A 114,615-nucleotide genomic window follows, 5' to 3' on the forward strand; every position below is an offset into this window, starting at 1 on the left:
AGCTGGGCCGCCGGTTCGCTGACGCCTTCGGCTTGGACGCGCTCGGCCCCGACGGTCAGCCGGTACGGGTCACGATGGGCTCGTACGGCATCGGGGTGTCGCGGGTGGTCGCCGCGATCGTCGAGCAGCACCACGACGAGCGCGGCCTGAACTGGCCGGTGTCGGTCGCGCCCTGCCAGGTCCACGTCATCGCGACCGGCAAGGGCGAGCAGGCCGAGACGGCGTCCCGGCTCGCGTCGGAGCTCACGTCGCGCGGCATCGACGTCCTGCTCGACGACCGGCCCGGGCTGTCGGCCGGGGTACGGTTCGCCGACGCCGAACTGCTCGGCATGCCGGTCGTCGTCGTGGTCGGCCGGCGCCTGGCCGAGGGCTACGTCGAGCTGCGCTCGCGGATCGACGGCTCCCGCTCGGACGTACCCGTCGGCGGGGTTGTCGACCTGATTAGCGCACAGCTGGCTGGGTAACCGTCGGGGGTCTCAACCCATCGACGCCCCGGAGGCACCCGCATGCCGATGCAGACCGTTCGGGATGTGATGACGACCCGCGTTGTCACCCTGCCGCCCGAAACAACGCTGGTTGACGCTGCCCAGACCATGCGGCAGCAGGACATCGGCGACATCGTGGTGGCCGATGGCCACGGCCCTGCCGGTCTCGTGACCGACCGCGACATCGTGGTCCGCGCCGTCGCCGAACGGCGCGACCCTGGATCCACCACGATCGGCGAGATCCAGACGCCGGATCTGGTGACGGTGCGTCCCGATGACACCGTGCAGTCGGTGGCGCTACTGATGCGCGACAACGCGATCCGGCGGGTCGTCGTATGCGACCACGACGACCAGCTCGTGGGCATCGTCTCCATCGGCGACCTCGCCGAGGAGATCGATCCCGACTCGGTGCTCGGCGGCATCAGCCGGGCCAACCCGAACAACTGATCGCCGCACGCCCACCGGCGGGCGTGCGGCGATCAGGCCGTCGAGGCCCGCCGGGATACGCTTGACGCAATGAACATGCCTGCCAAGCTCGCCGAAATCGTCGACGAGTTCGCCTCCGCACCGCGCGACGTGGTGCTGGAGATGCTGCTCGAGTACGTCGACGCCCTGCCCCCGCTGCCGTCGGACCTGGCCGGCCACGAGGGCATGGAACAGGTACCGGAGTGCCAGACCCCGTTCTTCCTGCGCGCCGAGGTCCAGCCCGGCCGCCGCGTCGAGATGTGGTTCGACTGCCCACCGGAGTCGCCCACCACCCGGGCGTTCGCCGGCATCCTGGCCGAGGGACTGACGGACGCGACCGTCGACGAGGTGCTGGCCGTACCCAACGACCTGTACCAGCGGATGGGCCTGGCGGCCGCGATCAGCCCCCTGCGGGTACGCGGTGGCAGCGCGATCCTCGCCCGCCTCCAGCGCCAGGTCCGCGAGCAATCCTGACGCTTTCGTTTCACGTGCAACGGTATGGCTAGGCGTCGATCGGTCGGGCCAGACCTTCGATCACCTCGGCCCCGGGCAGCCGCGTGAAAGCCGCACCGGGCAGGGCGATCTTGCTGTGCCGTACGCCGCTTCCGATGATCACGTACGGCGTCGCCGCCACCCGCGAGTCGACCAGGATCGGCCACGACGCCGGCAGCCCGATGGGCGTGATGCCGCCGTACTCCATGCTCGTCTCGGACACCGCGGCCTCCATCGGCGCGAAGCTCGCCTTACGTACGTCGAGCCGCCGCCGCGCGACGCCGTTGACGTCCGCCCGGGTCGTCGCGAGAATCACGCACGCGGCGTAACGCGTCTCGCCTTCGCGCTTGCCCGCCACGATCACACAGTTCGCCGACTCCTCCAGGCCCACGCCGTACGCCTCGCAGAACGCGGCCGTGTCGGCCAGCGCGGCATCGATCGGCGCGACCAGGACCTCGGGCTCGTCCCAGTCCTGCAATGCGGCCAGGACCGCGGCCGCCACGAGGTCCGGGCGTTCCCGGGCGGGTTCGGTCTTCAAGCTCCCCATCACGCCCCCATCCTGTCCAGATCTCCGGCCGCCGGTCAAAACCGGCTCGCTGACGTGTGTGCCGTAGCCGCCTGTCGGGTAACGGGCAGCCATGAGCGAACCCACGGACGATCGCGTCGACAGCCGGGCCGCCGGACTGCTACCGGAGGAGCGGACCGCGGGCAGCGACAACCCTCGCGCCCAGGCCGCCGAGATCCTGCGGGAGTCGGACATCCGGGAAAACGATCTCGATGCGGCACCCGATTCGTTCGTGGAGCATCGGACGTCCGAGCAGACCGTGACACCGCCGCACCCGTAGGTGACTGTCCCCACCAGGCCGGCAGGGCCGGCTGTCCCCGCTCGGCCGGCACAGCCGGCTGTACCCCATGGTGTCGCACATCTTCGGTACCGTGACGGGCCGAAGAATGTGTGCTGGGGGGGTGAGGGCGGCCATGGCGATGCCATTCAACGCTGCCGGGGAGGACGCCGACGCCTGGGTCGACACGTGGGCGGCGAGCGTTTCGGCCCGTGCGCAGGCGGCTCGGGAGCTTTCTGAACGGGTGTCGATGCTGTCGGTCTCGGCGTCGAGCCGCGACGGCGCGGTCGAGGTGACGGTTGCCGGTTCCGGGGTCATGACCGATCTGAGGCTCGACGAGCGCGTGCGCAACTGGCCGGCCGACCGGATCGCGGCCCAGGTGATGGCGGTGATGCGGCGGGCGCAGGGCTCGCTGGCCGGGCGCGTTGCGGAGATCGCCGAGGAGACCGTGGGGGCCGACTCGGAGACCGGGCGGGCCGTGGTGGACGGGTTCGCCCGGCGCTTCCCGCTCCCGCCGGACGACGGGGACGACCGGGACGACCGGGACGGCGGGGACGGCCGACGGCACGGCGACGACCACCGCTAGGGCGCCGCACGGGAGTGGCGCGCCGGGCCGCCGCAACGGCCCGGCGCGCCACCGCCCTCGACGATCGCTGTCGGCCCGTGCGCCGGGGATATAGTCCGGAAATCATGAGACTCCTGGTCACCGGCGGTGCCGGCTTCATCGGCTCCCACTTCGTACGGACCCTCCTGGCCGGCGAGCGTGAGGGGTTGGCCGGCTCCTCGGTGACCGTTCTCGACAAGCTCACCTACTCGGGAAACCGGGCCAACCTGCAACCGGTCGCGGAGCACCCCGGCCTGACCTTCGTCGAGGGCGACATCTGCGACGAGACGCTGGTGGACCAGGTGGTTCCCGGCCACGACGCGATCGTCCACTTCGCCGCCGAGTCACATGTCGACCGTTCGATCACGGGGTCGAAACCGTTCGTCGTGACCAACGTGCTCGGCACCCAGACACTGCTGGATGCCGCTGTCCGGCACGGCACCGGGCGGTTTCTCCACGTGTCGACCGACGAGGTGTACGGCTCGATCCAAACCGGTTCCTGGCCGGAGGACTCGACGCTGGCGCCCACCTCGCCGTACGCGGCGTCCAAGGCGTCGGCGGACCTCCTCGCCCTGGCGTACCACCGCACACACGGCCTCGACGTCGTCATCACCCGCTGCTCCAACAACTACGGGCCGTACCAGTTTCCGGAGAAGGTCATCCCGCTGTTCGTCACGAACCTGCTCGACGGACGCACGGTGCCCGTGTACGGCGACGGCGAGAACGTCCGGGACTGGCTGCACGTCGACGACCACTGCCACGGCGTCACGCTGGCGCTCACCCGTGGCCGGGCCGGCGAGGTGTACAACCTCGGCGGCGGCACCGAACTGACCAACAAGGAGTTGACCGGGCTGCTGCTGGAGGCCGGCGGGGCCGGTTGGGACCGGGTCGAGTACGTGCCCGACCGCAAGGGCCACGACCGCCGGTACTCGCTGGACACGACGAAAAGCACCCGGGAGTTGGGGTACGCGCCCAGGGTGCCGTTCGAGCGCGGTCTCGCCGAGACCATCCGCTGGTACGCCGACAACCGCGCTTGGTGGGAGCCGTTGCGACAGAAGGCCCTGGTTACCCGCTGACCCAGGCGTGTTGAGGTCGCCCGCGCCGACTCGTCGGACGGTCTCGGACGGAATCGGAAGCCACCGGACGCCGTCAGCGAACCGTCCAGCGGTCCTGGTGCAGCGCCTGGTCCAGCGGGCGGCGGCGCCGCCATCCGTGTCGTTCCAGGTCCGGCGCGGCTTCCAGGTGGGTCACCGGGCCGAGGCACAGCCAGGCGACCGGGCGGACGGCAGCGGGAATGCCGAGAAGATCCCGTACGAACGCCTCCCGGTAGAACGACACCCAACCCACGCCGAGCCCTTCCGCCGTGGCGGCCAGCCAGAGGTTCTGGATCGCCAGACAGACCGAGTACAGGCCGGCGTCGGCGATCGCGTGCCGGCCCAGCACGGCCGGGCTGCCCCGGTCGGGGTCGTACGTGACCACGACCGACAGCGTGGACTCCAGTACACCGTCGATCTTTATGCGGGCGAAGCGCTCCCGCGCGGCCGGCTCCAGCGTCGCGTCGAAGACGGCGCGTTCCCGCTGGACGTGATCGAAGAAGGCCCGGCGGATCCGGCGGTCCCGCACGACGATGAAGTCCCACGGCTGCGACAACCCGACGCTGGGCGCGGCGTGGGCGGCGCCCAGCACCCGGTACAGGGCTTCCTCGGCGACCGGCGCGCCGGTGAACTGACCCCGCACGTCACGGCGGCGGTGAATGACGTCGTAGATCTCGGTACTCATGGCAGGCTCCCGCTGCGTCACGCCACCCGCGGGTGGCTCGTGGCGCGAGGCCGGTCTTCGGACTTCCGGATCGACGCCTGACCGCCCGCCTTCCCGGCCCACCGGCCAGTGGCTGCGCGTACGCATGGGCGGCTGCTCCCCGGTTACCGCGGCGGGCCCGTGCCGGAGTTGCACCGGCTTCCCGATTCTCCCCGCCACGGCGGGGCACCTCGCGATCAGTACGTGCCGCCGAAGACTCTAGTGGCGTACGGCTGCCGGCGCGCTCTCAGGTTGTCCGCTCGGTTGTCCGCTCGGTTGTCCACTCGGTTGTCCGCGAGATCCGTTGCTGCCAGGCTGTCCGGCATGGCTGGATCAGATCCGAAGGCTGACCTTGTTCGCTATCTGCAGGCGGCCCGCGATGCCTTGCTGTGGAAGCTGGATGGGCTGTCGGAGTACGACGTCCGCCGTCCGCTGGTTCCCACCGGTACCAACCTCCTGGGGCTGGTCAAACATGTGGCCAGCGTCGAGGCGGAGTACTTCGGTGAGACGTTCGGGCGGCCGTTCGAGGAGCCGTTGCCGTGGTACGACGACGGCGCCGAGCCGAACGCCGACATGTGGGCCACCGCGGCGGAGTCGCGGGAGCAGATCGTCGCGCTGTACCGACGGGTCTGGGCACACTCGGACGCCACGGTCGCCGCGCTCCCACTGGACGCGATCGGCCACGTCCCGTGGTGGCCACCGGAGCGTCGTGAGGTGACGCTGCACCTGATCCTCGTGCACATGATCGCCGAGACCCACCGCCACGCCGGCCACGCCGACATCGTCCGGGAACTCGTCGACGGGGCTGCCGGGCTACGGGCGGGCAACGACAACCTGGCATCCGGCGACGAGGCGTGGTGGGAGAGCTACCGCAGCCGGCTGGAGCGCGTCGCCCGCGAAGCCGGCGCCGGACGATGACCTGCGCTCGCGAACTCGTCCAGGCCCGGCTCGCGAACTCGTCCAGGCCTGGATCGACGCCGAGGGCAGCTACCGAGTCCGTAAGCACGCCGTGCGCATCACAGCTTCACGCTGACCGACCGAACTGCCCCGACTTGACCGTCCACATCAGAGTCTGTGGCGAAGCCCGACCCGGTTGAGGCCCGGGTCGGGCTCCATCGCCTGGATGGCGTGTTCCGCTGAACGGTCAGCAGCTCAGCAACCGCGGTGACTGGTTGAGCAGCTGAGCCCGGGGCGAAACGAAGGTCTGGTGCGTCGCGCCGTCGACGGCATCGGGCCGGAACGCCGCGACCTTGCAGCAGTTCTGGAACTCCAGCTTCACCCCGAAGTGCCGTTCGAGGGCGCCGCGCATCGAGCTACTGGCCAGCGCACGCAGGAGCTGCCCCTGTTCGACGTCGGACGGGGGCACGGTGTTGTCGTCGGCGTACTCGCCACCGTCCTGGTGCAGGCGGTCGGCGACCTGGCTGACGACTTTCCACGCGTACGGCAGGCTGTCGCGTACGCAGGCGAGGAAGTCCTCGTCGCTGACCGGCCCGGCCTTCGCGCGATCGAGGAGTGCTGCGGGCACCTGTAGAGACATGACGTTGCCCTTCATGGGAGGGGACTCTTCGGATGCGGTCCCAGCTTATTGCTAATGACATCCGTTTTCAGTAAGCGCGTCAAGCGGTGAGCGTCAGGCAAGTCCACTCCCGCTGCCTCACACCGGCGGCTTCGCTCAAGACGCGGTCGCTAGCGCCGATCTACGAATCGACCCGCCTAAGAGCCATCCACCGCCGCCGACACCATCTCGGCCGTCGTCACCGATCTCCAGCACGCAGTGAGCGGGTTCCGCGTCTGACCCAGGAGCGTTGCGATCCTGGACAGCTGGGCCGGCAATAGCCGGTCGAGCTGTCCAAGGTCGGAGGCGGCCGCGCCTGCGACATCAGCGATAATCCCGAGCCATGTACGTTCCCCAGCACTTCCAGGCCCCGGACAGCGCGGCCGTGCACCAGCTGCTCACCTCCGGGATCCCCGGCGAGCTGGTGACGTGGGACGGTCAGGGCATGGTCGCCACCACCGTCCCGCTGTTGTTCGAGGCGTCCGCCGGTACGCAGGGAAGGCTGATCGGCCACCTGGCGCGCAACAACGTCCAGTGGCGGCACACCGACGACCGGGTCGAGGCGCTTGTCATCTTCCGGGGGCCGGACGCGTACGTGTCCCCGACGGCCTACGCGAGCAAGCACGAACACGGCCGCGCGGTACCCACCTGGAACTACATCACCGCACACATCTACGGCACGCTCGTCGCTCACGAGGATCCCACCTGGACGGAGCGCGCCGTGCGTGACCTGACCGACCGTCACGAGGCCGACCGCGTACACCCGTGGTCGGTGGATGACGCGCCGGCCGCCTACATCGCCGGCCAGCTCCGGGCTATCGTCGGGATCGAAGTCGTCATCACGCGGATCGAGGCGAAGTGGAAGCTCAGCCAGAACCGCTCACCGGCGGACATCGCCGGTGTCCGCGATGACCTGCTGTCCAGCGGCCGTGGCAGTGAGAACGAGCGCCGGATCGCCGCCGAGATGGGGCGGATCAGCACGCTTCCGGAATGACGTGAATCCGGTGGGCCGGACGCCGGACCGCGCCGTGACTCAGCCTCGCACCGCGCGTACGAGCCGGAAGCGCTGGGCCAGCACCAGCGTGTCGTCGTTCACGGTGAAGCCCGGATCGCCCAGCTCCGCGCGCATCTCCGCGCTGTGCCAGAAGCTTTCGTGCCCGGCCCGCCACTCCGCCACCGATTGATAACCCTCGCCCTCATCCAAGGCATGGCGCAGGTCCACGGCGGCGAGCGGGAGCACCCGCAACTCGGTCAGCTCGATCACCGCGACCGGCCGGTCCTCGGAGTCGACGACCGCCAGTTGCTGGCCGACCTTCGGCAGCGGCTCGTTCTCGCGCTCGTACTCGACCACCAGGCCGGACGTCGAGGTCTTCGCGCCGGACAGGATCGCAGCCACGAGCTGATCGCGTAGCGGCCCGGGAAATGCGAACTCCACCCGGGAAAGACCACCGATTTCCATACCGTAAGACGGTACGCGGTGAGCGCCAGCGGGTGCGCGGAGAAACCGCGCGACGGCTCGTACCCATGCACGCATGCATTGACCCAGCCGCAGGGTCCCGGCGCCCCCACGAGGGGCCACCTCACCCATGCGCGCATGCATCGGCCGCGTCGGTGCCGGTTCCGCGTCCGCGATCTATGGCAGTCTTGCTTCCCCGGACACCGGGAACCACCAGGTGCGGACAGTCAGCACAGCGGCGATGACCGGGGCGAGGACGATGGCCAGCGCTACGCCACTGCGGAAGTCGCGAGGCAGCCAGAGGACGTTGTCACCGATTCCTACCGTGTGCGCGAGCAGAGCCAGAGCGTATGCCGAAATGAGTGCGGCTGCGATGACACCGGCCCGCTGTCGGATTTTGGCGCGCCGTGACGTTTCGGCGCGCCGCGGCGTTTTGGCGGACCTTGGCGTTTTGGCGGGCCTCGGCGCGGGCCGCGTGACGGCCCGTCCGGGCACCGGGACCATGCTTGTCGCCTCGGCGGAGGCCGTGCCGGTGAGGTGGATCTGCGCTCGAAGCAACCCGCGGATGGCCCAGGCCAGCGTTGGGAAGAAGAACAGAATCGTCCCCATTGCGTGTACTGCCCATGCGCCTGCCAGGGTGGGGCCACCCCAGGCGTCGTAGTACGTGCTGGCCCAGATGCTGCCCTCGTGGCCGCCCAGGCCGAGTATTTGCCGCAGCGGGTAGCCGACGTTTATCAGGACGAGGCCGGCGAGACCGGCGGCGAGCGCACTGGTCGCCACCGCGAGTGGTAGGGCGAGCATGCCGCGTACAAACCGGCGTGACGCCAGCACCCGCATGGCCGAGGGCACTGCCACCACCGTCGTGCCCAGCCGGCGCCACATGACTGTTCCGTACGTCTGGCGAACATAGCGGCGCAATGTTGATGCGATCCTGCTTCTCACGTGCTCAGTCTTCCGACGCATCGACGACCACGACTATCCGGGAGTTCCCGGACTCGCCCCGGAGCGATATTCAGGGTCAGCCTGGCAGAGCAAACGCATGCGGTGCCGCAGACCAACGCGCGGTCAGGGCCGCGAGACCTGGAAACCTGCACGGGTTCTGTTGACTCTGTGCTGACGTTCGACCCTGACTCGGACACAGAGGAAGACAGCGACGGTGAAGAGGCAGCCCACGAGCAGGGCTGAAGCTGGTGGAGACGAGGGACTCGAACCCCTAAACCGCAAGGACCGGAAAGATCGACCGCAACCGAACAGATCGCCTCCCTGACCTCAGCGACGCTAGTCAGCGCCTTTCGACGTTTCGCACAGCTTCTTGCTCTCAGTTGTACTGAGTTTGTACTTGATGATCTTTCTGTTCCGTCCCACACGCGTTCTGTGCCCTGTCCATCCCGTCCGATATCGACCCACCCGGCGATGAGCGGACTGGGGCCTGGTCGCCAAGGTGGCGGGTCGTCACCTGGATCATCACCGACAGGGGCGCTAGATCGCGCCGGGCCGGGCGATGTAGTCAGGACAACTCAAGCAGCTGCGTCGTCGCTGCTGGTAGACGCAACCGTTCACCCGCACCTCGGCGGTATCGCTGCCGGTGTGCTGCCATTGATCAGCGCAAGAGTTATCCCGGGGATCAGCTCGAACCGAACAGGCAGATGCTCATGCCGTAGGTCAGTTCCCGCTGCAAAGTCTTGTATACGGCGAGGGGCAGTGCCAGACGGGCCACGCGTGCGATTTTCGTAGGAGGTTCGGCGAAGACCAGCGACTCATCGATGGTGAGGCCGGCGTCGCGGTAGATCGAGCGCCAGCCGTGAATCGAGTAGATTCGTTCGTCCGTGATGCCGACGTAGCGGGTGTATCGCGACGGCACAACGACCATCACGTTTCGGGACACCCGCGCCTGTTCACGCAGGAGCTGTACGGTGACGTCCCGGTCGAAGTGCTCCATCAGACCGAGGCTGAACACGAGGTCGAACTTTCCGGACCACTCCTCGGGAAGTTGAGTGGCGTCGGCGAGCGTGGCCTCGAACCCGCTGCCGAGTGCTTGCGCCGTTTCGGCGGCGAGGTCGACGATTCGCTGGTCGTTGTCGACGGCCGTTACCTCGTACCCCCAAGCGCTCAGTACGGCCGCGTGCAGGCCCGCTCCGCAGCCGAGTTCGAGGATCCGCGCACCCGGCTGGTAGCGGGCGTGGATGCGGTCGAGGACCGGGCCGAGGTACCGCCAGGCGTCATAGGCGGCGGCGATCCGTTCATTCGCGGCCTCAAGGTTGTCAACAATGTACGAATGCCACCGATCAGTCATATCGGCATGATAACCATGAATCTAGCCAAGAAGGTTTTTTTCCGAGCGATGACGTCACGGCCCTTGGAATTCGCGCATGTGTGACGTGATGGTTGTCCACATCTGTGGATGGAACATGTGTACGATGAGTCTCATGTGGTGCTAAGAGGTGATCACACCGGTCGCGGGGAAGCGACCGTCAGGGCCCCGGCTGGCGCGCGAACGCTGGTCGGGCCCTCGAGCTTCCGAGTACAGGCAACGAGGTCGGCAGTGGTCGGGTGCGAGGTCAACCGGTCCGTCTCGGTCTCCTGCGGGCTGGCTTGATACGGCTGGTTGCTGTACCTGGCTGCTGTACACCCATCTCTCCGATCCGCGACTACGGCGCTGGACGCCGATATGGTGGGGCGGCGATCTGTCCACGCAGCCGACCGCAAGGAGGACCACCATGTCCGATCAACTTCCGGTCCTGCGGACCTGTGGCTACTGCCGTGGCACCGGACGTCGCAACGAGTTCGACTGCCTGGCCTGCAAGGGCGCTGGCATGGTCTGGTGTCCGGTACCCGACGCTGGCTACCCCGAGGATGACTGGCTACCGTCGGGCGATCCGGACGTGGGAGACCATCCACGGCAGGCTTGAAAACCGCTAGGGCGGTATCCCCGTCCTCGTGGGTTCGAATCCCACGCCCTCCGCTCCACCAGCACCCCAGACCGTGGACTGTCGAGGACGTTTCCACGTTCCTCGGTGTCCCCGTCACCACTCTCTACCAGTGGCGCTACCGCTGCACCGGACCGCGCGCCTCCCGCGTCGGCCGTCATCTCCGCTACGACCCCGCGGACGTGCGGGCCTGGCTCGACAAGCAGGCGGTGTGAGATGCCCATCGATGACCTGTGGTACCTGAAACAGCGCGGCCCGGACGGCAAGCGCCTGCCGTCCAAGCGTCACGGCCAGGGGAAGCGCTGGCGGGTCCGGTACGAGGACGCGACCGGCGAGCCACGAACCCGTTTCTTTGAGCGGAAGGCGGACGCGGACGCCTGGGACGCGCGGGCCCGTACCGGTGTCGCCGAAGAGGCAAAGGTTGACCAGGCCGAACGGCTTCTCATCTTCAGGGAGTACGGCGAGCGTTGGCGGCTCTCCCGTGAGATTGGCTGGGCGCTGGAGACCCGCAAGCGGGTGGAGTCCAACCTGCGCTGTCACTTGTACCCGGTGTTCGGTGATCGTCAGCTACGTACGATCACGCTGACGAGCGTGCTGGAATGGCTGTCCGCGCGCCTGGCCGACGGCACGCCGAAGTCGTCGCTCAAGCTGTACATCGAACTCCTCGACGCGGTCATGACGGCGGCCGTCACCGACAAGGTCATTGCCGAGAACCCGTGCGACGGCGTGAAGCTCGCCCAGATCCTGCATGGCCTGTCCCGCGCGCCCAAGTGGGTCCCGACCGAATGTGAGGTGCTGGCGCTGCTCGACGCCGTGCCCGCCCGGTACCGCGCCGCGATCTGGCTGGGCGCCGGACAGGGTTGCCGGCTGGGCGAGGCACTCGGCGTGGAGCGAGGCACCCGGTGCGTGGACGCCGATCGCGGAGAGCTGCACATCGTTCAACAGCTCCGCTACTCGCCACGCGAGCACGGCGGCTTCTACCTCAGCGAACCGAAGGCGGGCTCGTCCGGCACCGTCGACCTGGACCCGGTCGTCGCGGACATCCTCGCCGATCACGCCCTACGCTTCCCGCCCGCCGAGGTCGAGATGGTCGACACCACGGCGGGCGATCCCGTTCGGCGGGCGGTGCCGCTGCTGTTCACCACCACACGCGGCAACCCGTTCACCGATCGGACCTGGTCGCGCGAGTGGGACAAGTGGCGGGACACGACCGGCTGGCCGAAGGAGCACGGCACGTTCCACGCGCTGCGGCACTTCTTCGCCACCACGCTGATCACCAACGACGCCGAGCCGCAGGAGGTGCAACGACTGCTGCGGCACAAGACGCTGCGGATCACATTGGAGACCTACGTGCACTGGTGGCCTAAGCGGGAGCGGCCCCGGGGCGTGGTCGGCGCGGCCCTGCGGAACGCCGTCGAGCGGTCGAATTAGAGGAGCGCCAGGAGCCAAGATCGAACGCGATTTGTACTGACGTTGTACTTGGTGATCAAGGAAAATCCGTCTTGCCTGGTCAGAGGCCAGAAAAAGTGGAGACGAGGGGACTCGAACCCCTAACCCCCGCCTTGCAAAGGCGGTGCTCTGCCAGTTGAGCTACGCCCCCGGGTACACCCGCGGCACCGGGTCCATTATCACGATGTCGCCTGACCGGCGACAGCCGGGGACGGTAAAGACCTACCGCAGGTCGGGCGCCGTGGTGGCTTCGTGCCAGAGCGCCCGCTCCTCGTTGGCGGAACGGACCTTCTTCGCAATGACGACGGCGGCGCCGAGAACACCTGCGAGGATGATCAGCTTCTTCACCATGTGGGGCTAGCTGGAATCGAACCAGCGACCTCAGAGTTATCAGCTCTGCGCTCTAACCGACTGAGCTATAGCCCCGCACCGACCGCTGCGATCCTTCGCAACGACGACGAGCAAGGTTACCGCACCCACCGCGCGGATCCCAAACCGGGTACGCCGCACCTGCATGGAGCGGGTGGCGCGGCGTACCCAAATGATGTCATTCCTTCTCGGCCAGCGTCAGCTCAATTCCACCGACGAGGTCCGAGCAGACGTTGTAAATGAAGGCGCTGAGCGTCGCCAAGGCCGTGAAGAGCACGACGTTGACCAGGCCGAGCAGCCCGGAGCCGAGGATGATCCCCTTAGCCGTGATCTTGAAGGCGCTCTTCGCCTCGCCACCCGTGGCGCCGACCATCTCGCTGAGGGCTTTGTTGACGCTACCGACGACCCCCATCGCGTCGAGTGCCATGTAGAGCACCGCGGTCGCGACCACGCCCACGATGAACAGCACGAACGACACCGCGAACGAGAACTTCATGACCGACCACGGATCAATGCGCTTGAGGTACAGCCGGGCGCGGCGAGGGCCTCGACTGGCCGCCGCCGCGACCGTGGTCCGGGCGCTGCGGATCACGTTGCCGACCCTGCTGCCGCCGCCACCGGCCCCCGAGCCACCGGACCCGCCGCCCACCTTGATCGGCTGGGTCACCAGGCCGGTGCCGACGGCGGCAGCACCGCGGACGCTCGCGCGGGCGACAGCGGGCGCACCGGCCCCGACCAGGTTCGGGTCGGCCGGTCCGCCCTCGGACGCGTCACCGCTCTCGTCCGTCGACGAGTCCGACTCCGGGAGCGAGTCGGGCGGCGGTGCCATGCCCGGTGCCCGGGTGAATTTGGGTGCGGTCGCGGCGCCGGCAGCGGCTGCCTTGGCCGACCCTCCGGTTGCAGAGTCCGCCGCGGGTTTGTCACCGGGCACCGTCGCGCGACCCACCACAGCGCCCCCAGCCTCGTCGTCGCCCGTAATGTCCTGGTCAAGGGCTTCGGACTCAGCGACGGCCGACTTCTTCTTCGGCTTTGCTGTTCCCGACTTCGCCTGGGTTTCCGTCATTAATTATTCCTGTTCGTCCGGCTCGTCAGCGTTGCGAGCAATCGCGACGAGGGTCACGCCATCCGGCAGGTCCATCAGCTTGACCCCCATTGTGTTCCGATCCCTCGTCCGGCGTACAGGCTTCACCGGAGTTCGGATCACCCCACCGTTAGAGGTGATGGCGAACAACTCGTCGTCCGGACTAATGACGACCGCACCCACCAGGCCCCCGCGGCGAGACGTGATTTTAGCTGTGAGGACGCCCTTCCCCCCGCGTCCCTGGACCGGATACTCCTCTATCGGTGTGCGCTTTGCGTAGCCGCCGTCCGTGGCGACCAGCACGTCCATACCCTCCCGCACAACTTCCATAGCAAGCAACTCGTCGCCATCCGCAAAACGCATTCCGATCACACCGGACGTCGCGCGGCCCATCGGACGGAGCGCGTCGTCGTTGGCGTTGAACCGGATGGCCTGTGCCTGCTTGCTGACCAGGAGAAGGTCCTCGTCGGGCGCCACGAGCGCGGCACTAACCAGTTCATCATCTTCGCGCAAGTTGATCGCGATGATGCCGCCGGACCGGTTGGAGTCGAACTCCTCCAGCCTGGTCTTCTTGACCAGGCCGTTCTTGGTCGCGAGCACCAGGTAGGGGGCCACCTGGTAGTCCGGGATCTGGATGACCTGGGTGATCGCCTCGTCCGGCTGGAAGGCCAGCAAGTTCGCGACGTGCTGGCCACGGGCGGTACGGGCGGCCTCGGGGAGCTCGTACGCCTTTGCCCGGTACACCCGGCCCTTGTTCGTGAAGAACAGGATCCAGTCGTGCGTGGAGGTCACGAAGAAGTGGCTGACGATGTCGTCCTGGCGCAGGCCGGCGCCGTTGACGCCCTTGCCGCCGCGCTTCTGCGAGCGGTACAGGTCGACCTTGGTGCGCTTCGCGTAACCCGTCCGCGTGATGGTGACCACAACGTCCTCGCGGGCGATCAGGTCCTCCATCGAGACCTCGCCGTCGAACGGGACGATCTTGGTGCGCCGGTCGTCGCCCCACTTCTCGACGATCGCCGCCAGCTCCTCGGAGACGATCTGGCGCTGCCGCTCCGGCTTCGCGAGGATGTCCATCAGGTCGGCGATCTCGATCTCGATCTTCGCCAACTCGTCGATGATCTTCTGGCGTTCCAGGGCGGCGAGCCGGCGCAGCTGCATGTCGAGGATCGCGGTCGCCTGGACCTCGTCGATCGTCAGCAGCTCGATCAGGCCGTTGCGGGCCTCCTCCACCGTCGGCGACCGCCGGATCAACGCGATGACCTCGTCGAGGGCGTCGAGCGCCTTGACCAGACCGCGCAGGATGTGCGCCCGCTCCTCGGCCTTGCGCAGGCGGTAGCGGGTGCGCCGGACGATGACCTCGATCTGGTGCGCCACGTAGTACCGGACGAACTGCGCGAGGTTGAGCGTGCGCGGCACGCCGTCGACCAGCGCAAGCATGTTCGCGCCGAACGTCTCCTGCAGCTGGGTGTGCTTGTACAGGTTGTTCAGCACGACCTTGGCCACGGCATCGCGCTTGAGCACGATCACCAGGCGCATGCCGGTACGGCCGGACGACTCGTCGCGGATGTCCGAGATACCGGTGAGCTTGCCTTCCTTGACCAGCTCCGCGATGCGCTCGGCCAGGTTGTCCGGGTTCACCTGGTACGGCAACTCCGTGACGACCAGGCTCGTGCGGCCCTTGCTGTCCTCGTCGACGTCGATCACCGCGCGCATGCGGATCGAGCCGCGCCCGGTGCGGTACGCCTCCTCGATCGCCGCCTGGCCCACGATCAGACCGGACGTCGGGAAGTCCGGGCCCTTGACGATCTTGATCAGCTCGTCGAGGGTGGTCGCCTCGTCGGCCTCCGGGTGGTCCAGGCACCACTGCACGGCCTGCGCGACCTCGCGGAGGTTGTGCGGCGGAATGCTCGTCGCCATACCGACCGCGATGCCGCTGGCGCCGTTGACGAGCAGGTTGGGGATGCGCGACGGCAGGATGGTGGGCTCCTGCGCCCGGCCGTCGTAGTTGGGGACGAAGTCGACGGTGTCCTCGTCGATGTCCCGCAGCATCTCCATGGCCAGCGGGTCGAGCTTCGACTCGGTGTACCGCATGGCGGCGGGCGGGTCGTTACCCGGCGAGCCGAAGTTTCCGTTGCCGTCCACCAACGGGTAGCGCAGCGACCACGGCTGGGCCATGCGGACCAGCGCGTCGTAGATCGACGAGTCACCGTGCGGGTGGTACTGGCCCATCACGTCACCGACGACCCGGGAGCACTTCACGTACCCGCGCTCGGGCCGGTAACCCGAGTCGTACATGGCGTACAGGATCTTGCGGTGGACGGGCTTGAGGCCGTCCCGGACATCGGGCAGGGCGCGACTGACGATCACGCTCATCGCGTAGTCGAGGTACGAGCGCTGCATCTCGACCTCGATGCCGACCGGTTCGATACGGCCCTGCAGCCCGACGGCCCCCTCGGGGCCGCCGACGGCCGGGTTGAGGTCCTCGCCGTTCGGACCCGTACTCTGCGTCACGCGTCATTCCTTACTTCGTTGAACGCTCGGCTCGCCCTGTGGACACAGCCGGGATTTCCTGTGGATAAGTCTGTGGACGATGTGGACGCTCCCGGCCGGTAGGACCGAGCTGGCCCCGACCGGGCGCGTCCACGTGTCAGATGTCGAGGAACCGCACGTCCTTGGCGTTGCGCTGGATGAAGTTGCGCCGCGCCTCCACGTCCTCACCCATCAGCACGCTGAACAGCTCGTCGGCGGTTGCCGCGTCGTCCAGCGTCACCTGGCGAAGGGTGCGGGTAGCCGGGTTCATCGTGGTTTCCCACAGCTCGGGGTAGTTCATCTCCCCGAGACCCTTGAACCGCTGGATGTCGTCCGGCTTCGCGTTGGGCTTGGTCTGCTGGCGCAGCGCGATCAGGCCGTCACGCTCGCGGTCGGAGTACGCGTACTGCGCGTCGTCCCCCCGCTTGTTCCACTTGATCTTGTACAGCGGAGGGGCGGCCAGGTAGACGTGGCCCAGCTCGACCAGCGGCCGCATGAAGCGGAACAGCAGGGTCAGCAGCAGGGTCTGGATGTGCTGGCCGTCCACGTCGGCGTCCGCCATCAGGATGATCTTGTGGTACCGGAGCTTCTCGATGTCGAAGTCGTCGTGGATGCCGGTGCCCAACGCCGTGATGAGTGCCTGCACCTCGTTGTTCTTGAGAACACGGTCGATGCGGGCCTTCTCGACGTTGAGGATCTTGCCGCGGATCGGCAGGATCGCCTGGACCTTCGGGTCGCGCCCCTGCTTGGCCGAGCCGCCGGCCGAGTCGCCCTCGACGATGAACAACTCGGACACCCGCGGGTCGGTCGACTGGCAGTCGGCCAGCTTGCCGGGCATCGAGCCGGACTCCAGCAGCGACTTACGCCGAGCCAGCTTGCGCGCCTGCTGAGCCGCGATCCGGGCCCGGGCCGCCTGGGAAGCCTTGGTGATGATCATCTTGGCTTCCGCCGGGTTGCGGTCGAACCAGTCGACCAGCCACTCGTTGCAGACCTTCTGCACGAAGCTCTTCGCCTCGGTATTGCCCAGCTTGGTCTTGGTCTGCCCCTCGAACTGCGGGTTGGCCAGCTTCACCGAGATGATCGCCGCGAGGCCCTCGCGGATGTCCTCGCCGGAGAGCTTGTCGTCGTTGCCCTTGAGCAGCTTCTTGTCGGCGCCGTACTTGTTGACCACGGTGGTCAGCGCGGCCCGGAAGCCCTCCTCGTGGGTGCCGCCCTCGTGGGTGTTGATCGTGTTCGCGAACGTGTAGACACTCTCGCCGTACGACTCGTTCCACTGCATGGCGATCTCAACCGAGATCCCCTCGCCGTCGGCGGCGAACTGCACGACCGAGTTGTGGATGGGAGTCTTGGTCTGGTTGAGGTGCCGGACGAAGTCGGCGATGCCGTCCTTGTAGCAGAAGGTGACCTCCCGCGGCGCGTCGGCGCCCTCCACGGGGCGCTCGTCGCGCAGCACGATCGTCAGGCCGCGGTTGAGGAAGGCATACTCCTGGATCCGACGGTAGATCGTCTCGAACTTGTACTCGGTCGTCTCGAAGATGGCCGGGTCGGCCCAGAACGTCACCGTCGTGCCGTTGCCGTCGGTAGGCTCCACCTGCTCCAACGGGGCGACCGGCTTGGAGTTGCGGAAGGACTGCCGCCACAGGTGGCCGGCCTTCTTGACCTCGATGTCCACGCCGGTGGACAGGGCGTTGACGACCGAGATACCCACGCCGTGGAGACCGCCGGAAACCGCGTACGCCTTGCCGTCGAACTTGCCGCCGGCGTGGAGCATGGTCAGGGCCATCTCGACACCCGACTTCTTGGTCTTCGGGTGGATGTCCACGGGGATGCCACGGCCGTTGTCGACCACCCGGATGCCACCGTCGGCGAGGATGGTCACCTCGATGGTGTCGCAGAAGCCGGCGAGCGCCTCGTCGACCGAGTTGTCCACGACCTCCCACACCAGGTGGTGCAGACCGCGCTCGCCCGTGGAGCCGATGTACATACCCGGCCGCTTGCGGACGGCCTCGAGCCCCTCGAGTGCGGTCAGTGACGCCGCGGTGTAGTTGTCCTGTGGTTGATTCGGCGCTGCCACCCTCGTTCGCTTTCTCGCCCCGATGCGGCCGGTCAGGCCGCCCTGGGGGCGGGGGTCATGCGCGCACGCCGCCCGGCCAACACACGAAGATCCGCGACGTCTGCCTGCGTGGCCCGGCGAACCTTGGCGTGCCGACCACCGCGGCGTGCTCGCGGATTGCTGTGTCGGCTGACCTCTTACGGTCAAATCTTACCCGGCGGGACCGACACTTTTCCTCCATGGGCGCGTTTCTTAGCGTCTCAAATCGCCGTAGCGGCCCGAATACGCCGGTCCACGACTCCCCCCATGTACACCGGGGAAATGCCGCGCCGCGTACCCTTGCGAGCCGCCGGAGGTAGCGTAGTCGCCCACCGGGACGCTCTTGACGGACCTGCGTTCGTCCGTCTTGTAGTCAAACGTCGCCTCCTGTGACATAAATTCCCGCGCTGGGGGTCGCGCGAACCATCCACCGTGCCGTATGTTCCCGGCGCGCGGCGGTTACGCACCGCGCTCAGCGGAGGTGAGAACGCCGATGGGGCTGGACAACGTCGCGGTTCAGTGGCCACGCACCGGCCGCTTCTACGACCCGGTGGCACCGGCCGAGTTCGTCGACTTCGGTGACCTGGTCGAGAAGGTGCCCGACATGCCCGGCCCCGCCGTGGCCCTCGCCGAGCACATCGCCGAGACGGGCACCGTGCGCGCTACCGGTTACACCGAGCTCGTGGATCTCCTGCTCGGCCTCTCCGGGGTGCTGTACGCCACCGAGGCCGCGGCCGAGGACGAGGACCCGGTGATCGACCCCGACGGGTGCGCGTGGATCGCCGGCGGCCTCGAGCGGTTCGTCGACGGGCACCGCGAGTACGGCGAGGAGGTGACCTTCGACAGCGTGAGCGCCGTGCTCCGGGCCGCACTGGAGGGCTCCCGCCTGGCCGAACAGCAGCTCAACTGGCTGGACAAGCGCCTCAACGCGCTGCGCGACGACTCCGGCGAGCCGCCGCAGTGGAGCTTCACCCGCACGGAGCTGCACATCCTCGCGGGCTTCTTCCGGCGCTGCGCCGACCGGGGCTTCGCCGTCTACGCCGACTACTGAGCCCTGCGCCGACTACCGACCAGCGAGCCCTACGCCGGCCACCGGGCTGTCCCCGCCCAGGGCGCGCCGCGCCGACCGTCAGCCGTAGGTGTCCCGCGGCCCGCGCCCGCGTACCCGTCGTGGCCCACGATTCCACGACGGTGCGGCCGGGCCGTGGATGTGCAGCTTCGTGACGACCCCGTTGCCCACCTCGCCGGCGATCCGGCCGAGCAGCTTTCCGGCGAGCAGCCGCAGCTGGGTGGCCCACGCGGTCGACTCCGCCTCGACGGTCAGCTCACCGCCCTCGAGCTTGACCGGCCGACAGTGTCCGGCGATGTCCGAACCGACGACCTTCTCCCACGCTCCGAACACGGTCGCCTCGGCCGTCGGGCGCTGCCAGCCGCGCGTCTTGAGCAGCCGCTCCAGCACGGAGGCGAGCGACTGGGGGTCGCGCGGGTCGGGCCCGGGTCCGGAGTACCCGGTCAACCGGCGGCCGCTGCCCTGGCGCTTGCCGCCGTCCGAGCGCCGGCGCTGCGCCGTCCGGGCCGCCTCCCGACGGGCCAGCGCCGCGTCGAGGGCCGCCCGCGCCAGCTGCGGGCCGGCCGGCTCCGGATCCGGGCCGGGGGCGTCGGACGCCGATGGCTGCTCCGGACCACCTCGTCCGGCGCCGTCGGACGGGGTCGGACGCTCCCGGTCACCCGACACGGCGCACCTCCCCGCTCCCGACCTCGTACCGGGCCCCGCGCAGCGCGGCCGGCACATCCGCTTCGACGGCACACGTCACCAGCGTCTGGCTGGAATCGGCGACCAGTTCCGCCAGGCGCTCCCGGCGGCCGGCGTCGAGCTCGGCGAAGACGTCGTCGAGCGCGAGCACCGGCTCGATCCCGTCGGAGCGGAGCAGATCGTACGCCGCCAGCCTCAACGCGAGGGCGTAGGACCACGATTCGCCGTGGCTGGCGTACCCCTTGGCCGGCACCTCGCCGAGCATCAGGGTCACGTCGTCGCGGTGGGGGCCGACGAGGGTCACGCCCCGCTCGATCTCCGACGGCCGGGCCGCCCGCAGCGCCTCGCCTAACCGTTCCTCCAGATCTTGGACACTCAGCGGTGCCACCGGCCCGCCATCTGTCCAAGATCCGGAATAGGAGACGGTGGCGGCGCTCCGGCCGGCGCTCACCGCGTCGTACGCCTTGGCCACGAGCGGAGCGAGCGCGGCGCACAGCTCCAGGCGGCCGGCGAGCAGTTCCGCGCCGTGGCGGGCCAGGTGCACGTCCCACACGTCGAGCGTCGACATGTCGGTCCGGGCCCCGCCCGCCCGCCGGGCCAGGTACGCCGTCCGCAGGAGCGCGTTGCGCTGCTTGAGTACCCGCTCGTAGTCGGCGCGCACCCCGGCGTACCGCGGCTGCCGGAGGGTGAGCAGCTCGTCGAGGTAGCGACGGCGCTCGCTCGGATCGCCCCGCACCAGGGCCAGGTCCTCCGGCGCGAACAGCACCATGCGCAACGCGCCGAGCACGTCACGGACCCGCGTCAGGGGTGAGCGTCCGAGCCGGGCCTTGTTCGCCTTGCCCGGCTCGATCTGCAGCTCGACCAGTAGCTCGCGGGCCTCGTGCACGACCGCGGTACGCACCACCGCCCGCTGCGCCCCGAACCGTACGAGCGGGGCGTCCGTGGCGACCCGGTGGCTGCTCAGGGTCGCGACGTAGCCCAGGGCCTCCACCAGGTTGGTCTTGCCCTGACCGTTGCGGCCGACGAGCACGCACGCGCCGGGCTCGAGGTCGACGTTGACGCGCTCATAGCTGCGGAAGTCGACCAGCTCGAGGTGGCGTACGTACACCTAGTCCTTCTTGACCGCGTGGCCGCCGAACTGGAACCGCAGCGCGGCCACCGCCTTCATCGCCGGCGAGTCCTCCTGGCGGGAGGCGAACCGGGCGAACAGCGACGCCGCGATCGCGTTCATGGGCACGGCGAGCCGGATCGCCTCCTCGACGGTCCAGCGGCCCTCACCGGTGTCCTCCGCGTACCCACGGATGCCGGCCAGCTCGGAGTCCTCGTCGAGCGCCCGGTCGAGCAGGTCGAGCAGCCACGACTTCACGACGGTGCCCTCGCGCCAGGACTTGATCACGCCCGGCACGTTGTCGACGTACTCGGAGGCCTTCAGCAGCTCGTACCCCTCGGCGTAGGCGTGCATCAGGCCGTACTCGATGCCGTTGTGGACCATCTTCGCGTAGTGCCCGGCGCCGACCCCGCCGGCGTGCACGAAGCCGTACGGGCCCTCCGGCTTGAGCGACTCGAAGATCGGCATGCAGCGCTGGACGTGCTCGTCGGCGCCGCCGACCATCAGGCCGTACCCGTACTCGATGCCCCACACGCCGCCGGAGACCCCGACGTCGATGTACCCGATGCCCTTCGTGCCGAGCCGCTCGGCGCGCGGACGGTCGTCGCTGAACCGCGAGTTCCCGCCGTCGATGATGATGTCGCCCTCGGACATCAGGCCGGCCAGCTCGTCGATGGTCGCCTCGGTCACGCCGGCCGGCACCATCACCCACACGACACGGGGTGCGGAGAGCTTCCCGACCAGGTCACCCAGGCTCGCGACGTCCGAGACCTGTGGGTTGCGGTCGTAGCCGACCACTTCATGCCCGGCACGGCGCAGCCGTTCGCGCATGTTGCCGCCCATGCGGCCGAGACCGACGAGACCGAGTTGCATGTCGTACTCCCAGAATGGATCAACGCCGCCCCGTGCACTCGGGGGCGACCAGGTGCGAGCGCGCTCAGCCGCCGATGCGCACGGGCATGATGAGGTACCAGTACCCCGATGAGATCTGCCCATCCTCGGCGGCCGGAACGATGATGGCCGGCTTCTTGGGATCGGTGAACGAGAACACCGCGAACGGCCCGTCCAGCGCGTTGAGCCCGTCGAGCAGGTACTGGTGGTTGAACGCGATCGTCAGCGGTTCGCCGGTGAAGGTGCAGTCCAGCGCCTCGCTGGCCCGCGCGTCCTCGGTGCTGCCGGCCTCGACGACGAGCCCGTCCTCGCTGAAGCGCAGCCGTACCGGCGTCGCGCGCTCGGCCACGAGCGAGACGCGCTTGACGACCTCGGTGAGCGCCGACACCGCCACCCGCGCCTGGGCGCTGTGGGTGTCCGGGCGCAGCGACCGGACCTTCGGGAAGTCGCCGTCGAGGAGCCGGGAGGTGGTCCGGCGGGTGCCGCCGGCAAAACCGATCATGCCCTCGCCAGTTCCGCCGCGGGCCAGCGCGATGGTGACCTGGCCGCCGAGCGGGCCGAGCGTCTTCGCCGTGTCGGCCAGGGTCCTGGCGGGGACCAGCGCGGCCATGCTCATGTCGGGGTCGTCGGCGTTCCATTCGATCTCGCGGACGGCCAGCCGGTACCGGTCGGTGGCGAGCAGCGCGAGCGTGTTGCCCTCGATCTCGATCCGGACGCCGGTGAGGATCGGCAGCGTGTCGTCGCGGCCGGCGGCGATCGCCACCTGCGAGACCGCTTCAGCGAAGGCCTTCGCGTCGACGGTACCGGCGGTCTCGGGCATCTGCGGCAGGCTCGGGTAGTCCTCGACCGGCATGGTCGGGAGCGTGAACCGCGCACTGCCACAGGTGATCTCCACGTGGGAGCCCACTGCGGCGACCTCGACCGGTTTGCTGGGCAGCGCCTTGGTGATCTCGGCGAGGAGACGGCCGGAAACCAGCGCGGCGCCGTCGGCGTCGGCGTGTACTTCCAGCGTCACCTGGCTGGAGACCTCGTAGTCGAAGCCGGAGACCTGCAGGCTGCCGTCGTTGACGCGCAGGAGCACACCGGCGAGTACCGGCACCGAGGGCCGACTGGGCAGGCTCTTGGCTGTCCAGGCAACGGCGTCAGCGAGCGCGTCGCGCTCGACCCGGAACTTCATCGCGCTGCCTCCCACGTCTACAGATCACAAGTTTGCCTACGGAACCTTAGTGGCAGACGTTGACCTTCGTGCGGGGACCCCGGCGATCCACCCGAACAGGTTTTCCCCACGCTGATGATTGGTTTTTCTTTTCTTAGAGATATAACTCGTCATCGTCATAGGGGATGTGCATTCTGTGGATGAGCGGCGTTTTGGCTGCGTAGCGGCGGTGCGTGCCCGTTGACAACCTGTGGGTATCCGGTGGGTAGTCGTCCACAGATCTTGATTGTGGAAGTTCTGTCCACGTTCCTCCACACGTCATCCACAGGTCGTCCACCGGGAATCCACCGGTAATCCCCTGGTTTTTCCGCAGGCTGTCGTCACCTCTGGGTGGCTGATCAATCACGAATGGCGACAGTTCCACAGGCTCCTGTGTACATCCACAAGGTTGTCCCCAGGTGTTATCCACAGCGTGTGGACGTGACTGCGCTCCGGGGAACGGCGCGGAAACGCGAACAGCGGGTCGCCCACGTGGCGCCCGCTGCTCGGAGTGGAGTTCCGGACTCGACTACGACATCTGCTTGATGCGGTTGGTCAGCTCGGCGATCTGGTTGTACAGCGAACGGCGCTCGGCCATGTGCTGGCGGATCTTCCGGTCGGCGTGCATGACCGTCGTGTGGTCGCGACCGCCGAAGGCCTGCCCGATGCGTGGCAGGGAGAGATCGGTGAGCTCGCGGCACAGGTACATCGCGACCTGACGGGCGTTGACGAGTACCCGGGAGCGGGAGTGGCCCTTGAGGTCCTCCATGCTCACCCCGAAGTACTCGGCGCTCGACGCCATGATCTGTTCGGCGGTGATCTCCGGGCCCGATCCGTCGGGGATGAAGTCGCGCAGCACCTCCTCGGCCAGCGACAGCTCCACGTTCGAGCGGGTCAGGTTGGCGAACGCGGTCACCCGGATCAGCGCGCCCTCGAGCTCGCGGATCGACGACGAGACACGGGACGCGATGAACTCCAGGACGTCCGGCGGGGCGAACAGGCGCTCCTGGGCCGCCTTCTTCTGCAGGATCGCGATCCGCGTCTCGAGGTCCGGCGGCTGGATGTCGGCGAGCAGGCCCCACTCGAACCGCGTCCGCAGCCGGTCCTCGAGGGTGGCCAGCTGCCGGGGTGAGCGGTCCGAGGTGATCACGATCTGCTTGTTGGCGTTGTGGAGCGTGTTGAAGGTGTGGAAGAACTCCTCCTGCGTGCGCTCCCGGTTCTCCAGGAACTGGATGTCGTCGATCAGCAGGATGTCCACGTCCCGGTAGCGGCGCTGGAAGGCGCTCGTCTTGTCGTCACGCAGCGAGTTGATGAAGTCGTTGGTGAACTCTTCGGTCGACACGTACCGCACGAACCGGGCGTTGCCCAACGTCGTCGCGTAGTGCCCGATCGCATGCAGCAGGTGCGTCTTTCCCAACCCGGAGTGCCCGTAGATGAACAGCGGGTTGTACGCCTTCGCCGGCGACTCCGCCACGGCCACGGACGCCGCGTGCGCGAACCGGTTCGACGAACCGATCACGAAGGTCTCGAAGGTGTACTTGGGGTTGAGCCGGTTTCCGGGGTTGTCGGCGTTCGAGGCGGAGGAGCCGCGGTCGCCTCGGCCGGTGCCGGGCCTGGGCGGCTGCGACGGCGGTGCGGGCTCCTCGCGGCCGGGGCCGCTCCGGGGCGCCGCGACGGCGCCGTCACTGTTGCGGGACGCGGCCATACCGGCCTGGAACGACGTGGCCCACTCGGACGCCGGGGCCGGAGTCTGCGGTACGTCGAAAAGCCGGCCGGAACCGGCGCCGTCATCGTGGGCGGCCCGCAGCGGTGGCTGGACCGGGTCGATCGACGGCATCGGGTCGATCGACGGCATCGCACTCATGGGCGGCGCCGCGGGCGCCGCGGACGGTGCCGCCGGCGGTACGACTGTCCCGGGCGGCGCCGACGGTGCGCCGGTCGCGCCGTCCTCCGGCTGCCGGACGGTGACGGCCACCTGGATCGAGCGGCCGAGCCGCCGCGACAGCGCTTGGGTGATCGCGGGTCGCAGCCGCGACTCGATCACGTCCTGGGTGTACGCGTCCGGCACCGAGAGCAGGGCGATGTCCTCGATGATCGCCCGCAGGTGGGTGAGGCGGAGGTACGCCCGTTGCTGCGGGGAGATGATTTCGTCGGCGAGCTCCTCGGTAGCCGAGGCCCACACCGCACTCAGGTCGCCCGCGTTCGCCACCAGCGTCTCCCCCATCGCTCCTCGCGGTTCACGCCGCGTCCCCCCGTCGAAGCCGACGACCGCGTCTCATTGTCCACAGGTTGTCCACAACCTGTGTATCAACGAGTGACCTGCCGCCGACGGTCCGTCCAGACCCGGACGCGGCGCTGCGATTGTGGGTCGGTGCTGCTCCATGCAGCCCCAACGAATGAGCGCCTCGTCGGTTGCTGTGTCGTCACCTCCGGTACGGACCACCGTTGAACCCATTCCGGCGTGCACTGCAACGGGGCACGCTAACAGCGTTGTCCACAACCTCTCAACAGCTGTCCACATGGTCGGGCATCGGTAGTGGAGATCGAGATCAGCTCGTCGGAACGGGCGGGAGTTGCCGGTGGCGGCGGTGCGGGTACCCTGGAACGGCTAAACAACCGGCCGCTGGTAGGCTGGTTCGACGGTGTGTCCGCCTTGACAGCGGGCCGCCACCCCCTGAACTGACGGGCGCAGGTCGCCCCCGAAGCATACGAAGACGGAGCCAGACGTGAGCAAGCGCACCTTCCAGCCGAACAACCGCCGGCGCGCGAAGACCCACGGTTTCCGCCTGCGGATGCGGACCCGCGCCGGCCGCGCGATCATCTCGGCGCGCCGCGGCAAGGGCCGCGCCCGTCTTGCGGCCTGACAGCTCAGGCCGCAAGCCCAAGGGCGTGTCGTGCTGGCAGCCGCACAGCGACTGAGGCGGCGGGACGAGTTCGCCGCGACGATCCGCGCGGGCCGCAGAGCCGGTCGCGGTGTGGTCGTCGTCCACCTCGACGGCCCGGACGACGCCGACAGTCCCGCTGCGGAGTCGAACGGCAGCACACCGGTGCGCACCGAGAGAGTCGATCTTCCGGCGCGCGCCGGTTTTGTCGTACCCAAGACCGTTGGCAAAGCCGTCGCCCGCAACAAGGTGCGCCGGCGGCTCCAGCACCTGATCCGCGAGCGCCTGGCGGCACTGCCACCAGGCGTTACTGTTGTGGTGCGGGCGCTACCCGGGGCGGCCGACAGGACGTACTCAGAGTTGACGTCCGACCTCGATGCCGCGCTCGTGGCGGCACGGACCAGGCGGCCGCGCCGGCCCCGCCGGGAGGGAACATGACCCCGGGCCGGCTCGTTGCACTTCCCATAATCGCGTACCGTCGTTGGATAAGCCCGGCGCTGCCGGCGCGGTGCCGGTTCTACCCGTCCTGCAGTACGTACGCGCTGGAGGCGGTCACGACCCACGGCGCCCTGCGCGGCCTTTACCTGACGATCCGGCGGCTACTGCGCTGCCACCCGTTCCACCCCGGTGGATATGACCCTGTGCCGCCGCCTTCCGGCCGGCGCCCCCGTACGACCTTCGACAAAGCGACTGGAGCCGTGCAGTGAGCAAGCTCTTCAGCCCACTGATGGCAGTGATCTACGAGATCATCTCTCGGATCCTGCTCTTCTGGCATGCCGCCTGGCACAAGGTGCTGGGTAACGGCAGCTGGCTGGGGACGAACTGGACTTGGGTGCTCGGCATCATCTGCCTGGTCCTGACGGTTCGGGCCATCCTCTTCCCGGTCTTCGTCAAGCAGATCAAGTCGCAGCGGGCGATGCAGGCGCTGCAGCCCAAGATCAAGGCACTTCAGGAGAAGCACAAGGGCGACCGGGAGACCTTGCAGCAGGAGCTGATGAAGCTCTACCGCGAGGAGAAGGCCAACCCGCTCATGGGCTGCCTGCCGATGTTCCTGCAGGTACCGGTGTTCATCGGCCTGTTCCACGTGCTACGCCACCTCAAGCCGACGATGCCCGAGCACCTCAGGACGCTGTACGGCTGGACCGCCGGCCAGTTCGAGAGCGCCTCGCACGCCAAGCTGTTCGGTGCGCCGATCGCGGCGAGCCTCCGGTCCACGCCGCACGAGCTGGCTCTGCTCGGCGCCAACGGCACCACGGTCAAGATCGTCGCTGCGATTCTGATCGCCGCCATGATGGGTACGACGTTCCTCACCAGCCGACAGATGATCCTCAAGACCGGCTGGGCCGAGGACCCGCAGCAGCGCATGGTGCAGCGGTTGATGCTCTACGGCGTCCCGTTCTCCCTGCTCATCTCGGGCACGATCTTCCCGATCGGTGTGGTCATCTACTGGGTCACCACCAACCTCTTCTCCCTCGGGCAGCAGATGTGGGTGCTGCGCAAGTTCCCGCCGCCGAACCAGAACGGCGCGGCAGCCAAGCAGGGGGCGGCCAAGCAGAAGGCGAAGGCCCCGGCCAAGGGCGGCGACAAGAACGACGCCGACTCGGCCAAGACGGTCGACGCCCGCGCGCTGGCGCCCAAGGTCGGCGCGAAGCCGGTAAACCCGAAGAAGGGCGGGGCGGCGAAGCGGTAGTTGGGTTGATGCGATCGGCGCAGGTCGAGCGGGCGGGGCACTGCGGTGCCGCGTTCGGCACGACCGGCGGCGCGCGCTCCCCACTCGCGGAATCCGCTCCCCTACAGACGTCATGTGGCGGCGCCCTGCGCGCCCTGATCATCCGGAGATGACCTGTGACCGATACGAGTACCTCTCCCGTGCCCGAGTCGGGCGTATCCACCGAGGCTGACGCTGTCGAGAGTGCGGCAGCTACGGCTGAAGACGCCGGTACGGACACCGAAGAGCGCCAGACCGCGGACAACAAGGACCTCTTCCAGGAGAGCGAGATCGCCGCGGACTACGTGGAAGGTCTGCTCGACATCCTTGACTACGACGGCGACATCGACGAGCTGATCCAGGCGGGACGACCCGTCGTGGAGGTCGTGGGTGGCCGCCTCCAGTCACTCGTCGGCCAGCGGGGGGCCACGCTCGAGGCGCTTCAGGAGCTGACGCGGCTCGCGGTGTTCCGGCAGACGGGCAAGCCGAGCCGGCTCCTCCTCGACGTCGGTGGCTACCGTGCCAACCGCCGTAAGGAGCTTGCCGCCGTCGCCAAGAACGCGGCGGAGAAGGTCAAGGAGTACGGCGAGGCGATCAAGCTCGAGCCGATGAGCGCGTTCGAGCGCAAGTGCGTACACGACGTGATCAATGCCCTGCCCGGCGTCGTGAGCGAGTCGGAGGGTGTCGAGCCGTCCCGACGGATCGTGGTTCACCCCGCCGAGAGCTGATCGCCTTCGGCACGACCCGACGCCGTACCTGATGCAACCGATCGACGGCGCCGCGCATCCTCACGCGCGGCGCCGTCGTCTTGTACCGGTGCCGTAACCGTGCGCCGCGTCGGCGTCCGGAGCGGTCGCGGCTCCCCGCTCCTTCCTCCCCGGCTGATTGGATCTGGAGGCCTTCTGTGACCGGCTCGTCGTTCGATCCTCCGGCCGACCTCGTGCCGGCCGCACGCACCCTCTTCGGGGCACGGCTCCCCCTTGCGACGGAGTACGCCCGGCGCCTGGCGACCGATGGAGTGGTGCGTGGCCTCATCGGGCCGAGAGAGACCGAGCGGATCTGGGACCGGCATCTCGTCAACTGCGCGGCTGTGGCGGAATTGATCGCTTCTGAGGCTTCCACGGCCGACGTGGGCTCCGGTGCTGGTTTGCCCGGTGTCGTCCTTGCCATTGCCCGCCCGGACCTGTCTGTGGCCCTTCTGGAGCCCCTGGCGCGGCGTACGGCCTTCCTGTCCGAGGTGGTGGCGGACCTTGGGCTGGACAACGTCGAAGTGGTGCGTGTACGGGCCGAGGATGCGGTCGGCAAGCTCGCCCCGGTCGACGTCGTGACCGCGCGGGCCGTGGCGGCCCTGGACCGGCTGTCCGCCTGGTGCCTGCCCCTCGCGAAGGTGGGCGGACGCCTGCTCGCGCTCAAGGGCGCGACGGCCGCGGACGAGGTCGCCGCGCACCGGGATGCGGTCGCCCGGCTCGGCGGAAGTGAACCGGTCATCCGCTCGTGCGGACAGGGACTCCTGCCCGATCCGACGACCGTCGTCGAGGTGGTACGGGACCGGGACCTCACGCCGGCATCCAAGCGGGAGCGGCCCGAGCGGCCGGGCCGGTCGCGGTCTGGGCGGTCGCGGTCGGGGTCGCGACCGCGTAGAGGCGCGTAGAGGCGCGCAGGGCCCCGTGCGGCGCTCCTGGCCGGGGACACAGCAGGTTGGGATGGCGCCCGCGTCTCTGCTCGCACACCCGGCGGGAAGGGGTTCTCGACCGGGGCGTCGGTCGGCCTGACGGTGTCGCCTCATCGACCGGTCGTCGGCGGGTGCGCTGCGCTCGGTGTCGCGAGCCCGTGACGCCTGACGCCGCGGTCCCTTAGTTCGTGACGCCCGACGCCCCGGTCTCTTAGCCCGTGACGCCGTGCGTGGCCTCGACTCCGGGCTCGATCGCCCGTGACGCCTGGCGGTTCTCGACGCGCATCTTTCGGGCTCGACCATTGGTGGTTCGTGAGCCACCGTCCCCGTTCGCACCAGCTTCAACTGGTCTCCCACCCCGGAGCGCATGGTCGCGTGGCTTCAACTCCGGCAGAGCAGCGCGGCATGGTACCGCTTTGAGTCGATTTTTCATGGGATAGACTCGGTTCGAATGTATCGTCGTTCGTCCACCCCTGGTGGGAGATTCGCGCCTTTCGTAGCTTTGATACCTCTACGCCCCGTAGGCTGACCGCGCATGGTATCAGCGGCTCGCAGAGTGCGGGGTGGGACGCGGATTTTGACCACTTCCGCCGCGGTCCCTCCTAGAGCACCTGTGGCCGCCCTCAATGTGGGGTCATCTGAAGGGACGGGGGGTCGGTTCTGTGCGTGACAATGCCAGCTGCGACGAACTGGGGCTGAGACAGGCTGAAGCGGGTCCGGTTTCACGTGAAACGGTGCCGCTGCTTGGCGATGCTGCTTCTCAATCGCGCAACGGTGACTGGCCCTCGATCGCTGACTATGTTGGCTGGGCGCCGCTGTACCCATCGTCCGCTGATCCGGGCTTTGGGTCGCCAGAATCACCGTCTTCGTTCGGCGAATTGGATATCTACCCGTCCGCAAACGTCGACGGGACCGGTACGGTGTACGAGCGTGGTGCGGTCGCGGTCGATGAGGGCCTACCCCTCACGGATGGCGCACCTGCGGCTCCAACTCGACACGCGCCGCCGCCACCGCTTCCCGACTCCGTAGTACCCGCCGACACCGAGGTCACCATGACCGATGCTTACGTTTCACGTGAAACTGAAGACCCGCCGCTGGCAATGGAAGCGCGACGGGCAGTCCAGATCCTGAACCCCAGTGGCGAAGTGACGATGCCGCGCCCGCCGCGCCGCCGAATCATCAGCGTGTCCAACCAGAAGGGCGGCGTGGGCAAGACCACCACCGCCGTGAACATTGCGGTCGCGCTGGCGCTCCACGGCAACCGGGTGCTGGTGATCGACCTGGACCCGCAGGGCAACGCCTCCACGGGCCTGAACGTTCCGCACCACGCCGGTGTGCCGGACATCTACGACTGCCTGATCGACGGCGCCCCGCTGGATGACGTGACTCAGCCGGTGGAGGGCATCCCGAATCTGTGGGCAATTCCGGCGACGATCGACCTCGCGGGTGCCGAGATCGAGTTGGTCTCGGTGGTCGCGCGTGAGTCCCGGCTGCGCCGCGCGATCGAGGCCTCCCCGTCCCAGTACGACTACATCTTCATCGACTGCCCCCCGTCACTCGGCCTGCTCACCGTCAACGCGCTCGTGGCGTGTGAGGAGGTGCTCATCCCGATCCAGTGCGAGTACTACGCGCTGGAGGGTGTGCAGGCACTCACGGCCAATATCGACCTCGTGCGGGCCCACCTCAACCCCAACCTGGACATCACCACGGTGGTCCTGACCATGTACGACCGCCGTACGCGTCTGGCTGATCTGGTCGAGCAGGACGTGCGGAAGCACTTCGGTCCGAAGGTGCTCGACACCGTCATCCCCCGCAACGTCCGGGTGTCCGAAGCGCCGAGCTACAGCCAGTCCGTCATGACGTACGACCCGGGGTCGCGCGGCGCCGTCAGCTACTTCGAAGCCGCTCGCGAGATTGCCGTGCGCGGTGCGGAGCAAACGGGAGACGAGGAATGAAGAGCAACCGCCGTGGTGGCTTGGGGCGCGGCCTGGGGGCCCTGATCCCGACCGCGCCGGTTGAGGCGCCGGGTACGACGGCGACGGCCGTCGCGACCGCTCCGACCTATCCCGCCGTCGTTTCCAGCCCTGAAGTGGACGAAGCCGCTCCGGTTCCGGGGGCGATGACCCCGGAACCGTCGGCGGCCCAGCCCGACCCGCAGAACGATCTGGCACCCGTCCCCGGTGCTCGCTTCGCGGAACTTCCGCTCGAATCGATCACCCCGAACCCGAAGCAGCCCCGTCAGGTCTTCGATGAGGAGGCGCTCGAGGAGCTCAAGACCTCCATCGAGCAGGTCGGGTTCCTGCAGCCCATCGTCGTCCGGGAACTCGACTCCGGGCGCTACGAGCTCGTCATGGGCGAGCGGCGGTGGCGGGCGGCTCAGGCGATCGGCCGGGAGGTAATTCCGGCGATCATCCGGGATACCCGTGACGACGACATGCTGCGGGACGCGCTGCTGGAGAACATCCACCGGGCCAACCTGAACCCGCTGGAAGAGGCGGCGGCCTACCAGCAGCTTCTGGAGGAGTTCGGGGCGACCCACGACGAGCTCGCGAAGCGGATCGGTCGGAGTCGTCCGCAGATCTCGAACACCATCCGGCTGCTGAATCTCCCGGCCAACGTCCAGCGCCGTGTGGCCGCCGGAGTTCTCTCTGCCGGGCATGCGCGGGCTCTGCTCAGCTTGGACGACGAGGCGGAGCAGGAGAGCCTGGCGCACCGGATCGTGGCGGAAGGGCTCTCGGTTCGTGCGACCGAGGAGCTGGTCGCGCTGAAGGGCGCGGAGGACGGCGCCCGGAAGGCGACGCCGAAGCGGCGCGCCAAGCCGCACGCGCCGGCGCTGTCCGATCTCGCGGACAGGCTCTCCAACCGCTTCGACACGAGCGTGAAGGTCGACATCGGCCGCCGCAAGGGGAAGATCACGATCGAGTTCGCCACCGTCGACGATCTCGAGCGCATCGTCGGCATCATCGGCATCGAGGCGCCGGACTCGGGTCAGTAGCGGGACTTCTGCAAAAGCAGGGGCGGCCGGTTCCATCCGGCCGCCCCTGTTTTTGTGCCTCGGATGTACCCGCCGTTTTCCACAAGCGCTGTCCACAGCAGCGCCTCGTTTCACGTGAAACCACGGGTGAAACGGCCCGTCGCCCTGTGGATGACGGAGCCCCGCGGGGGCCGGTGGGCACCCACACCCGACCAGCGGTGCCTGAGGAGAGATGTCAGACCCGATGCAGGACGGATACGTCTGCCGATCCATGCCCATGCTGCAAAGCGACGGCCAAGAAGGCAATCCCGCAGGGGGAAGACAGCGGTATCGGTGATTGCTAGGGTCGGCTCGTGCCCGAGGATCCGCTCCCCCTTCCCGATTTTGTCGCCTGGCCGACGTTCCCGTTCGAAGGCGATCTGCGTGTCAAGCGGCTTGAGGACCCGGCTCCCCTGGAACCACCCAGGGACGGTGAAGACCCGTCTGAGTGCACCTCCTGCAGCGCCCCCGACGAGGGGTACATCTGGGTCAGCGACCGGTGGCGGGTGCGCAGTCTTGACCGGCCCACCGGCCTTCCGGTGGTCCTTATCCTCGAGACGCGGTCGCACTTCGATCTCGGTGACCTCCCGAACATGCTCGCCGCCGAGCTGGGGGTGATGACCGTACGTCTCGAGCGCGCAATCCGATCGCTCGACGGAGTCGCGCGCGTGCACGTCAACCGCTGGGGCGACGGCTCTGCCCATCTGCACCTGTGGTTCCTGGCCCGGCCGTACGGGCGATTGCAGTTGCGGGGTGAGTTCCTCTCCCTGTGGGACGAGATTCTGCCGCCGATTCCGGAGTACCAGTGGCGGGAAAACCTCGCTCTCATCGCCGCGTGGCTGGGCGATTTCGATGGGCGGCCGTTGGCCGAACCTCCGCACCTCGACTGGAAGTCGCCGGCGACGCTCGCGTCGCTCCCACCTTCCTTCACGTCGGCGGACGACGAGCGGGACAGGCTCCCGGTCGGCGCGGGAGACGGTGCCGACCGCGCCTCGGATGCGGGTGAGACGCTCGCCGGATCACGTGCCGACGAACCGGCGGGATCCCGCGGTGGTGAGCCAGCCCGATCCCGCGTCGACGAATCTGCCGCCCCACCCGTGCACGAGCCCGCCGGTACCGTTCAGGCCGCAGCAGTGAGGGCCGCAGCGGTGAGGGCCGGCGCCGGCGCGGTACCGACGGGTGACCCGGCGGCAAGCGGTGGCTCCCCTCAAACGGGTGGGGCGACCGATCGGGTCGACGTCGGCCGCACGTCACCGACGAGCGCGCCGGCCGGCACCACGGTCACGAGCGCGCCGGCCGGCACGTCGGTCACGAGCGCGCGGGCCGGCACGTCGGTCACGAGCGCGCCGGCGGTCGCCTCGTCAAGCGCGGGAGGCCCGGAAGGCGACCGCGCCACGGGCGGGGCGCTGCCGGAGGAGTTCGCGACCGTACGCGAGGTCAGGGTCGCTCCGGGACCGAGCGGCTTTACCCCGATCACGGAGTCTCCCCTGCGGAGCGCGACCCCCGGCCCGACCGGTACCCCCGCACAGGACGGCGCCAAGCTCGACGACCCGGTCCGACCGGTGCCCGGCCAGCGGGACGGCTCGACACAGCAACGCAATCGGCCGGCGGCGCCCCTCGCATGAGTCGGTGACGGACTGACCCACCCACGATGGCGCGGGCGGGGCCCCGGCGCGCGAGAATCGTTAGCCTCCCCCGAACCCCAAATGCCGCGTACGATCCGTCTGGGGGCAAGGAGGCGGAGGGTGGCTGAACCAGGGAACGACTCTGCGGGGAACGGGCTATGGCGCGTCGCCTCGTCAATCTGACGCTCGATACGCTGGAGGACCTGCCGCGCGCCTGCCGCAGGTGCGTCTACTGGGAGCTCGGCCCGGTCGCGGCGGAGCGGGCCTGCGCCGCCGGCGATCCGGAGCTGGAGAAAGAGGCCTGGGTTTCGCAGACGCTGCTGGAGTGGGGCTCCTGCGGGAAGCTCGTCTACGTCGACGGGACACCCGCCGGCTTCGTCATGTTCGCGCCACCGGCGTACGTGCCACGCTCCATGGCGTTCCCGACCTCACCGGTCTCCCCCGACGCGGTCCTGCTGACCACGGCACGGGTCGTCGGGGCGTTCACGGGAGGGGGCCTGGGCCGGATGCTCGTCCAGGGCGTCGCCAGGGATCTGACGAAGCGCGGGGTCAAGGCCATCGAGGCGTTCGGGGATGCCAAGTACGGGGACGACCCGGCGGACGATGAGTCGGCGGGCTGCCTGGCTCCAGCCGACTACTTCCTTTCGGTGGGGTTCAAGACGGTACGTCCCCATCCGCGCTACCCCCGGCTACGCCTCGAGCTACGGACGGCGTTGTCGTGGAAGTCGGACGTCGAGTACGCGCTGGAGAAGCTGCTCGGCTCCATGAGCCCCGAGGCACTACTGCGGCCCGTCCGCCCGGCGACCCATTCGACGGTCTAGGTCGCGTTGCCTGGACGGCGACGTCCGCGGCCCGGTGCCGCAGCCGCAGGGCCCCGGGCGGTGCCGTCAAAGGCGCGTGCCGGGTCGACGGAGTGAGTTGGGGTCCGTAGAAGCGGGTAGTGCCGTCCCGGTCCGCCGGTGCCCGCTAGTGAGCGGCCGCCGCCCGCGCCGCCGCGGCACGCAGCTTGCTGACGTCGATCGAACCGGTGGGCACGTCGGCCTCCACCGGGTAGTACATCCGCTGGACCGCGGCCATGATGGCCTCCACCATGCGGTCGCGGAACAGCGGGTCGACCAGACGGCTGCGGTCGGCCGGCGAGGTGAGGTACCCGGCGTCCACGCGTACGGCGGGCATGCGCGTCAGCCGCAGCAGGTCCCACGTCTTGGAGTGGGTCTGGCAGTTACGCATGCCGGTGCGCGCCACGATCTCCCGCTGGACCAGGCCGGCGAGCCGCTCGCCGACCGTCGACGTCACGCCGCTGGTGGTGCCGTAGTGGTAGGTGGCGACCCCATCGGCCGCGGGGTTCTGGTGGCCGTCGAGGTGGATCGAGATGAGCAGGTCGGCGCCGAGATCGTTGGCCAATGCCGCTCTTGCCGCGTTTGTCATGGTTTCGCCAGGATTCGGGCCGCGAGTGAGGTGTACCCGCATTCCGGCTGCTGCCAGCCGGCCCTCCAGCCGCAGCGCGATGTCGAACGCGATATCCGCCTCTGTCCAGCGCAGTGGGCCGTCCGGCACGACGACGCCCGTGTCGCCGGGGCCGCCGTGGCCGGGGTCGACGACGATCTTCTTACCTACCAGGGCGGGGCCGGAGGCGTGGAACGCGGCCGTCTCCCGCAGCATCAGCGGGCGCCCGCCGACCACCTTGCGGCCGAGGCGGCGCAGCGCGTTCACCGTGGCGGGCCCGCACGAGCCGTCGGGAACCAGTCCGACCTCCCGCTGGAACTGGGCCACCGCCCGGGCCGTGTACCCGCTGTAGATGCCATCGGCGCGGCCGAGGTCGTAGCCCATCTCCAGCAGTCGCTCCTGCAACTGCCGGACGTCGTCGCCCACGAGCGGATCGGTCACCGAGTGGTAGAGCGCGCGCTGGCCCAGCCGCCACCTGGCCGCGTCGAGCGCCCGCCAGGTCTCATCGCCCACCTTGCCGTCGACGGACAGCCCACGGCTCTGCTGGAAGGCCCGGACGGCCGTCTCGGTCGTCGTGTCGTACTCAGCGTCGCCGTCGGGGTCGCCAAGTAGCCCCAGCGTGTTGAGGATCGTCTTGATCTCGGCCACTGCTGGACCCTGGTCACCGCGCCGGATCGGACGCATCGACGACCTCCCTCCGCCTCCCCGGAGCGCGCCGGGGAAGGCTTGTCGTGCCGGTACTGTGCGGGCGCCGCCGTTACGGGCGAATCCACCGGAGCGTACCGTCCCCGACCCGCCCGCGCCTTTTGGACCGCGACGCCGGCAACACCGCCGTGTATATGGCTGACCGGCGGCGGTACACGCATCGGGCAACTTATCGCGGATCGCGGGTCGGAACAAAACCGCAAGGAACACGCAAAGCTTGACAAACAAGCGTCCCGTGCCCTTCTGGGCACGGGACGCTGAATCACGACATCAGGACACGGTCAGAGTATGGCTCAGATCGCGGCCTCGATCATGCGCAGGAGGGCGCTCTTCGGGTGGGCGCCGACGATCGACTGTACGGGCTGGCCACCCTTGAAGATCGTCAGCGTCGGCACCGACATGACCTGGTAGGTCGACGTGGTCGACGGGTTGGCGTCGATGTCGAGCTTGACCACCTCGAGCTTGTCGGCAAGCTCCGACGCGATCTCTTCGAGCACGGGCGCCACCTTGCGGCAGGGCCCGCACCACTCGGCCCAGAAGTCGACGAGCACCGGCTTGTCCGATTGCAGGACGTCGCTGGCGAAGGTGGCGTCGGTGACCGACTTGGTGGCTCCCATTTCGGTTCTCTCCTCTAACTGTGGATGCTCAGGATTCCAGTGAAGCGATGTACCGCTCGGCGTCCAGCGCCGCCGCGCAGCCGGTGCCGGCTGCGGTGATGGCTTGACGGTACGTGTGGTCGACGACGTCGCCGGCGGCGAACACGCCGGGCACGTTGGTCTGCGTGCCCGGTGCCGCGACCTTGACGTAGCCGGAGTCGTCGAGGTCGACCTTTCCGCGGAAAAGCTCGCTGCGCGGGTCGTGGCCGATCGCGACGAACACCCCGGTCACATCCAGCGTGCTCTCCTCGCCGGTCTTGACGTTGCGAACCGCCACCCCGCCGACCTTGCCGCCGCCGTCGAGGACGCGGGTCACCACGGTGTCCCAGAGCACCCGGATCTTCGGGTTGGACACGGCGCGCTCGACCATGATCTTGCTCGCGCGGAACTGGTCGCGCCGGTGGATGATCGTGACGGTCTCCGCGAACCGGGTGAGGAAGTTCGCCTCTTCCATGGCCGAGTCGCCGCCCCCGACGACGACGATGTGCTGGCCCCGGAAAAAGAACCCGTCACACGTCGCGCACGAGGAGACACCGTGGCCGAGAAGCTCCTTCTCCCCCGGGACGCCGAGCGGTCGCCAGGCGGACCCGGTGGTCAGGATGACGGCCTTGGCACGGTACTCGCTGTCGCCGATCCGCACGATCTTGACGTCCCCGGCAAGGTCGACCGAGGTGGCGTCATCGGTGATGAACTCCGCGCCGAAGCGTTCGGCCTGCTTGCGCATGTTGTCCATGAGCTCGGGCCCGAGAACGCCGTCCGGGAAGCCCGGGAAGTTCTCCACCTCCGTCGTGGTCATCAAAGCGCCACCCGAGGTCGCGCCTTCGATCACCAGTGGCCGGAGGTTGGCACGCGCGGAGTAGACCGCAGCGGTGTAACCCGCCGGCCCCGAGCCGACGATGATCAGGTTGCGGACGTCGTCCACCTGGACTCCCTAACGATATAGAAGGCCGCACCGGCCTGCGCTGGCCAGAACGTCATCGTACGAACTGGAGATTCCCGCCGCGGCGGGTGTCTCGCGTCACCCCACCTGAGTGCTGTACCGCTCGTCCGTGACCGCGCCTCCGGCCCCGCAGTGCGGGCCGACCGCAACCGCCCGTTTCCGGCCGGTCACCCCGCCCGCGCCGTCCAGCAGCACGATCAGGGCCGGTCGGCCCTGGAAGCGGGCGTAGTCCAGCATGGTGGGCGTTCCACCGTACCGGGCCATGATCGCCCCGAGGCAGGCGGCGCGCGCGGCCGGCTCGGTGAGCGGCCGGAGTTCGTCCGGGGCGCCCGTCGCGGCGGACGTGGGAGATGACGACGCGTCCTTCATCACGTCCGGACCGGCCTGCTGCTGAGGCTGGCGGGCCTGGGCCGAGAACGGGGCGGTGGGGAGCGCCGACAGCTCCCCCGGGCTGTAGTCGGTGCCTGAGGTGCGTATGTCGGGCGAGGCGTAGAGATCCGTGGCGCCCGACTGCGGTTGCGCCGGGGCTCGACCGGCCGAGCTGACCGCCGCACCGCCCCGGCCGCCACTGGTGTGCAGTTGGGCCGCGACGCTGATCGCGCCGAGCCCCACGACGGCGGCGGCTGCCACGCCGATCACGGCCCGACGCCGTCGCCCGTCGGGTACCCGGGTGGCCCGGCCACCGGGCAGGACCGACAGACCGGGGTGGCCACCGGCCGGTGCCGGTATCCCCGGCCCAGCCTCGGCCTCCAGGGCGGCGGACACCCGCGCCAGCACGTCGTCCGGCATCGGCTCGGCCTCGGCGGCCAGCAGGCGCAGGTCGGCGCGGACACGGGCGTCGGCGGCCACGAGGGCGGCGTGCGCGCTGGACCAGGTGGGGTCGGTGGCGACGAGTCGGGCGACCGCGGCCTCGTCCGGCGTACCGTCCAGCGCACCGCCGACGTAGTCGGCGAGCCGGTCGAGGTCGACGTCGCCCGTCACTTGCCACCCTCCTTCCCCCAGTGAGTGCCGGCGGCGGATGCGTTACCGCTCCGTGATGGGACGTCGCCGTCGGCGATCGGGTTCCGCGACGCCGCGGAATCCGGCTCACGCAGGTGGCCGAGCAGGACGGCCAGGCGGGCGCGGCCGCGGGCGCACCGGCTCTTGATGGTGCCCTCCGCGACACCGAGGACGCGGGCCGCGTCGGCCACCGGATAGCCCTGGAGGTCGACCAGGACCAGAGCGGCGCGCTGATCGGGCGGAAGCTGGTCGAGGGCAGCGTGTACGACCAGCGCGGTCTCCCGGTCGGTCGACGGCGCCACGGTCCGGTCGACCTCGGGCAGCGGTACGGTCGGACGGGCCTGGCGTCGCCGTAGCCGGTCGAGACAGGCGTTGACCACGATGCGGTGCAGCCACGTGGTCACCGCGGAGTCGCCGCGGAACCGGTCCGCCGTGCGGTAGGCCGACAGCAGCGCGTCCTGCAGCGCGTCCGCGGCCTCCTCCCGGTCGCCGGTGGTGCGCAGGGCGACGGCCCACAGGCGGTCACGGTGACGGCGGACCAGCTCGGCGAAGGCCTGGCGGTCGCCGGCGGAGTGCGCGCGCATCAGCGCCGCGTCGTCACGCGGATCGCGCGCCCCGGTCTCAGCACCGACCACGGCTGAACCCTACCGGGCAGTCACGCCTTCCGAGGTCACTGCACGGAGACCGTGACCTCTTGGATGCCTTCCTGGTAATACCCGGAGACCTCCGGCAGCTTGGTGATCCAGACCGCGAGGTACCGGACCGCCTTGTCGGGAGGCCCCGGCAGCACGACCGTGCTCCGCGCGTCCTGGTTGACCTCGCCGACCAGCGGGAGGTCGGCGTCGCCGATCTTGAAAGTGCCGTTGTCGGTGGTCACGAGCGTGTAGGTGTTGGCGATGGTCGGGGTCGTCGAGCCCGCGTGCAGTTCCAGGGTGGCGCCGGGCGTCGACGACTGCACCTTCACGGAGACGACGTGCTTCTCGGCGCCGAGGTCGACGAGGACGCCGATACCGGACCTGAGCTTGCCGAAGTCGGAACTGTTGTACTGGTCGGTGTGCCAGGTGGTCGCGGCGTCGCCGTCGACGATCTTCCCGATGCCGGTGTCCCGCTCGTTGTGCTGCCGGGCGTTGCTGTCGTCGAGGATGTGCACCTGGTCCGGGCTGAGCTTCAGATCGGTGATCGGGCCCTTGTGCGCCTTGGACGGGCTCGCGGAGCTCTGCGACCCGTTGGGCGAGCCCTGCTGCCCGTGCTTTGACAGCACCTGCGTGGTGCCGAACACGCCGGCGATGGCGATCACGACCAGCCCGGCGACCCCGACCACCATCTTGCGGCTGCTGGAGCGGGGCGGGACGATCGCCGTCGCCGCGGACTCGAACCCGTGGAACCCCGACTCGTCGTTGGCGAAGAGCGGGTGACCACCGGCCGGCTCGAAGCGGCTGAGCTCACCGACGAGCGCCTCGGCCGAGGGCACGGGCTGCGCCGGATTGAGCAGATTGGTCGTCAGTTCGTCGAGGTAGGACGGCACTCCGCCGCGCACCTGTCGGGGCGCGGCCAGATTTCCGCCGCTGTCGCGGACGCCGTCGGGAACGGACGTGGGCCCGGCCTCGGCGTGCGGCCAGTGGCCGGTCAGGGCGCAGTAGAGCAGGGCGCCGATGGCCCGTAGATCAGCTTCCGGCGTGGTCGCCTCGTCGGCCCGGGCGTCCGTGAGCACCACCCGGCCGTCGCCGGCGATGAGAACGGTGCCGGGGTGGATGTTGCCGTGGGCCATCCCGGTGGCGTGGATGGCGGCGATCGCGTCGGCGACCGCGCACGCGATGGTGGCGGCGCGATCGGGGTCGAGGGGGCCGTCGGTGACCAGGTCGCGGAGGGCGGATCCGTCCACCCACTCCCGTACGACGTAGGCCCGGTCGTCCTCGTCGATCGCGTCGTAGACGCCGACCAGATGGGGATGCACGATGCGACTGGCGGCGACCGCGGCCGACAGCATCTCGCTCGCGGACTCGCCACCGGGGTAGCGCAGCACAACGGCGACCGGGCGACGCAGGATCACGTCCACTCCGCGCCACATCTGGCGGCCGAGCGAGTCGTTGTTGATGTGCTCCTCGAGTTGGTAGCGCTCGGCGAGCACCTCGCCCACGGCAGGGGCGCCGAAGGTCAGCACCTGGGGCGCCGCCCCGGACGCCTCCTGACCTTCGCCGTTCTGGGTCACCCGTCCTCCCTCTGGTCGGGCCCGCGACGCGCCGCGCGTCGGCGGTTCGCACATAAGCCTAGGCGCTGGCGACGACCGTCGGGACCGACCTTACCCGGCCGGGGCCAGTTACCGGACATCCCATCGTTGCTCCAGTTGGGAACAAGTGGGCAAAATATTGCGCACAGTAAGTGTGGAACCACCTGGCGAAGTGTGTGTTGGCGCTGACTGTCTGAGGTCCCCGTGAAGGGTACGAAATGTGACGGCGCCTGGTTCAGCGTCCGAGCCGCGCGCGCACCATCCCGCCCAGTTCAGTGACCTCCCGGACGCGCAGTGCCGCGGCGGCCACCACATATCCGACCAAGAGGACGATACCGCCAACGACCAGTCGGACAAGGTTGCCGAGCCAGTCGTCGCTGAGGAAAGTGTCCAGCCCGGCTACCACGAGGACGGTGGGTACCGCGGCGAGGGCGGCGGCCACGGTGAGCCGCAGCAGGGTGGTGGCGACCCTGCGCAGTCCCAGCCGGCCGATGCGCCGGCGCAGCAGCCAGTACCCGAGGGCGGCGCCGAAAACGTAGGAGACGGCGTTACCCGCCATGAGCACTCCGGCCGCCCCGGCCAGGGGTAGCGCGAGGGCGAACGTCTGCAACACGATGCGCAGCGCCACCACCGGCAAGTTGATCAACGTCGGGGTCCTGGTGTCCGGCATCGCGTAGAAGGCGCCCAGCTGCAGCTGGCTGATCGCGAACGGCACCAGACCCAGGCCCGCCACCGCGATCACCCAGCCGGTCTTGGCCGCGTCCGCGATGCCGTAGTGGCCGTAGCCGAACAGGGAGACGCCCAGCGGACGGCCGAGTACCAGGTAGGCGGCGGTGGCGGGGATGAGGATCACCGCGGACAGCCGGGTACCGAGCGACAGGTGGTCGGCGAGGTCGGCGTGCCGGCCTTCGGCCGCGGCCGCCGACATGCGCGGCATCAGCGCGGTCATGATCGAGACCGCGACGATGCCGTGGGCCATCATGAAGATCAGGTACGAGTTGTTGTAGACCGTCGGGCCCGGGGCGCCGGCCCGGTCGGCCGCGATCTGCGCGATCTTCAGCGCGACCATCACGCCGACCTGGCTGATCAGGACGTACCCCATCATCCAGCCGCCGACCCGGGCCAGCTCCCCGAGGTGCAGCTCACGGAAGTCCCACCGCCACCGCCAGCGGAAACCGACCTTGCGCAGCGCGGGTATCAGGCCACCGGCCTGTACGACGATGCCGAGCGTGGTCCCGACGCCGAGGACCAGGATCTGCGCGGTCGACAGCCGGTCGGCCCCCACGCCCGACGACGGCAGCAGCATGTACGCCAGCGCGGTCAGGGTGACGACGACGTTGTTGAGGATCGGGGTCCACATCGGCGCGGCGAAGTGCCCACGCGTGTTGAGGATCGCCGCGAGTAGCGCCGCGATGCCGTAGAAGAAGATCTCGGGCAGCAGCATGTACGCCAGCACGGTGGTCAGGTGCCGGTCGGCCGCCTTGGTCGTCGCGTTGCTGACCAGCGCCGTCAGCAACGGCGCGGCGGCCACCGCCGTGACGGTGGCCGCCGCGAGGAACACGGTGGCCAGCGTGAGCAGGCGCTGGGTGTACGCCTCGCCGCGGTCGGAGTCGTTCGCGCGGGCCCGGACCAGCAGCGGCACGACGACGCTGGCGAGCACGCCGCCGAGCAGCAGCTCGTACACCATGTTGGGCAGCGTGTTGGCCAGGGTGTAGTCGTTCGACACCGCCTGGGCGCCGATCGCCGCCGCCAGCGCGCCGGTACGCAGCAGCCCGGTCACCCGGCTGACGATGCTGCCGACCGCCATCACGGCGCTGTTGCGGGCCACCGAGCCGGCGCCCTCGTCACCCGTCGTGCCCTTCGGCTCGGCAGTTGGCTGCGGCCCGGATGCCGCGGGCGGGGCCACCGTGGGCAGAGCCATGGTGGGCTGCGACTCGTAGCCGGCTGCCGGGTGCGGGTCGGCCAGCCTGGCGGCGGGCGTCACGGTCGGCAGCACGGCGGTGGCGTCGGGGGTCACGGCCGGGAGCGCGGCGGTGGCGTCAGGATCGGACGATCTCGCGTTGTTGCTGTGGTACGTCCGACCGCTCATGCCTGAGAAGACTAGTGGCCGACCACGAGAAACTCACTTCGGCTCATGATCGGCGCGGCCGATCGTCGGTCCCTGGCGTGACCGGCGGGTCACGGTCGGCACCGCGGCCGGGGATATCCGAGGTGACCCGGCAGCGCCGCCCGATAGGCTGGCTATCCCATGTCGAACACGCCTTCCGCCGCCCGATCGGACGCCGCGACCGGTAACGGTCGGGAGCGGTCCGCCACCTCCGAGCTCACCGCCGCTCAGCGCCGGGCCGTCGCGGAGCTGATCCGCGTCTCCCCCGTCGCCGACGAGCTGGGCCGCCGTTTCGCCGACGCCGGCCACGAACTGCACCTTGTCGGCGGTTCGGTGCGCGACGCCCTCCTCGGCCGCCTGGGCGAGGACCTCGACTTCACCACCAGCGCCCTCCCCGAGGAGACCCAGCGGCTGCTCCAGGGCTGGGCGGAGGCGATCTGGACGACCGGCATCGAGTTCGGCACGATCGGCGCCGCCCGGCGGGGGCTGCGGCTGGAGATCACGACGTTCCGGGCCGAGGCGTACGACCGGGTCACGCGCAACCCGATCGTCCAGTACGGCACGAACCTGCAAGATGATCTCCAGCGCCGGGACTTCACCGTCAACGCCATGGCCGTGTCGTTGCCGGACCACCGGTTCAGCGACCCGTACGGGGGCCTGGCGGACCTGGCGGCGAAGCGGCTGCGTACCCCCGGCACTCCGCACGACTCCTTCGCCGACGACCCGCTGCGGATGCTGCGCGCGGCGCGGTTCGCCGCGCAGCTGCGCTTCACGGTCGCGCCGGAGGTCGTCACCGCGATGACGGCGATGGCCAAGGACCTGTCGCGCATCACCGCCGAGCGGATCCGCGACGAGTTCACCAAGTTGATGACCGGCGCCGACCCGGTGGCCGGGCTGCGCCTGCTCGTCGACACCGGTCTGGCCGACCAGTTCCTGCCCGAGCTGTCCGGGCTGCGGTTGGAGATCGACGAGCACGCCCAGCACAAGGACGTGTACGAGCACACGCTCACGGTCATCCGCAACGCCATGAGCCTCGAGGAGGACGGCCCCGACCTCGTCCTGCGCATGGCGGCGCTCATGCACGACATCGGCAAACCGGCGACCAAGCTGGTCGGGCCGGACGGCCGGGTCAGCTTCCACCACCACGAGGTCGTCGGCGCGCGCCTGACCAGGCAGCGGATGAAGGCCCTGCGGTACCCCAAGGACGTCATCAACGACGTCACCGAACTGGTGGCGCTGCATCTGCGCTTCTACGGGTACGGGCGGGGCGAGTGGACCGACTCGGCCGTGCGCCGCTACGTCACCGACGCCGGACCGTTGCTCGCCCGGCTGCACAAGCTGACCCGCAGCGACTGCACCACCCGCAACCGGCGCAAGGCCGCAGCACTGGCCGCCGACTACGACGCTCTCGAGGAGCGCATCGCGCGGCTGCAGGCCGAGGAGGACCTGGCCAAGGTACGGCCGGATCTCGACGGAAACGCGATCATGGAACTGCTGGGTATCCCGCCGGGCCCGCTGGTCGGGCAGGCCTGGCGGCACCTGAAGGAGCTGCGGCTCGAGCGGGGCCCGCTCGAGCACGACGACGCGATCGCGGAGCTGTTGCGCTGGGCCGCGGAGCGCGGCATCACCCCACCTGCGTGATCGTGACTTCCCGCTTCGGGCGGCCGTCGCCCGGACCGTTGGAGTCGTCCGTACCCAGCGCTGCGATCTTGTCGAGGACACTCAGCCCGGACGTGATCCTGCCGAAGACGCTGTAGTTCGGGTCGATCGCGCTGTCTTTGTACACCAGGAAGAACTGGCTGCCGTTGGTACCGGGGCCGGAGTTGGCCATGGCGAGCGTGCCACGCGGGTACGCGGGCTTGCTCTTCGTCGGCAGGTTCTCGTCGTTGAACTGGTAGCCGGGGCCGCCCTGGCCGGTGCCGCTGGGGTCGCCGCACTGCAGCACGTAGAGGGCGTCGGTGGTGAGCCGGTGGCACTGCGTGCCGGTGAAGAATCCCTTGTGCGCCAGGGTCAGGAACGAGTTGACCGTGCAGGGTGCGGCGTTCGCGGCCAGGTCGATCCCGATGGCGCCGAAGTTGGTCGTCAACGTGACGTGCGGGTGTGCCGGCAGGCTCGCGCGCGAGTTGGGCAGCGGAATCGACTGGCTGCCGGAGGTCGGCACGTACTGGCACTGCGCGGTCACCGCGGCGGGTGTGGCCGGCGCCGTGGTCGGAGTGGAGCTGCGCTTCGGTGCCGCGCCGCTGCCGGCGCTCGGGTCGAGGCCGTCCCCGACGGACGTCGCGCCGGGGGACGCCTGCACGGTGGGTGCGGCGGTCGACCCGGTGCTCGCCGGCGCGTCGGACCGGTTACGCGTGAGGGCCACCGCGGTACCGGCGCCGCCGACCAGGAGCAACGCCACGACGACCGCCGCTCCGCCCCAGGAGCTGCGTCGGGGCGAGCGGCGGGAGGAACGACCAGATTTGGACATACCTGGCATGCTAGTCAAAAGGTACCGAGCTGGCGGGCGAAACCACAGACCCGGCCGCGCAGCAGGTCAGGACGAGTGCTCGAAGCCGGCTCGGACCAGCGGGAGATCGCCGGCGATGTCGGTGCCGAGACGCCGCGCCCACCGGCCACCCGCGACCGCGTACCAGATCGCCACGAGCGCGTACCCGCACCCCACCACGACGATGGTGGCCGGCGAGTGCCCATCGGCCGGCAGCGTCAGCGCGCCGGCGAACAGGCCGAGGACGAAGAACAGGTTGAACGCGGTGTCGTTGATGCTGAACACCCGCCCTCGGAACGCGTCGTCGCACTCGCGCTGTAGCGCGGTGTCAACGACGATCTTGATGCCCTGAGCGGCGATGTTGATGTACAGCACCGCCACCACGAGCAGCCCGGGCTTGAACGGCAGGCCGCACACCAGGACCATCACGGCGACACCGCCGAGCAGCCCCGCGATCCAGCGCCAGCCTCCGATCCGCCGAGTGATCGGCGGGGTGATGAACGCCGCGAGGAGCACGCCGGCGCCGCCCGCCACGAACACCAGGCCGAGCCCGCTGATCGACCCGCCCACGTCCCGGGTCTGGTGGAAGTACTGCCGCTGCAGCAGCAGCACCGCGAGTGCGAGCACGCCGTACAGGGCCCGGAAGGCCGACTGCGCCAGCACCGCGTACGCCGCGCCACGCCGGCCGGCGAGGTGCCGCCCGCCGGAGACCATGCCGCGGGCGACCGTGAGAGCGGCGGCGCCGAACGTCTCCCGGCTGCGTTCCCGGTTGTCCGGACCCAACTGCTCGCGCTGGAACGACGAGCGTGCCAGCAGCGCCGAGGCGGCGTACCCGAGCGGAGCGAGCGCGGCGAGCAGCGCGTACCCGTGCAGCGTCGCCGACAGCGCGGTCTTGACCAGGACCACCGCGCTGCCCAGCCCGAGCGAGTAGCAGATCGAGCCGAGGGTGCCGTTGAGCGCGTTCGCGGTGACCAGCCGCCGGTCGTCGACGACGTGCGGGATGGCGGCGGACAGGCCGGACAGGAAGAAGCGGTTGAGTCCGATGATGAGGAATGCCAGCGCGACGAAGCCGGCGTTCTCCCTGTCCGACCAGATGAGCGCGATCGTGGGCAGCACGAGCAGGGCCCGCAGCAGGTTGGCGACGACGATGATCGAGCGCCGGCTCCACCGGTCGAGAAAGACGCCGATGTACGGTCCGATCAGCGAGTACGGCAGCAGGAGCACCGCGAACCCGACGGCGATCTGCAGCGGGCTGGTGCGCTTCTCCGGATTGAACAGCACGCTGCCGGCGAGGCCGGCCTGAAACAGGCCGTCCGCGATCTGACTGATCACCCGCACCCCGAGTAACCGTCGGAAGCCGCGGGTGGCGAGCAGCGCGCGCAGGTTGCGAGCGTTCGTGGTGGCGGTCGGCGCGGCGTTGGCGGGGGCGGGCACATTTCGAGCGTACGTGGCGCGGCCGCGGGAGGTATCCGGGTCGATACTTCCGGTATCGCGCCGGTCGCACGACACTGGAACCGTGCGCTGGATGACGCTGTCGACTCCGATCGGCGAGGTGTCGGTCGCCGCTGACGACGAAGCCGTCTGCCGGGTGCGATTCGGCCGGCAGGAGGGCCCGCCGGGCGGGCCGGACAACCGGCTCGTGGTCGCGGCGGCGGCTCAGCTGGAGGAGTACTTCGCGGGCCGGCGGACCGCCTTCGACGTGCCGTTGGCGGACGTCGGCGGCACGGATTTCGAGCGGGCGGTGTGGGCCGCGCTTTCCACCATCCCGTACGGGGAGACACGCACGTACGGGCAGATCGCGGACGCGGTCGGCGACCGGGGAGCGGCGCGGGCCGTCGGCATGGCGTGCAACCGCAACCGACTTCCGGTGCTGCTCCCCTGTCACCGGGTCGTGGGCGCCGGCGGGAAGCTGGTCGGCTTCGGCGGCGGGCTGCGACGCAAGCGGCTGCTGCTGGAGCTGGAGGCGCGGGTACGCGTGGAGCGGGATTTCACCTTCTGAAATCGCGAAACGGCGGTGGGTTCCCCCACCGCCGTTTCCCGTGAAACGTTCCGTCAGCGAAGCGTTGCTGTCAGCGCTCGACCTCGCCGCGGATGAACTTCTCCACCGCCTCGTGGGCGTCGTGGTCGTTGTACTGCACCGGCGGCGACTTCATGAAGTAGCTGGAGGCGCTCAGGATGGGACCGCCGATGCCCCGGTCCTTGGCGATCTTCGCGGCACGGACGGCGTCGATGATGATGCCGGCCGAGTTGGGCGAGTCCCACACCTCGAGCTTGACCTCGGCGTTCAGCGGCACCTCGCCGAAGGCCTTGCCCTCGAGGCGGATGTAGGCCCACTTCCGGTCGTCGAGCCACGGCACGTGGTCGGACGGCCCGATGTGAACGGAGGCCTTCTCCATCTCGTGCGGGATCTGCGAGGTCACCGACTGGGTCTTGGAGATCTTCTTCGAGACCAGCCGCGTGCGCTCGAGCATGTTCATGAAGTCCATGTTGCCGCCGAAGTTGAGCTGGTACGTGCGCAGCAGCTCAACGCCGCGGTCCTCGAACAGCTTCGCGAGCGCGCGGTGCACGATCGTCGCACCGACCTGGCTCTTGATGTCGTCGCCGACGATCGGCAGCCCCGCGTCTTCGAACTTCTTCGCCCACACCGGGTCGGACGCGATGAAGACGGGCAGCGCGTTGACGAAGGCGCAGCCGGCGTCGATCGCAGCCTGGGCGTAGAACTTGTCCGCCTCCTCCGAACCGACGGGGAGGTAGCTGACCACCACGTCGACGCGGGCCTCGCGCAGCGCGGCGGCGACGTCGACGGGAGCGTCGTCGGACTCGTCGATCGTCTCCCGGTAGTACTGGCCCAGGCCGTCGTAGGTCGGTCCACGCAGGACCGTGACGCCGGTCGGCGGCACGTCGCAGAGCTTGATCGTGTTGTTCTCGCTGGCGACGATCGCCTCGGCCAGGTCACGACCGACCTTCTTGGCGTCCACGTCGAACGCAGCCACGAACTCGATGTCGGAGACATGGTAGTCGCCGAACGTGACGTGCATGAGACCTGGGACGCGCTCTCCGGGGTCGGCGTTGCGGTAGAACTCCACGCCCTGAACGAGGGACGAGGCGCAGTTACCGACACCGACGATGGCAACGCGAACGGAGCCCATCGCGAGTGCCTCCTCACTTCTGGCTTATTGCTCCGGTTGGTCCGGAGGCAGGTTGGAAGGGGTTGTTACCTCAGGGGGGCGGCCGGAGCGTTCGTGCGCGATGAGCTCCTCCAGCCAGCGGACCTCGCGCTCGCAGGCGTCGAGTCCGTGGCGTTGCAGCTCCAGCGTGTACGCGTCCAACCGTTCCGCCGCGCGGGAGAGCACATCCCGCATGCCCTCACGGCGCTCTTCGACCCGGCGGCGGCGTCCTTCGAGGATGCGTAGCCGGGTCGCCTGGTCGGTACGGGCGAAGAACGCGAAGTGCACGCCGAAGCCGGGGTCGTCGAACGTCTCGGGACCGGCGCTGCTGAGCAACTCCTGGAAGCGCTCTTTGCCCTCTGCGGTGATTTTGTAGACCACCCGGCTGCGCCGGTTGGTCAGTAGCGGTGCGTCGGCGGCAGGTGCCCCCGACTCTTCGGTGATCCAGCCGGCGGCCTGCAGCCGACGCAGGGTCGGGTACAGCGAGCCGTAGCTGATGGCCGCGCGGAAAGCTCCGAGCTTCGTGGTGAGCTGCTTGCGCAGCTCGTACCCGTGCATCGGCGACTCGTGCAGGAGACCCAGGATGGCGAACTCGAGCACCGTCGCCTCCCTTCACGACCTGTCCCCCGTGGCTAAGCCACCCCCGATGTATCGGGGCGATACATCGCACGTTAGGCCGACGTCGTACGGATGGCAACTCGCGATCGAAAACTTTCGCGTCGTGTCGCTCACTGATCACGATGGGTGACCTTTGTCGCCGTCGTGGTCACGAACGCGTACCCTCGGGTTCCATGCGGACGCAGCGCCAGGTTGTCGACTACTCGCTTCGGCGGCGCGCCCTGCTGCGCGAGGTCTACTCCGGGCGGGTCGGCACCTTCGAGGTGTGTGACGCGTCGCCCTACCTGCAGAGTGCGGCGAAGTTCCACGGAGAGCCGACCGAGGACCGCTGTCCGGTCTGCCGTCGCGAGAACCTCACGCACGTCCACTACATTTACGGCGACGAGCTCAAGCAGTCCGCCGGCCAGGCGCGGCGCAAGGCCGAACTGCCGGTGCTGGCGATGACGGTCGGTGAGTTCCAGGTGTACGTCGTAGAGGTCTGTCGCGGCTGCGGTTGGAACCATCTCGTCGAGCAGTACCTGCTGGGTCGCGACGGGATCGAGGCGCCGACCGGCACGGCCGATGCGGTGGGCGCCACCGCGCCGGCCGCACAGGCTCGTGGGCGTAGCCGGTTACGGCCGGGGGGCGGCGAGTGAACCGAGCTCACCGCGCCGACCGCTGGCACTGCCCGCCGGGTCGGAGCGTAGCGAGTGCGCGCCCGACAAATCGAAATCTATCTATTATTTCCCCCTGTGACGTTGCTTTTAGTCGTAATGGGCGGTTGACGCCGTCCATCCGAAAGCGTGTCGTTTCGTCAGCAGGTGGAGCAGCTCACGGCATTCTGATGCTGACAGCTGTGTCAGCATCACGACCGGCAAGGTGGGACGCATGAGCGAGGGTGACCCGAACAACCCCCGGCGGGGGCGGGCCCAGGTTCCGGGCTCGTCCGGTGGATCCGGTTCGGCGGCGGGGAGGGCTTCCGCCGGCCGTGCCTCGGTGGGCCGCGCCTCGGTGGGAGGCGGCGGTGCCGGCGGCGCCGGTGTCGGCCGGGCATCCGTGGGGCGTGCCGGTGTTCCCGGTGGCGCCGCTGGCGCCAAGGCCGGCCGGGCACAGGTACCCGCCCGGTCCGGCGCCAGCGGGCGCGCCACCGTGGGGCGCTCCGACGTGCTCGAGAACCGCGGTCCGGCCCAGCGTCCACCGAAGAGCTCGAAGCCGACCGGCGCGACGGCTGCCCGGGCGAAGCGCGCGCGCCGGCGCAACTTGATCCTCGGCGCGTTCGCCCTGCTCATCATCGTTGCCGGTGGCTCGGTCGTGGGGGGCACGTACTTCTACGACGACGTCGAGCTACCCAAGGACCTGCCGCAGCGCTCGCAGGCGACGACGGTCTTCTACTCCGACGGCCAGACCCAGATGGCGAAGATCGGCGAGGAGAACCGCACGATCGTCCCGTCGGACCAGATCCCGCAGGACGTCAAGAACGCCGTCGTGGCCACCGAGAACAAGACCTTCTACACCGACCAGGGCATCTCCTACACCGGCATCCTGCGCGCGGCGTGGAACAACTTCACCGGTGGAGAGCGCCAGGGCGCCTCGACGATCACCCAGCAGTACGCGCGCGACATCGCCGACCTCAAGGGCATCACCTACTCCCGCAAGCTGCGGGAAGCGGTGCTGGCGATGAAGCTGAACAAGACCTACACCAAGGACCAGATCCTCACCGCGTACCTCAACACCGTCTTCTTCGGCCGGGACTCCTACGGCATCGAGGCGGCGGCCGAGGCGTACTTCGGCAAGCACGCCAAGGAGCTGAACGTCGCCGAGGGCATGGCCCTCGCCGCGATGATCAAGAATCCGTCCGGTGGGCCCGGGGACCTCAGCTACTACGACGCCACGGCCAACCCGGGGCCCGCGCTCGACCGGTTCGACAACTACATCAAGCCGAACATGGTCCAGCTGAAGTTCATCACCCCGGCCCAGGCGGCGACGCTGAAGTACCCGGAGATGAAGAAGTACGACCCGAACGACCCGGCGTTCCAGGCGCAGTGGGGCCTCAACACGCCCCAGGGCAACATCCTTCACAACGTGATGGACGAGCTGTACCACATGAAGGACCCGAAGGGGAACCAGATGTTCCCCGACCTCCAGACCGGCGGGTACCGCATCGTCACCACGATCGACAAGGACATGCAGGCCGCGGCCGTGAAGTACGTCGACAACACGAACCCGGCCTCGCCGCTGTACAACCAGAAGGGGGCGGTCGGCGCGCTGGTGTCGGTCGAGCCGTACAGCGGTCGGGTCAGGGCCTACTACGGCGGACCCAACGGCGGATCGCCGGACCTGGCCGGCGTCTGGCGGGACCCGGTCCTCACCAAGTGCGGATCGGACGAGCCCAACTGCGACAAGGACCGGCTCCAGGGCTTCGGCCGCCACTACCCGGCGTCGTCGTTCAAGATCTACACCTTGGGCGCGGCGCTGCGGGAGGGCATCTCCCTCAACTCGTACTGGGACGGCACGTCCGGCAGGAAGTTCCCCGAGCGGCAGGCCCCGGTGGTGAACGCCGAGGGCAATACGAACTGTGCCGGCGGCGACAAGCACTGCACCCTGGCCGAGGCGACGGCCGAGTCGCTCAACGTGCCCTTCTACTCGGTCGCCCGCACGATCGGCGCCGACAAGGTGCTCGACTTCGCCAAGGACGCCGGCATCCGCTACATGTGGAACCTGGACGGTCAGCCGCAGGTGCGCAGTGACCTGAGCGCCGACAAGCCGAAGTTCAGCCCCGAGATCGGTATCGGCCAGTACGCGATCACGGTGCTCGACCACGCCAACGGCGTCGCCACCATCGCCGCGCGCGGCGCGCGCGCCCCCGAGCACTTCGTCGCGAAGGTCTACAAGGGCGCCGACCTGGTCTACTCGGAGGCGTTCAAGCCGACCCAGATTCCCGGGTACACGCAGGCCATGGCCGACGACGAGGCCTCCGCGCTGCAAAAGGTGCTCCAGGTCGGTACCGGTAAGGGGCTCCAGCTCAAGGGCGGCCGGCAGGCGGCCGCCAAGACCGGTACCTGGCAGGCTTCGACGTCGTCCACCGACTTCAAGAACAATGGCAACTCCAACGCCTGGATGGTCGGTTTCATCGCTCCTGACTTGAAGGCGAAGCAGCAGTTCTACGGGCTCGCGACCGCCGTGTGGGTGGGCTCGGACCAGGGTGACGCCACCGCCGTCAAGATCAACGGCCAGCCGCTGTTCGGTTCGACGGGGCCGGGCCCGATCTGGAAGAAGTTCATGGACGCGTCGACCGGGAACATGCCGATGACGAAGTTCCCCCCGGCGAAGAACACCGGCGACCCCGGCCGCGGCGACTCCACGGCCCCGGCACCCACTCAGCCGCCGGCCGACCCGAACGCCGGCCAGCAGCAGCCCGGTGGCGTGCCATGTCTGTTCCCGTTCCAGCAGAACTGCCAGCCCGGCGGCCAGGCCGGCGGACGCGGCGGCAACGGAAACGGCAATGGCAACGGCAACGGCAACGGCGGCCAGGGCGGCGGCCTGCCCGGCACGGTCACGCCGACCACTGTTCCATCCAGAAGGCCCTGATCTGATGGCCTCGCGGGCCCCGGGCGACACGTCGCCCGGGGCCCGCGGCATGTGGCGGCCACCGCCCCGGCGTGCTGGTCCGTAGCCCGCGGCAGCCGGCGGGTCGGATCCGACGCCGCCGTGTCACGGAGCATCGGTTTCGGGCAGGATGCCAGTCATGAGCACGCACGCGGTGGCGCAGCCCGAGCCTCGCCCTTCGGACGAGCCTGAGCTCACGCAGTCCGGCGGTCCGGTGGATGCCGGCAGCATCGACGAGCCCGCGCACTCGGACCCGGTCGTCCGTGGCTTTTCGGAGGCGATCGGCGGTCCCGTCGGCGAGCACGCCGTCCGGCCCGCCCGCTCGCGGCAGGGTGGTAGCCGCTTCTGGACACCGGTACGCGTCGTCCTCGCGCTCGCCTGCCTCATGCTGTCGCTGCACTGGGTGCAGAAGTCACCCTGCCGTGACGGCGCCTGGGGCTCTGACCTGCCGCAGTACAAGCATTTCTGCTACACCGACGTGCTCGCGCTGTACTACGCCGAGGGGTTGGCCGACGGAAAGGTCCCCTACGCCGACCATGCCGTCGAGTACCCGGTCCTCACCGGCGCTTTCATGGGCGCGCTCGGGCTGCCGGTGCACGCGTACGCGACGACCCACCCCGGGGTGAACCAGGCCGAGCATTTCTACGACCTCAACGCGCTCGTGCTCGGCGCCCTCGGTGTCGCCACCGTGGCGGCGATCCTGGCGCTGCGCCGGCGGCGACCGTGGGACGCCGCGATGTTCGCGCTCTCGCCGGCGCTGTTCGTGTCCGCAACGGTCAACTGGGACCTGCTGGCGGTCGCGCTGAGCACCTTCTTCCTGTACTTCTGGGCCAGACGCCGGCCGGCGCTCGCCGGCCTCATGCTGGGCCTCGCGACGGCCGCCAAGTTCTATCCGCTGCTGCTGCTGGGTGCCCTGTTCGTGCTCGCCCTACGGACGGCCCGCTGGCGCGATTTCGTCACCACCCTCAGCACGGCACTGATCAGCTGGGTGGCCGTCAACGCACCGGTCGCCATCCTGTACCCGGCCGCGTGGCGGGAGTTCTTCCACCTCAACAGCGCCCGCGGCATCGACTGGGGCACCATCTGGTACATCGGCGAGCACTTCCCGCTCGGCGGCGGGCGGTACGGACTCGCCCCGTTCCAGTGGCTCAACCGGCAGGCCGAGCACGGAGTGCTCAACGTGCTGTACCTGTTGCTGTTCGTCATCGCCTGCGCCGGCATCCTCGTGCTCGCGCTCGGCGCACCGCGCCGTCCGCGTCTCGCGCAGTTGGCGTTTCTGATCGTGGCGGCGTTCCTGGTGACCGGCAAGGTTTGGTCGCAGCAGTACGTGCTGTGGCTGCTTCCGCTGGCGATCCTCGCCCGTCCCCGCTGGGGCGCGTTCCTCGCCTGGCAGTTCGCCGAGGTCGCCTACTTCGTGGCGTTCTACGGAGAGCTGATGAACGCCTCGGGGCGGGAGGTGTTCCCGGAGTGGGTCTTCGTACTGGCCTCCGTGTTCCGCCTGGTCACCGTGTGCGTGATGATCGCCTTCGTGGTGCGCGACATCATGCGGCCGCAGGCGGACGCGGTACGCCGGACGTACGCCGACGACCCCGACGGCGGGGAGTTCGACGGAGCGCCGGACGTGTACGGTGCGCGGCGGCCGGTCCGCGCCGCGCCGGCCGGTGCCGGAGCGGCCTGACCGGCACGGCGCGACCGGCGAACGCTACGGGTTGAGGGTGTAGATCACCATGTCGCCGCGGTCCTCCCGGTTGATGCCCAGGGCCTCGGTGTCGGCCGTGAGCTTCAGCGGGTCGTTCTCCTGGCTACGGAGCACGACGACCGTGCGTACGCCCGCGGCGCGTAGCTCGTCCACGCTCTCCGGGGCGGGAAACTTCTCCCCCGCGGTGCGTAGCTGGGCCCGACGCGGCGGCTCGTAGCCGCTGAGCCCGTTGACCATGGTCGGGAAGCCGTTGGTGCTCCACAACATGTACAGCTCGTCGTCCAGCGGTTCCTGCGGCAGGATCAGCAGCGGCCCGGGCAGCTTGGCGAGTCCGGCGGGCGGGGCGGGCACCACCGGATGCGGCATCCTGTTGATCCCTTCGGCCACCACGAGCGCGAGCGGTATCAGCGCGGCGATCCGCAGCAGCGCCTCCGGTCGTCCGGAAACCCGGTCACCGCGCGCCTCCTCGCCGCGCCGGGCGAACCCGGTGAGGGCACCGGCCGCGAGGATGCCCAGCAGCAGCGTGGTCCACGAGATCAGCCGGCCCGGCGTGCGCAGAGCGTTCAACCCGGGAAGGTGGTAGAGCGCCACGTAACCGAGCCAGCCGTGGAACGGCCCGTTGGTGCCGAGAACGCAGATCGCCGATACCACCACGGCGGCGGCGAGCAGGATGCGGGCCCGGACCGACCAGGCCGACACGACGAGGCCGGCCACGGCCAGCCCGATCAGCGTGAAACCGGGCAGCAGCGTCATCTCGGGCGGGAACGGCAGGCTCTCGCGGACCGTCGTGTGCAGCGTGCCCCACAACAGGGACTCCCGCGGGGCGACGAACAGACCCCGCACGGGCGGCGAGAAGTGCTTCAGGTCTGCGACCGTGCGCTGGACGTTCGGGTAGATCTGCATGACCCGCAGGAACGGGTACGCCATGAGCGCCGTCACGGCGGCGAACACGGCGCCTCCCACCAGGTTGAACAGCACCAGCCGGCGCGGTGGCCGCCATCGCCGCAGCAGCCAGGCCAACAGCCCGGTCAGCACACAGCCGGCGAGCACGTATCCGAACACGATCCCGATGCCGAAGCCGATCGTGATCTGCCACGCTGCCACCAGCCAACCGGCGATGACCCAGCCCGGCCGGACCAGGTCGCGCCGGTAGCCGCCGCGCAGCGAAAAGCCGTGGCCCCGCGCCAGCATCGCCAAGGCCAGCACGATGCCGCCGCTGGACATGATGTGGAGGTGACCGGCCTGGCTGTAGCGCCAGGGCGCGTACGCGTAGGCGACACCGGCGACGGCGGCGCCAACGCGGTTGGCGCCGAGTTGGCGGACCAGCGCGTAGGCGCCCACGGAGGCGAGCGCGAACGCGAAGATGAACAGCAGGTTGTACCGGAGGATCGCCGCCACCCAGCCGGTGCCGATCACATCGGCCGGCAGGTATCCGAGCAGGGTGTCGCTGAACGCGAGGCTGTACCGGTTGGGGTAGAACGCGTTGGTGTGCCACAGCGCGGTCGGGTCGTGGGTGACGGCGTGACCCGACCACGCCAGGATCCAGGCCACCAGTGGTGGGTCGCCGAGGTCCTCGGGCAGCGTGTCACTCGGGCGCAGCGCCGACGGCCAGGTCATGGCCACGGCCAGCAGGACGCCCAGGACGCTCGCGACGGTCCACTCGTGGCCCAGCACCCGGCCAACCCGCCCGGCCCATCGCCGCGCCCGGCTTGGCGCGAGGGCAGGCTGTGGTGCGAACGCGCCCCACGGATCGGCGGGCCCCTGTGTGTCCGTCGCCGGCGTCGCGCTGGCCTCGGCCGGCTGTGTGTCCGTCGCCGTCGCGCTGGCCTCGGCCGGCTGCGTGTCCTTCGCCGGCGTCACGTCCTCGCCCGGGGGACGGCTGCCCGCGTCGCCGTCCGCCACGCTCCCCTCGGGTGCGTCAGCCCCCGTCGACCTCGTCGCCTCACCATCGCCGTTCATGGCCGCCTCAAGTCCGTTGCCGCCTCACCATCGGGCCGCCCTCGACGCCGGAACCAGGTCCGCACCGTTGCCGCGTCAGAGCCGTTCGCGCAGAAAAGCGATGTCCGCCGCCTGCGACTCCGCGCCACCGGGGGTCTCGACGACGACCGGGCAACCGGCCGCGCGGACCACCGCGACGAGGAGGTCGGGGTCGATCGTGCCCTGTCCGAGGTTGGCGTGTCTGTCCCGCCCCGAATCGAAGGCGTCGCGGGAGTCGTTGGCGTGGACGAGATCGATCCGGCCGGTGATCGCTTTCACCCGGTCGACGATGCCCAGCAGGTCTTCACCGCCGGCATAGGCGTGGCAGGTGTCCAGGCAGAAGCCGACCTCGTACTCCCCGATCGCGTCCCAGAGCCGGGCGAGCGCGTCGAAGCGGCGGGCGCACGCGTTGTCGCCGCCCGCGGTGTTCTCGATGAGCACCGGGGTCGCGAAACCGCCCGACTCCGCGGCGTACGCGAAGGTCTTGCGCCAGTTTTCGAAGCCCGCCGCCAGGTCGTCGCCCTTGTTGACGTGTCCCCCGTGCACGATGAGCCCGCGCGCGCCGATCTCGGCCGCGGCCTTGGCTTGCGCGACGAGCAGTTTGCGGCTGGGGATGCGGATGCGGTTGTTCAGCGTGGCCACGTTGATGACGTATGGCGCGTGCACGAACACATCGATTGCGCTTTCACGCAGGTCGGCCGCGTCCGCACGCGGCTCGGGCGAAGCCCAGCCCTGCGGGTCGGAAAGGAAGAACTGCGCGACGTCGGCTGATCGCGTGGCAGCGGCGCCGAGCGGGTCGGTCGAGTCCAGGTGTGCTCCGATACGCATGCGGCGAGCCTACGACGAAGGGCCGACATCCCACTCGCGTCACCGCCGCCTCCGACGATCGTTAACCGGACGACCAGAGCCGAGATCTGCGCAGCGCCCGGTACGGCCCGCAGGACGCGGCCGGAAGATGTGGGTGGCGACGTTGGCTGGAGTCCGGATTGCCGCGGCCGCGGCGATGGTCGCGCTGGCTGCCTTCGCCGCCGGACCGGGGCTGGGCACGCCGTCCGCGTACGCCGACGAGGGATCAGCCGCTATCCCGACGGTCAGCTTCGACGGTGGCAGTTTCCTGAACCTGATCGTCTGCAGGTCGGTGCCCAGCCGCGCCGCGCTGACCGTCCCCGCACAGTCGCGGGTCATGTTCGCCAACCGGCTCGGTCAGGATGCCGTGCTGCGCGTCGACGGGCAGCCCGTGGCCCAGGTCGGACCGGGCGAGGCGGTGCCGCTGGTCATCCACCGCGGTCCGGTGTCGGTCTCGATGGCCTTCCCCTGTGGCACCCCTGTGATGGAGCAGTTCCTGGCCGCGTCGATCACGGTGGTCACCGGCGTGCCCGACAAGACACAGGACGCCGACCCGCCCCGTCCGACGGCGAGCGCGGCGCCCGAGGTCGGTCAGAGCGTGTCGGCGGCCCCCGGGTCCCGCGGCTCCGGGCACACCGTGCCGCCACCGGCGCGCCAGCCGGCCGGTATCACCCTTGCGGCGAGCGCGGGTCCGACGGCGGTCGAGCGCTCGCTGGCGCCCGTCGCCGCGCCGGCCGTGGGTACGCCGTCCGCACCGCCGGTCACCAGCGACGCCATCGCGGTCGAGCCGCTGGTGCGGGCGTCGGATTCCAGCCGGGACACGTCGTCGACGCTGCTGGCGTCGATCGTGGCGATGTTCGTCGTATGCGTGACGATCACCGGAATACGGTCTATCATCTCAAAACGAACAATCCGAACGCATTGCGCGTAAGGTTCATACAGCTCCGCGGGGCGCTAGTCCTCTCTCGCTGGTGTGGTCGTTCCTCCCCAGGTCCCACTCAGAATGTCGGGCACGGCGCCCCGCGGTCTCTTCCGGTCACAGGTCGGCGGCGTACTCGCGGGGCCACCATATGCGGCCCGGTTCCACTTCCGAGCGGACGAACCGCTATCCTTGACCGGTTCACCGGCCCTGAGCGCCGGTGAGCAGACGCACGACCTCCTGCCACGGAAGGACCGTGGCCGCCAGACCAGAGGAGGTGAGCAGTCTTGCGTCATTACGAAATCATGGTGATCCTCGACGGCAGTCTCGAGGAACGCACCGTCGCCCCGTCGCTCGACACGTATCTCAACGTGATCCGGACTTCGGGTGGCTCGGTGGAGAAGCTCGACGTGTGGGGCCGCCGGCGCCTCGCGTACGAGATCAACAAGAAGACCGAGGGCATCTACGCCATCATCGACCTGCAGGCTGAGCCGCAGGCGGTGGCAGAGCTGGACCGTCAGCTGCGACTCAACGAGTCCGTGCTGCGTACCAAGGTCATCCGGCCGGACGTCCGCTAGGACTTTTCCGGCGAGCCCCGATCCCGCTCCGGGTCAAACTGTCACACCTTCGTGACAGGCTGAGCCCGAACAGCCGAATGCGCGCGAGGAGCGACCCATGGCAGGAGAAACGATCATCACGGTCGTCGGCAATCTCACCGACGACCCCGAGCTCCGCTTCACCCCTTCAGGTGCTGCGGTGGCCAAGTTCCGCGTCGCGTCGACCCCGCGCACGCTTGACCGCGCGTCCGGCGAGTGGAAGGACGGCGAGCCGCTCTTCCTGGCGTGCAACATCTGGCGTCAGGCGGCGGAGAACGTCGCCGAGTCGTTGCAGCGCGGCGCCCGGGTGATCGTCACCGGCCGGCTGCGTCAGCGGTCGTACGAGACGCGCGAGGGTGAGAAGCGCACGGTCATGGAGCTGGAGGTCGACGAGATCGGCCCGTCGCTGCGGTACGCCACGGCGAAGGTGCAGAAGATGTCGCGCAGCTCGGGCGGTGGCGGCTTCGGTTCCTCCGGCGGTGGTGGCAGCCAGGGCGGCGGCGGTGGTTACGCCGACGACCCGTGGGCCAGCGCCACGCCGGCCGGCGGCAGCGGCGGCGGATCGGGCTCATCCTTCGACGACGAGCCCCCGTTCTAATGGCATTTGGAGCACGAAAAATGGCGAAGGCTGCGGCACTGCGCAAGCCCAAGAAGAAGGTGAACCCTCTCGACAAGGAGAGCATCACCTACATCGACTACAAGGACACCGCGCTGCTGCGCAAGTTCATCTCCGACCGCGGCAAGATCCGCGCGCGGCGGGTGACGGGCGTGAGCGCCCAGCAGCAGCGGCAGATCGCCCGTGCGGTCAAGAACGCCCGCGAGATGGCGCTCCTGCCGTACACGACCACGGCACGCTGAGAGGAGGACCGACATGAAGATCATCCTGACACAGGAGGTGTCGGGCCTCGGTGCTCCTGGCGACGTCGTCGAGGTCAAGGGCGGCTACGGCCGCAACTACCTGATCCCGCAGGGCTACGCGATCCTGTGGAGCCGCGGCGCGGAGAAGCAGATCGAGGTGATCAAGCGGGCCCGCGCGGCCCGCGAGGTCCGCGACCTGGATCACGCCAACGAGATCCGGACCAACCTGGAGAACCTGTCCGTTCAGCTGCCGGTTCGCGCCGGCCAGGGCGGCCGGCTCTACGGCTCGGTCACCCCGGCCGAGGTCACGGCGGCTGTCAAGCGCGCCGGCGGCCCCGACCTGGACAAGCGCCGGCTCGAGCTGCCCGGTCAGATCAAGTCCACCGGTGACTACAAGGTGCAGATCCGCCTGCACCCCGAGGTCTCGGCGGCGTTCACGCTCACCGTGGTGCCCGCGAAGTAGGTCACGCGACAACACGCGAAGCGCGGGCGGTACGTGGTTACGTACCGCCCGCTTCGCGTGTCAGGGCCGTCAGCTGTTGAGGACGGTGAAGAGAATCGTCGTCACGCCGCCGCCCACCACGGACGCGGCGAAACCGACGGTGGCCGGGCGCCAGAACGGCGAGACCCGCCGGATCAGCAGGCCGACGACCACGCTGAGCGCGATCGCGACACCGATCTGCGGTAGATGCGTGGCGAACGTCGCGAACGCCGCGTCCCGGGGCGCGGAGCACGGCTGGCCGGAAGCGGTGACGCAGTCCGCCCGGGCGGTGCCGCCGAGGAACATCGCCCACAGCAGAAACGCGCCGATCGGCAGCCCGAACCACGCGACCGAGGCGACACCCGCGCTGGCATAGCTGTACGGCGTCTCGTCGACCTCGTCCGCATCGTCTTCGTCGACGACGGCGACGCCGCGCCTGACCGGCACCAACTCACCGCGGCTGGCGGCGCGGGGCGTGATGACGTTGTCGCGCGATCCCTGCGAGCCGGCGTAATCGAACGAGCGGCGGGCGACCGCCCGGGTCGGACGCCGCCGGTCATCGTCGTCGTACTCGTCGGAGGAGTGCCGGGCCGTGCGCGGACCGGCCGCGCTGCGCCGGCCCGACCGGTACCGGGGCGCGTCGTCGTCATAACGCGAAGACCTGCTGCGCCGCCCCGGCCCGTCGTCGAGGAACCGGTAACCCTCGTCGAGATCCTCGGACGGGGCCGACACCCCCCGACGGGGGCGTCGGACGCCCGTGTCCGACCATTCGGACGTACCTGGGCGATCGCCGTCCAACCGGGTGCCGGGGCGTCCGGACGACAGGCGGTCCGTCCGCTCGCCGTACCCATAGCCCGCCTCGTAGCCGGCGGCCGGGTAGATGTCCGTCCGGTCGAAGTCGTCGTCGGCCCGGCGGCGGCCGACCCGGCGTTCTATGCCGTCGTCGCGCCGGTCCGTGTCGCCTCCGCGGCGCCCGTCCGGGCCAACGTCCCGGCGCCCGTCCGGGCTGGCGGTGCCGCCGTCAGCGGCGCCCGTACGGCGCGTGTCGGAGAACTCGTCGTGGTCGAGAACCCGTCCCCGGGTGCGCTGGAGCAGGTCCTTGGGGATCTCGCCGGTGTCGTCGTAGCGCCGCACCACGAAGTCCGACTGCTCGGCTGTGTCGTCGGCGGCCGGCACCCACCGGCCCCGGCTGCGACTCCACAAGCCGGTCTCCGCCGCGGCAGACGTGCTCCATCCGTCGGTGGAGACGCCGCCGGTCGGTACGTCCTCCGTCGCCGGAGGAAGACGCCAGGAGCCCGTGGTCGTGGTGTCGCGGGTGCGCCAGGTGCCGGTTTCGCTACGCCACGCCTCAAGGTCGGCCGCATCGGCGTAACGGCCGCCGGTCGGGGCTGCGGACTCGGCGGAGCCGATCGCGCGGGGGCCGGGCCGGTCGACCCCGCTGGTGTCGACCTCGATGGTCTCGTGGGTACGCCACGACACGGTCTCGCTGCGCCACCGCTGGGCGGTGGCGTCCTCGGTGCTCCAGGTCTCGAACTCGGTGCGCTGATGGGTGCGCCAGGAACCCGGGTCCGCGTCGTCGCGGTAGTGCCGTGAGAAGGGTTCCGGAGTGCTCCAGCCGGGCTGGGCGGCCGGGTCGGCCAACGCCGACGGTTCGACCCTGCCCTCGGTGCCGGCGCTCAGCAGCGTGGTGGGACCGCGGTCGTCGACAATGGGCCGGGATCGCCACGGATCGTCGTCATCGGCGCGTCGAGGCGGCTCCTCCCTGGCCCGCCGCGCCTCCTCCTCCAGCGCGCGAAGTGAGCGGCGTGGGCTCTCCTCCGCGCTGTGCCTGGAGCGCGGCGGGTCGTCCTCGGCCAGCGCGCCGTGCCTGGAGTCTCGTGGCTCGTCCTCGGCCAACCGCGGACCATCGCGGTAGTCGTCGCGGTAGGGGGACTCGTACGACCCGGTCCGCGTGCTGCCGTAGTCGCGCCACGAGTCGGAGTCGGACAGCGGCGGGGGCTCGCTGCGGTAGTCGGTTCGCCAACCGGGGTCGGCGGTCGGCAGCAGGGCATCGGAAGCGTAGCCACGCCGTACCTGTTCGTCGGCGTACGGCTCGCGACGGCCGGTGTCGAACTCTCCGGCGCGCGGGCGGTCACCGGGAATGGTGGATTCCCAGCCGGGGCGGTCCGATCGGGGGCCCTGACCGGGCAGGTCGTACTTCTCCTCGGCCTGCTCGGCCTCCTCGGCCTGGCGATCGACGCGGTCGAATCGTGCGGTCAACGGGGTCGGCCGGTCGATGGTGGGGTCGCCGAACTCGGCCGCGCTCGACCAGTTGGCCGGCGACGGTCGGCGGTCTCGCCTGCCGCGTGACCCGTACCCCTTGTCCCGGTGACCCACAGTCGGAGAGTGACCCTTCTGTAACGCTTTGTTACTCCCGTGCCGCAGGATCCGATTCGGCGGATCCGCTCGTCAGCGACGATACCCGGTACGCCTCGGCGTGTCGTGGCCGACTTTGTCTCGCCCACAGGCTGTTGAAGCAGTTTTCGCAGGTAGAGCACGCTGTGGAAGCGCCGTCCCCAGAGTTTTCCACACCCTTTACACAGGGATGCCCACCGATTGAGGCCAGTCATCCACAGGTTGTCCCGACGGTTGTCCACTGTCCGAATTGTGGTAGACCCCCTCGGCTCTCTACCGTGGTCGATCGGCGGTGTCCGGGAAACTGTCGTACCCCTGCGGTTTCCTGGGACCCCGGGGTCACCCGGTTACGAACAGGGCACGGAGGCACAGCATGTCGCTCACGGATGACGTGCGGCCGGCCGGTCCGCGTCTACACGATGGGCGCGGTGCCGAGCCGCGCGGGAGCGAACCGCCGGCGGGCGGGGACGCCCCGTTCGACCGCACGCCTCCCCAGGACGTGGCGGCGGAGCAGTGCACGCTCGGCGGGATGCTGCTGTCCAAGGACGCGATCGCCGACGTCGTGGAGATCGTGCGGGCGTCCGACTTCTACAAGCCCGCCCACGCGACGATCTTCGAGGCCATCCTCGACATCTACGGCCGCGGCGAGCCGGCCGACGCGATCACGGTCGCGGCCGCGCTGCACGACGCCGGCGACCTGGCCCGGGTCGGTGGCGCCCCCTACCTGCACACGCTGATCGCCAGCGTGCCCACCGCCGCCAACGCCTCCTACTACGCCAAGATCGTCACCGAGCGCGCCACGCTGCGCCGGCTCATCGAGGCGGGCACCCGCATCGTGCAGCTCGGTTACGGCAGCGCCGCCGGTCAGGGCCGTGATATCGACGACCTGGTCGACATGGCCCAGCAGTCGGTCTACGAGATCACCGACCGCCGGACGAGTGAGGACTTCGCGTCCATCGCCGAGGTCCTCCAGCCCACGCTGGACGAGATCGAGGCGGTCGGCGCGCAGGGCGGCGTGATGACCGGCGTGCCGACGGGCTTCACCGACCTGGACCGGCTGCTCAACGGCCTGCACCCGGGACAGTTGATCATCGTCGCCGGGCGGCCTGGTCTGGGCAAGTCGACAGCATCAATGGACTTCGCCCGTAACGCCGCGATTCGGGCGAGGGCCGCGAGCGCCATCTTCTCCCTGGAAATGAGCAAGGTCGAGATCGTCATGCGGGTGCTGTCGGCGGAGGCGAGGGTGCCGCTGCACGTGCTCCGCTCCGGCCAGCTCTCCGATGACGACTGGACCAAGCTCGCCCGCTGCATGGGTGAGATCAGCGACGCCCCGTTCTTCGTCGACGACACGCCCAACATGAACCTGATGGAGATCCGGGCCAAGGCTCGCCGGTTGAAGCAGAAGCACGACCTGAAGCTGATCGTCGTCGACTATCTCCAGCTGATGACCTCACCGAAGCGCACCGAGAGCCGTCAGCAGGAGGTCGCCGAGCTGTCGCGTGGCCTGAAGCTGCTGGCCAAGGAGGTCGAGGCTCCGGTGATCGCGGTGAGCCAGCTCAACCGTGGCCCCGAGCAGCGCACCGACAAGCGGCCCCAGCTGTCCGACCTGCGTGAATCGGGTTCCATCGAGCAGGACGCGGACGTCGTCATCCTGCTCCACCGCGACGACTACTACGACAAGGAGTCACCGCGGGCGGGCGAAGCCGACTTCATCGTGGCCAAGCACCGTAACGGCCCCACCGACACCATCACCGTGGCCGCGCAGCTGCACCTGTCCCGCTTCGTCGACATGGCCGTCTAGCGTCCGGGCACAACCACCGACCGCGCGTCGGAGTCGCGCAGCGGCCGCCACCAGGCGAGGTACGCGATCGGGTACAGCAGGTACCCGAACCGTGTCGCCGGCATCAACGCGATCGCGGCGGCGAGCCCGTACGCGCAGACCAGCGCGGCGCCACCCGCGTCGCGTGGCGGCCGGCGCAGCAGCGACCAGCCGATGGCCAGCCCCGCCACGACCAGCAGGCCGGCGGCGACGGTACGGCCGGCGGGCAGCGCCGTCGCGATCAGGTGGCCGGGGAACGGCGACGCCGCCGGGCTGCCCACCAGACCGTGCCCGAGCGGGAAGCGTACGAGGTTCTCCACGGCGGCGCCGGAGTTCACCGCCACGGCCGGCAGCACGGCTACGACCGGCAGGCCGAGCGCCGCGACGGTGTACGGGACGAGGGCCCGCCGGCCACGGGTCGCCGCGTACGCGAGCAGAACCAGCGCGACCGGCCACGCGAACAGCTTGAGCGCGCCGGCCAGGCCGACCGCGACTCCGGCGGCGAGCGGCCGGTCGGTGGCGGCACAGGCGAGCGCGAGCAGGCACAGCGCCAGTACCGGCAGATCGTCGCCGCCGACCGCGAGCGTGAGCGCGCATACCGGCAGTACGGTCGCGGCCTGCGCCGCGCGCACCAGTGCCCCGTCGCCGGCGCGGGGCGCCAGCATGGCGAGCGCGATCGCCAGCGCGACGGCGGTGACCAGCGCGAACCAGACCCGGGCATCGGTCCACCAGACGGCGCCGGCCAGCGCCCGTGGCACGCCGAACAGCGCCATCCCGGGCTGGTACGGGACGTACCCGAGCAGCCGCTCATGGTCGGGGAGCGCGGCGATCGCGGTGCGGTCCAGGTACGGCGTGCCGGTCTCCACGAGGCGCTGACCGGCGCGCTCCACCACTGTGACCTCTTCCTGCCCCTGGCCGCGGGCGGCCTCGACGATCAGCGGTAAGAGCGCGGTCGCGGCCCAGGTGAGCGCGGTCAGGGCGGCCCGGCCGGTCTGGGCGGCCCGGCCGGTCAACGCGCGTCGGCCGGTCGGCGCCGCGAAGACGCGATGGAGGACGAGCTGGACCAGGACGCACAGCGTGGCGGCCGCGTACCCGACGGTGGCGATCCCACCCCAGACGCGATGCGGTCCGAGCGTGGACCCGGCCGCGGTGACCAGGGCGAACATTGCCGACAGTCCGTACAGCGCGAGGTCTCCGGCGAGCGGGCGCCACGCGCCGGTGGGTGGTCGGTCAGGCGTCGCCAGGGCCGGAGCACGATGCGTCTGTCCGACCATGCGCGTCAGTCTGGCAGATCAGCTGCTGCGGTCGAGCCACTGGCTGCCGTTGCGGGCGCGTTTCGGTATGCGCACGACCTCCCCCGCCTCGTGCAGCGGCGCGGCGAGCCGGCCCGGCCGTCCCCCGAAGCCCCGGTCCAGCGCGGCGAGCAGCGCCGGCAGCGGCATGGCCCGGGCGAACAGGTACCCCTGGCCGGCCGGGCAGCCCAGCTCGAACAGCCGCCGCCGGTGGTCTTCGCTCTCCACTCCTTCCGCGACGACCATCACCTGCAGGCTGCGCCCGAGCTCCACGGTCGACCGCACGACCGCGGCCTCGGCCGGCGAGTCCATGCCGGCGACGAAGTCACGGTCGATCTTCAGCTCCTGTACCGGCACCCGGGCGAGGGTGGACAGCGACGAGTACCCGGTGCCGAAGTCGTCGAGCGCGAGGACGATGCCGGCGGCCCGGAGCGCGTCGAGCACCTCGTCGACGACCTCGAGCTGGCTGAGCATCAGCGACTCGGTCACCTCGATGACGAGCGCGTCGGGTGGCAGCCCGTGCCGGTGCAGGCTGGCCGTGATCGACTCGGAGAACCGCGGGTCGAGCAGGCTGCGTGGGGACACGTTCACGGCGACCGGGATGGCGTAGCCCGCGGCGCGCCACGCGACCGCGGCGGCGAGCGCCTGGTTGAGGACGGAGTCGGCGAACGCGCCCAGCTGCGTCGACCGCTCGATGGCGTCGAGGAACCTGGCGGGTGGCAGGTCGCCGTGGTCGGGGTGGCTCCACCGGGCGAGCGCCTCGGCGGCGATCACTTCGGCCGTACCGAGGTCGACGATCGGCTGGAACTCCACGACGAACTCTTCCTCGGCCAGGGCCCTGGCCAGGTCGCCGCCGAGCACGAGCGAGCCGACGTCGGCGGTGTCCCGCGTGGCGGCATACCGGGTGATCTGCTGACCGCTCTTCTTGGCCTGGTACATCGCCACGTCCGCGCGGCGGAGCAGCTCGGCGATGTCGGTGGTGCCGTCCGCGACCGCGATGCCGGCGCTGGCTTCGATGCTGATCCGCATGCCGTCGAGGTCCATCGGCGCGGCGATCGCTCCGAGCAGCACCTGCGCGCGGGGGATCGCGACCGGCGGTGCGGGCAGCTCGGTGAGCAGGATCGCGAACTCGTCACCGCCGAATCGGGCGACCAGGTCGCCGGGGGTCGCGCTGGCCTCCAGCCGCCGGGCGATCTCGACCAGCACCTTGTCGCCCGCGGAGTGGCCGAGAGTGTCGTTGATCTCCTTGAAGCGGTTGAGGTCGAGCAGCGCGAGCGCGGTGACGCCCCGGACCGGCCCGGTCAGGGCCTCGGTCGCGTACTGCTCCAGGCGGCGGCGATTGGCGAGCCCGGTGAGCGGATCCTGCGCGGCGGCGAGGGCGTGGCTCTCGGCGAGCCGGCGCGTTTCGGCGTGCGCGGACGCGTTGCGGATCGCCGTGCACAGCGCGGCGGCGAAGGTGCGGAACGTGTACTGCTCGCGCTCGGTGAGCGTTACCTCACCGTGGAAGAGCAGGCGTAGCTCGCCGATCGCGATGTCGCCGTCATGGCTTTCCAGCGGCGCGACGATCGCGTTGCCCCTGATCGGTGGCGCCGACTCCGGCGGCCCGTCATAGACGATCTCTTCGTCGGTGCCGCGCACCATCCGGGCCGGCAGTTGCGTGTCGCGGACCTCGACGTCGACCTCGTCGGCGGAGAACAGTTCGGCGGCCCGTCTGGCGGCGCTGTGCAGGACGCCGTCGAGGTCGACGGCGTTGAGCTCGTCCGTCGTACGCGCCAGGCGCTGCCAGGCGGCCCGCTCTTCCCTGCTGCGCACCCGACTGACGGAGGAGAGATGGAGCGCGTACAGCAGCGGCGACAGCCCCAGGATCAGCCAGCGGTCAACCGTGACGAGCGCGGTCGCGCCGAGCGCCAGAGCGAGTTCGGTTGCCCGGGCGATCGCTCGGACGTCCCAGTGCTCGGCGAAGCGCTGCCGGACCGACGTCCCGGTCGCCAGTGCGATCACCGGGAACGCGAGCCCTTCATCGACGATCGCGTACGCGAGTGCGGCGAGCGGCATGACGAAAAGATGGTGGGAGAGGTCGCCGGCCAGCAGGTCGGGGTCGACCGCTGGCGCTCCGAAAGACACCATGGTGGCGCAGGCCGCGGTTGCCGCGAGGCTCTCCTTGGCAACGTTGAACAGGAGCTTCATGAGCGGCAGTCGGGCTCGCAGGTTGGTGATCAGCACGCCGATTGCGATGCCGACCACCACCCAGCCGAAGGACGCCACGGTGGACGCCATCAGCACGGCCGCCGAGTCAGCGGCCATCCGGTAGTTGCTGGAGCGGATCCGGATCCGCACACCACTGATCTTCGTTGCGACGATCAGGCAGCAGACGACTGGCCGAAACGGCTCGAACGGGTGCCAGCTCTCGGCGAGGTCCGTGAGCCCCGCGGCGAATGCGACCGCCCCGCACACGACAACGAGACCAACCAGCAGCCGTAGCCGCCTGTTGGTCACGTTGTCGTCTGTCGTCGTCACATCGTCGTCCTTCGCCCCCTGCATGGTGCCTATGGGGCGGGGGTCGATGTCAACCCGATCAGGGGACCGGCCGTGACTTCGCGGGTGTCAGCCGGTCGTCGGCGCAGGGGCCGTGCTCACCACCACTCGATGTTACGCACTGTAAACTCCTCATGATCGCCGTCAGACCATTCGTCTGACGGACCCCGGCGATTCAGTCGTTGCCTCGAGCGCTCTGACCATAGGTTATGGGAGAAACGTTGCCGGCTCCTAATGAAATTGTCAGAGCGTTCGGCATTTGCGAACTTGGTAATACTTCGTAACGGAAGTCCGATTATCTGATTACGGAGAGTGCCGTCAATTCAACCCTGCGATGCACTCTCCCTGTCCGAGGTGGCCGGAACGGTAATCCGGCGGATTCGAGTCAACAAACGGAGCCGGACGGCTTGGTCAATGGTGTTTTACCGGCCTGATACGGCCGGTGGACAACTCGTTATCAGCATGACCGTTACCCGGAAGGAAAATCGAACCGCGTGAATTAAATTGAAGCCGTGACCAGCTGTACGAGAGTCGACTGTGGCGACCTCGGCGGCCGGCCCGGGGTGGCCGGTGTCCGGATGGTCGCGGTACCCGTACGCTCGGCTGGTGACTGAGCGGTTGACGCACGTAGACGCCAGCGGTGCCGCGCGCATGGTCGACGTGTCGCACAAAGACGTCACGGTCCGGCGCGCGGTCGCCGCCGGGACCGTCGCCACGACCCCGGACGTGATCGCGCTGCTCCAGCGCGATGCGCTACCCAAGGGGGACGCGCTCGGGGTGGCGCGGATCGCCGGCATCATGGGGGCCAAGCGGACGCCCGACCTCATCCCCCTGTGCCACCCGATCGCGCTGCACGGCGTCCAGGTCGAGCTGACTCCCCGCGAGAGCAGCGTCGACATCGAGGTCGCGGTCAAGACCGCCGACCGTACCGGGGTGGAGATGGAGGCACTGACGGCGGTGACCGCCGCGGGTCTCGCCCTGATCGACATGATCAAGGCGGTTGACCCGGCCGCGACCCTCGACCGGGTACGGGTGCTGCGCAAGGAAGGCGGCAAGACCGGTCTGTGGGAGCGCCCGGCATGAAGGCGCGGGTGATCGTGGCGTCCAACCGGGCGGCGGCTGGCGTCTACGCCGACACCAGCGGCCCGCTGCTCGTCGCCGGGCTGCGGGAGCTGGGCTGTGAGGTGGACGAGCCGGTCGTCGTGCCGGACGGCGAGCCGGTCCTGACCGCGTTGCGCGCCGCCGTCGCAGACGGCTTGGACGTGGTGGTCACCAGCGGCGGCACCGGCATCAGCCCGACCGACGCGACCCCCGAGATGACACGGCAGGTGCTCGACTACGAGGTACCCGGCATCGCCGAGGCGATCCGCGCCCACAGCCTGGACAAGGTGCCGACGGCCGCGCTGTCCCGCGGGCTGGCGGGCGTGGCGGGCCGTACCCTCGTCGTCAACCTGCCCGGCTCCAAGGGTGGCGCGCGAGACGGCCTGGCGGTTCTCGCGCCTGTCCTCGCGCACGCCGTCGACCAGCTACGCGGTGGGGACCACCAGGCCGAGCAGCCCCACTAGGCTCGTACCCGTGACGTCCACACCCTGGGATGAAGCGCGCGCGGCGGCCTACCGCGCCGGCACCGGCGCCGTGCGGCCGGCCGCCTCGGTGCCGCTGCCCGACGCCGACGGGCTGACCCTCGCGTCGCCCCTGGTGACCCTCACCGACCTGCCCGCGTTCCCCACCTCGAGCGTCGACGGATGGGCGGTGCGGGGACCGGCCCCCTGGCGGATAGTCGGCCGGGTGCTCGCCGGCGACACGGCACCGCCGCTGGGCGCCGACGGCACCTGCGTCGAGATCGCCACCGGTGCGATGGTTCCCGCCGGCACCGAGCACATCCTCCGCGTCGAAGAGTCACAGGTGGACGGCGACCTGGTCGCCGGGCAACCTCGGCCCAACCCGGAGTGGCGCACGCCCGGCGAGGAGGCGTCCCGGGGCGAGGAGCTGCTGCCCGCCGGCACCCCGGTGACCCCCGGCGTGATCGGACTCGCGGCGTCGTGCGGCTACGACGAGGTGTCGGTACGGCCGGCGCCACGGGCGGCCGTCCTGGTCTTCGGTGACGAGCTGCTCACCTCCGGTCCACCCGGGGTCGGGCGGGTCCGCGACGCGCTGGGCCCGCAGATCCCGGGGTGGCTGCGTCGACTCGGGGCCGAGGTGGGCGCTCCGGTCGGGCCGGTCAAGGACACCCTCGACGCGCACGTCGACGCGATCCGCGGCGCCTTCGACGGCGGTGCCGACCTCGTGTGCACCACCGGCGGGACGATGCACGGCCCGGTCGACCACCTGCACCCGGCGCTCGCCGAGCTCGGCGCGTCCTACGTGGTCAACACCGTCGAGGTGCGCCCCGGCTTCCCGATGCTGCTGGCGGCGTTGCCGGGCGGCAGATTTCTCGCCGGGCTGCCGGGCAACCCGCAGTCGGCCGTGGTCGCGTTGATTTCCCTGGTCGCGCCGCTCCTGGCCGGGCTGCAGGGCCGGCCTGCGCCGGAACTGCCGTCGGTGACTCTGGGCGCGCCGATTCCCGGTCGGGGCTCGTACACCCATCTGGCGCTGGTGCGTATCGACGGTGGGCTGGCATATCCTGTCCCGCACGTCGGGTCGGCGATGCTGCGGGGGCTCGCCCGGTCGGCGGGGTTCGCGGTCGTCGCGCCGGGTACCAACGCTGCGGAGGGTGCGGCGGTTCCGCTCGTACCCCTGCCATTGCTTGACGGAGAACGTCAATGACCACTGTGGATAGCGCAACAACGACGGTGGCCGTGACCACCGAGCCGCTCGACGTCGCGGCCCACGAGCGCCTCGTCGCGCGGCCGGCGGCCGGCGCGGTGGTGTCGTTCGCCGGCGTCGTCCGCGATCACGACCACGGGCGCGAGGTGTTGGAGCTCGAGTACGAGGGGCACCCGACAGCGGAGCGCATCCTGGCCGAGGTGGCCGCGGACATCGCGGCCGATCCGTCGGTGTACGCGGTCGCGGTGTCGCACCGGGTGGGGCGGCTGGAGATCGGCGACGTGGCCCTGGCCGCGGCGGTGTCGACGGCGCACCGCGCCGCGGCGTTCGCGGCGTGTGCCCGGTTGGTGGACGAGGTCAAGGCGCGCCTGCCGATCTGGAAGCGGCAGGTGTTCTCCGACGGCGCGGAAGAGTGGGTCAACTGCCCGTAGCCCGACCGGTCAGACCGGCAGGTGGGTCCGCGCGCGGGCCGCGCCGGCCGGCTCGGCTTCGAAGACCGGCTCCGCACCTCGCCGCCAGGGCAGCAGCACCACGAGCAGGATCACGGCCAGCGCGAGGGAGTTCTCCATCAGCGCGCCCCACAGGCCGTCGGCGTAGTGCGAGACCTGCGGCAGCCGGTGCTCGTACCGCCACAACGGAGAGATGACGATCAGCAGGTAGAGCCCGAGCGCCATGGCGGCGTGCCGCAGGCCCGCCAGGGCCGGGAAGTGCCCGATGTTGAAGCCCCGCACGGCACGCCGACGCCGCAGCGCGGCGTCGACCAGGATCACCAATGCCGGTACGAGGAACACGAGGTGGTGCGTCCACGAGATCGGGCAGATCGCGTTGGCGGTGAGCCCGATGATGGTGAACGCGGCCAGTTCGTCGCCCTCGGCGTGGGCGTTCTTGGCGCGCGACAGTCCGACCGTCAGCAGCACCGCGGCGAACGCCAGCCACATCAGCCGGGGCGTGGTCGGGGAGTCGTAGGCCCTCGCCAGCAGACCGGCCAGGGACTGGTTCGGGGTGGCGTCGACGAAGCCGACGCGGTTGGTGTCCCAGACGACGCTGGTGAAGTAGGTGACGGTCTCCTTGCCCGCGAACACGTACCCCACAAGCGTCGCGCCGATGGCCGCGCCGATCGCGGTGGAGGCGACCCGCCACTGGCGGGTGGCGAGGAAGTACGCGATGAACAGGCCCGGCGTCAGTTTGACGGCGGTGGCCACACCCACGCCGGCCCCGGCGAACGCACCGGTCAGCCAGGCGTGCCGCAGCCACCCGAGCAGCGTCTGCGCCGGGCGCGGGCCGGCGGCCGGGTCGCGGTCGAGGGCCGCGCGCCCGTGCCAGCGCATCGCCGCCAGATCGGCGATGATCAGGCCCGCCAGGATGAGGTTGACCTGGCCGAAGCCGATCGTCTCACGAACCGGCTCGGTGGCCCCGGCCAGCGGGACGGCGATCCCGACGGCGAACCAGCGCGGGATCGCGTACCGGTCGGCGATCGGCCCGACGACGGTGAACAGCACGAGCGCCAGAGCGGCGAGGTTGAGCAGTGCGTTGATCCACCCTGCGGTCTGCGCACCCAGCAGCGCCATGGGCAGCATGGCCAGCGCGGCGAACGGAGGGTACGTGAAGCCGAGCATGGTGTGCGGTGCCACGAACTGGTACAGATCGCCATCCTCGGTCCACCACACCACCGCGCCGTGATAAATCCGCAGGTCGAAGAAGTCGTACTGCCGGCCGAACGCACGCACGGCCCACACCGCGCCCAACGCGGTGATGGCGACGATGCCGAGCCGTACGAGCGCGGACGACCAAACCTGCCGGGCCACGCGGCGGACTATGGCGAGAGGAGACGGCCGTCTGGCGACGGTCGCCGGCATACGGATGCCACCCCCGTACTGCGGTCGGTTATCTCGCTCCGGTCCGACAAGCAGCCTAGAACGGCCGGGCACGCAGCCACCTCCAGCGTTATCCGACCGTGTCCCATCGCACACGAGTCGGTGACCTGTACGCGCGAGTTAACTCAACGCTGTTTTGCGGGCTTATAGCCACTGGAGAGGCGAATAGTCAGCGCGAAACCGTGTTGTTATGGTTCGGTGCCCGTCGATACCGACCTAACTGGACAGAATTCCTCCCGCGGTCGCAGACGTCATGGCGAGCTTGGTTTCCCGTGCGGCGGTACGTGCGCCGCGGCGCGCGCCTTCGGCGGCCCGCTTGGCTTCCTTGGCCGTCAGGTGCGCGGCTCGCTTCGTCTCCTTCGCCGTGGTGCGCGCCGCCCGCCTGGTCTCTTTCGCGGTGGTCTCGGCCGCGCGCTTGAGCGAGTCCTGCGCGTGCTCGGTGAGGTGACCGGTACGCCACGCCAGGCCCGGCTTTCCTTCGGTGTCCACGGCGGCGAGCAGCAGGCCACCCATCAGGCCGAGGTTCTTCAGGACCGAGGTGCCGGCGTCGGAGCGCAGGAGCGGTCCAGGCTGCGGCTGTTCCGATCCTGACCAGAAGTCCTGTCCGGCCATAGTGGACGGCACCAGCGAGCCCGCCAGCGCGATGGCCGCCGGTTTGGTGGCCGTGTTGGTGGCCAGCAGGGCGCCACCGACCATCTGCACGATCCCGGTGAGCCGCACCAGCGAACGCGGGTCGGTCGGCAGGCCGGCTGAGCCCAGGGTGGACCCCATCCGGTCGGTCACGGCCTTCGCGCCGTCGACGAAGCGGTCAGGATTCTTGTACGCCTCCAGTCCACCACGGACGAAAACCGCCGCGAGGAGGGCGCGGGCCACGGTGCGAACAGGCTTCATGCCGTCGCCATTACCCGTCGCGGGCGGCCTTTATCCCCCTCGACGGCGATGAATCGCACGCTAGCTGTCGGTAGCCGGCTGGGACCGCAGGTAGCGGCCGAAGTGGGGCACCGTGAACGCGACCGATCCCCGCTCGCCCGAGTAGATCAGCCCCTTCTTGATCAGGGTGTCGCGGGCCGGGGACAGGCTCGCCGGCTTGCGGCCCAGCGCCTTGGCGATCTCCGCCGTCGGCACCGCGGTGTCCATGTCGTCGCCGCCGGCCAGGGCCGCCATCGTGCGCATGTACTCCCGCTCGGCCGGTGTCGCCCGCTCGTACCGGGAGCCGAAGAAGCCCACCGCCAACTCCGCCTCGGCCTCGGGTGCGGCGACCCGTACGTCCCCTGCGGTGATCGGGCTGCCCGGCGCGTGGTCCCAGGTCGCCTTACCGTACGCCTGCACGAAGTACGGGTAGCCGCCCGAGGTCTCGTAGAGCAGGTCGAGCGCTTTCGTCTCGTACTCGACGCCCTCCCGTGCGGCGGGCGCGGTGAACGCCTGGTCGGCGGCGAGCCGGTCGAGGCGGTCGATCCGCTGGTAGCGGAAGAGCCGCTCGGAGTACGACTTGGAGGCCGACAGCACGGCGGGCAGGTGGGGCAGGCCGGCGCCGACCACGATCAGCGGCGCGCCGGTCTGCGACAGTTCGTGGCACGCCGCGCAGAGGGCCGAGACGTCGTCCGCCGGTACGTCCTGCATCTCGTCGATGAACAGCGCCACCCCGGTGCCGACGTCGGTGGCGACGCTCGCCGCGTCGGTGAACAGCTCGACCAGGTCGATCTCGATGTCGCCGGAGTCGGCGCGGCCGCGGGCGGCCGGCACGTCGATGCCGGGGTTCCAGCGGTCGCGGAGCTTGGCGTTGTCGGGCACCGAGCGAGCGCCGAACGCCTTGAGTACGCCGAGGAACTGGTCGATGCGGTCGGGCGCGCGGTGGTGCGGCGCGAGTTCGCGGATCGCCATGTGGAGCGCGGCGGCGATCGGGCGGCGCAGCGACTGGTCGGGCCGGGCCTCGATCTTGCCGCTGCCCCACAGCCGGCCGATCGCCTGCGAGCGCAGCGTGTTGAGTAGCACGGTCTTGCCGACGCCGCGCAGGCCGGTGAGGACGAGCGAGCGCTCCGGCCGGCCACGCGCGATCCGTTCGAGTACCACCTCGAACATCTCCAGCTCGCGGTCGCGCCCGGCAAGCTCCGGTGGGCGCTGCCCGGCGCCCGGCGCGTAAGGGTTGCGGACCGGATCCACGATGGCACGGTATCGGCAACTCTAGCGACACCGCTAGATGCGCATAGAACGTTCTCGACAGCGCCTGAGCGCCCGGTCGAGGCGTCAAGGACAATCTTGCGCTATCTAGCCGTGAAGCTAGATTCGGCTAGAGCCTCCTACGTCCGCTGTTTGAGGCAGAGCACGAACGAGTCGGCGCTCACCGAACTCTCGAAGAAGTAGTTGTGCGTGTAGCCCGGTGTGCCGTTGCACCTGGTCTTGTCCGTCGTTCCCGGGAAGCGCTTGAGCACCTCGTACGAGTCCTTGACGCAGTCCACCTTGCGCATCTCGGGCGCGGAGTCGGTGCCGTCGTTGACCAGGCAGTCGCCGATCTTCGCGGTGGCGGCGTCGTTGGCCCCGGTGGCGCCGGCGGACCCGGCGGGGTCCCCGCCCGAGCTTGCCGTCCGGCTCGGCGCCGGCTGTGCTGTCACGGGCGGCACCGGCTGTGCGGCAGCCCCTGTCGCCGGATTCGAGGACGCCGCCGGCCGGGCCGCCGCCGCGCTCCGGAAACTGGTGTCGTCGTCGCTGTTGTTGGAGGTCAGGTACGTACCGGCCGCCACCGCGCCGCCCACGAGCACGGTAACCGCCACGAGCGCCGGGACCAGGCCGCGCCCACGCCGCCGGGGCTGCTCGGGCGGTCCGGCCACCGGAGCCGGCGGTTCGCCGTAGCTCAACCGCTGCAGGTACTGCGTCGGCATCTCGTCGGTCGGGAGATGGCCGGTGGACTCGGGGCGCGGCCGGTACTGCGGCGGCACCGGGGGCTGGGGCGCCTGGTACTGCGGCGGCACCGGGGACTGGGGCGCCTGGTACTGCGGCGGCGTCACGTACACCGGCCGCTGGTACGGCGGCGCGGTCGGGTGTCCGGGCGGCATCGGGTACTGCGCCGGCATCTGCTGCTGAGGCGGAGCCGGGTACCGCGGCGGCAGCGGGTACCGGGCCGTCTGGTGCGGATCGGCACCGTCCGCGTCCTGCGCCGGCGCACCGCCCTGGCCCCACGGGTCCACGGCCGGCCGGGTGTTCGGCGCGTGCGGCTGCCCGCCCTGGTTCGGGTCGTGCGGATGGCGGCCCTGCCGCGGATCCCGTGGCTGGCCGGCGGCGTACTGTCCGCCAGGCGGTCCGGGTATCGACATGTGGGCTCCTCCTGGTCGTGCTGCCGCGCGGGGCCTGACACCTCGCAGGCGGCACCCTGGTTCCCGGTCACCGTAGCGTGTCTGTGGTGGGCGCTGGCCCAGATACGGTCGCAGATCTCCCGACATTCCGGTACAACCGAGCAGACCACGCCCGACCGGCCGTCCGGGCGTGTCGTGGTCCGGGTGAGCAGGAACGGCGTCATCCACCGGAATATCCACAGCATCCACAAGGCCTTTTCCCAGTTCAGGGCCGTGAAGGCGCGAGTTGTCCACAGCCTCTGGGAAACGCATCCACAGGTTGTGCACACCGGGCCGCCGGATGCGTTAGGTTGCGCCGATGCTCCGGGTGCTTCTCGCAGCCGTGGCGGGCGTCGCGCTCGGGCCATCGCTCTCAAAGATCATTTCGGCGTACTCCCGACCGCCCGCGACCGCGCTGGTGGGCGCGACGGCCGCCGGGGCGTTCGCCCTGCTGGCCGTCAAGGTGACGGCGCCGCTGGCGCTGGCCGGGTTCTGCTGGGTCGCGGGCGCGGGCGTGGCACTCGGGTACGTGGACGCCGCCCGGCACCGGCTACCCGACCGGCTCACCGCGCCGGCGCTCGCCGGGGCGCTGGCGTTCCTGGGCTCGGACGCGCTCGTCGCCGGGCGGCCCGCCGCCCTGTGCCCGGCCGTCCTCTCCGGGCTCGCCGTCGGCGGCTTCTACGCCCTGCTGGTCCTGCTCAACCCGACCGGGATGGGCGCCGGGGACGCCAAGCTCGCCGTGAGCGTGGGCACCGTGCTCGGCTGGCTCGGCTACCCCGTGGCGTTCCTCGGCGTGCTGGCCGGGTTCGCGCTCGCGGCCGCGTACGCGGCATTCCTGGTGGGCCGGGGCCGGATCTCGCGGCGCGGCCGGCTGGCCCACGGCCCGTTCATGCTGCTCGGAGCGCTGCTGGCGATCGTCGGCGCCGGTTGACTGCCAACTACAGCAGACGAAGCTGGCGGTCGCGCGGCTTGCGGGGCTCGTCGCCGCCGCGCCGCTCCAACAGCCCCGGGTCGATCGACGACAGGAACGGCGACGGCGCCATGTCACGCTCCGAGCCGTACCGGAACCGCCGGCGGGTATGGCTCACGTAAAGCCGGGACTGCGCCCTGGTCAGACCCACGAAGAACAGCCGCCGCTCCTCGGCGACCTCCTCGTCGGACGGCTCCGTGCCCGGACGCCGCAGCGGCAGCAGCCCGTCCTCGCAGCCGACCAGGAACACCACCGGGAACTCCAGGCCCTTCGCGGCGTGCAGCGTGAGCAGCACGACCCGATCGGCCCGCGGGTCGAACGCGTCGACCTCCGCGCCGGTCGCGAGCTCGCGCAGGAACCGCTCGAGATCGTCACCGCAGCGGGCCGCCAACGGCGTGAGCAGGTCGATCGCCGTATGCACGTCCTCGGCCCGCAGCCCGCCGTCCAGGTCGTCGAGCGCCGGCTGGGCGCAGCGCTCCGCCAGCACCTGGCCCACCAGCCGGATACGCGCCGCGAGCGACCCGGACAGGCCGGTGGCGAAGCGCAGTTCCCGGGCGAGCGCGGCGACCCCCGGCCGGTCGAGCAGCCGGTCGTGCGAGCGTTTCTGCACCGGGATGCCGGCCCGCGACAGCGCGTCGACGACCGCCGCGGCCTGCGCGTCCGTGCGGTACAGCACGGCGATGTCGGTGAACGACACCGTCCCGTCCGGCGTGGCGCGGGAGTCGACCCGGCCGGAGTCCAGCGACCGGTGTGAGACGCCGCCCACCAGCTCGTCGACGGTACGGACGACGAAGTCGGCCTCGTCGGCCACGGAAGCCGCCGCGTACACGACCACCTGCGGTGCCTCCGGGTCGACGCGCGCCGGGTCGAGGCGGCGGCCCGGCACCAGGGTCGTCGGAGCGATCGCCTGGGTCGCGGCCGCGAGGATCGGGGCGGTGGAGCGGTAGTTGCGGGTGAGGCGCACCATCCGGGCGTCGGTGAAGTCGGCCGCGAACCGCAGGAAGAACGACACCTCGGCGCCGCGGAACGAGTAGATCGCCTGGTCGGGGTCGCCGATGGCGCACAGGTTGCCGTCCGGCGGGCAAAGCAGGCGCAGGAGGGCGTACTGCGTCGGGTCGACGTCCTGGTACTCGTCGACGAAGATCCACCGCCAGCGGGCCCGGTACTCGTCCACGAGCGCCGGCGCGCCCGACAGCAGGGCGACCGGCAGTGACACCAGTTCGTCGAGGTCAACCAGGTCGTGCGCGCGCAACGCCTTCACGTACTCGTCGGTGCCCACCGCCTCGTCCAGGGCCCGGCGCGCGTCCCGCTCCGACGGCGCCTCCCCCAGCCCCGCCACCTCGGCGGCGATCGCCAGCCGCTCGGCGTCCTCGACGATGCGGAAGTGCGGGGACAGCCCCACGGCCGCCGCGTTCTCGCGCAGGATCGCGAGGCCAAGCGAGTGAAAGGTGCTGACCGTGACGTCCTCGGCGACCGGCCCGAGCAGCATGTCCAGGCGCTCACGCAGCTCCTCGGCCGCCCGGCGGGTGAACGTGATCGCCAGGCACTGCTCCGGGAAGACGCCCAGCTCGGCGCACAGGTACGCGATGCGGTGGGTGAGGGTACGGGTCTTGCCGGTGCCGGGGCCGGCGACGATCAGCATCGGGCCGCCCGGTGCGGACGCGGCCACCCGCTGCATCGCGTCGAGGCGGTCGAGCAGCCCGGTGCCGACCTCCTCCATCCCGGCGAGCATGGGTTCGAACGGCTCGTGGGGTGACGCCTGCGCGGCCAGTGGCGGCGGCGGGGGTGGTGGGGCCGTCTTGCGCGCCTTGGTGCCCTCGTTCTTCGCCTTCGGCTGGGTGCGGGCGACCGGGGCCGGCGCCGGCTTCGGCTTGGGCCGCTGCTTCGGGACGGGTACGTCGAAGAGCGTGTCCGCCGCCGGATCGGCCCGTAACTCCGCCGGCTCGAAGAGCCGGATCACCCCGTACTCGCCGTCGTAGCCGGCGGTGCGGTGTACCCGGCCGGCGCGCAGCCGGCCGATCGCCTCGCCGAGCGGTTCGCCGCCGACCCGGGTGATCTCGTCGAGCGGGACGTGGCGCAGGATCGAAAGCTCCGGGCCGAGCGCCGCGACGAGCGTGTTGAGCTGCCCGTCGACCGTCTTCGACTTCGGACCCACCCCGCCCAACTCCCCCAGGATCTCGGCGAGCTGGATCAGGTGCTCGACGGCCGGCGCGCCGTCCGGCTGGAACCCGGTCGGCCGGTCGGCCAGCTCCTCGACCCGGTGCAGGACCCCGACGGTGAGCGGCTTGCCGCACACCGGGCACCGGCCGCCGGCCTGCCGGGTCTGCGCCGGCTCCCAGTTCACCCCGCACGCCCGGTGGCCGTCGGCGTGGTACTTGCCCTCTTCCGGGAAGAACTCCACGGTGCCTTCGAGGCCGTCGCCGGTACGCAGCGCCTCTCGTACGGAGAAGTAGTCGAGCTCGGTCGCGAGCACCGTCGCCTCGCGCGCCAGCGCGGGCGCGGAGTGGGCGTCGGAGTTGGAGACGAGCCGGTACCGGTCGAGGCTGGAGACCCGCCAGTTCATCTCGGGGTCCGACGACAGACCGGTCTCCACCGCGAAGATGTTGTCGGCGAGGTCGGCGTAGCAGTCGGCGATCGCGTCGAACCCGGACTTGGAGCCGAGCGCTGAGAACCAGGGGGTCCAGATGTGCGCCGGCACCAGGTACCCGTCCGGGCTGGCCTCCAGCGTGATCTCCAGCAGGTCACGCGAGTCGAGCCCGAGGATCGGCCGGCCGTCCGAGCCGAGGTTGCCGATGCGCCCCAGGGCGGTGTTGAACCGGCTCACCGCGTCGAGGTCGGGCAGGTAGATCAGGTGGTGCACCTTGCGGGTACGGTCACCGCGCTTGTAGATGGTCGAGATCTCGACCGAGAGCATGAACCGGACCGGTACGTCGGCGGCGGCCAGCCGGGGCGGCAGCTTGCGCAGGACGTCCGCCTCGCGGTCGGGGTGCAGCCGGTAGAGGCCGGGCTCGGCCGGCACCAGCGCCTCGCGGAGATGGTCGTACCAGGCCGGGTGGGTGAAGTCGCCGGTGCCCAGCAGAGTGATGCCCTTGCGCCGCGCCCACCAGCTCAGGGTGTCCAGGTTGAGATCCCGGCTGCAGGCGCGCGAGTACTTGGAGTGGATGTGCAGGTCCGCCACGTACGAGGGCACGAGCCATCCTAGTCACACTGCGTGTGGCGATCGGGTACCGGCACGCCCGGCCGGCGCGCGGGTTCAGCCGCCCGCGAACGGGGGCAGGACGTCCACGCTGGCGTCCGCCGGAAGCGGGGCCCGGCGGTCGTGTGCGACCACCTCGTCGACCAGGAACGACGCCACATCGAGAACCTTCGCGAGCGCGGGGCCGTGCGCGTCGGACAGTATCCGGGTCAGCTCCTCGAGCGTCTCGGCGCTGACCTTCTCCTCGGTCGTGCCGGCGGCCGCCCGCGCGCCGGCGAAGTATCGCACGGTGATCATTGCCCGGATCAGCCTCCGATCGCCGACATCGGCCGGGCCGGCTGCAGGAACGCCGGATCGTTGATGCCGTGGCCGGGGAGCTTGCCCCACATCGCCTCGCGCCACAGCCGCGCCAGGTCCTCGTCGGAGCCGCCGGCCCGCATCACGGCCCGCAGGCTGGTCTCCTCCTGACTGAACAGGCAGTTGCGGACCGCGCCGTCGGCGGTCAGCCGGGTGCGGTCGCAGGCGCGGCAGAACGGCTGGGTCACGCTGGCGATGACGCCGACCCGGGCGGGCCGGCCGTCCGGCAGCACGTGGCCGGCCACCAGCCACGTCTCGGCGGGGGCGCCGCCGCGCTCGGCGGGGTCGGGCAGGAGGTCGTACGCGCGGCCGAGGCGCTCGAGGATCTCGGCGGCCGTGACCATGTTGTCGCGCCGCCAGGTGTGGCCGGCGTCCAGCGGCATCTGCTCGATGAACCGCAGTTCGTAGCCGCGGTCCAGGGCGAACGCGAGCAGCGGCACCGCCTCGTCGTCGTTGACGCCCCGCATCAGCACGGTATTGATCTTGATTGGGGTCAGGCCTGCGGCCTCGGCGGCGGCGATCCCGGCAAGGGTGTCGTCGAGGCGGCGGCGGTGGGCCAGCCGGACGAACCGGGCGGGGTCGAGCGTGTCGAGTGAGATGTTGACCCGGTCCAGCCCGGCGTCCGCCAGCGGCCGGGCCAGCCGGTCCAGGCCGATCGCGTTGGTCGTCAGCGACAGGCGGGGCCGTGGCTCCAGCGCCGCCGCGGCGGCGACGATCCCGACGAGCCCGCGGCGCAGCAGCGGTTCGCCGCCGGTGAACCGGATCTCACGGACCCCCAACTGCTCCACCGCGATCCGCACCAGACGGCCGACCTCGTCGTCGGTCAGCAGGTCGGGCCCGGGCAGCCACGGCAGCCCCTCCGCCGGCATGCAGTACGTGCAGCGCAGGTTGCACCGGTCGGTCAGCGACACACGCAGGTCGGTCGCGACCCGACCGTACCGATCGATCAGCGCCGCACGGGATCTCATGCTCGAACGGTACCCGTTGCGTGCGACAACAGTGCTAGCCGATCGCATCAGCGGCGGCCAGCACGGAACCGCGGTAGGCCGCGCCGAACAGGGCCGTGTGAACGAGCAACAGGTACAACTGGTGCAACGGCACCCGTTCCCGCCAGCCGGCGGCCAGCGGCCACGCCTCGTCGTAGGCGGCCAGGATCCGTTCCAGGTACGGCGCACCGCCGAACAGCGACAGCAGCGCCAGATCGGTCTCGCGGTGGCCGCCGTGCGCGGCCGGATCCACCAGCCACACCCGCGACCGCGACCACAGCAGGTTGCCCGGCCACAGGTCGCCGTGGATCCGGGCCGGCGGCTCCGCGGCCGCAGCGCCGGCGTACCCGTCGATGTTCTCGATGATCCGGTCGATCTTGGCCGCGTCGGCGCAGCCCAGCGCTCCGTTGTCGACCGACCTGCGCAGGTACGGCGCCAGCCGGTTGGCCGCGAACCAGGCCGGCCACGGCCCCGGCGACGGTTCGTTGGCCAGCGGCAGCGAACCGATGTAGCCCGGCCAGTCGGCGCCGAACGCGGGCGCTCCGGCGCGGTGCAGCGCGGCCAGGTCGCGCCCCAGCCGCTCGGCGGCCTCCGGTCCGGGCTCGGCCGGCTCGACCCACTCCAGCGCCAGCATCCCCGGAAGCTCGGCCAGGACCTCGGGCACGGGTACCGCGCCGGCCGCGCGCAGCCAGCGCAGGCCGCTCGCCTCGGCGATGAAGAAGCCGGGGGGCGCGGAGTCGAGCGACTTGACGAACACCGACTCACCCGAGTCGAACGTGAGCCGGCTCGCCGCGCAGATCGAGCCGCCCGCGACCGGTGTCTCCCGGATGCGCTGGTGCGTCAGGAAGGTGGGCAGGTGATGCGGGTGCGCGCGCAGGTACGCCAGGTCCACATTCGCAGACGTTACCGGCCCGAGGCCGTGTGTAGTGCGGACCGGGCGTCCGCGTACGCGTGGAGCACCTCGCGTACGGGCGCGACGACGAGGTCCCGGGCGACCTCCTTGACCGCCGTGCGCAGCCGGTTCTGCACGCGCGCCTGCGCCCGTCGGGCGCCGAACCGGATCAGCGGCCGGGCCACGATCGACACCAGCAGGCCGGCCACCAGGCCACCGACCAGCAGCACGGTCGCCAGCGGCACCCGGCCGACGTGCGGGCCGGGCAGCTCAGGCAGCCCGAGAGCGAAGAAGACGTACCGGACGGCCAGCCACAACAGGCCCACCAGCGCGGCGAGCGCGACCAGCCACTGCAGTCCACCGACGAGCCGCCACCACAGTGGCCGGCGGTCCATACCGAGGTCGGCGCGGGCGATCGCGGTGTCCAGCGCGTCGGGCAGGTCGTCGGCGCGGGAGCGCGCTGCGGCGAGGATCACGGCCGGCCACGGATCGGGCAGTCCGGCGCCGGCCCGCTCGCCGAGGGCCCGCAGCGCCAGTCCGACCGCGGCGCGCTCGGCCGGGGCCGCGGGAGGCACCGAGGTCGCCGCGATCGGCTCCTTCTCGTCGGACTCCTTGGCGTCGCCCAGGCGCAGCCGGCGCAGCGGGTCCGGCCGTAGCCGGCGCAGCCACCGCGACACCGGCCAGCCCACCGCGCCCACGGCCCGGTGCGTGTACGCCCGCCGCGCGGCGTCGGCCACGACCGGTACCCCGCCCGCGGCGGCGAGCGCGCCGGTGAGCGTCTCGACCGTTTCGCGGTCGACGGTGTGCTCGGCAGCCTCGGGCTCGAACAGCGGCGCCAGGTCGGCCACCACGCCGTCCACGTCGCCGCCGATGCGCAGCAGCGCCGCCTGCCGCTTGGCGACCGTGCTCTCCAGCAGTTCGCGCAAGGGGAGGGCACCGGGCCGCTCCACCGCCGAGGTGGCGAACACCGGTACCCCGTCGAGGCCGTCGGCGACCAGGAGCCGCTTCAGGTCGTCGACGCAGCGGGTGACGTCGGCCGGCTGGAGCCGGTCGGCCTGGTTGAGCACGACCACCGTGACGTCCCGGTGCTCGGAGAACTGCGCCAGGTACTGCGTGTGCACCACCCGGTCGGCGTACTTCTGCGGGTCGAGGACCCAGACCACGAGGTCGACCAGGGACAGCAGCCGGTCCACCTCGACCCGGTGCGACTGCTCGACCGAGTCGAAGTCGGGCAGGTCGAGCAGGATCAGACCGCGGAGCGTTCGTTCGTCGTCGCCGTCGAGGGCGCTCTCCCGGCGGAACCGGCGCGACGGCGGCACACCCAGCCAGTCGAGCAGTTCCCCGCTGTTGTCGGGGCCCCAGACGCACGCGTGCGCCACCCCGGTGGTCGGCCGCCGTACGCCCACCGGCGACAGCTGAAGCCGGGTCAGCGCGTTGAACAGGCTCGACTTGCCGCTGCCCGTCGCGCCCGCGAGCGCGACGACGCAGTGCTCGCCCGACAGGCGCAGCCGCTCGCCGGCGTGGTCGACGACCGTACGCGCGGCGGCCAGCCGCTGTTCGGGCAGGTGACCGTCGACGGCGCGCAGGAGCCGGCGCAGCGCGTTGACCCGCTCCGGGACGTCCGACGGCGGTGAAGCTTTCATGGGGTCGGAGCCTCGCAGCGTCTCCAGGATCATTCCGGTACCCCGTTCAGGGTCGGTTGAGGCAGTCCGGTAACTCCGGCGAGGGGCGCCGCCACCCGCGCGGCCCGCACGTTCGCCGCGGCCCGGCGCAGCCGGTCGGCGGCCGTTCCGTCCACCCCACTGGCGTCGAGCACCGACAGGAAGCGGCCGGCCTCGTCGGCGAGCAGGTCGTGGATCCGCGTCGACAGGTCGGCGCGCGCCTTGTCGGCCAGCGCCCGGATCGCCTGGTCGCCGAAGACGGCCTGGAGGACGACCTGCGCCGCCACCGAGGTGCCGCCGGCGACCGCCATCTCCAGGCCGGTCGGTATGAACGACGTGGCGACGAAGACGCTGGCCATCACCGCCAGCCCGGTGGCGTTGACGGCGAACGCGCCGGCCCGGGCGACCGTCCGCCTGCCGCCGGCCTCCCTGCGGACCATGTCCAGCACGCCCCGTTGCCAGTCGCGGATCAACCGCTCGACGCGGTCAGGCAGGTCGGGCGAAGGGGACCGGAGATCGGTGTCGCCGGCGGACTCGAGCAGCCGCGCGCCGGCCGGATGTACCCGCCAGGCCCCGGCCACCCGCTCGGCGGCGTCCGCGGCCGCGTTGTTCACCAGGGCCACCAGCCCGCTGCCCAGCGCCGCCTGGAACCGGACGCCGGCGTCGGGCCGGCCGGTCACCGCCGCCGTCACCCGGTCGCGCACCCGGCCCACCCGAGCCTGCAGCCCGCGCATCAGCTCCCCGGTGCCCACCAGTTCCTGCCAGCGTGCGAGCACCTCGCCGCGCAGGAGCGCCCCGTCACGTACACCCTGGTCGACGGCTGCCTCAGCGTCGCCGTACGCGGCCACCACCCCGGCGGCGAGGCTGTCGGCGACGTCGACCTGCACGTCGGCGGCCTCCGCGAGCTGCTCGACGGCGGGGTCCAGGGCGGCGAGCGCCCCGTCGACGGTCTGGCGGACGACGGCGGCCCGCGCCTCTGCCGACCTGGCCAACTGAGCGAACCATTCACGCATGGGTGACACGACCCGGTCCGGCAGCAGCCCCGCCTCCAGCTGGATCTCCGGCAGGACGAACAGCGGTACCGCACCCAGGTCGTTGGCGCGCAGCATGCCGGTCAGGTGTGGACCGATCGCGTCGGCGGCACCCGGCGGCACCCGGTCGAGTACCAGGGCCACGGCGGTACCCCGGTTGCGCGCGTTGCGCAGCAGCTCCCAGGGCACGGCGTCGGCGTACCGGGCGGCCGTGGTGACAAAGAGCCAGAGGTCCGCGGCGGCGAGCAGCTGCACGGCGAGCGCGCGGTTGGCGTCGACCACCGAGTCGATGTCCGGGGCGTCCAGGAACGCGAGGCCGGGCGTCAGGCCCTGCGCCGAGATGACCTGGAGGCTGTCGCCGTCCGTGTGGTGGCTGGTACGGGCGAGGTTGGGCAGCAGGCGCGCCGCGGTGAACCAGGGCGCGTCGTGCGGGTGGCAGACCAGGACGGGGGCCCGGGTGGTCGGGCGCAGGACGCCGGCGGCGCTCACCGGCGCCCGCACGAGGCTGTTGACCAGCGTGGACTTGCCCGCACCGGTCGAGCCGCCGACGACGACCAGCAGCGGCGCGTCCAGGCGGCTCAGCCGGGGCAGCAGGTAGTCGTCGAGCTGGTTGCGGATGGCCGCCGCCGCGCCGGTGGCCTCCTCGGCGTCGGGTAGGGCCAGCGGGTACCGGACGCCGGCGATCGTCTCGCGCAGGGCGGTCAGGCCCGCGACCAACTGGTCGATCGCTTCCGGGGAGGGCGTCGGCGTCACGACGGGGGTCGCGGCCGGCTCCTCGGCGGAGGTCGGCTCGCCGGGGGCGTCGTCGGGTCGCTCGGCGGCGGCGTCGGGCTCCTCGGCGGCGGTGTCGTCGGGCCGCTCGGCGGGGGCCGGATCGGGCCGCTCGGCGGAGGTCGGCTCCTCGGCGGCGGTGTCGTCGGGCCGCTCGGCGGCCGCAGTGTCGGGCTGCTCGCCGGCTCTGGCTGGGGACTCGGGCTGCTCGGCGGCGGTGTCGTCGGGCCGCTCGGCGGCGGCGTCGTCCGGCTGCTCGGCGGGGACCGGGTCGGGTCGCTCGGGAGCCGCGGGTTGGCGTTGCCCGCCGATCCGGGGCGCGGTCACGGCCGAGTCGGGTCGGTCGCCGGAGCGGGCCTGAGGCGTGGCGACCGACTCACCGGCCGGCTCGGGCCGGCCCATCGGCACAACTGCCGGATCGCCCTGCGTGGTCACAGCTTCAAGCCTGCACGATCGCCCCCACGGCCGACAATCCGGGGGTGCGGATGCGTCGATCGATTTGCCCGATTGCCGGTTGAGCGGTGGCGGTTGCCCGACTGACGGGCGCGGGCGGTGTCTTTCGGATCACCAGATGTCAGCTAGAGTTGCGCGTGGTCGGCTCAACCGTGGCATCATTGAGCCCGGTCCACTCAACTTAAGACGGGGATGCCCCCTGGCCACTGGAGGAACGAACAACATGGCACGTGCGGTCGGTATCGACCTCGGCACCACCAACTCGGTGGTCAGCGTCCTCGAAGGCGGCGAGCCCACCGTGATCGCGAACGCCGAGGGCGCGCGGACGACGCCGTCGATCGTCGCTTTCGCCCGCAACGGCGAGGTCCTTGTCGGTGAGGTTGCCAAGCGTCAGGCGGTGACCAACCCCGACCGGACCATCCGCTCCGTGAAGCGCGAGATGGGCACCAACTGGACGATCGACATCGATAGCAAGAAGTACACCCCGCAGGAGATCTCCGCGCGGGTTCTCATGAAGCTCAAGCGGGACGCCGAGTCCTACCTCGGCGAGCAGATCACCGACGCGGTGATCACCGTCCCGGCCTACTTCAACGACGCGCAGCGGCAGGCCACCAAGGAGGCGGGCGAGATCGCCGGCTTCAACGTCCTGCGCATCGTCAACGAACCCACGGCCGCGGCCCTCGCGTACGGGCTGGACAAGGGCTCCAAGGAGCAGACGGTCCTGGTCTTCGACCTGGGTGGCGGCACCTTCGACGTGTCGCTGCTGGAGCTGGGCGAAGGCGTCATCGAGGTCAAGGCGACCGCTGGTAACAACCACCTGGGCGGTGACGACTGGGACGAGCGGATCATCGATCACCTGGTCAAGACCTTCCGGGGCCAGCACGGCATCGACCTGTCGCAGGACAAGATGGCGATGCAGCGGCTCAAGGAAGCGGCTGAGAAGGCCAAGATCGAGCTGTCCGCCGCCACCACCACCAGCATCAACCTGCCCTACATCACCGCCGGCCCGTCGGGCCCGCTGCACCTGGACATGCAGCTGTCGCGCTCGGAGTTCCAGCGCATGTCGCAGGACCTGCTCGACGCGTGCAAGGGCCCCTTCGAGCAGGCGATCAAGGACGCCGGGATCAAGATCAACGACGTCGACCACGTCATCCTGGTCGGTGGCTCGACCCGTATGCCGGCCGTCTCCGACCTGGTCAAGCAGCTCACCGGCAAGGAGCCCAACAAGGGCGTCAACCCGGACGAGGTGGTGGCCGTCGGAGCCGCGCTGCAGGCCGGCGTGCTCAAGGGCGAGGTCAAGGACGTCCTGTTGCTCGACGTCACGCCGCTGTCGCTCGGCATCGAGACCAAGGGCGGCATCTTCACCAAGCTGATCGAGCGCAACACCACGATCCCGACCAAGCGCTCGGAGATCTTCACGACGGCCGACGACAACCAGCCGTCCGTGCTGATCCAGGTGTTCCAGGGCGAGCGGGAGATCGCGGCCTACAACAAGAAGCTCGGCACCTTCGAGCTGACCGGCCTGCCGCCGGCGCCGCGGGGCGTGCCGCAGATCGAGGTCACCTTCGACATCGACGCCAACGGCATCGTGCACGTCTCGGCGAAGGACCTCGGCACGGGCAAGGAGCAGTCGATGACGATCACCGGCGGCTCGGCTCTGCCGAAGGACGACATCGAGCGCATGATGCGCGACGCCGAGGCGCACGCCGAGGAGGACAAGCGCCGCAAGGAGGAGGCCGAGACCCGCAACCTGGCCGAGGCCCTGCAGTGGCAGACCGAGAAGTTCCTGGCCGAGAGCGGTGACAAGCTGCCGTCCGACGTCAAGGACGAGATCAACGAAGCGCTCGGCGAGCTGCGCGGCGCGCTCGGTGGCTCCGACATCGAGAAGATCAAGCAGGCCCAGGAGAAGCTCGCCACGGTCTCGCAGAAGGCCGGTGCGGCTCTGTACGAGCAGCAGGCGGCGGGCACGGCCGGGGCCGGCACGGACGCGGGCGCCGGTGCGGCCGGCGGCGCGAGCGGTGCGGGTGCCGCGGGCGCCAAGGACGACGTCGTCGACGCGGAGATTGTCGACGAGGACGACAAGCGGTGACCGAGAATCCCCGCCAGCACGATGGCACCGGTTCCCGGCCGGACGCGACCGAGTCGCGCCGGCCGGGCCCCGGCGGGTCCGGCCGGCACTCCCGCGGGGCGGGCGCGCCGGACGAGACGGGACAGGAACGGGTCGTCATTCGGGACAAGCGGAAGATCAAAGTGTCTGACGGAAAACACGCGAAGAGTACGACCGCCGGAGACGAGCAGCCGTCGGCCCGCGACGCCGCCGGCGACCCGACAGCGGTCGAGGAGCAGGCCCGGCCGGGCGCGGAGGCGAACGCCGACGACGGCGCCGACCGGGCGGCGGCCGAGACGGTGACCGAGCCGTCCGGCGAGCCGGCGCAGCCCTTGGGCGCTGAGCTGGAGTCGCTGCGGGCCGAGCTCGACGAGCGTACGCACGACGTGCAGCGGATCAGCGCCGAGTTCGCCAACTATCGCAAGCGCGTCGACCGCGATCGGGCGCTGGTGACGGAGCAGGCGACCGGCAACCTGCTGACAGCGCTCCTGCCCGTACTGGACGACCTGGACCGGGCCCGCGAGCACGGCGACCTGGTCGGCCCCTTCGGGACCGTGGCGGAGCAGCTCATCAACACGCTCACCAAGTTCGGGCTGACCCCGTTCGGGTCGAAGGGCGACCCGTTCGACCCGAACCGCCACGAGGCGGTGGCCCACCTCAGGTCGGCGGAGGTGACCGAGCCGACGTGCGTGGACGTGATGCGCCGCGGCTACCTGCTGGGCGAGCGGCTGCTGCGCCCCGCGCTGGTCGCGGTCGCCGACCCCGAGTGAGCTGTTGTCGCACCGGTCGCGGTGCCGCCACCCCTGGCACCGCGACCGGCCCTCATCCCGTTTAAGGAGGCATCCCGGTGAGTACCAAGGACTGGCTGGAGAAGGACTTCTACGCCGTCCTCGGCGTCGCCAAGTCGGCCTCCACCGATGAGATCAAGAAGGCCTACCGGAAGCTCGCCCGGGAGCTCCACCCCGACCGCAACCCCGGTAACAAAGAGGCCGAGGCGCGCTTCAAGGACGTCTCCGAGGCCTACGCCGTGCTGTCCGACGAGAGCAAGCGCAAGGAGTACGACGAGATGCGCGCGCTCTTCGGGTCGGGCGCGTTCCGGCGCAGCGCCCGGGCCGGCGCGGGCGCCGGGGCCGGCGGGGGCGTCCCGTTCGACCTGGGCGACCTGTTCGGCGGCGGGGCCGGGGGGACGGCCGGCGCCGGCGACCGCAGATTCGGCGGCGCGGGCTTCTCCGACCTGTTCGGCTCCATCTTCTCCGGCGGCGGCACGGGCCGGCGGAGCGCCCCCGGTCGTGGCCGCGACATCGAGGCGGAGCTGACGCTGTCGTTCGCCGAGTCGGTCCAGGGCGTCACCATGCCCCTCACGCTGCGCGCACCGGGGGTCTGCGAGACCTGCCACGGCACCGGCGCCGCGCCCGGCAGCAAGCCGCGTACCTGCCCGGCCTGCCGCGGCTCCGGCCTGATCACCAGCAACCAGGGCGCGTTCAGCTTCTCCGAGCCCTGCCGGGAATGCCAGGGCGTCGGCACCCTCGTCGAGGAGAAGTGCCCCGAGTGCCGCGGCACCGGCGGGGTCACCAAGACCCGTACGCTCAACGTCCGCATCCCGCCGGGCGTCAACGACGGCCAGCGCATCCGGCTGCCCGGCCGGGGCGAGCCCGGGGAGCGCGGCGGCGCGCCGGGTGACCTGTACGTGCTGATCAAGGTCAAGCCGGATGACATTTTCCAGCGCAAGGACGATGATCTCGTCCTGACCGTTCCGGTCACCTTCGCCGAGGCGGTCCTGGGCACGGACCTCCGGGTGCCGACCCTCGACGGCGCGGTGACCGTTCGGGTGCCGCCCGGCACCCCGAGCGGACGGACCCTGCGGGTGCGCGGCAAGGGCGTCACCACCCGTTCCGGGCGTACCGGAGACCTGCTCGTCACCGTCGACGTGCAGGTGCCCAAGGATCTGTCCGAGGATGCGCGCAAGGCGCTGCAGGACTTCGCCGACGCCACCCCGCCGGCGCCCCGTGAGCGTCTCGAGGCCGCCCTCCGCCGTACGACCGGGCAGAGCGGAAGGAGCCGACCATGACCGAGCGAAGCGAGCGCGTGGAGCAGATCGTGATCGGTGTCGAGTCCGACGAGAAGGTGCTGATCATCTCGGTGGCCGCCCGGATGGCGGGCATGCACCCCCAGACGCTGCGTCAGTACGACCGGCTGGGGCTCGTTCAGCCCGGCCGGTCGTCGGGCGGCGGCCGCCGGTACAGCCCGCGGGACGTCGCGCTCCTGCGCGAGATCCAGCGGCTGAGCCAGGAGGACGGCGTCAACCTCGCCGGGATCAAGCGGATCATCGCGCTGGAGCAGCTGGTGGCGGATCTCCAGGAGAAGCTGGTCGAAACGCAGGAGGAGCTGGCGGCGGCGCGGCAGCGGATCGCCGAGCTGGAGTCGACGATCTTCCCCAGGCGGGATCTGGTGCCCATGTCGAGCAGTCAGACCGCGCTCGTCGTCTGGCGGCCGCGCCGGTAGTCGGCAGCCCGGGTGGGTGGCGCCGTCAGCCGATACGGCGCGGGTTGCGGACCAGTCCGCCCTCGCACCAGTCGTGGTAGTCGAAGAGCTCGGGGCGGGCCAGCAGCATCCTGACGTTGTGGGCCCACACCGCGAGCACCTCGTCACCGGCCTGCTCGGCGGTCTCGACGAACCTGCGCAGCCGGCGGCGGGGGTGCGCCCGGAAGTCGGTGCGGACCCCGTCGGCGGCGTAGATGTACAGGCAGTGCAGGGCGAAGCGGCGGGCCGGGCAGGCGGGGTCGGAAGCGATCTCGAACAGGGTGCCGATGAGCCGGTCACCCGAGACCAGGAGGTCCCAGTCGGGGGGCAGGGTCGCGATTTGCGCGGGGTCGGGGTGGTAGGCCCACGCGCGCAGCTCGGCGGGAGTCGGGTCGACGGGATTCGCGAAGCCACGAGACGTCGCTGGTTGAACACTCACCGCTATCTCCTGTAGCCAGTCGGGTCTGCGTGTCCTGGCTGGATGCGCGTCACCGTAGCTGGTCAACGCGGGTCTATGGAAGGGCTGCGCAGCTTGGATGGCCACACCGTAATGATCGGATGCTCGGTACGGAGGCCCGGATGCCGGTAGATTTCCGTGGCGTGACGGTCGAGCCTGCCCCCCAGAAGCCTGACAATCCCGCGCTGCGGCTGTCGGATGCCGACCGCGAGCGGGTGGTGGGGTGGCTCAGCACGGCGCTGTCGGAAGGCCGGCTTACCCTGGTGGAGTTCGAGGAGCGGGTCGACGCGGTGCTGCGGGCGAGGACGTACGCGGAGGTGGAGCCGCACCTTGCCGACCTGCCGGTCGCCGCGACGTCGGTCGGACGGCCCGTTCAGGATGTCGTCGAACTGCGCAGCGTTGCTTCCAACCTCAAGCGCCGTGGTCGGTGGGCCGTCCCGCGCCGTCTGGTCGTGCGCAACAAGGCGGGCAACGTGCGGCTCGACTTCGCCGAAGCGGTGATCCAGCACCCCGTCGTCGAGATCGACGTGCAGGTGCACGCCGGAAACGTCAAGCTGATCTTGCCGCACGGGGCGACCGCCGACATCGACGGCGTGCAGGTGCTCGCCGGCGACGCCAAGTTGAAAGTACCGGCGGGCTACGACGTACCCGATCGTGGGCCGCACTTCGTGGTGACCGGCTCGCTGAAGGCCGGGAACCTGAAGGTGCGCTACCGGCGCCGCTTCTGGCGCTGGAGCTGGTAGCCCCGCCCTCCTCACCTCCAGCGGCCCGCGTCGCGCGCGGCCGTGGCTTCGCCGACCGGTTTGGACGGTGTCTGCTTTCTCATAGCACACCTAAAGTTGAGTTGGGTAGACTCAAGTCCGAAGCGGCACGCTGACGAAGTCCGATGAAGCCCGAGGAGCCGATGAACGCCGAACGCCTGACCACCAAGAGCCGCGAGGTCATCAAGGCGGCTGTGGATACGGCCGCCAGTCGCGGCCACGCCACGGTCGAGCCGTGGCACCTGTTGCTCGCCCTCCTGGACACCGGCGGCTCGACCGCCGCGGCGCTGCTGCGCGCGGTCGGGGCCAACCCCGCCGACGTACGCCGGGAGGCCGTCCGCGCGGTCGAGCAACTGCCCTCGGCCCGCGGCTCGTCCGTGGCGGAGCCCAGCGTGGCCCGCGAGTTCGCCAACGCGATCGCCGCCGCCGAGCAGATCGCCCGCCCGCTCGGCGACGAGTACGTGTCGACCGAGCACCTGCTGGCCGGTCTCGCGCGCGTCGGCGGCGCGGTCGGCAACGCCCTGCGCCGCGTCGGCGCCACCGAAGAGAGCCTCGTCGCGGCGTTCCCCCAGGTCCGTGGCGGGGACCGGCGGATCACCAGCGCCGACCCGGAAGAGACCTACCAGGCGCTGGCCAAGTACGGCGTCGACCTGACTGAGCGCGCCCGGGAGGGGCGGATCGACCCGGTCATCGGACGTGACTCGGAGATCCGCCGGGTCATCCAGGTGCTGTCCCGCCGGACCAAGAACAACCCGGTGCTCATCGGTGAGCCCGGCGTCGGCAAGACCGCCATCGTGGAGGGGCTGGCGCAGCGCATCGTCGCCGGTGACGTGCCGGAGTCGCTGCGCGACAAGCGCCTCGTGTCGCTGGACCTGGGCGCCATGGTCGCGGGCGCGCAGTACCGCGGACAGTTCGAGGAGCGGCTCAAGAGCGTCCTGGAGGAGATCAAGAACTCCAACGGCAAGGTCGTCACGTTCCTCGACGAGCTGCACACCGTCGTCGGCGCCGGCAAGGCCGAGGGCAGCATGGACGCCGGCAACATGCTCAAGCCGATGCTCGCCCGCGGCGAACTGCACATGATCGGCGCGACCACGCTCGACGAGTACCGCGAGCACATCGAGAAGGACCCCGCCCTGGAGCGGCGCTTCCAGCCGGTTCTGGTTGGCGAGCCCAGCGTCGAGGACACCATCGGCATCCTGCGGGGGCTGAAGGAGCGCTACGAGGTCCACCACGGCGTCCGGATCACCGACGGCGCCCTGGTCGCCGCGGCGGCGCTGTCCGACCGGTACATCACCGACCGGTTCCTGCCGGACAAGGCGATCGACCTGGTCGACGAGGCCGCCTCCCGGCTCCGTATGGAGATCGACTCGCGGCCGACCGAGGTCGACGAGATCCAGCGCGCCGTCGACCGGCTGGCGATCGAGGAGATGGCGCTGGCCAAGGAGCCCGACCCGGCGAGCGCACAGCGACTGGAGAAGCTGCGCGCCGAGCTCGCCGACCGGCGGGAGCAGCTGACCGCGCTCACCGAGCGCTGGCAGTTCGAAAAGCAGCACATCACCGCGATCTCCGCGGCCAAGGAGGAGCTGGAGCGGCTGCGCGGCGAGGCCGAGCGCGCCGAGCGCGACGCCGAGCTGGAGCGGGCCGCCGAGCTGCGCTACGCCCGCATACCCGAGCTGGAGCGGCGGCTGGCCAACGCCGAGGCGGAGCTGGCGGCGATCCAGACCGACGGCGCGATGCTCAAGGAGGAGGTCGGCGCCGACGACATCGCCGCCGTGGTGGGGTCGTGGACCGGCATCCCCGCGGGCCGGCTACTCGAAGGCGAGACCGCGAAGCTGCTGCGGATGGAGGAATCGCTGCGCTCGCGGGTGGTCGGCCAGGACGAGGCCGTCGCGGCCGTCTCCGACGCCGTGCGGCGGGCCCGCGCCGGCATCGCCGACCCCGACCGCCCGACCGGTTCGTTCCTGTTCCTCGGCCCGACCGGGGTCGGCAAGACCGAGCTGGCCAAGGCGCTCGCGGAGTTCCTGTTCGACGACGAGCGCGCGATGGTACGCATCGACATGAGCGAGTACGGCGAGAAGCACTCGGTGGCCCGACTGCTCGGCGCCCCGCCCGGCTACGTCGGGTACGAGGAGGGCGGCCAGCTCACCGAGGCGGTGCGCCGGCGGCCGTACTCGGTGATCCTGCTCGACGAGGTCGAGAAGGCCCACCCGGACGTGTTCGACGTGCTGCTCCAGGTGCTCGACGACGGCCGGCTCACCGACGGGCAGGGCCGTACGGTCGACTTCCGCAACGCGATCCTGATCCTGACGTCGAACCTCGGTTCGCACGTGATCGCCGACCCGCTCCTGACCGAAGAGCAGCGCCGGGACGCCGTCATGGTCGTCGTCCGGGAGCACTTCAAACCGGAGTTCCTCAACCGGCTCGACGACATCGTGGTGTTCTCGGCCCTGGCCGGCGACCACCTCAAGGCGATCGTCGACATCCAGCTCGAACGGCTGGCGCGGCGACTGACGGACCGCCGGCTGGGGCTCGAGGTGACCGACCCGGCGCGTGATTGGCTGGCCAGTAACGGGTATGACCCGGTTTACGGCGCCCGGCCGCTGCGCCGGCTGATCCAGACCGCGATCGGCGACCAGCTGGCCAAGTCGCTGCTGGGTGGCGAGGTCCGCGACGGTGACCGCGTCGTGGTGGACCTGGCAGACGACAAGAGGGCGCTGACGGTCCGGGCGGCATGACCGCCTTCAGCGATCTTGGACACTTGGCGGGCCTATGACACCGCCAAGTGTCCAGGATCCCACCGGTGAGGAGGTGGGTTCGTGGAGGATCTGGAGCGGTACCTGGATGACCTGGAGCGGGCGGAGACCGTCGCGTTCGGGGGCGTCGGTTTCGCCGGCGAGGTGTTGCCCGAGACGAGGGCGTTCGACACGATCGCCGAACGCTGCACGCCGGCGCTGCGGCCGCGGCTGGAGCGCCTGCTCGACGCGGCGTCACCGGCCGGCCGGGTGTACGCGGCCGTACTGATCGGGCGGATGGACCCGGAGGCCGGCCGGCAGGCCTGGGACCGGCTGGCCGGCGACCGCGCTCCCGTCGACACGTTCAGCGGCTGCGTCCGCAACCGAACCACCCTGGCGGAGTACGCGGCCGCGTACCACGAGGGGCAGCCGGGCTGATTCACCAGCGCACGGCCGGGAAGGGTGGACGCGGTGAACCCCGCAACCGGCCCGCCCGCCGGGCAGCCGTGGCCCGCGTACCCCGCCCCCACCGGGCGGGGTCGTCCGCCGTTGCCGGTGTCCGCCGCGACGGTCCTGCTCATGACCGCGGCCGTGCTCGCCCTGCTCCCCCTCGTCTCGCTCGGGTACGACTTCACCCACTTCGACGACGTGCTGCGGCGCGCCGCGGAGCGGACGGCGGCCAGTGCGCAGGAGGTCAGCCAGGAGCAGACCGCCCACCGGATCGTCGCCGGCGCCACCACGGCTTTCGTACTGCTGACCTCGGGAGCGCTGTTCGTGCCCGCGCTGTGGCTGCGGCGTGGCAACCCGGTCGCTCGCGTGCTCAGCTGTATCGGCGGCGTGGGCGCGTCGGTCTGCTGCTGCGGCGGGTACGGGCTGGCGCTGGCCGGCGCGGGCATGTCGAGCGGGACGGCGCTGCAGGTGGAGATGGCTCAACTGTCGGCGCGGGAGACACCGGCATGGGTGGGCCTGGTCGCGCTGCCGGCCCTGCTGCTGGCACCCCTTGCGATCACCGCCGTGGTGCTCCTGCTCGTGCCGCCGTCCAACCGCTTCTTCCGGCCCCCGCCGGTGCCGCCTCCGCAGCAGTCGAACGCCGGCTACTACGTCTATCCCGCGCAGTGGTGGGGCGGCCCGGCCGAGGGTGCCCACCCGGATACCCATCCCGGCGACCACCCGGGCCCTCACGCCGGCTCCCACCCGGGTCCTCACCCCGGCGACCGACCTGTGGGGCCGCCCGACGACCGGCCCGACCCGCTGGACCCGCGGGACCACCCGCCGGGGTGAGCGGCCGTCCAGCTTGGGGTCGCGCGATCGATGTCCAGCCGATACCGTGTCCGCCTGGGCAACCCCGGGAGGAGACCTTATGGCGGACGCGGCCGCGCCGGTGGAGCCGGAGCGGCGGCCGGCCGTTGTGACGGCCGCGTGCTGGATGCTCTACCTGGCTGCCGCCGGCCAACTGCTCCTGGCGATCATCATGTTCAGCCACCTGGGGGCTACCAGGCAGGCGTACACGAAGGTGCTCGCCGACACGCCCGTGAAAGGCGCCACGGACGTGTCCGTGGCGATCATCGCTGCCAACGCGGCGGTAAACCTCGTCTTCGCGATCGGATACGTCGTGGTGGCGATTCTCGACGGCCGGGGCAGGAATCCGGCCCGCATCGTCACCTGGGTCATCGCCGGTCTCGCCATCTGCATGTCGTGCTGCGGCCTCGCGTCGACCGCCATCGCCCTGAGCGGCCTCGGTGACAACGGCGCCAACGGCGCCCCGTCCGCGCAGGACATCCAGCGGGCGCTCAGAGCGGCGCTTCCCGGTTGGTACGAGCCCGTCATCACCACGATCCAGGTGGTTTCGCTCGCCGCGCTCGTGGTGGCGGTCGTGCTGCTCGCCCTGCCCGCGGCCAACCAGTTCTTCCGCAGGAAGCCCGCGGCCGGGTGGGAGCCGCCCGTTCCGGCCACCCCGCCGGTGCCGCCACCGACCGCCTGACCCTCGACCGGGGCGGATCACCGGCCGAACGCTGTACATCAACTCCGCTGGACGTAAAGGGAGGCACCGTTGACCAAGACCGCTCTGGTCACGGGCGCCACCGCGGGCATCGGCGCTGCCTTCGCGCGTCGGCTGGCCGTGGAGGGGTACGACCTGGTGCTGGTCGCTCGCGACGAGGCGCGGCTGGCCGCGTTCGGCGCGGAGCTCACCGAACGCCACGGCGTCACGACGGCGTCGCTGGCGGCCGATCTGGCCACCGCCGAGGGGTGCGAGCGGGTCGAGGCCCGGCTCGGCCAGCGGGACGCGCCGGTGGACATGGTGGTCAACAATGCCGGCATCAGTCTCAACACGCCGTTTCTGAACTCGACCGTGGAGGGTGAGGAGCGGCTGCTGCATCTCAACGTGCACGCCGTCATGCGGCTCACCCTGGCGGCGCTGCCGGGCATGGTGGAGCGCCGCCGAGGTGAGATCATCAACGTCTCGTCGGTCGCCGGGTTCGGTACCCCCATGCCCGGCTCGACCTACTCGGCGAGCAAGGCCTGGGTGACGAACTTCAGCCAGTCGATCGCGGAGTCGGTCCGGTCGTCTCGGGTTCGGGTGATGGCGCTGTGCCCGGGATACACCCGCACCGAGTTTCATGACCGTGCCGGTATAAACATGTCGAGGATGCCCGGGTGGCTCTGGCTCACCCCGGAGGAGGTCGTCCGCGACGGCTTGCGCGATCTTCGCCGTGGAAAGAACGTGAGCGTACCGGACTGGAAGTACAAGGTTGCGGTCTTCGGTATGCGCCATCTCCCCCAGCGCTTGGTGCAAACCGTGTCAAAAGATGCGCGTGGTAGGGACTGACGGCCCTTGTGGTCCCGCGCTGTTGCAGGTCGGACGCATTTCAACCAATAATATTTCGGATATATCGGGCGTATCTAGCAGTCGATCGCCCGGGACGGGCACAAAACGGGATAAAGCGACAAACATCACAACGACGGACATGAGTAGGCGGCGTGTCGCGCGCGCTGTGGTGGCCCGGACTGTCCCCAACTGGAAGAATGTGACTGCCGGAATAAGTGGGGCGTTGGGTCCGTCGACGGTGTGACCAGTACGCTTTTCAACATGACCGAACGTGACGACCTCGGTAAACTCATCACTGAACTGGCTGTGGTAACCGGCCGTGTGACGTTGTCTTCGGGTGCCGAAGCGGATTTCTATGTGGACCTGCGGCGGATCACCCTTCATCACGCTGCCGCACCGCTAGTTGGACGAGTGATGCTCGATCTCGTCGCAGATTGGGAGTTTGACGTCGTGGGCGGGCTGACATTGGGGGCGGACCCGATCGCCACGGCTATGTTGCACGCGGCCGCCATGCGTGGCCGGGCGGTGGACGCGTGTGTTGTGCGCAAGGCTGAGAAGGTCCATGGCTTGCAAAGGCGGATCGAGGGCCCGGACGTGGCGGGTCGTCGGGTGCTCGTCGTCGAAGACACCTCTACCACTGGAAAGAGTGCCTTGACAGCGGTGGAGGCGTTGCGGCAGGCGGGAGCAGAGGTGGTGGGCGTGGCGGTGATCGTGGATCGCGGAGCGGGGGATCTCGTCCGATCCGCGGGGCTGAACTACCGCTCAGTATTCTCGCTGACCGACCTCGGCCTTGCGGTCTGAAAAATTGTCGATTCGGATCTGCGATATGCAGGCGGGTCGATGCTGTTGGTGGAAGGATGGATTTCGTGGGAACTGCGCTGGCCGATGTGACAATGCCTCAGATTTCGCCGCTTGCCGGCGAACCGATCGACCGTGCTGACGCGGAGCGCCTCGCAGGGGTGCTCAAGGCGCTCGCCGACCCGGCCCGACTCAGGCTCCTGAGCCTGATCCAGTCGGCCCCGGAGGGTGAGGCCTGCGTCTGCGACTTGACCGCGCCGCTGGGCCTGTCCCAGCCGACGGTCAGTCATCACCTCCGCATCCTGACCGAGGCTGGACTGCTCGAGCGGGAGAAGCGGGGCGTGTGGGCGTTCTACCGGATCGTGCCGAGCGCGATCGGGACTATCGCCGACCTGCTGACCCCGCCGCGTAAGCGCGCCACCAAGAAGGCGCCGCGCTGAATGAGTGCAAACCCTGTCGCGTGAGGCGGCGGGGGTGAATTAAAGCGATGGAGATCCGCGCGACCAGCTCACTCATGTGGGGAGCGAGGTGGTACGCGCGGGTCTCGTCGTCGGTTCCGGGGGGGAACCTTCGTGCTGGCCGACAGCGTCGAGCTTGCCCACAAGCGGGCCGGTACCTGGAAGAGGCGGGCCCGGCTGACGTACCAGGCGCTCGCGCTGGGGCGGGCAGCCGAACTGCCGGACTGCCCGCCTGAATTCCTTCGCGCCATCGACGCGGGCACCCAGTGCACCGCGTAACGCCGTCGGTCAGACCTCGTCGCGCCGGCTGGCCTGGCTGACCTGGTCACGCGGGGCGGTCGCCGCGGCCCGGGAGCGGCGCCGGTCGGTGTAGCCCCGGCCCGCCTCGATCATGACCGGGATCGCCGAGATCACCACGATCAGCAGCGTGACCGGGATGATGTAGTTGTCGATCTTATTCGGCGGGATGACCTTGATGATCTGCTTGGCCAGGCCCCAGCCGACCAGCAGGATGCCGTCGGTCCACAGGATGCCGCCGACGACGTTCCAGATGAAGAACGTCCGCGCCGGCATCTCCAGCACGCCGGCGACCGGGTTGAGGAACGTGCGCACGATCGGGATGAAGCGCGCGAGCACGACCGCCTTTGCCGGGCCGTACTTGTTGAAGTAGTACTCGGCCTTGTCGACATACTCCCGCTTGAACAGCCGCGAGTCGGGCCGGGCGAACAATCGTCGGCCGTAGCGTGCGCCCAGCCAGTGCCCCACCTGGGCGCCGGCGATGGCACAGATCGGCGTGATCACGAGCATCAGCGGCAGCGGCAGCGTGAGGCCGACGATGTCTTTTGCAATCGGCGACGAGGCGATCCCGGCCAGGAACAGCAGCGAGTCGCCGGGGAAGAAGAAACCGACCAGCAGGCCGGTCTCTACGAACATGATCACCCAGACGCCGACGAAGCTGAACGTCTGGAGCAGCCCTTTGGCGTCGAGCGGGTTGAGCGACAGCACGTCGTTCAGAGAGCGCGTCTTTTCGGCGGTGTCCACGGCCAATCACGTTACATGTCGGGTCACCGGCGGGCGTTGTCACGCAGCGCACCACCGGGCTCCCCGGCGCGGACCGTGCCCGGCCGGCGGGTGATCGCGCCGCCACCGGCCGCCGTCTCGACCTCGAGCAGGCTCACCTCGTGGCGTTCGGCCTCGTAGGCGGCATGGCCACCGCGCAGCCCGAACAGCCGCTTGCTGAGCGCGATGTAGAGCACTGCCACAATGTTGATCACGAGCGCCCCGACCCGCAGCCCGGTGACCTTCTCCGTCAGCTCGTACACCTCGATCGGGATGCCCAGCGCCGTGGCGACCACGGCGAAGTACTCGCCCCACCGCTTGAGCAGCCACAGGCCGGTCGCCTCGATCAACTGCAGCACACCGTAGACGGCCAGACCGACGGCCAACCACAGCAGCGTGTTCGACCGGGCCTCGATCACCGTGCGGATCGTGTGTACGAGCGACGAGTCGTCGAGGTTGTACCCGATCTTGTCGGCGATCGGTCGGATCAGTGGCAGATCCTCGTTGAAGGCCAGCTGGACGGCGTCGCGGTGGGATCGGAAGCGGAAGAGCCCGTACGCGCCCAGGAGCACCAGCAGCGCCCGCACCCCGCGCTCGACCGCCAGCAGTCGCAGGATGATCGCGTCGCGCAGGGCGCGCCCGCGTATCACGATCGGGGCGTCGTCGGCAGGTCCCTCCCCCGTCGGCTCGCCCACGAAGAAGCCGCCGCAGCGCAGGCAGCGCCAGGCCTCCCCGGCGGGGGTCTCCACCCGCAGCCGGGCCCGTAGCTCCTCCTCGGTCGGCGCGTACATGACGTGGCCGCGCCGGCCGCACACCCGCAGGTTCCAGTCCACGCCGTCACGCTACAACCGCAGGTCGACGCCGCTCGTCATTCGTGGCCGCCACCCTCGCGCGCGGCATAGCGTGGAACCCGTGACGGCGGACACGCTCAGCCTGGACGACCCGTACACGGTGCCCACCGCGTACTGGCACCGGTTGCCGGACGGTCGGGTGCAGTGCGACGTGTGCCCGCGGGCCTGCAAGCTGCACGAAGGCCAGCGTGGGCTGTGCTTCGTGCGCGGGCGGGTCGACGACCGGGTGGTGCTCGCCAGCTACGGCCGCTCGTCGGGCTTCTGCGTCGATCCGATCGAGAAGAAGCCGCTCAACCACTTCCTGCCCGGCTCGTCGGTGCTCTCGTTCGGCACCGCCGGCTGCAATCTCGCCTGCCGTTTCTGTCAGAACTGGGACATCTCCAAGTCCCGTGAGATCGACACGCTGTCGGCCGCGGCCTCGCCGGAGCTGCTCGCGGTCACGGCCGGGCGGCTCGGCTGCCGCAGCGTCGCGTTCACCTACAACGATCCGGTGATCTTCATGGAGTACGCGATGGACGTCGCGGACGCCTGCCGGGAGCGCGGGATCGGGGCCGTCGCGGTCAGCGCCGGGTACATGAACCCGGGCCCGCGGGCCGAGTTCTACCGTCACATGGACGCAGCCAACATCGACCTCAAGGCGTTCACCGAGACGTTCTACTCCAAGATCACATTCTCGAAGCTGTCGGTCGTGCTGGAGACGCTGGAGCACCTGCGCGACACCGACGTGTGGTTCGAGATCACGACACTGCTCATCCCCGACCACAACGACTCCGACGCCGAGATCGCGGCCGAGTGCGCCTGGCTCGCCGAACATCTCGGTCCGGACGTACCGCTGCACTTCACGGCGTTCCACCCGGACTTCAAGATGCGGGACGTGCCGCGCACGCCGCCGGCCACGCTGAGCCGGGCCCGACGGATCGCCCGCGAACACGGGCTGCGCTACGTCTACACCGGCAACGTGCATGATCCCGCCGGCCAGACCACCACCTGCCCCGGATGCGACGAGCCGGTGATCGTCCGAGACTGGTACGCCATCGACGACTACCGGCTGACCGCCGACGGGCGCTGCGCCACCTGCGGCACGTCACTTCCAGGTCGCTTCGACGGGCCGGTGGGCGGCTGGGGACCCCGTCGGCTGGGGATCCGGCTGGCGGATCCCGGCGACGCGCCGCGTTCTGGACAATGAACGGATGGCCCGACGACTCGTCGTGATCGGTGGCAACGCCGCCGGCATGTCCGCCGCCTCCCAGGCCCGCCGCCGGCGCAGCCGCGACGACCTCGAGATCGTCGTGTTCGAGCGCGGCCACTTCACCTCGTACTCCAGCTGCGGCATCCCGTACTGGGTGGGTGACCTCGTCGACGGCCCCGACCGGCTCGTGGCCCGGACCCCCGAGACGTTCCGGGACGAGTACGCCATGGACGTCCGGCTGTGTCACGAGGTCGTCGCGATCGACCTGGCGCACCGGCACGTCGTCGCGCGTCACACAGCCGGCGGCGAGCCGGTACGCGAACGGTTCGACGATCTCGTGTACGCGCCGGGCGCCCGGCCGGTGCGCCCGGACTGGGCCGGCGGCGGCCCGGAGGGGGTCTTCGGCGTGCAGACCCTCGACGACGCCGCCGCGCTGATGGCGTGGCTGGACGCCGGGCCGGCGCCGCGGCGCGCGGTCGTCGTCGGCGCCGGCTACATCGGCGTGGAGATGGCCGAGGCGCTGGTCCGCCGGGGGCTTGCGGTGACCATCGTCGAGCGCGGCCCGCAGCCGATGGCCACGGTCGACCCCGACATGGGATCGCTGGTACGGGAGGCGATCCGCGCCATGGGCATCGAGGTGCGTACCGGCGTGACGGTGACCGGGCTGAAGGACTCCGACGGCCGGGTGTCGGCCGTGGTCACCGACACGGGTGAATTTCCGGCCGACGTCGTGGTCCTGGGGCTGGGCGTACGCCCCGACGCCGACCTCGCGCGCGCCGCCGGCCTGCCGGTCGGCCGTACCGGAGGAGTCGTCACCGACCTGCGCATGCGCGTGGCTGACGGGGTGTGGGCGGCCGGCGACTGCGTCGAGACGGTGCACCGGGTCAGCGGTCAGCCGGTGTACGTGCCGCTGGGGACCCACGCCAACAAGCAGGGCCGGGTCGCGGGCATCAACATCGGCGGCGGGTACGCCACGTTCCCCGGCGTGGTCGGGACGGCCGTCACGAAGGTCTGTGAGCTGGAGGTCGGGCGTACCGGGCTGCTGGAGCTCGACGCCACGGCGGCCGGGTACGAGTTCGTGACGGCGGTGGTGCGCTCGACCAGCCGGGCCGGTTACTACCCGGGCGCGGCGGAGATGACGATCAAGCTGATCGCGGAGCGGGGTACCGGCCTGTTGCTGGGCGCGCAGATCGTGGGCCGGTCCGAGGCGGCCAAGCGGATCGACGTGCTGGCGACCGCCCTGTGGAACCGGATGACCGTCGACGAGATGACTGCGCTGGACCTCGGTTACGCCCCGCCGTACGCCCCGGTCTGGGATCCGGTACTGGTGGCGGCGCGGAAAGCCGCCGTGGCGGTGGAACGGGCGGACTACCGGTCGTAGTCGTCGTCGAAGTCGACCGTCTGCGCCTGCTCGATCGCGTCGCCCTCGCTGGTCTCGAACGGCACCCGTGGGCGCTCCGGCTCATGGCTGGGGACGGCGAGCAGCGCCTGCTCGAGCGCGTCGCCCTCACTCGCGTCCAGGGGCACGCGCGGTCGTTCCGGCAGATCTTCCGCGTGGAAGGGGAGCGTCTGTTCGAACGCGTCCGCCGGAGGCGCTTCGAGGTCGTCCGTCGCCGGCCGCAGTTCGTCGTCGACGTCGTCCTGCCCGCCCCGGATGTCCTCGCCAGGTTTGGTCATATCTCCCCCTGTACCCACACTCGGCGCGGAACGCACCAGGTTTTCATACCGTACGCACGAGGGTCGGTCCGGCGCTCGGGACGAAGGCCGCGGATGCGATTGCCGGCCCGGCGAGCGCCCGGGGCCGGTGCTGCGGGATACTCCACCTCGACGAGGACAGCGGGGTCCCCCACGACGGACCTAACAGCCAAGGAGCGCCGCAATGCCCATCGCTTCGCCCGATGCCTATGCCGAGATGCTCGACCGCGCGAAGGCGGGCGCCTTCGCTTACCCGGCGATCAACGTCACCTCCTCGCAGACGCTCAACGCCGCGCTGCGCGGCTTCGCCGAAGCGGAGAGCGACGGCATCGTCCAGGTCTCCACCGGTGGTGCCGAGTACCTGTCCGGGCCGACCGTGAAGGACATGGTCACCGGTGCCGTGGCGTTCGCGGCGTACGCCCGCGAGGTCGCCAAGAAGTACCCGGTGAACATCGCCCTGCACACCGACCACTGCCCGAAGGACAAGCTCGACAAGTTCGTCCGGCCGCTGCTGGCGATCTCGAAGGAGCGGGTGGCGCGCGGCGAGGACCCGGTGTTCCAGTCGCACATGTGGGACGGCTCCGCCGTGCCGCTCGGGGAGAACCTGACGATCGCGCAGGAGCTGCTCGACGAGGCCGCCGCCGCGAAGGCGGTCCTCGAGGTCGAGGTCGGCGTGGTCGGCGGCGAGGAGGACGGCATCGTCGGCGCGATCGACGAGAAGCTGTACACCACCGCCGAGGACGGTCTCGCGCTGGTCGAGGCGCTGGGCCTCGGTGAGAAGGGCCGCTACATGGCGGCGCTGACCTTCGGCAACGTGCACGGCGTGTACAAGCCGGGCAACGTGAAGCTGCGCCCCGAGATCCTCAAGGAGATCCAGGACGCGATCGGCAAGAAGTACGGCCGCGAGAAGCCGCTGTCGCTGGTGTTCCACGGCGGGTCCGGCTCGCTGCTGGAGGAGATCCGCGCGGCGCTCGACTACGGCGTGGTGAAGATGAACATCGACACCGACACGCAGTACGCGTTCACCCGGCCGGTCGCCGACCACATGTTCCGAAACTACGACGGCGTCCTCAAGGTCGACGGCGAGGTCGGCAACAAGAAGACCTACGACCCGCGGGCGTGGGGCAAGGCGGCCGAGGAGGGCATGGCGAAGCGGGTCGTGGAGGCCTGCCAGCACCTCCGCTCGGTCGGTACCAGCATGAGCAAGTAGCGCTTTCTCCGCGATCTTGGACACCTGGCGGTGTCATAGGCCCGCCAGGTGTCCAAGATCGCCGGTTAGGGGGCGGTGAGGAGCGCCGCCGCCTCCGCCACGTCGTCGGTCACGTGGATCAACCCGCTCAGGTCGCCGGCCGGCGAGTTGGCCAGCAGCGGTTCGAGCAGGGTGCGTACCGGCAGCCGCTGCGTCCAGTACACGGAGTCGAGAAAGACGTACGGCCCGCTGACCCCGTCAGTGGCGTAGAACGTCTTCGTCGCGGCCTGGAACACCTCCTGCACGGTGCCGGCCCAACCGGGCGCGAAGACGATGCCGCCGCGCGACAGTCGCAGGATGGTGTCCTCCCGGATCGCGTTGGAGAAGTACTTCGCGATCCGGGCGGCGAACAGGTTGGCCGGCTCGTGGCCGTACAGCCAGGTCGGGATGGACAGCCCACCCTGCCGGGCCCAGCCCAGCGGGTCCGTTCCGCCGGCGGGCGGGAAGTGGTCGCGCACCTTGAGGGCGGCCGCGGTGTACGGGTCGCTGTCGCGGAAGTCGGGTGCGCTGGCCAGCACGTCGATGGCGGCCGTCAGATCGGCGGCGGTCCCGTCGGCCAGGAAGGCGCCGAGGTTGGCCGCCTCCATCACGCCCGGGCCGCCGCCCGTGACGACGAGGCGGCCGGCCCGCGCCAGCTCCCATCCCAGCGTCGCGGCCAGCCGGTAGGTCGTCGAGCCGCGCGGTACGGCGTGGCCGCCCATGATGCCGATCGCGGCGGACCGCCCGGCCGCTGCGATCCAGGTGTTCGTCGTGGCGGCCAGGGCGTTGTCGATGCCGCTGTCGTGCAGTCGCTGCACCAGCGCCTCGCGGGGGGCCGGCTGCGCGCCGCCGGAGGCGCGGAAGTGCTCGTAGACGACCGTGTCGTACATCCCGGCGAAGCCGTCCCGGCCGAAGCCGGCCGCGAGGTCGTCCGCCGTGTACAGGCGGCCGGGGTGGGTGGGGTACGGCACGCCGTCGAAGGCCGGTACCACGAGCGCGCCGCGGCGGACGAGGTCCGCGGTGACCTCCGGGGAGGCGAACCGGCAGCCGACGAAGAGCGCGTCGTGCACATCCACCGTGGCCAGCGCCCGCGCGAAGCCCGCGTCGCCGAGATCGAGGCCGAGGATGACCAGGCCGCCGAGGCTTCCGCCGGACAGGTGCACGTCGAGTTCGGCGCGGGTCTCGACCTCGTGCGGGGTGGCGTCGTGAAGGGCGATGACATCGGTGGGTGGAGGCGTAGGCACCCGGTCATCCTGCCGTAGTCGCCGGTGAACACCGCGATGGCCCGAGCACAAGTCTCGGGCCATCGTTTTGCCGGTCCTGGGGAGGCTCCGGACCTCCAGTTGTAATCGTCATTGCACAATTGCGCACCACCCGTACGCGTGACGAAGGCCTCAGCCGTTCGGTCACTGCGGCGTCCCGGGCGGCAGCCCCGGCTCCCGCGGCTCGCATGCGGACCGACCCGACCCGTGAGGGGGGCCCGCCGGGACCCCACTTACTAGTGCTTTACGAGCGGCAACGGTTGAATTGGGACATGCAGAACCAGAACCTTCTTCAAGAGCCGCCGCCCACCCTGCTGCCGGCACATCCGGAGGCGGATCAGGCGCTCGCCGACGCCGGAGTCGGTGACGAGGACACCGCGCCGCCCGGTCCGCTCGGCAGATGGGACGACCTGAAGGGCGTCGCAGCGCGGTTCCCCAGCTACAGCGCCGCCTGGGCCCGCCTCGGTGAGCAGGCGCTCGCCGCGAGCGACCCGGTCACCGCGTACGCGTACGCCCGGACCGGATACCACCGGGGGCTCGACCAGCTACGCCGCAGCGGCTGGAAAGGGCACGGCCCGGTGCCGTGGTCCCACGTGCCCAACCGGGGGTTCCTGCGCTGCGTGAACGTCCTGGCTCTGGCGGCCTCCGCGATCGGCGAGGCGGACGAGGCGGCGCGCTGCGCCCAGCTGTTGCGCGACTGCGATCCGGCCGCCGCCGACGCGCTGACGGGCTGAGCGCCTATCTCCGCGATCTTGGACACTTGTGCCACCTATGGGTCGCGCGAGTGTCCAAGATCTGGTCAAAGGCCCTCGGCGACCGCGGCCGCGATCTTCAGCCAGGCCCGGCGGCTCTGCGAGGAGAGCGCGTTGTAGCGAAGCGGCTCACCGGAGTCGATCAACCGCTCGTACGGTGCCAGCAGCACGGTCCGGGTACGCGCCTGGAAGTGCCGCTCGATGGCCGGAATGTCGAGATCGCGGCGGCTCGGCGGCATCGAGACGACGGTGACGGCCTGCCGGACGAGCCGGTGCAGCCCCTGCTGTTCGAGGTAGTCGAGCATCCGGGCCGCGGTCTCGGCCGAGTCGTTGCGGGCTGACATCGTCACCACGAGCTGATCGGTCGCGTCGATCGCCGCCTGCCAGTTCTCCGCGCGGACGTTGTTGCCGGTATCGACGAAGATCAGCTTGTAGAACCGGCTCACGATCTCGCGGATGTCGGCGAACGCCATCGCGGTCAGCATCTCGCCCGCGGTCGCCGACTCGTCCGAGGCGAGCACGTCGAACATCCCCTCGCCCTGCGCCCGCACGTACTGCGACAGGTCACCCACCCGCCCGTGCGCGCCGCGGAAATGGTCCAGGTCACGCAGCAGGTCCCGGACCGTACGGGAGTGGAAGTCCTGCTGCGCGCGCATGCCGAGGGTGCCCTGCGTCTCGTTGTTGTCCCAGGCCAGCACGTACCCGCCGCGCCGCTGCCCGAAGGTCATCGCCAGCAGCAGGACGGCCATGGTCTTGCCGGCGCCGCCCTTGGGGTTGACCACGGTGACCTGGCGCAGTCCGCCGAAGTTGCGGCGCACCATCTCGATGTCGTGGCGGATCTCCTGCTCGTGCCGCCCCGGACCCAGGTTGACCAGCCCGAACGTGGACTTCCGCAAGGCCCCGCGCACGCCCATGGTCGCGACCGGTTCGGCAGGCCGGACCGCTCGGCGCCGCGCGAAATCCTCGGCGGTCACCGAGCCCTCGGGAGCCCACTGCTGTGGCGGGGGCGGCGCTGGCCGGGCGGCGGGTGGCGCGTACGCCGGGGTCGCGTACGCCGGGGTCCGGTAGACGCCGGGCGCCGGCGACGGATCGACGCACTGCGCCGGTGCCGCCGGCGTGACCGGCGGTGCCGGCGCGGGTGGCCGTGGCAGAGGCGGCGGCTGGCTCCAGGGCGAGCCGGCCTCGGTCCGGGTACGGTTCGGCGCGAGCGTCCGGGTGGTCGGATCGATGGCTACCGGCTGGCCGTGCACCGCCGCGGGCTGGTGGTCGCGCGGCGACCCGGCACGCTCGGCCGGCGACGACGCGACGTTCTCGTCCGGCGGCCAGAACGGATCTTCCACGAGGTGCCCCCCTTCCGGCGATCCACCGGGCCTGTTTGGCACGGTATTTGAATACGTCACCGGATAGCGGTCAATTTGCCGACCTCACGTCGCGAAGTCAACCGATCTCACGACGTGAAGACGGCCCAGGCTCCCCGCTCCATCCACCAGGTCCGCTTACGGCCCAGCGTGCCCGCCACCCCGTCGTCGACGAACGGCACGTCGGTGCGCGGATGGACCGCCACCGCGCGGCCCCGCGCCCGGCGTACCTCCACCCGGACCTGGCGCCGGCCGTACCACCGGCGGGTGGTGACCGGCAGCGCCACCGCCACGTCGAGCATGCCGTCCGCCGCGTCGGCGCGGGTCACCAGCGGCAGGTCGTCGATGGTCGCGTAGCCGTCGGCGTTGGCGACGGCGGTGGCCAGCAGCGGTTCGCCGCCGTCACTGAGCACGGTGTCGTCGACGTTGACGCTGGCCGCGTACGGGACCGCCTGTCCGGTGTCGTCGGCGCCGCCGAGCAGCGTGCCGTGCAGCGTCACGGAGCCCCCGTCGTTGCGCAGCAGGTCCAGCCGGCGGGTGCGGCCGCTCAGGACGGCGGCGGCGACCGCGGCCGGGTCGCTCGGCAGCCCCAGGCGCTTGACCAGCTCCACGTCACCCATTGGAAGGACACCGATCGGCGGCAGGTCGGGCAGCGTGCGGTCCTCCGGCAACGACTCCGGGCGGGCGCTCGGCGCCGGCGCGTACCGCCGGACCATCCGCCGGACGACGGCGCGGACCTCGCCGTCGGTCGTCGCCGCCACGATCAGCACCCGGTCCGGGGAGTCCAGGACGGCGTCGATGTCGCCGTCCGAGTACGCGGTGACCGTCTCCACCTGGGCGCCACCGGCCACCAGGGCGTCCCGGCAGGCGAGGACGGGCACGCGCGGCGAGCTCGCGCAGCCGCCCGAGAGCCCGTCGTCGAGCGTGAGCAGCACCACGTCGTTCACCGTTTTTCCTCCTTGTTAGCCTGACACCCCGGGGCGTTGCCGCGGTCGGAAGCGGCGCCGAACCCTGGAAGGCGGACTTCAACATGCCAGCGATCGTGCTGATCGGCGCGCAGTGGGGCGACGAGGGCAAGGGCAAGGTTACCGACCTGCTCGGAGAGCGCGTCGACTACGTCGTGCGGTACCAGGGCGGTAACAACGCGGGTCACACCGTGGTCACACCGGATGGGCAGAAGTACGCCCTCCACCTGCTCCCGTCGGGCGTGCTGACGCCCGGCTGCGTGCCGGTGATCGGCAACGGGGTCGTCGTCGACCCGAAGGTGCTGCTCACCGAGCTGGACGGGCTGGCCGAGCGCGGAGTGGACGCGTCCAGCCTGCTCATCTCGGCCGACGCGCACCTGATCATGCCGCACCACCGGGCCCTGGACCGGGTCGTCGAGCGGTACCTCGGCTCCTCACGCATCGGCACCACCGGCCGCGGCATCGGGCCGGCGTACGGGGACAAGGTCGCCCGGATGGGGATCCGGGTACAGGACCTGCTCGACGCCGGGATCTTCCGCAAGAAGCTGGAGCTGGTCCTGCGGGAGAAGAACCAGATCCTGTCGAAGGTGTACAACCGCAAGGCCATCGACGTCGACGCGGTCGTCGAGGAGTACCTGGGGTACGCCGAGCGGCTGCGCCAGTACATCGCCGACACCCGGCTCGTGCTCGGCAAGGCCCTGGAAGCGGGCAAGACCGTGCTGCTCGAGGGCGCCCAGGCCACCCTGCTGGACGTGGATCACGGCACGTACCCGTTCGTGACCTCCTCCAACCCGACCGCGGGCGGCGCCTGCGTCGGCTCGGGCGTCCCGCCGACGAGCATCTCGCAGGTCATCGGCGTCGCCAAGGCGTACACGACGCGGGTCGGCTCGGGTCCGTTCCCGACCGAGCTGTTCGACGAGAACGGCCAGCACCTGCTCAAGATCGGCGGCGAGTACGGGACGACGACCGGCCGGGAGCGGCGCTGCGGCTGGTTCGACGCGGTCGTCGCGCGGTACGCGGCGCGGGTCAACGGCATCACCGATCTCGTGGTCACCAAGCTCGACGTGCTGAGCGGCCTGGAGAAGGTGCCGATCTGCGTGGCGTACGAGATCGACGGTGAGCGGGTCGACGAGATGCCGATGACGCAGACCGCGTTCCACCACGCCAGGCCGATCTACGAGGAGCTGCCCGGCTGGTGGGAGGACATCTCGAAGTGCCGGACCGAGGCTGAGCTGCCGGAGAACGCCCGCCGGTACATCGAGCGCGTCGAGGAGCTGTCCGGCGCCCGGGTGAGCGCCGTCGGGGTCGGCCCGGGTCGCGACGAGAACGTGGTCCGGCACCCGCTGCTGTAGCGGGTCCCCCGTACGATCGGCTTGTGCGTGTCCTTCTCGTAGGCTCGGGCGGGCGTGAGCATGCCCTCGCCACCGCCCTCGCTGCCGACCCGTCCGTCACCTCCCTGGTGTGCGCCCCCGGCAACCCCGGCATGGCCGCGCTGGGCGAGGTCGTACCGGTGGATGTCACCGACGTCGACGCGGTCGCGGACCTGGCCGTCCGCGTCGGGGCCGACTTCGTCGTGATCGGTCCGGAGCAGCCGCTGGTCGCGGGCGTCGCCGACGCGGTCCGCGCGACGGGCGTTCCCTGCTTCGGCCCGTCTCGGGCGGCGGCGCGGCTGGAGGGCTCCAAGGCGTTCGCCAAGGAGATCATGCAGGCGGCGAACGTGCCCACCGCACGGTCGCGGGTCTGCGTGGACGCGGCCGAGACGGCCGCCGCCCTCGACGAGTTCGGTGCGCCGTACGTCGTCAAGGACGACGGGCTCGCCGCCGGCAAGGGCGTCGTGGTCACCTCCGACCGGCAGGCCGCTCTCGACCACGCCGCCGCGTGCGACCGGGTCGTGGTCGAGGAGTACCTGAGCGGGCCCGAGGTGTCACTGTTCGTGGTCACCGACGGCGCGGCCGCCCTGCCGCTGCTGCCGGCCCAGGACTTCAAGCGCGTCGGCGAGGGTGACACCGGGCCGAACACCGGCGGTATGGGGGCGTACGCGCCGCTGCCGTGGGCGCCGGCCGGCCTCGTCGACGACGTGATGACCGACGTGGTGCACCCGACGCTGGCCGCCCTGCGCGAGCGCGGTACGCCGTTCGCCGGGCTGCTGTACGTCGGCCTCGCGATCACTCCGGACGGCCCGAAGGTCATCGAGTTCAACTGCCGGTTCGGCGATCCCGAGACCCAGGTCGTGCTGGCGCTGCTCGAGACGCCGCTCGCGGGCCTGCTGCACGCGGCCGCCACCGGCACGCTCGCCGCGCACCCGCCGCTGCGCTGGCGGTCCGGCTCGGCGGTGACGGTGGTCGTGGCAGCCGAGAACTATCCCGGTACCCCGCGCAAGGGCGACGTGATCACCGGTGCCGACGGCGTCCCCGGCGTCATCCACGCCGGCACCGCCCGCCGCGACGACGGTGCGCTGGTCTCCGCCGGCGGGCGGGTGCTGTGCTGCACCGCAACGGGCCCTGACCTGGCCGCCGCCCGCGCGGGCGCGTACGCGCTGGTCGACGGCGTCCGGCTGGACGGCGCGCAGCACCGGCGCGACATCGCGCTGGCCGCCGTACGCGGAGAGATCGCGGTCCCCGCCGCCTGAGGCGGTCAGTCCCGGATGGAGGCGGTCAGTCCCGGATGCGGGGCAGGTGCATCGTCGCGTCGTTGGAGTCGGCCACCGACCTGCCCCGGGGCTGCGGCAGCGGGTTGGCCGGCTGGATCGGCAGGGTGGATTTCGGCGTGTTCAGCGGAGTGCGCGTCGGCGCCGGGGGCGGGGCGCCCGGCGCGTCGGGCGGGACGATCAGGAACCGCCGCATGATCTTGCCGGTCGCGTTGCGCGGCAGTTCGGCCACGAAGTGCACGTCGCGCGGCACGCTGAACCGGGCCATCGCCCGGCGCACGTACTCCCGTACGGCCTCGGAGTCCAGCTGCTCGCCTGGGTACAGCACGATCCAGGCGGCCAGCCGCTGCCCGTACTCGCGGTCGGGCACGCCGACCACGGCCACCTCGCGTACCTGCGGCAGTTCGGCGATGGTGTTCTCGACCGCGGACGGGTAGACGTTCTCCCCGCCGCAGATCACCATGTCGTCCTCGCGGCCGTCGACGTACAGCAGCCCGTCCGAGGAGAGGTGTCCGATGTCGCCGGTCGAGATCAGCCCGTCGCGCCACTCCTTGCCGCCGCCGTCGGTGTACCCCTCGAAGATCATGTCGTTGCCGACGAAGATGCGTCCGATGTGCTCGGGCGGCATCCGGTCGCCGTTCGCGTCCAGGATGAGCACCCGGGTGCCGACGGGTGGACGGCCGGCGCAGGTCGGGTCGGCGCGTAGCTCACCCGGGGTCGCGATGCTCGCCCACGACGCCTCGGTCGACCCGTACAGGTTGTAGAGCACGTCGCCGAACACGTCCATGAACCGGCCGACCATGGGCGCGGGCAGCGCCGAGCCGCTGCTCGCGACGACGCGCAGCGGGGTCTCGACGCGCCCGGCCGGCGCGGCGTCCAGCATGCGCTGCAGCATGACCGGTACGGCCAGCAGGGCCGTGCAATCATGCTCGTGCACGGCGGCGATCGTCTCGCCCGGGTCGAAGCGGCGCCGCAGCACGATCGTCGCGCGCAGCGCCAGGGCGATCTGCAGCCCGGCGTAACCCCAGGTGTGGAACAGCGGTGCGGCGATGAACATGCGCTCACCGGCCGACATCGGGATTCGGGAGATCACGGCGGCCAGCGGGTTGAAGCCGCCGGGGACCGGCCGGCGCGCCCCCTTCGGAGTGCCCGTCGTTCCCGAGGTGAGGACGATGGTGCGGCCCGGCTGCGCCGGCGGCGCGAGATCCGAGCGCTGGGCTCCTTCGATCAGGCCGGCCACCGTGGGAGTGGCCCGCCGCTCGTCGCCGTCGGCGCTGATCCGCGCCACCGTCGCCGGCACGGCCGAGGCCATCTCGAAGAACTCGTCGTCGTGGATGAGTACCCGCACCGCCTGGTTGTGCAGGACGGTCTCGAGCTGTCCGGGGCCCAACCCGGTGTTGACGAGCACCACGTCCGCGCCGATCGCGCCCGCGGCGAGCATCGATTCGATCATCGAGGCGGAGTTGCGGCACAGCAGGCCGATCCGGTCGCCCGGCCCCAGGCCGTAGCTGGCGCGCAGCGCGTTCGCCAGCCGCCGTGACCGCAGCGCCAGGTCGGCGTAGGTCAGGCAGCGTCCCTCGTCGATGACGGCCACCCGGTCAGGGCTGCGGGCCGCGGCCGACCGCATCTCGCCGGTGAGGCTGAAGCCCCACCGGCGCAACGCGTTGAGCTGCCGAACTACCTTGTCAGGCCGACCGGGCGCAAGGAGTCCACGGCGGGCGAGGGTGCGCAACAGGAAGGCTGCTTCCACGTTTTTCTGCCTATCACTCGTGGTGCCCCCACGGTATGCCCCGCGCCACTATTCCATCGACCGGTACCAGCGCGTTCAGCGGATGTACCGGCCCGAGATCGCCCGGGACACCACGAGCCGCTGAATCTCGCTGGTACCTTCGAAGATCGTATATATCTTCGCGTCTCGATACCATCGCTCGACCGGGTGATCCCGAACGAAGCCGGCACCGCCCAGGATCTGCACCGCCTTCTCGGTCACGGCGACCGCGACCTCACCGGCCTTCAGCTTGCTCATCGAGCCCTCGCCGGCTTCGAAGGTCCGGTTGTTGCGGCCCATCCACGCCGCCCGCCACACCAGCAGCCGGGCCGCGTCGAGCTCTGTCCGCATGTCGGCGAGCGCGAAGGCGATGGCCTGGTTGTCGATGATCGGCCGGCCGAACTGCTCCCGGTTCTTGGCGTACTCGAGGGCGTACTCGTACGCCGCGCGGCCGATACCGAGGGCCTGGGCGCCGACCGTCGGACGGGACAGCTCGAACGTGCGCATGGCCGCCTGGCCGCTGGCCCGCTGCCCCTCCCGGGCCCTCGCCAGCCGCT

General features: G+C 70.4%; 105 protein-coding genes, 2 tRNA genes, 2 pseudogenes and 1 riboswitch (2 of these 110 only partly in view). Of the genes and pseudogenes, 57 read left to right on the plus strand and 52 right to left on the minus strand.

Annotated features, from left to right (window positions below; genetic code table 11):
- From HC031_RS03545 to HC031_RS03555, 3 genes are all read left to right on the plus strand, one after another.
- A protein-coding gene (locus HC031_RS03545) for a proline--tRNA ligase (protein WP_167923698.1) crosses the window boundary here: on the plus strand, nt 1-464 show its final stretch. It extends 1,267 nt beyond the left edge of the window; the window shows 464 of its 1,731 coding nt (coding positions 1,268-1,731); its start codon lies beyond the left edge, outside the window; its stop codon occupies nt 462-464.
- A gap of 48 nt (nt 465-512) precedes the next feature.
- Nucleotides 513-932 carry a CBS domain-containing protein gene (locus HC031_RS03550; protein ID WP_167924023.1) on the plus strand — a complete coding sequence of 140 codons (420 nt, stop codon included), beginning with the start codon at nt 513-515 and terminating at the stop codon, nt 930-932.
- A gap of 75 nt (nt 933-1,007) precedes the next feature.
- Complete coding sequence (locus HC031_RS03555; protein ID WP_167924024.1) at nt 1,008-1,424, plus strand: SufE family protein; 417 nt, start codon at nt 1,008-1,010, stop codon at nt 1,422-1,424.
- Nucleotides 1,425-1,452: 28 nt separating this feature from the next.
- On the opposite strand, the gene HC031_RS03560 is transcribed toward HC031_RS03555, so the two are convergent.
- Nucleotides 1,453-1,989 (minus strand): YbaK/EbsC family protein, encoded by a 537-nt coding sequence (locus HC031_RS03560; RefSeq protein ID WP_167924025.1) that lies wholly within the window; start codon nt 1,987-1,989, stop codon nt 1,453-1,455.
- 91 nt (nt 1,990-2,080) lie between these two features.
- On the opposite strand from HC031_RS03560, the gene HC031_RS03565 reads away from it, so the two are divergent.
- The 3 genes from HC031_RS03565 to rfbB all read left to right on the plus strand — a co-directional run bounded on the left by HC031_RS03565 (nt 2,081) and on the right by rfbB (nt 3,964).
- Entirely contained in the window at nt 2,081-2,287 is a 207-nt protein-coding gene (locus HC031_RS03565; protein WP_167923699.1) for a hypothetical protein, read from the plus strand.
- 133 nt (nt 2,288-2,420) lie between these two features.
- A complete protein-coding gene (locus tag HC031_RS03570; RefSeq protein ID WP_167923700.1) occupies nt 2,421-2,870 on the plus strand; it encodes a YbaB/EbfC family nucleoid-associated protein in 450 nt (149 codons plus the stop codon).
- A gap of 104 nt (nt 2,871-2,974) precedes the next feature.
- On the plus strand, nt 2,975-3,964 hold the full coding sequence (gene rfbB / locus HC031_RS03575) for a dTDP-glucose 4,6-dehydratase (protein ID WP_167923701.1): 990 nt from the start codon (nt 2,975-2,977) through the stop codon (nt 3,962-3,964).
- Between the two features lie 73 nt (nt 3,965-4,037).
- On the opposite strand, the gene bluB is transcribed toward rfbB, so the two are convergent.
- Entirely contained in the window at nt 4,038-4,667 is a 630-nt protein-coding gene (bluB, locus tag HC031_RS03580) for a 5,6-dimethylbenzimidazole synthase (protein WP_167923702.1), read from the minus strand.
- Between the two features lie 31 nt (nt 4,668-4,698).
- Nucleotides 4,699-4,894: riboswitch (cobalamin riboswitch) on the minus strand.
- A gap of 115 nt (nt 4,895-5,009) precedes the next feature.
- Here bluB and HC031_RS03585 point away from each other — a divergent pair.
- Complete coding sequence (locus tag HC031_RS03585) at nt 5,010-5,603, plus strand: DinB family protein (protein ID WP_167923703.1); 594 nt, start codon at nt 5,010-5,012, stop codon at nt 5,601-5,603.
- Between the two features lie 226 nt (nt 5,604-5,829).
- Here the strand turns inward: HC031_RS03585 and HC031_RS03590 are convergent, their stop codons facing one another.
- Nucleotides 5,830-6,222 (minus strand): SCO5389 family protein, encoded by a 393-nt coding sequence (locus HC031_RS03590; protein WP_167924026.1) that lies wholly within the window; start codon nt 6,220-6,222, stop codon nt 5,830-5,832.
- A gap of 361 nt (nt 6,223-6,583) precedes the next feature.
- Between HC031_RS03590 and HC031_RS03595 the strand changes: the two genes are divergently transcribed.
- Nucleotides 6,584-7,234: an FMN-binding negative transcriptional regulator gene (locus HC031_RS03595; protein ID WP_167923704.1), complete on the plus strand. Its 651-nt coding sequence runs from the start codon at nt 6,584-6,586 to the stop codon at nt 7,232-7,234.
- Between the two features lie 39 nt (nt 7,235-7,273).
- Here the strand turns inward: HC031_RS03595 and HC031_RS03600 are convergent, their stop codons facing one another.
- The 3 genes from HC031_RS03600 to HC031_RS03610 form a co-directional block, all read right to left on the minus strand.
- On the minus strand, nt 7,274-7,699 hold the full coding sequence (locus HC031_RS03600) for an ASCH domain-containing protein (protein ID WP_167923705.1): 426 nt from the start codon (nt 7,697-7,699) through the stop codon (nt 7,274-7,276).
- 174 nt (nt 7,700-7,873) lie between these two features.
- Nucleotides 7,874-8,638, minus strand: coding sequence for a hypothetical protein (locus tag HC031_RS03605; RefSeq protein WP_338090466.1), 765 nt, complete (start codon nt 8,636-8,638; stop codon nt 7,874-7,876).
- 682 nt (nt 8,639-9,320) lie between these two features.
- A complete protein-coding gene (locus tag HC031_RS03610; protein WP_167923706.1) occupies nt 9,321-9,989 on the minus strand; it encodes a class I SAM-dependent methyltransferase in 669 nt (222 codons plus the stop codon).
- Between the two features lie 424 nt (nt 9,990-10,413).
- Between HC031_RS03610 and HC031_RS03615 the strand changes: the two genes are divergently transcribed.
- Genes HC031_RS03615 through HC031_RS03625 form a run of 3 tightly spaced genes read left to right on the plus strand, consistent with a single transcriptional unit; the run spans nt 10,414 to nt 12,054 of the window.
- Nucleotides 10,414-10,605: a hypothetical protein gene (locus tag HC031_RS03615; protein ID WP_167923707.1), complete on the plus strand. Its 192-nt coding sequence runs from the start codon at nt 10,414-10,416 to the stop codon at nt 10,603-10,605.
- 38 nt (nt 10,606-10,643) lie between these two features.
- Nucleotides 10,644-10,838, plus strand: coding sequence for a helix-turn-helix domain-containing protein (locus HC031_RS03620; protein ID WP_167924028.1), 195 nt, complete (start codon nt 10,644-10,646; stop codon nt 10,836-10,838).
- 1 nt (nt 10,839) lies between these two features.
- Nucleotides 10,840-12,054, plus strand: coding sequence for a tyrosine-type recombinase/integrase (locus tag HC031_RS03625; protein ID WP_167923708.1), 1,215 nt, complete (start codon nt 10,840-10,842; stop codon nt 12,052-12,054).
- A gap of 96 nt (nt 12,055-12,150) precedes the next feature.
- On the opposite strand, the gene HC031_RS03630 is transcribed toward HC031_RS03625, so the two are convergent.
- From HC031_RS03630 to gyrB, 6 genes are all read right to left on the minus strand, one after another.
- A tRNA-Ala gene (locus tag HC031_RS03630) sits at nt 12,151-12,223 on the minus strand.
- A gap of 71 nt (nt 12,224-12,294) precedes the next feature.
- Complete coding sequence (locus tag HC031_RS32840) at nt 12,295-12,423, minus strand: DLW-39 family protein (protein WP_240942079.1); 129 nt, start codon at nt 12,421-12,423, stop codon at nt 12,295-12,297.
- A gap of 1 nt (nt 12,424) precedes the next feature.
- A tRNA-Ile gene (locus HC031_RS03635) sits at nt 12,425-12,498 on the minus strand.
- A gap of 121 nt (nt 12,499-12,619) precedes the next feature.
- Nucleotides 12,620-13,504, minus strand: coding sequence for a DUF3566 domain-containing protein (locus HC031_RS03640; RefSeq protein WP_167923709.1), 885 nt, complete (start codon nt 13,502-13,504; stop codon nt 12,620-12,622).
- Nucleotides 13,505-13,507: 3 nt separating this feature from the next.
- Complete coding sequence (gene gyrA / locus HC031_RS03645; protein WP_167924029.1) at nt 13,508-15,961, minus strand: DNA gyrase subunit A; 2,454 nt, start codon at nt 15,959-15,961, stop codon at nt 13,508-13,510.
- Between the two features lie 208 nt (nt 15,962-16,169).
- Nucleotides 16,170-18,125, minus strand: a complete 1,956-nt coding sequence (gene gyrB / locus HC031_RS03650; protein WP_167923710.1) for a DNA topoisomerase (ATP-hydrolyzing) subunit B — start codon at nt 18,123-18,125, stop codon at nt 16,170-16,172.
- A 511-nt stretch (nt 18,126-18,636) separates the two neighbouring features.
- On the opposite strand from gyrB, the gene HC031_RS03655 reads away from it, so the two are divergent.
- Nucleotides 18,637-19,194 (plus strand): hypothetical protein, encoded by a 558-nt coding sequence (locus HC031_RS03655; protein WP_167923711.1) that lies wholly within the window; start codon nt 18,637-18,639, stop codon nt 19,192-19,194.
- A 78-nt stretch (nt 19,195-19,272) separates the two neighbouring features.
- Here the strand turns inward: HC031_RS03655 and HC031_RS03660 are convergent, their stop codons facing one another.
- From HC031_RS03660 to dnaA, 5 genes are all read right to left on the minus strand, one after another.
- Complete coding sequence (locus HC031_RS03660) at nt 19,273-19,935, minus strand: DciA family protein (RefSeq protein WP_167923712.1); 663 nt, start codon at nt 19,933-19,935, stop codon at nt 19,273-19,275.
- Nucleotides 19,868-21,004, minus strand: a complete 1,137-nt coding sequence (gene recF / locus HC031_RS03665; protein ID WP_167923713.1) for a DNA replication/repair protein RecF — start codon at nt 21,002-21,004, stop codon at nt 19,868-19,870. Before recF ends, HC031_RS03660 begins: the two co-directional genes overlap by 68 nt.
- Nucleotides 21,005-21,877: a phosphogluconate dehydrogenase (NAD(+)-dependent, decarboxylating) gene (gene gnd, locus HC031_RS03670; protein ID WP_167923714.1), complete on the minus strand. Its 873-nt coding sequence runs from the start codon at nt 21,875-21,877 to the stop codon at nt 21,005-21,007. It abuts the gene before it with no gap.
- A 64-nt stretch (nt 21,878-21,941) separates the two neighbouring features.
- Nucleotides 21,942-23,072: a DNA polymerase III subunit beta gene (gene dnaN, locus HC031_RS03675; protein ID WP_167923715.1), complete on the minus strand. Its 1,131-nt coding sequence runs from the start codon at nt 23,070-23,072 to the stop codon at nt 21,942-21,944.
- Nucleotides 23,073-23,619: 547 nt separating this feature from the next.
- Nucleotides 23,620-25,299, minus strand: coding sequence for a chromosomal replication initiator protein DnaA (dnaA, locus tag HC031_RS03680; RefSeq protein ID WP_167924030.1), 1,680 nt, complete (start codon nt 25,297-25,299; stop codon nt 23,620-23,622).
- Nucleotides 25,300-25,816: 517 nt separating this feature from the next.
- Between dnaA and rpmH the strand changes: the two genes are divergently transcribed.
- The 10 genes and pseudogenes from rpmH to HC031_RS03730 all read left to right on the plus strand — a co-directional run bounded on the left by rpmH (nt 25,817) and on the right by HC031_RS03730 (nt 34,811).
- A complete protein-coding gene (gene rpmH, locus HC031_RS03685) occupies nt 25,817-25,954 on the plus strand; it encodes a 50S ribosomal protein L34 (protein WP_167923716.1) in 138 nt (45 codons plus the stop codon).
- Nucleotides 25,955-25,984: 30 nt separating this feature from the next.
- Nucleotides 25,985-26,410 (plus strand): ribonuclease P protein component, encoded by a 426-nt coding sequence (gene rnpA / locus HC031_RS03690; protein WP_167923717.1) that lies wholly within the window; start codon nt 25,985-25,987, stop codon nt 26,408-26,410.
- A complete protein-coding gene (yidD, locus tag HC031_RS03695; RefSeq protein WP_167923718.1) occupies nt 26,407-26,679 on the plus strand; it encodes a membrane protein insertion efficiency factor YidD in 273 nt (90 codons plus the stop codon). Before rnpA ends, yidD begins: the two co-directional genes overlap by 4 nt.
- Nucleotides 26,680-26,699: 20 nt before the next feature.
- A complete protein-coding gene (gene yidC / locus HC031_RS03700) occupies nt 26,700-27,662 on the plus strand; it encodes a membrane protein insertase YidC (RefSeq protein ID WP_167924031.1) in 963 nt (320 codons plus the stop codon).
- A gap of 155 nt (nt 27,663-27,817) precedes the next feature.
- On the plus strand, nt 27,818-28,408 hold the full coding sequence (locus tag HC031_RS03705) for a R3H domain-containing nucleic acid-binding protein (protein WP_167923719.1): 591 nt from the start codon (nt 27,818-27,820) through the stop codon (nt 28,406-28,408).
- Nucleotides 28,409-28,620: 212 nt separating this feature from the next.
- On the plus strand, nt 28,621-29,331 hold the full coding sequence (gene rsmG / locus HC031_RS03710) for a 16S rRNA (guanine(527)-N(7))-methyltransferase RsmG (protein ID WP_338090486.1): 711 nt from the start codon (nt 28,621-28,623) through the stop codon (nt 29,329-29,331).
- 683 nt (nt 29,332-30,014) lie between these two features.
- Nucleotides 30,015-31,307, plus strand: coding sequence for a ParA family protein (locus HC031_RS03715; RefSeq protein WP_338090468.1), 1,293 nt, complete (start codon nt 30,015-30,017; stop codon nt 31,305-31,307).
- The gene (locus tag HC031_RS03720; RefSeq protein WP_167923721.1) at nt 31,304-32,347 is read left to right on the plus strand and encodes a ParB/RepB/Spo0J family partition protein; all 1,044 of its coding nucleotides are present in this window, start codon (nt 31,304-31,306) and stop codon (nt 32,345-32,347) included. Before HC031_RS03715 ends, HC031_RS03720 begins: the two co-directional genes overlap by 4 nt.
- Before the next feature lie 557 nt (nt 32,348-32,904).
- Nucleotides 32,905-33,250 (plus strand): annotated as a pseudogene (locus tag HC031_RS32410) (hypothetical protein); the annotation flags it as partial.
- 898 nt (nt 33,251-34,148) lie between these two features.
- Nucleotides 34,149-34,811 (plus strand): GNAT family N-acetyltransferase, encoded by a 663-nt coding sequence (locus HC031_RS03730; protein ID WP_167923722.1) that lies wholly within the window; start codon nt 34,149-34,151, stop codon nt 34,809-34,811.
- A gap of 145 nt (nt 34,812-34,956) precedes the next feature.
- Here the strand turns inward: HC031_RS03730 and HC031_RS03735 are convergent, their stop codons facing one another.
- The 7 genes from HC031_RS03735 to murJ form a co-directional block, all read right to left on the minus strand.
- Entirely contained in the window at nt 34,957-36,120 is a 1,164-nt protein-coding gene (locus tag HC031_RS03735) for an N-acetylmuramoyl-L-alanine amidase (RefSeq protein WP_167923723.1), read from the minus strand.
- Nucleotides 36,121-36,434: 314 nt separating this feature from the next.
- On the minus strand, nt 36,435-36,758 hold the full coding sequence (gene trxA / locus HC031_RS03740) for a thioredoxin (protein ID WP_167923724.1): 324 nt from the start codon (nt 36,756-36,758) through the stop codon (nt 36,435-36,437).
- Nucleotides 36,759-36,786: 28 nt separating this feature from the next.
- Nucleotides 36,787-37,719 (minus strand): thioredoxin-disulfide reductase, encoded by a 933-nt coding sequence (trxB, locus tag HC031_RS03745; protein WP_167923725.1) that lies wholly within the window; start codon nt 37,717-37,719, stop codon nt 36,787-36,789.
- Nucleotides 37,720-37,815: 96 nt separating this feature from the next.
- Entirely contained in the window at nt 37,816-38,718 is a 903-nt protein-coding gene (locus HC031_RS03750) for a hypothetical protein (protein ID WP_167923726.1), read from the minus strand.
- Nucleotides 38,715-39,371: an RNA polymerase sigma factor SigM gene (gene sigM, locus HC031_RS03755; RefSeq protein WP_338090469.1), complete on the minus strand. Its 657-nt coding sequence runs from the start codon at nt 39,369-39,371 to the stop codon at nt 38,715-38,717. Before sigM ends, HC031_RS03750 begins: the two co-directional genes overlap by 4 nt.
- A gap of 35 nt (nt 39,372-39,406) precedes the next feature.
- Entirely contained in the window at nt 39,407-40,945 is a 1,539-nt protein-coding gene (locus HC031_RS03760) for a protein kinase family protein (RefSeq protein ID WP_338090470.1), read from the minus strand.
- A 253-nt stretch (nt 40,946-41,198) separates the two neighbouring features.
- Complete coding sequence (gene murJ / locus HC031_RS03765) at nt 41,199-43,052, minus strand: murein biosynthesis integral membrane protein MurJ (RefSeq protein WP_167923728.1); 1,854 nt, start codon at nt 43,050-43,052, stop codon at nt 41,199-41,201.
- A 159-nt stretch (nt 43,053-43,211) separates the two neighbouring features.
- Between murJ and HC031_RS03770 the strand changes: the two genes are divergently transcribed.
- Nucleotides 43,212-44,711, plus strand: coding sequence for a CCA tRNA nucleotidyltransferase (locus HC031_RS03770; RefSeq protein ID WP_167923729.1), 1,500 nt, complete (start codon nt 43,212-43,214; stop codon nt 44,709-44,711).
- On the opposite strand, the gene HC031_RS03775 is transcribed toward HC031_RS03770, so the two are convergent.
- Nucleotides 44,695-45,537 (minus strand): peptidylprolyl isomerase, encoded by an 843-nt coding sequence (locus tag HC031_RS03775; RefSeq protein WP_167923730.1) that lies wholly within the window; start codon nt 45,535-45,537, stop codon nt 44,695-44,697. The two genes, HC031_RS03770 and HC031_RS03775, sit on opposite strands and share 17 nt — an antisense overlap.
- A 66-nt stretch (nt 45,538-45,603) precedes the next feature.
- Nucleotides 45,604-46,989 (minus strand): MFS transporter, encoded by a 1,386-nt coding sequence (locus HC031_RS03780; protein ID WP_167923731.1) that lies wholly within the window; start codon nt 46,987-46,989, stop codon nt 45,604-45,606.
- 82 nt (nt 46,990-47,071) lie between these two features.
- Between HC031_RS03780 and HC031_RS03785 the strand changes: the two genes are divergently transcribed.
- Nucleotides 47,072-47,554: a methylated-DNA--[protein]-cysteine S-methyltransferase gene (locus HC031_RS03785; RefSeq protein ID WP_338090471.1), complete on the plus strand. Its 483-nt coding sequence runs from the start codon at nt 47,072-47,074 to the stop codon at nt 47,552-47,554.
- 70 nt (nt 47,555-47,624) lie between these two features.
- Here the strand turns inward: HC031_RS03785 and HC031_RS03790 are convergent, their stop codons facing one another.
- The gene (locus HC031_RS03790; protein WP_167923733.1) at nt 47,625-48,704 is read right to left on the minus strand and encodes an inositol-3-phosphate synthase; all 1,080 of its coding nucleotides are present in this window, start codon (nt 48,702-48,704) and stop codon (nt 47,625-47,627) included.
- A 24-nt stretch (nt 48,705-48,728) separates the two neighbouring features.
- Nucleotides 48,729-49,322, minus strand: a complete 594-nt coding sequence (locus HC031_RS03795; protein ID WP_167923734.1) for a helix-turn-helix transcriptional regulator — start codon at nt 49,320-49,322, stop codon at nt 48,729-48,731.
- A 191-nt stretch (nt 49,323-49,513) separates the two neighbouring features.
- On the opposite strand from HC031_RS03795, the gene HC031_RS03800 reads away from it, so the two are divergent.
- From HC031_RS03800 to HC031_RS03810, 3 genes are all read left to right on the plus strand, one after another.
- Entirely contained in the window at nt 49,514-49,975 is a 462-nt protein-coding gene (locus HC031_RS03800) for a DUF5318 family protein (RefSeq protein WP_167923735.1), read from the plus strand.
- A 232-nt stretch (nt 49,976-50,207) separates the two neighbouring features.
- Complete coding sequence (locus HC031_RS03805) at nt 50,208-52,907, plus strand: transglycosylase domain-containing protein (RefSeq protein ID WP_167923736.1); 2,700 nt, start codon at nt 50,208-50,210, stop codon at nt 52,905-52,907.
- A 157-nt stretch (nt 52,908-53,064) separates the two neighbouring features.
- Complete coding sequence (locus tag HC031_RS03810) at nt 53,065-54,603, plus strand: glycosyltransferase family 87 protein (RefSeq protein WP_167923737.1); 1,539 nt, start codon at nt 53,065-53,067, stop codon at nt 54,601-54,603.
- A gap of 24 nt (nt 54,604-54,627) precedes the next feature.
- On the opposite strand, the gene HC031_RS03815 is transcribed toward HC031_RS03810, so the two are convergent.
- Both HC031_RS03815 and HC031_RS03820 read right to left on the minus strand, forming a co-directional pair.
- On the minus strand, nt 54,628-56,583 hold the full coding sequence (locus HC031_RS03815; RefSeq protein ID WP_167923738.1) for a hypothetical protein: 1,956 nt from the start codon (nt 56,581-56,583) through the stop codon (nt 54,628-54,630).
- Between the two features lie 75 nt (nt 56,584-56,658).
- Nucleotides 56,659-57,429, minus strand: coding sequence for a deoxyribonuclease IV (locus HC031_RS03820; RefSeq protein ID WP_167923739.1), 771 nt, complete (start codon nt 57,427-57,429; stop codon nt 56,659-56,661).
- 142 nt (nt 57,430-57,571) lie between these two features.
- On the opposite strand from HC031_RS03820, the gene HC031_RS03825 reads away from it, so the two are divergent.
- The 5 genes from HC031_RS03825 (at nt 57,572) to rplI (ending at nt 60,283) form a co-directional block, all read left to right on the plus strand.
- Nucleotides 57,572-58,378 (plus strand): hypothetical protein, encoded by an 807-nt coding sequence (locus HC031_RS03825; RefSeq protein WP_167923740.1) that lies wholly within the window; start codon nt 57,572-57,574, stop codon nt 58,376-58,378.
- A 275-nt stretch (nt 58,379-58,653) separates the two neighbouring features.
- Complete coding sequence (rpsF, locus tag HC031_RS03830) at nt 58,654-58,944, plus strand: 30S ribosomal protein S6 (protein ID WP_167923741.1); 291 nt, start codon at nt 58,654-58,656, stop codon at nt 58,942-58,944.
- Nucleotides 58,945-59,041: 97 nt separating this feature from the next.
- Nucleotides 59,042-59,560, plus strand: a complete 519-nt coding sequence (locus HC031_RS03835) for a single-stranded DNA-binding protein (RefSeq protein WP_167923742.1) — start codon at nt 59,042-59,044, stop codon at nt 59,558-59,560.
- 20 nt (nt 59,561-59,580) lie between these two features.
- Entirely contained in the window at nt 59,581-59,820 is a 240-nt protein-coding gene (rpsR, locus tag HC031_RS03840; RefSeq protein WP_167923743.1) for a 30S ribosomal protein S18, read from the plus strand.
- 13 nt (nt 59,821-59,833) lie between these two features.
- Complete coding sequence (gene rplI / locus HC031_RS03845) at nt 59,834-60,283, plus strand: 50S ribosomal protein L9 (RefSeq protein WP_167923744.1); 450 nt, start codon at nt 59,834-59,836, stop codon at nt 60,281-60,283.
- A 69-nt stretch (nt 60,284-60,352) separates the two neighbouring features.
- Here rplI and HC031_RS03850 read toward each other — a convergent pair whose 3' ends face one another.
- A complete protein-coding gene (locus tag HC031_RS03850; RefSeq protein ID WP_167923745.1) occupies nt 60,353-62,677 on the minus strand; it encodes a hypothetical protein in 2,325 nt (774 codons plus the stop codon).
- 391 nt (nt 62,678-63,068) lie between these two features.
- Between HC031_RS03850 and dnaB the strand changes: the two genes are divergently transcribed.
- A complete protein-coding gene (dnaB, locus tag HC031_RS03855) occupies nt 63,069-64,496 on the plus strand; it encodes a replicative DNA helicase (RefSeq protein ID WP_167923746.1) in 1,428 nt (475 codons plus the stop codon).
- On the opposite strand, the gene HC031_RS03860 is transcribed toward dnaB, so the two are convergent.
- Entirely contained in the window at nt 64,493-65,680 is a 1,188-nt protein-coding gene (locus HC031_RS03860; RefSeq protein ID WP_240942118.1) for a glycosyltransferase family 87 protein, read from the minus strand. The genes dnaB and HC031_RS03860 overlap by 4 nt on opposite strands.
- Nucleotides 65,681-65,806: 126 nt before the next feature.
- Nucleotides 65,807-68,347, minus strand: a complete 2,541-nt coding sequence (locus HC031_RS03865; protein ID WP_167923748.1) for a putative bifunctional diguanylate cyclase/phosphodiesterase — start codon at nt 68,345-68,347, stop codon at nt 65,807-65,809.
- A 600-nt stretch (nt 68,348-68,947) separates the two neighbouring features.
- Between HC031_RS03865 and moaC the strand changes: the two genes are divergently transcribed.
- From moaC to HC031_RS03885, 4 genes are read left to right on the plus strand one after another with little or no spacing between them, the layout of a single operon-like run.
- On the plus strand, nt 68,948-69,424 hold the full coding sequence (gene moaC / locus HC031_RS03870) for a cyclic pyranopterin monophosphate synthase MoaC (RefSeq protein ID WP_167923749.1): 477 nt from the start codon (nt 68,948-68,950) through the stop codon (nt 69,422-69,424).
- Complete coding sequence (locus tag HC031_RS03875) at nt 69,421-69,906, plus strand: MogA/MoaB family molybdenum cofactor biosynthesis protein (RefSeq protein ID WP_167923750.1); 486 nt, start codon at nt 69,421-69,423, stop codon at nt 69,904-69,906. The genes moaC and HC031_RS03875 overlap by 4 nt, the downstream gene beginning before the upstream one ends.
- A gap of 10 nt (nt 69,907-69,916) precedes the next feature.
- Nucleotides 69,917-71,107, plus strand: coding sequence for a molybdopterin-binding protein (locus HC031_RS03880; protein WP_167923751.1), 1,191 nt, complete (start codon nt 69,917-69,919; stop codon nt 71,105-71,107).
- Entirely contained in the window at nt 71,104-71,538 is a 435-nt protein-coding gene (locus tag HC031_RS03885; RefSeq protein WP_167923752.1) for a molybdenum cofactor biosynthesis protein MoaE, read from the plus strand. Before HC031_RS03880 ends, HC031_RS03885 begins: the two co-directional genes overlap by 4 nt.
- 9 nt (nt 71,539-71,547) lie before the next feature.
- Here the strand turns inward: HC031_RS03885 and HC031_RS03890 are convergent, their stop codons facing one another.
- The 4 genes from HC031_RS03890 to HC031_RS03905 all read right to left on the minus strand — a co-directional run bounded on the left by HC031_RS03890 (nt 71,548) and on the right by HC031_RS03905 (nt 76,289).
- Complete coding sequence (locus HC031_RS03890) at nt 71,548-72,963, minus strand: glycosyltransferase 87 family protein (RefSeq protein WP_167923753.1); 1,416 nt, start codon at nt 72,961-72,963, stop codon at nt 71,548-71,550.
- A 234-nt stretch (nt 72,964-73,197) separates the two neighbouring features.
- Nucleotides 73,198-73,872 carry a DoxX family protein gene (locus HC031_RS03895; protein ID WP_167923754.1) on the minus strand — a complete coding sequence of 225 codons (675 nt, stop codon included), beginning with the start codon at nt 73,870-73,872 and terminating at the stop codon, nt 73,198-73,200.
- Between the two features lie 60 nt (nt 73,873-73,932).
- A complete protein-coding gene (locus tag HC031_RS03900) occupies nt 73,933-75,141 on the minus strand; it encodes an AAA family ATPase (RefSeq protein ID WP_167923755.1) in 1,209 nt (402 codons plus the stop codon).
- 137 nt (nt 75,142-75,278) lie between these two features.
- The gene (locus HC031_RS03905; protein WP_167923756.1) at nt 75,279-76,289 is read right to left on the minus strand and encodes an LppU/SCO3897 family protein; all 1,011 of its coding nucleotides are present in this window, start codon (nt 76,287-76,289) and stop codon (nt 75,279-75,281) included.
- 337 nt (nt 76,290-76,626) lie between these two features.
- Between HC031_RS03905 and HC031_RS03910 the strand changes: the two genes are divergently transcribed.
- Nucleotides 76,627-77,238: a prepilin peptidase gene (locus HC031_RS03910; RefSeq protein WP_167923757.1), complete on the plus strand. Its 612-nt coding sequence runs from the start codon at nt 76,627-76,629 to the stop codon at nt 77,236-77,238.
- Between the two features lie 7 nt (nt 77,239-77,245).
- Here HC031_RS03910 and HC031_RS03915 read toward each other — a convergent pair whose 3' ends face one another.
- The 6 genes from HC031_RS03915 to HC031_RS03940 all read right to left on the minus strand — a co-directional run bounded on the left by HC031_RS03915 (nt 77,246) and on the right by HC031_RS03940 (nt 86,606).
- The gene (locus tag HC031_RS03915) at nt 77,246-80,467 is read right to left on the minus strand and encodes a UvrD-helicase domain-containing protein (protein ID WP_167923758.1); all 3,222 of its coding nucleotides are present in this window, start codon (nt 80,465-80,467) and stop codon (nt 77,246-77,248) included.
- Nucleotides 80,468-80,530: 63 nt separating this feature from the next.
- Nucleotides 80,531-80,770, minus strand: a complete 240-nt coding sequence (locus tag HC031_RS03920; protein WP_167923759.1) for a MoaD/ThiS family protein — start codon at nt 80,768-80,770, stop codon at nt 80,531-80,533.
- 8 nt (nt 80,771-80,778) lie between these two features.
- A complete protein-coding gene (gene moaA, locus HC031_RS03925) occupies nt 80,779-81,798 on the minus strand; it encodes a GTP 3',8-cyclase MoaA (protein ID WP_240942081.1) in 1,020 nt (339 codons plus the stop codon).
- Nucleotides 81,799-81,832: 34 nt separating this feature from the next.
- Nucleotides 81,833-82,708, minus strand: coding sequence for a fructosamine kinase family protein (locus HC031_RS03930; protein ID WP_167923761.1), 876 nt, complete (start codon nt 82,706-82,708; stop codon nt 81,833-81,835).
- 11 nt (nt 82,709-82,719) lie between these two features.
- The gene (locus HC031_RS03935) at nt 82,720-84,351 is read right to left on the minus strand and encodes a GTPase (RefSeq protein WP_240942082.1); all 1,632 of its coding nucleotides are present in this window, start codon (nt 84,349-84,351) and stop codon (nt 82,720-82,722) included.
- A gap of 29 nt (nt 84,352-84,380) precedes the next feature.
- Nucleotides 84,381-86,606 (minus strand): GTPase family protein, encoded by a 2,226-nt coding sequence (locus tag HC031_RS03940; protein WP_205862217.1) that lies wholly within the window; start codon nt 86,604-86,606, stop codon nt 84,381-84,383.
- A 241-nt stretch (nt 86,607-86,847) separates the two neighbouring features.
- Here HC031_RS03940 and dnaK point away from each other — a divergent pair, with 241 nt between their 5' ends.
- The 4 genes from dnaK (at nt 86,848) to HC031_RS03960 (ending at nt 91,233) form a co-directional block, all read left to right on the plus strand.
- Nucleotides 86,848-88,713, plus strand: coding sequence for a molecular chaperone DnaK (dnaK, locus tag HC031_RS03945; protein WP_167923763.1), 1,866 nt, complete (start codon nt 86,848-86,850; stop codon nt 88,711-88,713).
- On the plus strand, nt 88,710-89,501 hold the full coding sequence (gene grpE, locus HC031_RS32415; RefSeq protein WP_167923764.1) for a nucleotide exchange factor GrpE: 792 nt from the start codon (nt 88,710-88,712) through the stop codon (nt 89,499-89,501). The genes dnaK and grpE overlap by 4 nt, the downstream gene beginning before the upstream one ends.
- A gap of 77 nt (nt 89,502-89,578) precedes the next feature.
- Nucleotides 89,579-90,799, plus strand: coding sequence for a molecular chaperone DnaJ (gene dnaJ, locus HC031_RS03955; RefSeq protein WP_167923765.1), 1,221 nt, complete (start codon nt 89,579-89,581; stop codon nt 90,797-90,799).
- Nucleotides 90,800-90,816: 17 nt separating this feature from the next.
- Complete coding sequence (locus tag HC031_RS03960; RefSeq protein WP_420813598.1) at nt 90,817-91,233, plus strand: heat shock protein transcriptional repressor HspR; 417 nt, start codon at nt 90,817-90,819, stop codon at nt 91,231-91,233.
- A gap of 25 nt (nt 91,234-91,258) precedes the next feature.
- Here the strand turns inward: HC031_RS03960 and HC031_RS03965 are convergent, their stop codons facing one another.
- Nucleotides 91,259-91,690 carry a hypothetical protein gene (locus HC031_RS03965; RefSeq protein ID WP_167923767.1) on the minus strand — a complete coding sequence of 144 codons (432 nt, stop codon included), beginning with the start codon at nt 91,688-91,690 and terminating at the stop codon, nt 91,259-91,261.
- A gap of 161 nt (nt 91,691-91,851) precedes the next feature.
- On the opposite strand from HC031_RS03965, the gene HC031_RS03970 reads away from it, so the two are divergent.
- The 9 genes from HC031_RS03970 (at nt 91,852) to HC031_RS04010 (ending at nt 99,563) form a co-directional block, all read left to right on the plus strand.
- Entirely contained in the window at nt 91,852-92,451 is a 600-nt protein-coding gene (locus tag HC031_RS03970) for a DUF1707 domain-containing protein (RefSeq protein ID WP_167923768.1), read from the plus strand.
- A gap of 161 nt (nt 92,452-92,612) precedes the next feature.
- Nucleotides 92,613-95,204, plus strand: a complete 2,592-nt coding sequence (gene clpB, locus HC031_RS03975) for an ATP-dependent chaperone ClpB (RefSeq protein WP_167924035.1) — start codon at nt 92,613-92,615, stop codon at nt 95,202-95,204.
- A gap of 81 nt (nt 95,205-95,285) precedes the next feature.
- Entirely contained in the window at nt 95,286-95,639 is a 354-nt protein-coding gene (locus HC031_RS03980; protein WP_167923769.1) for a hypothetical protein, read from the plus strand.
- Nucleotides 95,640-95,672: 33 nt separating this feature from the next.
- Nucleotides 95,673-96,482 carry a hypothetical protein gene (locus HC031_RS03985; protein WP_167923770.1) on the plus strand — a complete coding sequence of 270 codons (810 nt, stop codon included), beginning with the start codon at nt 95,673-95,675 and terminating at the stop codon, nt 96,480-96,482.
- 79 nt (nt 96,483-96,561) lie between these two features.
- Entirely contained in the window at nt 96,562-97,182 is a 621-nt protein-coding gene (locus HC031_RS03990) for a hypothetical protein (RefSeq protein WP_167923771.1), read from the plus strand.
- Between the two features lie 69 nt (nt 97,183-97,251).
- A complete protein-coding gene (locus tag HC031_RS03995; RefSeq protein WP_167923772.1) occupies nt 97,252-98,028 on the plus strand; it encodes an SDR family NAD(P)-dependent oxidoreductase in 777 nt (258 codons plus the stop codon).
- Nucleotides 98,029-98,289: 261 nt separating this feature from the next.
- On the plus strand, nt 98,290-98,829 hold the full coding sequence (gene pyrE / locus HC031_RS04000; protein ID WP_167923773.1) for an orotate phosphoribosyltransferase: 540 nt from the start codon (nt 98,290-98,292) through the stop codon (nt 98,827-98,829).
- A 56-nt stretch (nt 98,830-98,885) separates the two neighbouring features.
- Entirely contained in the window at nt 98,886-99,266 is a 381-nt protein-coding gene (locus HC031_RS04005; RefSeq protein WP_167923774.1) for an ArsR/SmtB family transcription factor, read from the plus strand.
- A gap of 132 nt (nt 99,267-99,398) precedes the next feature.
- A complete protein-coding gene (locus tag HC031_RS04010; RefSeq protein ID WP_167923775.1) occupies nt 99,399-99,563 on the plus strand; it encodes a hypothetical protein in 165 nt (54 codons plus the stop codon).
- Nucleotides 99,564-99,572: 9 nt separating this feature from the next.
- On the opposite strand, the gene HC031_RS04015 is transcribed toward HC031_RS04010, so the two are convergent.
- Together HC031_RS04015 and HC031_RS04020 are read right to left on the minus strand one after the other, a co-directional pair.
- Entirely contained in the window at nt 99,573-100,331 is a 759-nt protein-coding gene (locus tag HC031_RS04015) for a DedA family protein (protein ID WP_240942084.1), read from the minus strand.
- A 17-nt stretch (nt 100,332-100,348) separates the two neighbouring features.
- Nucleotides 100,349-101,176, minus strand: a complete 828-nt coding sequence (locus tag HC031_RS04020; RefSeq protein ID WP_338090473.1) for a DUF2127 domain-containing protein — start codon at nt 101,174-101,176, stop codon at nt 100,349-100,351.
- 79 nt (nt 101,177-101,255) lie between these two features.
- Here HC031_RS04020 and amrS point away from each other — a divergent pair, with 79 nt between their 5' ends.
- Both amrS and HC031_RS04030 read left to right on the plus strand, forming a co-directional pair.
- Nucleotides 101,256-102,380, plus strand: coding sequence for an AmmeMemoRadiSam system radical SAM enzyme (amrS, locus tag HC031_RS04025; RefSeq protein ID WP_205862218.1), 1,125 nt, complete (start codon nt 101,256-101,258; stop codon nt 102,378-102,380).
- 4 nt (nt 102,381-102,384) lie between these two features.
- The gene (locus HC031_RS04030; RefSeq protein ID WP_167923778.1) at nt 102,385-103,764 is read left to right on the plus strand and encodes an FAD-dependent oxidoreductase; all 1,380 of its coding nucleotides are present in this window, start codon (nt 102,385-102,387) and stop codon (nt 103,762-103,764) included.
- Here the strand turns inward: HC031_RS04030 and HC031_RS04035 are convergent.
- Entirely contained in the window at nt 103,752-104,060 is a 309-nt protein-coding gene (locus HC031_RS04035; RefSeq protein WP_167923575.1) for a hypothetical protein, read from the minus strand. The two genes, HC031_RS04030 and HC031_RS04035, sit on opposite strands and share 13 nt — an antisense overlap.
- 202 nt (nt 104,061-104,262) lie before the next feature.
- Between HC031_RS04035 and fbaA the strand changes: the two genes are divergently transcribed.
- Nucleotides 104,263-105,288, plus strand: a complete 1,026-nt coding sequence (fbaA, locus tag HC031_RS04040; RefSeq protein WP_167923779.1) for a class II fructose-bisphosphate aldolase — start codon at nt 104,263-104,265, stop codon at nt 105,286-105,288.
- 65 nt (nt 105,289-105,353) lie between these two features.
- On the opposite strand, the gene HC031_RS04045 is transcribed toward fbaA, so the two are convergent.
- The gene (locus HC031_RS04045) at nt 105,354-106,550 is read right to left on the minus strand and encodes an LOG family protein (protein WP_338090474.1); all 1,197 of its coding nucleotides are present in this window, start codon (nt 106,548-106,550) and stop codon (nt 105,354-105,356) included.
- 290 nt (nt 106,551-106,840) lie between these two features.
- Here HC031_RS04045 and HC031_RS04050 point away from each other — a divergent pair, with 290 nt between their 5' ends.
- Complete coding sequence (locus HC031_RS04050) at nt 106,841-107,302, plus strand: DUF3151 domain-containing protein (RefSeq protein ID WP_167923781.1); 462 nt, start codon at nt 106,841-106,843, stop codon at nt 107,300-107,302.
- Nucleotides 107,303-107,367: 65 nt separating this feature from the next.
- Here HC031_RS04050 and HC031_RS04055 read toward each other — a convergent pair.
- Both HC031_RS04055 and HC031_RS04060 read right to left on the minus strand, forming a co-directional pair.
- Nucleotides 107,368-108,702: pseudogene (locus HC031_RS04055) on the minus strand (MinD/ParA family ATP-binding protein); the annotation flags it as partial.
- A 65-nt stretch (nt 108,703-108,767) separates the two neighbouring features.
- Nucleotides 108,768-109,625 carry a diacylglycerol kinase family protein gene (locus HC031_RS04060; protein WP_167923782.1) on the minus strand — a complete coding sequence of 286 codons (858 nt, stop codon included), beginning with the start codon at nt 109,623-109,625 and terminating at the stop codon, nt 108,768-108,770.
- A gap of 83 nt (nt 109,626-109,708) precedes the next feature.
- On the opposite strand from HC031_RS04060, the gene HC031_RS04065 reads away from it, so the two are divergent.
- Nucleotides 109,709-110,995 carry an adenylosuccinate synthase gene (locus HC031_RS04065; protein WP_167923783.1) on the plus strand — a complete coding sequence of 429 codons (1,287 nt, stop codon included), beginning with the start codon at nt 109,709-109,711 and terminating at the stop codon, nt 110,993-110,995.
- 23 nt (nt 110,996-111,018) lie between these two features.
- Nucleotides 111,019-112,272 (plus strand): phosphoribosylamine--glycine ligase, encoded by a 1,254-nt coding sequence (gene purD, locus HC031_RS04070; RefSeq protein WP_167923784.1) that lies wholly within the window; start codon nt 111,019-111,021, stop codon nt 112,270-112,272.
- A 25-nt stretch (nt 112,273-112,297) separates the two neighbouring features.
- Here purD and HC031_RS04075 read toward each other — a convergent pair whose 3' ends face one another.
- Nucleotides 112,298-114,040, minus strand: coding sequence for an AMP-binding protein (locus HC031_RS04075; protein WP_167923785.1), 1,743 nt, complete (start codon nt 114,038-114,040; stop codon nt 112,298-112,300).
- A 75-nt stretch (nt 114,041-114,115) separates the two neighbouring features.
- A protein-coding gene (locus HC031_RS04080; RefSeq protein ID WP_167923786.1) for an acyl-CoA dehydrogenase family protein crosses the window boundary here: on the minus strand, nt 114,116-114,615 show its 3' end. The gene runs 715 nt beyond the window's last position; the window shows 500 of its 1,215 coding nt (coding positions 716-1,215); its start codon lies beyond the right edge, outside the window — the gene reads right to left on this strand; the stop codon is at nt 114,116-114,118.

Origin of the sequence: Planosporangium thailandense (assembly GCF_011947195.1) — a bacterium.
Classification (GTDB): Bacteria; Actinomycetota; Actinomycetes; order Mycobacteriales; family Micromonosporaceae; genus Planosporangium; species Planosporangium thailandense.

Bases quoted from the DNA above. Each gene is read 5' to 3' on its own strand.
- HC031_RS03895 (WP_167923754.1), bottom strand. From the start codon at position 73,872: ATGAAGCCTGTTCGCACCGTGGCCCGCGCCCTCCTCGCGGCGGTTTTC.
- dnaB (WP_167923746.1), top strand. From the start codon at position 63,069: ATGTCGCTCACGGATGACGTGCGGCCGGCCGGTCCGCGTCTACACGAT.
- bluB (WP_167923702.1), bottom strand. From the start codon at position 4,667: ATGAGTACCGAGATCTACGACGTCATTCACCGCCGCCGTGACGTGCGG.
- HC031_RS03905 (WP_167923756.1), bottom strand. From the start codon at position 76,289: ATGTCGATACCCGGACCGCCTGGCGGACAGTACGCCGCCGGCCAGCCA.
- HC031_RS04035 (WP_167923575.1), bottom strand. From the start codon at position 104,060: ATGACCAAACCTGGCGAGGACATCCGGGGCGGGCAGGACGACGTCGAC.
- HC031_RS03625 (WP_167923708.1), top strand. From the start codon at position 10,840: ATGCCCATCGATGACCTGTGGTACCTGAAACAGCGCGGCCCGGACGGC.
- HC031_RS03775 (WP_167923730.1), bottom strand. From the start codon at position 45,537: ATGTCCAAATCTGGTCGTTCCTCCCGCCGCTCGCCCCGACGCAGCTCC.
- HC031_RS03810 (WP_167923737.1), top strand. From the start codon at position 53,065: ATGAGCACGCACGCGGTGGCGCAGCCCGAGCCTCGCCCTTCGGACGAG.
- HC031_RS03885 (WP_167923752.1), top strand. From the start codon at position 71,104: ATGACCACTGTGGATAGCGCAACAACGACGGTGGCCGTGACCACCGAG.
- dnaN (WP_167923715.1), bottom strand. From the start codon at position 23,072: ATGAAGTTCCGGGTCGAGCGCGACGCGCTCGCTGACGCCGTTGCCTGG.
- HC031_RS03585 (WP_167923703.1), top strand. From the start codon at position 5,010: ATGGCTGGATCAGATCCGAAGGCTGACCTTGTTCGCTATCTGCAGGCG.
- HC031_RS04030 (WP_167923778.1), top strand. From the start codon at position 102,385: ATGGCCCGACGACTCGTCGTGATCGGTGGCAACGCCGCCGGCATGTCC.
- rfbB (WP_167923701.1), top strand. From the start codon at position 2,975: ATGAGACTCCTGGTCACCGGCGGTGCCGGCTTCATCGGCTCCCACTTC.
- HC031_RS03720 (WP_167923721.1), top strand. From the start codon at position 31,304: ATGAAGAGCAACCGCCGTGGTGGCTTGGGGCGCGGCCTGGGGGCCCTG.
- HC031_RS03920 (WP_167923759.1), bottom strand. From the start codon at position 80,770: ATGATCACCGTGCGATACTTCGCCGGCGCGCGGGCGGCCGCCGGCACG.
- HC031_RS03865 (WP_167923748.1), bottom strand. From the start codon at position 68,347: ATGCAGGGGGCGAAGGACGACGATGTGACGACGACAGACGACAACGTG.
- HC031_RS03820 (WP_167923739.1), bottom strand. From the start codon at position 57,429: ATGCGTATCGGAGCACACCTGGACTCGACCGACCCGCTCGGCGCCGCT.
- yidD (WP_167923718.1), top strand. From the start codon at position 26,407: ATGACCCCGGGCCGGCTCGTTGCACTTCCCATAATCGCGTACCGTCGT.
- HC031_RS04050 (WP_167923781.1), top strand. From the start codon at position 106,841: ATGCAGAACCAGAACCTTCTTCAAGAGCCGCCGCCCACCCTGCTGCCG.
- HC031_RS03730 (WP_167923722.1), top strand. From the start codon at position 34,149: ATGGCGCGTCGCCTCGTCAATCTGACGCTCGATACGCTGGAGGACCTG.
- HC031_RS03655 (WP_167923711.1), top strand. From the start codon at position 18,637: ATGGGGCTGGACAACGTCGCGGTTCAGTGGCCACGCACCGGCCGCTTC.
- HC031_RS03815 (WP_167923738.1), bottom strand. From the start codon at position 56,583: ATGAACGGCGATGGTGAGGCGACGAGGTCGACGGGGGCTGACGCACCC.
- HC031_RS03600 (WP_167923705.1), bottom strand. From the start codon at position 7,699: ATGGAAATCGGTGGTCTTTCCCGGGTGGAGTTCGCATTTCCCGGGCCG.
- HC031_RS03805 (WP_167923736.1), top strand. From the start codon at position 50,208: ATGAGCGAGGGTGACCCGAACAACCCCCGGCGGGGGCGGGCCCAGGTT.
- HC031_RS03890 (WP_167923753.1), bottom strand. From the start codon at position 72,963: ATGCCGGCGACCGTCGCCAGACGGCCGTCTCCTCTCGCCATAGTCCGC.
- HC031_RS03835 (WP_167923742.1), top strand. From the start codon at position 59,042: ATGGCAGGAGAAACGATCATCACGGTCGTCGGCAATCTCACCGACGAC.
- rpsR (WP_167923743.1), top strand. From the start codon at position 59,581: ATGGCGAAGGCTGCGGCACTGCGCAAGCCCAAGAAGAAGGTGAACCCT.
- HC031_RS04005 (WP_167923774.1), top strand. From the start codon at position 98,886: ATGGATTTCGTGGGAACTGCGCTGGCCGATGTGACAATGCCTCAGATT.
- trxA (WP_167923724.1), bottom strand. From the start codon at position 36,758: ATGGGAGCCACCAAGTCGGTCACCGACGCCACCTTCGCCAGCGACGTC.
- HC031_RS03790 (WP_167923733.1), bottom strand. From the start codon at position 48,704: ATGGGCTCCGTTCGCGTTGCCATCGTCGGTGTCGGTAACTGCGCCTCG.
- HC031_RS04065 (WP_167923783.1), top strand. From the start codon at position 109,709: ATGCCAGCGATCGTGCTGATCGGCGCGCAGTGGGGCGACGAGGGCAAG.
- yidC (WP_167924031.1), top strand. From the start codon at position 26,700: ATGGCAGTGATCTACGAGATCATCTCTCGGATCCTGCTCTTCTGGCAT.
- clpB (WP_167924035.1), top strand. From the start codon at position 92,613: ATGAACGCCGAACGCCTGACCACCAAGAGCCGCGAGGTCATCAAGGCG.
- HC031_RS03770 (WP_167923729.1), top strand. From the start codon at position 43,212: ATGTCGAACACGCCTTCCGCCGCCCGATCGGACGCCGCGACCGGTAAC.
- HC031_RS03595 (WP_167923704.1), top strand. From the start codon at position 6,584: ATGTACGTTCCCCAGCACTTCCAGGCCCCGGACAGCGCGGCCGTGCAC.
- moaA (WP_240942081.1), bottom strand. From the start codon at position 81,798: ATGAGATCCCGTGCGGCGCTGATCGATCGGTACGGTCGGGTCGCGACC.
- HC031_RS03570 (WP_167923700.1), top strand. From the start codon at position 2,421: ATGGCGATGCCATTCAACGCTGCCGGGGAGGACGCCGACGCCTGGGTC.
- rplI (WP_167923744.1), top strand. From the start codon at position 59,834: ATGAAGATCATCCTGACACAGGAGGTGTCGGGCCTCGGTGCTCCTGGC.
- dnaK (WP_167923763.1), top strand. From the start codon at position 86,848: ATGGCACGTGCGGTCGGTATCGACCTCGGCACCACCAACTCGGTGGTC.
- HC031_RS03660 (WP_167923712.1), bottom strand. From the start codon at position 19,935: ATGTGCCGGCCGCGCTGCGCGGGGCCCGGTACGAGGTCGGGAGCGGGG.
- HC031_RS03910 (WP_167923757.1), top strand. From the start codon at position 76,627: ATGCTCCGGGTGCTTCTCGCAGCCGTGGCGGGCGTCGCGCTCGGGCCA.
- HC031_RS03935 (WP_240942082.1), bottom strand. From the start codon at position 84,351: ATGAAAGCTTCACCGCCGTCGGACGTCCCGGAGCGGGTCAACGCGCTG.
- HC031_RS03615 (WP_167923707.1), top strand. From the start codon at position 10,414: ATGTCCGATCAACTTCCGGTCCTGCGGACCTGTGGCTACTGCCGTGGC.
- HC031_RS03590 (WP_167924026.1), bottom strand. From the start codon at position 6,222: ATGTCTCTACAGGTGCCCGCAGCACTCCTCGATCGCGCGAAGGCCGGG.
- HC031_RS03800 (WP_167923735.1), top strand. From the start codon at position 49,514: ATGCGGACGCAGCGCCAGGTTGTCGACTACTCGCTTCGGCGGCGCGCC.
- HC031_RS03550 (WP_167924023.1), top strand. From the start codon at position 513: ATGCAGACCGTTCGGGATGTGATGACGACCCGCGTTGTCACCCTGCCG.
- HC031_RS03860 (WP_240942118.1), bottom strand. From the start codon at position 65,680: ATGTTCGCCCTGGTCACCGCGGCCGGGTCCACGCTCGGACCGCATCGC.
- pyrE (WP_167923773.1), top strand. From the start codon at position 98,290: ATGACCGAACGTGACGACCTCGGTAAACTCATCACTGAACTGGCTGTG.
- HC031_RS32840 (WP_240942079.1), bottom strand. From the start codon at position 12,423: ATGGTGAAGAAGCTGATCATCCTCGCAGGTGTTCTCGGCGCCGCCGTC.
- HC031_RS03875 (WP_167923750.1), top strand. From the start codon at position 69,421: ATGAAGGCGCGGGTGATCGTGGCGTCCAACCGGGCGGCGGCTGGCGTC.
- HC031_RS03735 (WP_167923723.1), bottom strand. From the start codon at position 36,120: ATGCGTCCGATCCGGCGCGGTGACCAGGGTCCAGCAGTGGCCGAGATC.
- fbaA (WP_167923779.1), top strand. From the start codon at position 104,263: ATGCCCATCGCTTCGCCCGATGCCTATGCCGAGATGCTCGACCGCGCG.
- HC031_RS03990 (WP_167923771.1), top strand. From the start codon at position 96,562: ATGGCGGACGCGGCCGCGCCGGTGGAGCCGGAGCGGCGGCCGGCCGTT.
- HC031_RS03610 (WP_167923706.1), bottom strand. From the start codon at position 9,989: ATGACTGATCGGTGGCATTCGTACATTGTTGACAACCTTGAGGCCGCG.
- HC031_RS03565 (WP_167923699.1), top strand. From the start codon at position 2,081: ATGAGCGAACCCACGGACGATCGCGTCGACAGCCGGGCCGCCGGACTG.
- murJ (WP_167923728.1), bottom strand. From the start codon at position 43,052: ATGAGCGGTCGGACGTACCACAGCAACAACGCGAGATCGTCCGATCCT.
- HC031_RS03640 (WP_167923709.1), bottom strand. From the start codon at position 13,504: ATGACGGAAACCCAGGCGAAGTCGGGAACAGCAAAGCCGAAGAAGAAG.
- gnd (WP_167923714.1), bottom strand. From the start codon at position 21,877: ATGCAACTCGGTCTCGTCGGTCTCGGCCGCATGGGCGGCAACATGCGC.
- HC031_RS03560 (WP_167924025.1), bottom strand. From the start codon at position 1,989: ATGGGGAGCTTGAAGACCGAACCCGCCCGGGAACGCCCGGACCTCGTG.
- HC031_RS03555 (WP_167924024.1), top strand. From the start codon at position 1,008: ATGCCTGCCAAGCTCGCCGAAATCGTCGACGAGTTCGCCTCCGCACCG.